Below are 114043 nucleotides of genomic sequence, written 5' to 3'. Positions count from 1 at the left end.
ACGCTGTCCGGCAGCTTTTCCTCACGCCGCGCGATCAAATCCGCGAGACCCTCGGCAACGCCCTCGTCGAGCTTCGGCTCCTGGTAATCGGCAAGCATGTTGCGCGCCTTTTCGCGGCCGCGCGTGTCGTGGTCCTTCGCGCCTTCGGCGTTCCATTGCTCGAAGGAGTTGAAGTCCATGATGTTGGGCATGAAGAAGGCGCTCTCGAAGTGCTCGAGCGTATGCTGCGTGCCGAGGAAATGTCCTTGCGGACCGACCTCGCGGATCGCCGCCATCGCTTCCTTGAAATCGTCGAAGGGCACGCCGCCGGCATATTTGTACCAGCCGACCAATTGCTCGCAGTCGGTGGCGAATTTCGAATAGCCGCAGGTGAGGCCCGCTTCCAGCCAGCCGGCGGAATGCCAGATGTAGTTGGCGCCGGAAAGGATCGCGGCATGCATCAGCATGTTCGCTTCGTAGCCGGCCTGGGCGTCGTTGAGCTTCGAGCCGACATGGAAGCCGGAGGTGCGCCAGGGCAGCTTGTATTTCCTGGCCAGCGCGCCCATCAGATACATCATCTGGGCTGCCTCCGGCGTGCCGCCCATCGGGGCGCCGGTCTTCATGTCGACCGTCACCATGAACTGGCCGTAGAGCTGCGGCGAGCCTGGGCGGATGAGCTGGGTCAGTGCCACGCCGGCAAGCGCCTCGGCGTTGACCTGCGCCACCGCGCCGACGGCGGAGGCGGAAGTCGATGCGCCGCAGAGCGCGAAGGGCGCCAGGATCAGCGGCTGGTTGTGGCTCGCATAGACCCGCATGGCGTCGATCATGGTGGCGTCCCAGACCAGCGGCGAATTGCAGTTGGTGATCGCCACAAGCACCGGGTTGTCGCGCACGAACTCCTCGCCGAAGACGATTGCAGCCATCGCCATCGTATCTTCGGCGCGCTCCTTCGACGTCACGATGCCCATGAACGGCTTGTCGGAATGTTTTAGCGCCGAATGGATGATGTGCAGGTGCCGCTTCGGCACGGCGATTTCCATTGGCTCACAGATGACCGAGCTCGAGGAATGCAGCGCCGGCGCCATATAGGCCATCTTGTGGAAATTGTTGAGGTCGGCGAGCGAGCCGTAGCGCCGCTTGTTGTCGAGGTCGCGGATGTATGGCGCGCCATACATCGGCACGAAGATCGAGTTCTTGCCGCCGACGCGCACGGTGCGCTCGGGGTTGCGCGCATTGAGCGTGAATTCCGCCGGGACCTTCGAGACGAGTTCCATCAGCAGCGCGCGGTCGATGCGGACACGCGTCTGCCTGACATCGGCCCCGGCCGCTTTCCAGAGCTCGATCGCCCCGTCGTCACGGAATTCGCACCCCACCTCCTCGAGGATCTTGAGCGATTCCTCGTGGATCAATTCCACCGCCTCGTCGGGCACGATCTCGTAGACGGGAATCTGCCGGACAAGTGTCGGGAATGACGCGATCGGCGCGCTTCTGAGCGCCTTGCGGCCAAGACGGCCACCGCCACGGCGGTGGGTCTGTTCGGTCAATTCAACGGCCGGTGCGTTCATGGATCCTCCTTCTTCCCGCCATCCACGTTAGCGACGCTAAATGTGGCTGTGACGCTGGAAAATCCTGATCTTCAGTATAAGCTGTGCTTATGCGAAGCCTGCGCCACCTCCTGCCTTCGGCCGGCAGCCTGATCGTCTTCGAGGCCGCGGGCCGGCTGTCCAGCTTCACCGCCGCCGGGCGGGAACTCGGCATGACGCAGGCCGCTGTCTCCTACGCGGTGCGCGGTCTGGAGGAGCAGCTCGGCGCGAAGCTGTTCCTGCGCCGCCACCGCCAGGTGCTTTTGACGGAGGCCGGCGAGCGCTTCCATGCCGACGTGTCGCTGGGCCTGTCGCATATCCGCAAGTCGGCGGAGGACCTTCGCCTGCAGGCGACCGGCGGGCACGTGACGCTTGCCGCCTCGACCGCCTTCGGCTCGTTCTGGATGATGCCGCGCCTGCAGCAGTTCCGCGACCAACTGCCGGGCATCGACCTGCGCATCCAGACCGCCGACCGCGACCTCGACATCATCGCCGAGGGCATTCCGCTCGGCGTGCGCGGCGGCGTGCCGCGCGACTGGCCGGACTATCACTCGCTGTCGCTGTCCGACGAAGAGATCTTCCCAGTCGCAGGCCCCAACTATCTCGCCAAATTCGGCAAGCCGAAGACGGTCGAGGAACTGGCCACGCACCGGCTGATCCATCTCGAGGAGCCCTATCGCGAGGCGCCGAACTGGGACGAATGGTTCGCGTCGGCCGGAACCAGCCTGCGCAACGCCGAGCGCGGGTTGCGCATCAACGACTATGCCCTGGTGATCCAGGCGGTGATGGAGGGGCAAGGCATCTCGCTCGGCTGGCGGCACCTGGTAGAGCGTCTGGTGGCATCAGGATTGCTTGTGCCGGTGACCGATCATGTGATGAGAACCGGTATTGGATTCCACGTCATCTGGCCAAAGAACCGCGATCTCAGCGACAACGCCCGCAAGGTCAGGGACTGGCTGGTTGCACAGGCATGAAGTTGGCCCTCCCCTCCGCCGCTCGAATCCGCCTATAATCGCCGCATGCCCATCCGCCAGCTTTCCGAAACGATGATCAACCAGATCGCCGCCGGCGAGGTTATCGAGCGTCCGGCGAGCGTGGTGAAGGAGTTGGTCGAGAACGCGCTCGATGCCGGTGCGTCGCGCATCGAAGTCGTCACGGCGGGCGGCGGGCTGAACCTTATCCGCGTCACGGATGACGGTTCGGGCATCGCTGAGCGCGAACTGGCATTGGCGATTGCGCGTCACTGCACGTCGAAGCTTTCCGACAATATCCATGACATCCGCTCGCTGGGCTTTCGCGGCGAGGCCCTGCCTTCGATCGGTTCCGTCGCGCGGCTGTCGATCCGCTCGCGCACGGCAAGCGGCGACAGCGCGGCCGAGATCGGCATCGAAGGCGGCCGCGTCTCGGCGGTGAAACCGGCGGCGGCCAACCGCGGCACCACGGTCGAGGTGCGCGACCTCTTCTTCGCCACGCCGGCCAGGCTCAAATTCATGAAGGGCGAGCGTGCCGAAAGCTCGGCCACGAGCGACGTGGTGAAGCGGATTGCGATCGCCTTCCCCGCCGTGCGCTTCACGCTTGCCGGCCCCGACCGCTCGACGCTGGAATTGCCGGCGACCAATGACACGCCGGAGGGCCGGCTGGCGCGTGTCGCGCAGGTGATGGGCAAGGACTTCCCCGACAACGCCATTGCCATCGATGCCATGCGCGACGGCGTGCATCTTGCCGGCCACGTCTCGATCCCGTCCTACACACGGGCCAACGCGCTGCAGCAATATGCCTATGTCAATGGCCGGCCGGTGCGCGACAAGCTGATCGCCGGCGCGATCCGCGGCGCCTTCGCCGACGTTTTGCCGCGCGACCGGCATGCGGTGACGGTGCTCTTCCTGTCGCTCGATCCTTCGACGGTCGACGTCAATGTGCATCCCGCCAAGGCCGACGTGCGCTTTCGCGATCCCGGGCTGGTGCGCGGGCTGATCGTCGGCGCCATCCGCGAGGCGCTGGCCGACGCCGGAATCCGTGCGGCGACCACGGGTGCCGCCGGCATGATGGCGGCGTTCCGGCCGGGTGCGGCGCCCTATTCGCATCCCGGCCCGGCCAACGGCCACCGCAGCTATGAGGCGGCCTACCGTGCTTCCGGCTCCAGCGGTTTCGACCGCGGTTCGGATTTGGCACATTCGCCGCAGCGGCCACTGGACATGGGATATGGCGAGACCCGATCGCGAGCCAATGGTTTCGCCGAAAACGAGCAGGCCGCCTTCGACACCGGACCGCTCGCCAGCGCCGATGCCCGCGCCGGCATGGCCGAGCCGGCCGAGGCGCTGCTCGGCATGGCGCTGGGCGCGGCGCGCGCGCAGGTGCATGAGAACTACATCGTCGCGCAGACCAGGGATTCGCTCGTCATCGTCGACCAGCACGCCGCGCATGAGCGGCTGGTCTATGAAGCGCTGAAGAACGCGCTGCATTCGCGCGCGGTGCCCTCGCAGATGCTTCTACTGCCCGAGATCGTCGACTTGCCGGAAGAGGATGCCGAGCGGCTGGCGATTCATTCCGAAATGCTGGCCAAATTCGGCCTCGGCCTGGAGCGCTTCGGACCAGGCGCGGTCGCCGTGCGCGAGACGCCCTCGATGCTCGGCGAAACCAATGTGCAGCAGCTTGTGCGCGACCTTGCGGACGAGATCGCCGACAACGATACAATCGAGACGCTGAAGGAGCGACTGGACAGAATAGCCGCGACGATGGCCTGCCATGGTTCCGTCCGCTCGGGCCGGCTGCTCAAGGCCGAGGAAATGAACGCGCTGCTGCGCCAGATGGAGGCGACGCCGGGCTCCGGTACCTGCAACCATGGCCGTCCGACCTATATCGAGCTCAAGCTCGCCGACATTGAAAGGTTGTTTGGGCGAAGGTGAGCCAAAGGCCCCTCACCCAGCCTCCGCTTCGCTCGGCTGACCTTTCCCCGGTGGGGAGAGGAGACTTTCAGCGCCGGCGCCAACCTCTTCTCCCTGGCGGGGAGAAGGTGGCCGCGTAGCGGCCGGATGAGGGGGCAAGAAAAGAGCCGCTCGAAGCGGCTCTTTCTTGAGTCAGGAAACGACGTCAATCCACTGACTCACCGCTTTAAATTCACCACGATGACGCCGCCCAGCGCCAGCGCGCCGCCGATTATGCCGAGCAGCGTCGGCACTTCGCCAAGCCAGAAGAAGCCGATCAGGGCGGAGGTCGGCGAGACGAGGTAGAGGAAGTTCGAGGCGCGCGCGGCAGGCAGGCGGGAGAGCGCGGTTGCCCAGGCAGCGTAGGCGATCAGGCTCGGCACGATGCCAAGATAGATGACGGCGCCAAGGCCGGCAGTGTTGGCGACTGCCGCCTGTGAAAACGCTTCCGGCAGGAAGGGCGACAGGCAGAGCGCGCCGAGCACCATGTTGGATGCCGAGATCGTCAGCGGATGATGGCGGGCGAAGAGCGGCTTCTGGACGATGGTGTTGACGGCGGAGCAGAGCGCGGAGCCCAGCACCAGCAGCGCGCCGGCATTGAAATGCAGGCCGTGCCCGTCGGCGACCGCGATGATGCCGATGCCGGTGAAGGAAATCACGGTGCCGAGCCAGGCCAGACGCGAGAATCGCTCGCCAAGCAGCGCCATCGCCATGATGGCGGTGAAGATCGGGCTGACATTGATGATGAAGCCGGCCGCACCCGCCGAGACGGTGAGCTCGCCGAAATTGAGCATGGCGGTGTAGAGCGCGACGAAGATGGCGCCGCCGAAGGCGAAGCGCCATAGCTCGTCGATCCTGGGCAGCGCCGGGCGCTTGATCGCCAGGAAGACGGCAGCCGGGACCGCAGCGATGCCAAAGCGCAGCGCGCCGAGTTCCAGCGGCTGGAAGGCGGCAAGGCCGGCGCGGATCGCCGGAAAAGCAGAGGCCCAGCCGATGACCGTCAGCGTCACCGCGATAATGGCGGCGGTGTCCATGCGCTGTGTCTCATTCAATGTGCCGGTGTAAGCGCTCATTACCGTAGCCTCGTCTTTCTGTGTCATGGATGCAGAAAACGCCATCATCCGCCAATTGACAAACGAGCAATTCGAGGGTCAGCTGTGAGCATGGATCACAGCTCGGACCAGATACTGCCGTTGGAGACCTTGCGCGCCTTCGATGCCGCGGCGCGGACCGGGAGTTTTTCCGCGGCGGCTGAAAAACTCAACCTCACCCATGGCGCGGTGAGCCGCCAGATCGCCAAGCTGGAAGGCTGGCTGGGGCTGAAAGTGTTCGAGCGCAATGCGCGCGGCGTGACGCTGACCATCGAAGGCAATCGGCTGCATCTGAGGACTGCCGAAGCCTTCGCGCTGATCTCGGTCAATTCCGACCGCTGGGTCGAGCCGCGCGGCACTGCCGTGGTCCGGCTGGCCTCGATTCCGTCGGTCAGCGGGTTGTGGCTGATGCCGCGCATGGCCGCTTTGGAGAACCATCCCACGCGGCTGCGCATCGTGCTCGATGTCGACAACCGCCAGGCCGATCTCGCCGACGAAGGCATCGATCTTTCGGTGCGCTGCGGGCGCGGCCGCATTCCGGGCCGTGTGTCGGTGCAGCTTTTCGAGGAGCATATCTTCCCGATCGCCTCGCCGGAGCTGGCGGAGGAGATCGGACGCGGCGACCCTGCCCGGCTGCTGAAATTCCCGCTGATCAACGATTCCGACGCGTCCGGCTGGCGCGCCTGGTTAGCCGCGCAGGACATGGACTACCGTCCGCGCCCGCAGGACCGACGCTTCGAGGACTACAACCTGGTGCTCGACGCGGCGGCGCATGGTCTCGGCATCGCGCTGGCCCGGCCGCCGCTGACCAAGGGCCAGATGAAGTCCGGACGCATCGTCGCTGTCGACGAGCGCGCTGTGCTCAACCCGGTGTCCTATTGGCTCGATCGTCCGGTCGGCAGGCCGCGCGCGGCGGCCGCAGACCTCGCCCGGCGCATTGCCGACCAGGCAGGATTGGCCCCGGAAAAGCTCGAGGCCTTCCTGCAGGACGACGACTGAGCGGACTTAGCGAAGCAACAGCAGCACAATCGTGGTGGTCGCGGCCGAGACGACGGCCGTGACGACCGATATCGCCCACAGCGACACCGGGACCGAATCGGATCGTGGAGCATGGCCTGACGGACGGCTGGCGGCACCCCGCGGCTGAGGCGCGTTGGCGTTGGCAGCGACCAGCACCGCGGCGGAAGCGACGGCCGGCGAAAATGTGGACAATGCCGGCGCCGCTGCCAGGCTGGGCGTGTTGTCGGTGACTGCTGCCTGCAACGGGGCAAAGCCGCGCGGAGCCTGATCGGGGTCAGTCGCTCCCCTACCCGTCGAGGATCTTGCCGGCGCATCGTCCGTGGCGGCGTCGGGCTCCATGACAGCGCGGTAAGCGTCCTCGATCTCGGAGGAGGATAGCCGTTGCGACGGTTGAGCGGCCGCGGGCGGCAGCGCGCTTTGCAGCGCCTGGGCCGCGAATTGCACCGTGGATGGCGCCGGCGGCTGCAGGAGCGCCTTGACCAGCGCGGCGGTCGCCGGATCGGCCTTGGGCGACGGCACCGCCTGCGGGGTGAGCGCCTCGTTGATCAGCGTGTTCAAGCGGGTCGGGGTGATGTCCATGCCGGGCTCCCGGGAACCAATTTGCCGCTCCAGCCATACTGGATGAGCATTGCGTCAAGCTTGACGTTGCTTGCGATTTGTGGCGATTGAAACGCGATGAACTCAAGCGTCCTTTCATGATGAACCGTTTCGAAGGCCCAGGCGGCAGGGAAGCTCGTATCCGCTATCTCGACGGCGACTTCCAGGTCACCAGTCCAGGCTCGTTCGTGCGCTGCGCGGTGACCGGCGAGAACATTCCGCTCGACGAGCTCAAATATTGGAGCGTCGCCCGGCAGGAGCCATATGTGAACGCGGCAGTCTCGCTTGCCCGCGAGATCGAGATGCACCCGGACTTGCGCAAGCGGGGATAGGCCATGCGAACTCATGGGGCGGTGGCAGCCAACGTCGATCGTGCCTAGGGTATCGCATTGAAAAGACTAAAGAAATCTTTCAAGGCCGTCGTTCGAATGCCGCTCACCATCCGTGCAAGATTGCGCGAGCGGGCGGTGTCGAGGGCGCCCCGATTCAAGCTGACGGCCTGCGCCATCTTCCGCGAGGAAGCGCCGTTCCTGGCCGAATGGATCAGGTTCCACCAGAATGTGGGATTTGAACACTTCTATCTCTACAACAACTTCTCGACCGACGACTTCAAGGCGGTGCTGGAACCGTTCATCCGGGAAGGGTTGGTTACGCTTGTCGACTGGCCGCGGCCGGTGGGGCAGTTGTCGGCTTATAGGGACTGCATCCGCAGGCGCTGGCGTGAAGCGTTGTGGATCGGATTCTTCGACATCGATGAGTTTCTTTTCGCGCCCGACGGACGTGACGTGCCCTCGGTTCTCAGGGACTATAGCGACCTGCCGGGCGTTTGCGTCTGGCAAGCGTTCTATGGCTCCTCCGGCCATGTCGAGCGACCAGAACGGCCGGTGGTCGAGGCCTATATGATGCGAGCCGGGCCGGACATCACGACGGTCAAGACAATCCTCAACCCTCGCATGGTCTACAAGCCGGGCGTCCATCAGTCGAAATTCCTGTCCGGTGAAGGGATGGACCCCCATCGACGAACCATCGTGCCCGGCATGCCCCCCAAGCTCGATATATTGAGGATCAATCACTATTGGTCGCGATCGCTTGCCGACCTCGACCAGAAAATCCGGCGCGGCGACGCCTCGACTTCCGCGTTGCGCGAAAGGGATTGGCATTTCGACTTCGAAAGCAAGCTCAACGTCGAGCGCGACGAGGCGATCCTGGAGGCGATGCGGCGCCGCTAAGGCCCAGGCGCCGCCCTCCTTGAAAGCCTTGCAAGTTCGCAGCCAAATATCAGATACGATCGATACGCGGCGGCGAACGGGCTTTGTCGGATGCAGGTGACATGTTCGCGAATCTGCGGCTATAGACGAAGCGGTGGGTTTGGGGGATTGCTGTGAAGGTTCTTGTGACCGGGGGCGCCGGCTTCATAGGCTCGCATCTATGCGACCTGTTGCTGGCAAAAGGCCGAGAAGTAATATGTCTCGACAATTTCTCGACCGGCTCGGATGAAAACATCCGTCACCTCTCGGACGATGCGCGGTTCAGGCTGCTGAGGCACGACGTCACCGCGCCCCTCGAGGTCGAGGCCGATGAGATTTTCAACCTCGCTTGCCCGGCCTCGCCCGTTCACTATCAGCGCATTCCGATCGAGACGACCAAGGCTTGCGTCTATGGCGCGATCAACATGCTCGATCTCGCATGCGCTTCGCGGGCGAGAATTCTTCAGGCGTCGACGTCCGAGGTTTACGGCGATCCGGAAATCCATCCCCAGACCGAGGCCTATTGGGGCCATGTCAACCCGATAGGCCCCCGCAGTTGTTACGATGAAGGCAAGAGATGCGCCGAAGCGCTGTTCTTCGACTATCGACGCCGGTCGAAGCTGCCGATCAAGGTGGTGCGCATATTCAATACGTATGGGCCTCGCATGCACCCGTCGGATGGGCGCGTGGTCAGCAATTTCATCGTCCAAGCGTTGCGGAACGATCCCATAACCATCTACGGCGACGGATGCCACACGCGAAGCTTCTGCTACGTTGACGACCTCGTGGATGCGATGGTCCGGATGATGGCGACGCCCGACGATTTCACGGGGCCTGTCAACATCGGAAACCCGACGGAAGTCACGATATTGGAACTGGCCGAACTTGTGTTGCGCGTTGTCGGCGGCAAATCCAAGATCGAGTTCAAGGCCCTGCCGCAGGACGATCCTCGCCAGCGCCAACCAGACATAAGCCTGGCACGATCGACGTTGGACTGGTCCCCTCGCGTTGCCCTCCAAGATGGGCTCGGCGAGACAGTCCGCTACTTCCGCCAGCTTCTGAACGGCAATTGACGGCACGCGCCGGACAAGCCGGCACCTGAACCTCAGCCCCGCATCTTGCGCAGACGCCAGGCGTCGAGCGTCTCGTCGATGATGCGTTCGGGCACATGGTCGAGCTCGAACACGGCCTCGATATCGAGCACGTCCAATTGATCGAGGAAACCGGCGGGGGTCTCGCCATGGCGCAGCCGCGCGGCGTCCTTTGCCGTGGTGACGAGGCGCAGCCCCTCCTGCCGGGCGAGCGCCAGCAGGTCGGCAAGCTCGTCCTGGGCGTAGAGATGATGATCCGGAAAAGCGCGCGAAAGCGCGACTTCACCGCCCGTCGCGCGCACCGTGTCGAAGAATTTCTCCGGATGGCCGATACCCGCGAAGGCAAGGAAGCGGCCCCCGGCAAAGCGCGACGGGTCCGCCGGCTCGACATGCGCCAGGAAGATCGGCCGGCCGGCGCGCGCCGCCTGGCGCACGACGCTGTCGGCGGCCGTCCCCTCGCCCATCTTCAGCAAGCCGCTGGTGAAGACCAGTTGATCGACGATTTTGGCGCGCAGCGGTCCGCCCGGGATGACGCGGCCGTTGCCGACGCCGAAGCGGGCGTCGACCACGACCAGCGCATAGTCGATATGGACGCGCGCCGACTGGAAGCCGTCATCCATGATCAGGAAGTCGCAGCCATGTTCCTCGATGAGCAGCTTCGCGCCGGCGGCGCGGTTCGCCGTCACCGCGACCGGCGCATGTTCGGCCAGGAGCAGCGGCTCGTCGCCGACATGCTTGGCGGCGTCGTGATGCGCATCGACGACATGCGGCTTGGCGAACGAACCGCCATGACCGCGCGACAGAAAGCCGGGCGTGAGCTGCATGCGCTTGGCCTGTTTGGCCAAGGCGATGGCGACCGGTGTCTTGCCGCTGCCGCCGACCGTAAGGTTGCCGACGCAAAGCACGGGCGCCGCGACCTTCTCGCGCGGCGCGTGGCGCATACGGCGGCCGGCGACCAGCCCGTAGACCGCCGAGGCCGGCGACAGCGCCAGCACGCGCCAGTCCGGCTTTTCCCACCAGAACGGGGGCGCTTCGCTGGTCATTGCGTGGGTTCCACGCAATTTGGTTTTGCGCATGATCCTTTCCAAAAATCGGATTCGATTTTTGGGGTCATACTCTAGCGCCCGTTCGCGCCTTTCAGGCGCGCCTTGACAACCAGCGGCTGGATGTAGGGCTCCAGCGATTTCAGCGTGCGGGCAAGCGCGCCGCGCATCTCGTCGACGGTGGCAGCACCGGCCGCCATCATTTCGTGGCGCGCCACTTCGTTGGTCAAAAGGAAATTGACGGCGCCGGCCAGCATGTCGCGGTCACGCACCAGCTTGGCGCCGCCGCTGTCGAGCAGGCGCTGATAGGCCTCGCGGAAATTCTGCACGTTGCGGCCGGCAAGCACGGCGGTTTCAAGCATCGCCGGCTCGAGCGGGTTCTGGCCGCCTTGCGAGGTCAGCGAGCGGCCGACGAAAGCGATCTCGGTCAGCCGCAGGTAAAGGCCCATCTCGCCGATCGTGTCGCCGAGCAGGATATCGGTGTCGGGCGAGATGCGGTCGCCCTTGCTGCGCCTCGCGACCGTCAGCCCCATGCCCGAAATTTGCGCGGCAAGCGCGTCGGCGCGGTCGGGGTGGCGCGGCACGATGATGGTCAAAAGCCCATGATGGCGCCTGTGCAGGCTGGCATGGACCTCTGCGGCGACGACCTCCTCGCCGTCATGGGTCGAGATCGCCGCCCAGGTCGGGCGATTGCCGATCTGGCGCTGCAGCGTGGCCAGCGTCCGCTCGTCGACCGGCGGCGGGTTGGTGTCGACCTTGAGGTTGCCGGAGACGGTGACCGGCCGGGCACCGAGCGCGCGAAACCGTTCGCCGTCGACATCCGACTGGGCGATGACGTGGGCAAGGTTCTCGAACAGCGCCTCGGCAACGCCGGCGCGCTTCTTCCACGAGGTGAAGGAGCGGTCCGAGAGCCGGCCGTTGACCAGAACCTGCGGCACATTGCGGGCGCCAAGTTCCAGGATGGTCATCGGCCAGATTTCCGATTCGGCGATGATCGCCAGTTCCGGCCGCCAGTGATCGAGGAAGCGGCTTACCGCGGGCTTGAGATCGAGCGGCACATACTGGTGGATGATGCGGTCGCCGAGGCGCTCGTCGGCGACCTTGGCCGAAGTCACGGTGCCTGTGGTCAAGACGATGTTGACGCCATAGTCGAGGATGCTCTCGACCAGCGGCACAACCGCGATCGTCTCGCCGACGCTTGCGGCATGGATCCAGATCACCGGCCCTTCCGGCCGAGGACGGCCGGCTACGCCATAACGCTCACGGCGGCGGACCCGGTCCTCCTTGCCGCGCGAGGCGCGCCAGGCGACATAGGGTCCGATCAGCGGATAGGCGACCGCCCCCGCATAGCGGTAAGCCGTGAGGGCAGCACGCGCCCAGCGCTCGCTCATTTGGCGCCATCCACGAGGCGATAGGCCTCAGCCGTCGCGGCGTTGAGCGAGGCGGTGACCTCCTGGCGCTTGCGCTCCATCTCGGCATCGTCGGCGTCGGCCGGCACGAAGACCGGCGGGCCGACGATGACCGCGGAGCGGCCGAAAGGCAGGTTGATGGTCGTCTTGTCCCAGCTGTTCTCAAGCACCTTGCGGCGGCTGGTGGCGATGGCGGAGGGCAGGATCGGCCGGCCGGAAAGCCTTGCCAGAAGAACGATGCCAAGCCCGGCGTCGCGCGGCTTGCCGTTGGGTATGTCGGCGACCATGGCGACATTCTTGCCGTTGGTGAGCGACTTCTTGAGCGCGATCAAGGCCTTGGCGCCGCCCTTGTCGAGATGCCTGGAATGGTTGCGGCCGCCGGAGCCGCGCACCGCCTCGATGCCGAATTTCCCGATCATCAGCGCCTGGAGCTCGGCGTCGGCGCTGCGCGAAACCATGGCGACCAGCGGCCGGCCCTTGGGGTAGTAAGCAGGGGTCAGAAGATGCTGGCCGTGCCACAGCGCGATGATGCCGGGTTCAAGATGCGCATAAGCGCCGCCGGCTACCTGGGTCGAGCCTTCGACCAGCGGGCTGGTAAGGCGAATCAGCCGCAGGAACCAGGCGAACAGGTTGGCGATGAAGTTCTTGACGAAACTCGACTGCGCCAACGGCTCGCGGATGCGCCGCCACAGCGTGCGCGTTCCACCGCGTCTGGCGGCGCGCCGCCTGGTCGCCCCTTTCACCGCTTCATGCTCCATCGACGTCAACCGCCGACCTTCGATTCTGGGTCGAGCAAACGGTGCAGATGAACAACGAAATAGCGCATATGGGCATTGTCGACACTGGCCTGCGCCTTGGCTTTCCAGACACCAAGCGCAGTTTGATAGTCGGGATAGATGCCGACAATGTCGAGGGCGTCGAGATCACGGAACTCGGTTCCACCCAGCTTTTTCAGCTCGCCGCCGAACACCAGGTGCAAAAGCTGCTTCTTTCCGTCTTCCACGGCCATGCCGATCCTCGAATATTGATGAGTTTTGTGAAACGTTTAGACCAAAGCAGCCGGTTTTGAAACTGTGGACCGACTCACCCTTGGTCAAGCCCGGCAATGATGCCGGCAAGCACGCCGAGCAGTTCGCCGCTGCCGGCGGCGAGCGCGCCGTGGTTGATCACCTCGCCGGCATAGCGCGGCGGCTTGCCGGCGCGGTCGAGCAACGCGCCGCCGGCCTCGGTGAGGATCAGATCGGCGGCGGCGATGTCCCAGTCATGCGCGCTCGGCTTGACGAAGGTCGCGTCGAGCTTGCCGGCGGCAATCATCGCCAGCCGATAGGCAAGCGAGGGGATGTAAGCCGTCCGGCGCAGCCTGTCCTGCCAGGCTTGCGGCATCAAGTCGACAAGCGGCTTGGGCCCGCCGATATCGACGTTCTGCCCAAGCTGGCGCACATGGATGCGCTTGTCGTTGAGATAGGCTCCCTCGCCCGGCAGCGCCCAATAGGTCTCGCGCTTGGCCGGGCATTCGAGCACGCCGGCGAGAGAGCGGCCGTCCTCGACCACGGCGACGCTGACGCACCAGGAATGCAGGCCATCGAGGAAGCCGCGCGTGCCGTCGATCGGGTCGACAACGAAGGTGCGACGGGCCGACAGCCTGGCATGATCGTCGGCGGTCTCCTCCGACAGCCAGCCATAATCCGGACGCGCCCTGAGCAAGGTCTCGCGCAAATAAGCGTCCGCCGCATGGTCGGCCTCGCTCACCGGCGAGGTACCGCCCTTCATCCACACCTGCGGGTTGTTGCCGAAATAGCTCATGGCGATGACGCCAGCCTCGCTGGCGGCATCGCGCAGCAGGGCGAGATCCTCGCGGGCCTCGCTCGACGTCAGTTGGTCAAGCGCCGGCAAGGGTCATCCCCTCGATCAGGAGCGTCGGCGCCGCTGTGCCGAAATTGCGGTCGAGGTCGCTCGCCGGCACCATGTTGAGGAACATGGTCTTCAGATTCGAGGCGATCGTCACTTCGGCCACCGGATAGGCCAGCGCACCATTCTCGATCCAGTAGCCGGAGGCGCCGCGGCTATATTCACCGGTCACCATGTCGACGCCCTGGCCGAACACTTCGGTGACGAAGAAGCCGCGCTTCAGCGATGCGATCAAATCTTCCGGCGAACGCTCGCCCGGCTCGATGGCGAGGTTGGTCGAGGACGGCGAAACGGACGAGCCGCTGCGCGAACCGCGTCCATTGGTGATGAGGCCGAGCTCGCGCGCGGCCGAGGTCGACAGGAACCAGTGGTTCAAGACGCCATTCTCGACCATCAGCAGCTTCTCGCCCTCGATGCCTTCGCCGTCGAAGGGGCGCGAGGCCTGGCCACGCCGCCGCAGGGGATCGTCGGTGACGGTGATGGCGGCCGAAGCCACTTGCTTGCCCATCATGTCGCGCAGGAAGCTGGTTTTTCGGGCGACCGCGGCGCCGTTGATGGCACCGGCGAGATGGCCGGCGATGCCGCGCGCCACACGCGGATCGAACACCACGTCGACCGGGCCGGTCGCCGCCTTGCGGGCGCCGAGGCGGCGCACAGCACGCTCGCCGGCCTTGCGGCCGATGTCTTGCGGCGCGTCGAGATCGGCAAAATGCTGGCGCGAGGAGAATTCATAGTCGCGCTCCATCGCCGTGCCCTGACCGGCAATGACGCTGGTCGAGCGCGAGAAACGCGAGGCGACATACTGGCCGACAAAGCCATGCGAGGTGGCGAGCACCAGGCCACCCAGGCCAGCGCCCGCGCTGCTGCCGGACGAATTGGTGACGCCCTTGACGGCCAATGCGGCTTCTTCCGCGGCAAGTGCCGCTTCCTTCAACTGGTCGGCCGACACCTCGGTCGGGTCGAAGAGGTCGAGATCACGCAATTTGCGCGCGAGCAGCGCTGGATCGGCGAGGCCCTGGAACGGATCTTCCGGCGAGACTTTGGCCATGGCCACCGCGCGCTCGGCAAGCGCCTTCGGGTCGGACGCTGCGGTGGCCGAGACGCTGGCCACACGCTGGCCGACGAAGACGCGCAGCGAGACATCCTCGCTCTCCGACGATTCGGTACCCTCGACCTTGCCCAGCCGTACCGACACGCCGGCGGAGCGGCCGCGCACCGCCACGGCGTCGGCGGCATCGGCGCCGGCGCGCCTGGCAGCCTCGACGAGCGCCGCGACGCGATCGGTCAATTTCGCTGCGTCGGGCTTGTCGATCATGCGGTTATTCCTGTTTGTTCAAGCGGTCTTTTAACAAGGGCAGTCCGTTAGGAAGGACAGTCCGTCAGGGTGGTCCGTGGTAGGGTCGGCCCTGCCGCACCATCATGGATGCTGTCGCACCATCTATTGTTCCGCCGACGCTTGTGCAATGGCGGATGCGGCAATCTCAAGGCAAGCGCCGTGGTTCGTGATGGATGCTTTGCCGCGGCGACGCGAAGGAGCGTTACTCGGCGACCGGCGCCCAGATCACATCGTCGATCCTGGCGGCTCCCGTCGCGAGCATCACCAGCCGGTCGAAGCCCAGCGCCGAGCCGCTTGCCTGCGGCATGATGGCCAAGGCGGCGAGGAAATCCTCGTCCAGCGGATAGCGCTCGCCATAGACGCGCTCCTTCTCGTCCATCTCGGCGACGAAGCGGCGGCGCTGCTCGGCCGGGTCGGTCAGCTCGCCGAAGGCGTTGGCAAGCTCGACACCGCAGCAGTAGAGCTCGAAGCGCTCGGCAACGCGCGGATCCTCGGCGCTCGGCCGGGCAAGTGCGGCCTCCGGAACCGGATAGCCGTAGAGGATGGTCGCCCGCCCCTGCCCCAGCGCCGGTTCGATCTTTTCCACCATGACCCGGCTGAACAGGTCGGCCCAGTTGTCGTCGGGCGCGGTGCGCAGGCCCGCGCGGAGCAGCGCTTCGTGAAGCGCATCACGGTCCGTGCTGCCGTCGACTGACACGGTCGCCAGAAGGTCGATGCCGGCATGGCGCGTGAAGGCCTCCGCCACGCTCAGCCGTTCCGGCTCGGCGAAAGGATCGGCCTCGCGGCCGCGGAAACGGAAGCTTTTGGCGCCGGCCTTTTCGGCGGCCAGCGCCAGGAATTCGGCGCAATCGGCCATCAGGCGCTCGTAGGTGTCGCCGACGCGATACCATTCGAGCATGGTGAACTCAGGGTGGTGCAGCGGCCCACGCTCGCGGTTGCGCCAGACCGCGCCGAGGCTGAAGATGCGCTCCTCGCCGGCGGCGAGCAGCTTCTTGCAGGCGAATTCCGGCGAGGTGTGGAGATAGAGCGGCCGGCGCGATGCGTCCGGCCCGATCGCCTCGGTGGCGAAGGCTGAAAGATGCGCCTCGTTGCCCGGCGAGACCTGCAGCGCCGAGGTCGTCACCTCGACGAAATCGCGTTCCGCGAACCAGCCGCGAAGGGCGGTTGCAATCGCGTTGCGCGCCATCAGCCGTGGCCGGCGATCGGCATGGATATGCGGCGTCCACCAGGGCGAAGCGCCGGTCATGGGCAGGAAAATCGCCGGGAAGGCTGGCGGTTCGGCGCAAGATGCGCTAGGGCGCAGGCGAAGGCCGCCGTCGCCGATTTGTGGCGATCAATGCTTGCGGGCCGAAAAACTCGATTAGGATTGAATACCGTGGTCAAGGTCATCGCCAGTTCCTTACGCAAAGGCAACGTCGTCGATAAGGACGGCAAGCTCTATGTCATCCTCTTTGCCGAAAACATCCACCCTGGCAAGGGCACGCCGGTGACCCAGCTCGACATGCGCCGCATCGGCGATGGGGTGAAGGTTTCGGAACGCTACCGCACGACCGAAATGGTCGAGCGCGCCTATGTCGAGGAGCGCGAGCACACCTTCCTCTACGCTGACGGCGAGGGCTTCCATTTCATGAATCCGGAAAGCTACGACCAGGTCGTGGCTCCCGAAAGCGTGGTCGGCGACATGGCTCCCTATCTGCAGGAAGGCATGGCCGTGCAGCTGGCGCAGTTCAACGACGTGCCGATCTCGCTGGTGCTGCCGCAGCGCGCCACGTTCGAGGTGGTCGATACCGAGCCTGTGACCAAGGGCCAGACGGCGTCTTCCTCCTACAAGCCGGCCATGCTCTCCAACGGCGTGCGCACGGCCGTGCCGCCGCATATCTCGGCCGGCACGCGCGTGGTGGTGATGACCGCCGACGGCTCCTACGTCGAACGCGCCAAGGACTGAGGTTTCCGCAGCGCTCCTGCTGCCACGGCTCGCCTGCGACCAGGCGGGCCGACCATCGGCGTGTTTTGCCGGTCCGCCTGGCGCCTAATGCTGGCCATATAGATCAGCTTTGCCGTTTCCCTGAATGCTGACGTCAACAGAACCAGGGGTTGCTACCTGACTTTGATGACGACCTTGCCCTTGGCTCGCCCTGTTTCGACATAAGCCAGAGCCTCGTTGGTCGATTCGAAAGGAAAGACCCGATCGACGACCGGGCGGATCGCTCCGGATTCGATAAGAGCGGTGATCTTGCTCAACTGGTCACCCTGCGCCCACATGAAAAGGAACGAGTAGTTCACGCCGCGGCGCCTGGCCTTGGTTCGAATGCCGCGACTTAGCAGGCGCAGCAGCGTCCTCAGCACCAGGTTCAACCCCTTTTTCCTGGCAAATTCGGGATCCGGCGGGCCGGAGATGGAGATGAGCTTCCCGCCTGGTTTCAGCACAGTCAGGGATTTTTCGAGCGTCTTGGCGTCCTGGCTGTTCAAGACGACATCGTAGCCCGACAAGACTTTCTCAAAGTCGTCTTTCCTGTAGTCGACGACGACATCGGCGCCGAGACCCTTGACCAGACCAGCGCTTGCCGCGCTGACCGTCGTCGCAACGGTCGCGCCGAGATGCTTTGCCAGTTGGATGGCGAATGTCCCCACGCCGCCGGAGCCGGCCTGGATGAAGACCTTCTGCCCTTTCTTCAAACCTGCCCTTTCGATGAGCGCCTGCCAGGCGGTCAGCCCGACCAACGGGATCGAAGCCGCCTCCTCCATGCTGAGGTTCTTGGGTTTCAACGCCACGTCGGCTTCATCCATGGCGATGAACTCGGCGAATGTGCCGATCCGGCCATCGCGCGCCCGCGCATAGACATCGTCGCCAGGTTTGAACTTGCGGACTTTCGATCCCACGCGGATAACCGTCCCAGCAACGTCGTGGCCCAGAATGAAGGGCCGGCGATAAGGCAGGATGAGCTTGAACTCTCCGGTTTTGATCTTGGAATCGAGCAGGTTCACCGCAGCGGCATGGACCTCGACCAGGACATCATTGTCCCGCATCTCCGGCGCTGGCATCTCGGCCAGGCGGAGCACGCCCTTTTTGTTATATTTGTCGACGACGAATGCTTTCATGGCAGTGACTTTCCAAAAAATGTTTCTTGATGTTCCGGGGCCAGTCAAGCGGCCCCCGGGGAGACAGGCGTCAGGCCTCGAGGAAGGACAAGGCTTTCGGGACGAAGTCGGCATGGTTCTGGAAGACCCCGCCATGCCCGGCATCCCTGTAGATCACCAGTTGCGCCCCCGAGATGCGCCGGGCGAGATCGAAGGTGTTGCTGCTCGGCACCATCCTGTCGTGATCGCCGTTCGCAACCAAGACAGGAATGCGGATGGCGCTCAGATCCTGCGACGCCTGCAGTCCGTAAGCCTTGATCGCCTTGAGCTGCGCGCCGAACGCGCCCAGCGATATCGGCTTGTCGCGGTCCGCATGGCGCTCCGTCAGCCGTTGCAGGAAGGCCTTGGCGGCGCGGCGCCCATTCGGCGTCGTCGTGAAGAAGAGGTAGTATTTTGGATCGCGAAACGTCAGTGCGCCCTTGATCATGTCCACGATCGTCAGCGGCGTCACCTTGTCGATGCCGTCGCCACCGGCCGGCCCGGTGCCGGCAAGGATCAGTTTGCGCACAAGCCCGGGTTCGGTCAGCACAATCTCCTGCGCCACGAAGCCGCCGAGCGAAAAGCCGAAGAGATCGACTTCATCGAACCCCAAAGCCCTGACGAAGGCGACCGCATCGCGCGCCATCCCGGCAATGGTCGACGGCGTTTTGCCACCCGAAGCGCCAATGCCTCTGTTGTCGAAGGCGATCACCCGCCGGCTCTCGGCGAGGCCGTCGATGATGCGCGGATCAAAATTGTCCAGCTGGGCAGCGAGATGGTTGAGCAGGATCACAGGCACGCCCGTCTTGGGCCCGAGCTCCCGGTAGACAAATGCCGTGCCGTCGACATCGATGGAGCGCGTTGGCGTGTCCTGGAACGATGCCGATGAGTGCGGCGACCGACTGAATGTATGTGTCATGCTTGACACCTCCGTCCCGTGCCGCCTGATCAAGTGTGTGGTGGTTGCAAGTCGCATGTGCGTGAAATCCTTCGCCGAACTTTTCAGACCGGTAACCGGAACTGTTTGCGCAAGCTCTTGTCGAATAGGCCTGCAGGGGCGAAGCGGCGCAGGAGGCTGACCTGCCGCGCGGCCTTGCCGGCAGTGTAGCGCCGTCGCGGATGGGCATCGGTCGCCGCCCTGACGACCACCTGCGCCACCACCTCCGGCCGATCGGCTTTGGGCATCACATCGCTCAGCAGGGCCTTGAACCCGGTTCGAGCCTGATCGTATTCCTTCAACAGGGAATCCGGCTCGATGCCGTTCTGGTCGAAGACGGTACGCACGAATGCCGGCTCGATGACCGAGACACGAATATTGAAGGCACGAACCTCGTGGTCGAGCGATTCCGAATAGCCCTCGAGCGCGTGCTTGACCGCCGAATAGTAGGCTGAATACGGTGCGGGCACGAGGCCCAATACCGAGCCGATGTTGACGATGCGGCCTTCGCCACGCCGCCGCATCGACGGCAACACGGCATTGGTCATGCGGATGACACCGAACAAATTGACGTCGAACAGGGCCTGGACCTGGACAACCGAGGATTCCTCGGCGCCTCCAAGCAGACCGACGCCGGCATTGTTGACCAGCAGATCGATCCGGCCGGTCTTTGACAGCACCGTTGAAATGAGCGCGGCGACCGCCGCGTCGTCGGTCACGTCGCAAACCAGCATGGTCACCCCGTCCGGGCCGTTGCCGACAGGCCGGCGGCTTGTCCCAAAGACGGTAAACCCTGCCCGCGCCAGTGCCTCGGCGCTGGCGCGGCCGATGCCGGAGGAGGCTCCGGTCACGATTGCAGTTCTTCCGGAATTCGCGTTCATTTCGTTCTCCAAATTCTTGAGGGCTAGCATTTTCACGTCAGTTGAATTATGCTCATAATATCAAATTACGCTCATAATGCAATAGCAGGAAGGAATGGCAGCCATGCGTTACGAAAAGGGCAGGAAGGACGCCTCACGCAGCCGGATCATGGAGGTTGCCGCCGAACGCTTTCGATCCGACGGCATCGCTGCGTCGGGCCTTGCGACCATCATGAGCGACGCCGGGCTGACGAACGGGGCCTTTTATCCGCACTTTCAGTCCAAGGCGGAGCTGGTCCGCGAAAGCCTGGCGGCGGCCCTGGAACTTCAGGCCCAACAAATACGGGAAGCGTTGGCCGCCGGCAGCCTGGATATGGCCGTAGAGGCGTATCTGTCGGCCGAGCACCGAGACAATCCGGGAAAGGGCTGCGCGAATGCAGCGCTGTTGCCGGAGATTACGCGTCAGCCGCCCGAAACACGTGAGGTCTATACCGACCGCTTGCTGACCTTGGTGCGCGAGTTGGCCGATGCGCTTCCGCAGAGCAATGACCCGGAACACGCAGCGCTGGCTATCTTTGCGACGCTCATCGGCACGCTTCAAATGGCGCGAGCCGTGGAAGGCACGGCGCTGTCGGATCGCATACTCGCGGCGGGCAAAGATGCGGCACGGCGCTTGATCCAGCTGCTTCAGGAAGAACTGGCGCCTTAAGGCGGGGAGCCGGGCCAGTCAAAGGTCTGCCTTGGGCCGGACGTCCAGCTTATCCGGGAAGGTCGGACCTTCAGAAAGCCTTGGCGCAAGTGCTCCGCATCCGCCGGATCCTTAAGCCTCCTCCGCGATCCATTCGAGCGAGGCGCCATGCGGGTCTGTCCAAGCTACAGGGGAGCCGTTCGCAGATAGGAGGAAGCGGCCGGGCGGCCAGCTTGTTCCGGCGCGTGTGGCGGAGGACGGGAAGACGCGAGGGAACTCGTTCGATACCCAATAAGGCGAGAGACGCATCGCCTGTTCGGCAAAAGCTTCTCTGTCACCGAGGTCGGAGACATAGTCGAGGACGGCTGTGTGAAAGATGACGAGTGTAGCGTCGTTTGGCGCTTCGTTGCAGAGTTGCACAAGGTCGCTTCCGCGCAGGTCGCCCTTCACCAGCCGAGGCTTGACCGTGGAGGCGATCTTTAAGGCCGCCCGCAGATTGGCGAGCCGCGCCGTCTGCTCCGGCCAGACCAGAGTCTCAAGCCATGCGACTTGCGACGCGTCCGAGGCATCAATCGGGCTCAGGTCCAATCCCGCCCGCCAGACGATTTGCGGCAAGGCTGTCGGCAATGGCGTTGTTTCGCTGGCGGAGCATCGGAAGACAGGCGGCTCCGATGCAATCGCGGGTGCACGGATCACCTTGCGCCCGTAGTCGTAGCTATAGAGGTCGGGCATGAGGCAGAGCCCTGCGGACGTCCCGACCTCGAGGAGGGCCAGTGGCTGCGGCAAACGCGCCAGGACGGGGAGTAATGTGGCGCACCTTCCCGGCTCGTTGGTTTGCGTCGAGCGCTCGAGCATTAGTGAGCGGATAGCGTCGGGATTGGCCAGAAGCGCCTTCCGAAACTCGTTCCATCCTGTCGGCGTGCCGAACAGGTGACGCACCGCTGCAAGCAGAAGGTTCGGTTGCCGCTTTAGGTCCGGAAGGGTCGAAAGGAAACCGAGCGCCTCCCGGTCCCCGGCGACTGCCCGAGCCAACTCCTCGTAGAGCGGCGAGCGACCGCGAGCTTCCGTATCGGCGAAGCGAATATATCGGGCTGAGATCTCGGCCAAGTCCTCCTCGTCCATATCCGACCCTCGGTCCCGACGTCTCGTCACGTCACATTACACGATCCAGGGATCTGATTGGAGCCAGGCACGGGCGTTTTTACGGACCGGCTGCCTTTCGCAAGTGAAGCTGCCGGTCCGTATATTTGAAATCAATTCTTCCGGTTGCGGGATAAGTAGATTGCGCCAGAAGGGGACGAAACCGCCTTGCTCGTGGCTGACGGGGAAAGTAGCGTTTGGTATAAGGTGAGATAGAGGGATAGGAGCGTGGCACAGCTGATATACGACGCAGCCGCCGCCGCTGGCTATGAACGGGCGTTTGCGCGTGTCTCGTCGCACTTCATCCCCTTCCTCCTAAGCGCGGGTCATGTCGCATCCGGCCAGCGTGTGCTAGACGTCGCGACTGGCACCGGATTGGCGGCTGAGGCGGCTCTCGCCATTGTTGGGGCGAACGGCCATGTCGTGGCGGCAGACATTTCGCCGCATATGGCGGCGCGGGCACGGGAGCGTCTGACCGGCGCTCCGAACGTGTCGGTATGCATCGAAGACGGTCAAGCGCTCACCTTCCCTGACGAGACCTTCGATACTGTGCTGTGTAGCTTGGGGCTGATGTTTTTCCCGGATCCTGCACGCGGTCTCGCCGAGTTCCACCGCGTGCTCCGCCCTGGTGGACGTGCTGCTGTATCCGTCAATACAGTGCCAGAGCGCTCCTACAATACCCGAATCCATCCAATCATTGCTCGCCATGCCGCTTCGCTGGCGCCAGCTGCATCCCAATTGTTTTCGTTGGGCGATGCCGCGCGACTGCAGGCCCTCTTCGTCGATGCCGGCTTTCACGACATAGATGTGACCACCACTTTTCATCACTTCGGCGTACCATCCTTCAAGGAGTACTTCGAACATGTCGAGCGAGGCTGGGGGTCAGCCGGGCAGGTGTTTGTGTCGCTCCCCGAAGAGGTCAAACGCGCCGTGCGCGAGGATGTGCGGCGCGACGTCGGCGACACTGGAGGGCCGCTCCAGATTGAGGTGGAATACAGGTTTGCAAGCGGGCAAAGATAGAACCCGTTTCCCGAACTGGTCGACACTTGGCCCGAATTCGGCCAGGGCGCACGAGCTGCCGGGCAGCGGCACGTTCAGTTTGACCTACTGTCCCGGGAGGGACGATATCAGCACGTATCCGCGGGTTTTGTTCTCGTTGTCGCTGTCGACCGTGTTCATCGCTGCGAACAGGTCGGCCGTTTTCACCCACACTGGCGGATATTTGTAACGAGCGACATCGAGGATCAAGAACCTGTCCGCTTTCTCGTCGTAAGCGGCGAGCGGGGATATATGCCCGCCCTTTTCCTGGCCCATTGCCTTGCGCAGATAGTTGACGATGACGAAGTGTCCGGCCTTGGAAAGGAAGGAGCCGGCCTGGGTCCGAAACTGCTCAGGACTGGCGTCCGACGCGTGGCGGACCTCGGCCTTGATCGGCTGCGTGGAAACAATGGCCCCGATCTGGTCGAGCGTCATTCCCTGCTCGTCCAGGACATGGCGAGGAAGAATGGCCTCCGTGCGCTCGTTCAGGACATTATCCTGCGTGAACGTTCTATAGGGTTCATATTCTGGCACCGCGGGCGCCGGAACGTTAAGCGCATTCAACACCATGACGATGCTGGCCACGCCGCAATAAGCTTGCGTCTTTTGCGTGAGAAAGTTGCTCGCGAGAGGAAAATAAGCTTCCTTCGCCGTGCTCTCGGCAAGAAAGCTCTCCCCTGAAGGAGAACTGAATCCCGTCAGATTGTCCGGGAGCTTCAGCGTCTCCGAGAACGCGCTGGGCGCAATCAATACAAACGCTAGCAAGAGCGAATAAAAACGCGCAGACATGGCGACCCTCCGCCCGGTTAAAGAAGCTTCGAGGGATGCTATCAGCATTCGGAACCCAACGCACGTTGATCTGCCGGCGCGCCCGACAGGCGGGGCCAATTAACCAGCCGCAATATCAGGCGGTCGTCTCCACCGGCAGGCCGGCGGCTTTCCATTCCGGCATGCCGTCCTCGAGGCGGCGCGCGGAATAACCGAGCGAGCGCAGCGCGGCCACCGCCTCGAAGGACATCACGCACCACGGGCCGCGGCAGTAGGCGACGACTTCGCGACCGGCGGCGGCATCGGCTGACCAGGCCCTGACTTGTCCTAGCGGGACGTTGATCGCGCCGGGCACGTGGCCAAGCGCGAACTCGTCCGCCGGACGGACGTCGATCAGCGTCACCAACCCATCGCGCATCAGTTTCCGGAGCTCGTCGCGCGTAACCGGCCGCATGTCGTCGCGCTTGTCGAAATAGCCGCGCACGATGCGGTCGACCTCGGCAAGGTGACGCTCGGCGACGGTCCGCACCGACGCAAAAGCTGAGAGCACGCTCTCATCCACGAGTGCGTAGTGCACGAACTTGCCGTCGCGCTCCGCCGAGACGACGCCGGCGCGGCGCAGCGCCTGCAAATGCTGCGAGATATTGGCAACGGGCTGGCCGAGCTTGGCGGCGAGAGCCTCGACGCTGCGCGCGCCTTGCGCGAGGTGCTCGATCATCTCCAGGCGCAACGGATGACCGAGCGCCTTGGCGACGATCGCGAACTGTTCGTAAAGCGCCTGCTTCGGATTGCGGATTGACTTTGACCTTTCAGCGACGCATCGTCATTCAATAGAATTATTGAATGACGATTTCGACCTGCTGTCAAGCTGGGCGGCTCGCATGGTTGCCCGTTCGGAGGAAGCAATGATTCTCAGGCAGTTCCTGCACACCGACCCCGTCGCCGCCTCCTATCTGTTCGGCTGCGGCGGCAAAGCGTCCGCGGCGGTCGTCGATCCCGTCGGCGACATCGCGCCTTATATCGCTGCGGCGGATGCCACGGGCATGCGCATCCTCTATGTCGTCGACACGCATATCCATGCCGACCATATCTCGGCAGGGCGAACGCTCGCGGAGGCGACCGGCGCCGACTACGTGCTGTTCGAAGGCGCCGAAGCTGGCTTCCCGTTCCGGCGCGCGAAGGACGGCGAGGTGCTGGAGCTCGGCAATGTGACGGCGACGGTGATGCATACCCCGGGCCACACGCCGGAGCATCTGAGCCTTTTGGTCACCGACCGGACGCGGTCGGCCGAGCCCTGGTTCGTGCTCACCGGACACACGCTGATGGTCGGCGATCTCGGCCGCACCGAGCTTGCTTCAAGCGCCGAGGACGGGGCGCGCTCGCTTTATGCCAGCGTGCGCCGGCTGAAGGAATTGCCCGACCATATCGAGGTGCTGCCCGGCGCCTATTCGGGCTCGGTCTGCGGGCGCTCGCTGAGCGGCAAGCCGACATCGACCATCGGCTTCGAGCGGCGCTTCAACAAGGCCTTCCGCATCGATGACGAGGACCAGTTCGTCGCCGCCATGACCGCCGATATCCCTCCCCCGCCACCGGACGCGGCCCGGACCCGGGCCGTCAACGCCGGGGCGAAATCTTGAGCGCAGCCGCGCCCGGCGTAGCGCTTGGCCTCAAGGCCAACTGGAAGCAGTTTTCGCTGCTGGTGCTGATCAACGCTTTCGTGGGCGGCATGGTCGGCATCGAGCGGACCGTGGTGCCATTGATCGGCGCGGAGGAGTTCGGTGTCGCCTCGACCACTTTGGTCACCTCCTTCATCGTCAGCTTCGGCGTGGTCAAAGCCTGCGCCAACCTCGTCTCCGGCCAGCTTGCCGACACCTGGGGCCGCAAGCGTGTGCTGATCCTCGGCTGGCTGTTCGGCCTGCCGGTGCCGTTCATCATCATCTGGGCGCCGAGTTGGGGCTGGATCGTCGCCGCCAATGCGCTGCTCGGCATCAACCAGGGGCTAGCCTGGTCGATGACGGTGATCATGAAGGTCGACCTGGTCGGGCCGAAATCGCGGGGGCTGGCCGTCGGCCTCAACGAGTTCGCCGGCTACCTCGCCGTCGGCGTCACCGCTTTCCTCACCGGCTATCTGGCCAGCCGCTACGGGCTGCGCCCGGTGCCGATCTATCTCGGTGTCGGCTATGCGGTCCTCGGTGCGGCGCTGTCGATCCTGCTTGTACGCGACACGCGCGAGCATGTGCGGCTGGAACTTTCGAACCATGCCAAGCAGGCTTCACCGCTCGGCTTCCGCGAAATCTTCATGCTGACCTCGTTCGGCGACCGCAACCTATTCGCCGCATCGCAGGCCGGCCTGGTGAACAACCTGAACGACGGCATGAGCTGGGGGCTGTTCCCGCTCTTCTTCGTCGCCAATGGGCTCGGCGTCGAGCGCATCGGCATCCTCAAGGCGGTCTATCCGGCGGTGTGGGGCATCTGCCAGGTCGCGACCGGGCCGTTAAGCGATCGGCTGGGCCGCAAGGGACTGATCGTCGCCGGCATGTGGGTGCAGGCGGCGGGGCTTCTCACTACCGCCATGACGCGCGATTTCGGCTGGTGGCTGCTGGCGAGCCTGCTGCTCGGCCTCGGCACGGCTATGGTCTATCCGAGCCTGATCGCGGCGGTGTCGGATGCCTCGCATCCGTCCTGGCGGGCACGCTCGCTCAGCGTCTACCGCTTCTGGCGCGACCTCGGCTATGCGATCGGGGCGTTGTCCGCCGGCCTGATCGCCGACTTCTTCGGCTTCTCCGCAGCGATCGCGGCCGTAGCGGCGCTGACCTTCCTGTCGGGTGCGATCGTCGCGATGGCTATGCACGAGACGCGTGCCGCCGCCCCGGTTTCAGCGTCGGGCGATGGTTAACACCGGCGCCGAACAAGGTTTCCGTTTACGATATCGTAAGCTTGTTGCTGCGGGGCATCCGCCGGTCCGCTACAATCGCGGCAGTTGAATCTTCCTCGAGATCGCACATGAGCAACCCGAACCGCATGCCGTGGGTGGACACGGCCAAAGGCCTTTCCATCATCCTGGTGGTGATGATGTATTCGGCCTACAACACCGGCGAGTACACCGGCGGCGTCGGCTTCCTGCATTATGTCATCGGTTTCGCGACACCGTTTCGCATGCCGGAATTCTTCCTGATCTCGGGCCTGTTCCTGTCGCAGGTGATCGACCGGCCGTGGCGGCGCTATGTCGACCGCCGCGTCGTCCACTATCTTTATTTCTACGTGCTGTGGGCCATCATCTCGATCGGACTGAAGATCGGCATCTTCAGCCGCGATCCCGCCGGCATGCTGCATGACCTCGCAATGGCTGTTGTCCAGCCCTACGGCGTCCTGTGGTTCATCTACATGCTGGCGGTGTTCGGGGTCGTGATACGCGTGTTGCGCGAGCTTCGCGTGCCGCACTGGATCGTCATCCCGCTCGCTGCGGCGCTACAGATGTGGGCGCCGAAGCCCGACAGCTACGCCCTTGAGCAGTTCGCGGCCTATTTCGTGTTCTTCTATCTCGGCTTCGTCCTGGCGCCGCTGATATTCCGGCTGGTGGGATGGACGCAAGCCCGGCCGGCGATCGCCGTTGCAGGTCTGCTTACGTGGGCGCTCGTCGACGGCCCGCTCGTCTATTCGCCGGGTTACGCCATGCAGCCTGTCGGTATGCAGATGGGCCTGGCGGCATGGCCGCCGCTGCATCTTGCGCTTGCCGTTGCCGGCGCGGTGGCGCTGTGCGTCGCCGGCGGCTTCCTGTCGAAATTCGCCTCGATGGAATGGCTGCGCTGGCTCGGCGAACATTCACTGGTCGTCTATGTCGCCTTCACCATCCCGATGTCGCTGTTCCGCGGTGCAGCACTTGCAAGCGGGCTTCTGACCGACACCGGCATGCTCAGCCTCGCCGTATTGCTCGTCTCGGTGATCACCCCGGTGGTGCTCTACTTCATCGTCAAGCGCGTCGGCTTCGGCGCCTTCCTGTTCGAGCGGCCGGCCTGGGCGCATGTCGACGGGCCGAACGCCGCGAAGGCCTCCAACAAGCCCATGACGCGGCCGGCGCGCGAGGCGGCCTGATCGGGCCGCCTCGTATCCGGCCATTTGTCACTTGTCGGAATCGTATCCGGGGCGGCGCACGGCCTTGATCTTGCCGCTGCTGCCGCCACCGCAGAAGAAGCAGCCGCCACCATCGGATTCCAGCCCCGACACGCCAGAGGGCATCGCCACCTCCTGCAGCACGTCGCCCGTCTCGGGATCGATGCGCAGCAGATCGCCTTCCTCGCCTTCCCAAGTGGCATGCCAGAGCTCGCCATCGACCCAGGTGACGCCGGTGACGACGCGCTTCGATTCGATGGTGCGGATCACCTTGCCGGTTTCAGGATCGATCTGATGGATCTTGTGGGCCCTGTATTCGCCGACCCAGAGCGAACCTTCGGCCCAGGCCATGCCTGAATCACCGCCGTTGCCGGGGGCGGGAATGGTGGCGACGACCTTGCCGGTCTTCGGGTCGACCTTGTGGATGCGGTCCTCTCCGATCTGGTAGAGGTGCTCGCCGTCGAAGGCTGTGCCGGCATGCGCGGCGACATCGATCGACTGCACGATCGCGCCGCTTTCGGGATCGAGCGCGTTCAGCTTGTCGTCGCTCGCGAACCAGACATTCTTACCGTCATAGGTGACACCGTTGACGCGTTCGGCGCCGGGAAACGGTCCGTATTCACGCAGGATTTCGGCGGCTGCTCGTTTCATTGTTGTCTCCATTGATCTGAACAATGCCTCAGGGTTCCGCGCATGTCTCTTTCCCGAAACCGGAGGCCACTTTCGGGAGACATGCTTAATCGCTCGGCAGCGGGCCCGGGAGTAACAAGACAGTCGGGAATCCGGTCACCGGCGGCATCATCCAGCGGCGCGCCCGGCCGCGGCCGACCGCCTGCACCTTGTCCTGCGCCGAGAGCTGCTCCAGAGCGCGCTGGACGGTGCGCGCGCTGGCGCCGAGCGCGATCGCCAGCGCCGAGCTCGACCATGCTTCGCCATCGGTCAGGAAGGCGAGAACCGCGCCGTGCTCGTCTTCGACCGGCGGCGCGAGCACGACGACCTCGGCGGCGCTCAGCGGCGCGAGCGCGAAACCGGCGGCCGTCGCATTGATCTCGGCGAACGCGGCGAGTTCGGCGCGCAACCGTCCCATTTCGACCCTGAGCCGCGCGCGGTGCGACTCGTCGACATGCTTCGCCCGGAAGGCGCGCCTCAGCAGCACCTCGCGCGATGCATCCGCCGGCCACGCCTCGGCAAGCGTGCGCGCCAGCGTAAACAGCACGGGCCGGGTCGCCAGCGAAACGACCGCGTCCGCTTCGCGCACGACATTGCGGCAGGCATCGATAACCAGCGCGCCCGAGGCCAGCAGCGCTTCGACCTCGTCAAGCAGCAGCTCCTTCTCCGTCCCTCGCGCGATCAGCCGGCCGACCGGCGTGTTGAGGACCAGCGACGCCGCTTCGACTTCGGCCCTCAATGCCGGGATGTTGGCTTCATATGCGGCAAGCGATGCCCGGCCGAATGCCGAGCGCGCCGCCTTTGTCCTGAGGCGCCGGACCGCGATGCCGGCGGCGGCCAATTCATGCGCGACGCGGGCGACCGGCGGCAGCGGCGCTGGATCGAAGTCCGAAAGCAGGCGCTCGGCCTCGTCGAGGCGGCCGATCAGGATCAGGCGGCGCGCCTCGAGGCTGCCGGCATAGGCGGCGTTCAGCCGGTCGCCATGCGCCGCTAGCGTCGCGCGCGCGGACCGCAAGGCCTTCTCCGGCCAGCCAAGGTCGCGCGAGACCAGCGCGATCTCGGCCTCGGCGACGACGCAGCGTGCACGCGCCACCGCTTCCCTCGGGCTGAAGGCGCGGGCGGCGTCCTTCAGCAGCGACTTTGCCTTGGCGAAATCGCCGAGCTGCGCCATCGCGATGCCGCGAAGCGCCAACGCCGGCGCGTCATCGCGCAGCGCAACCCGCTTTAGGGCGCCGAGCGGATCACCCGCTGCGAGCGCGCGGCCGGCGGCGTTGATCAGCGAGTCCATGCCATCGCCCTGGGGCCCGCCGCAGCAAATCGCGTCACACTTGTAACTCTCACCATCGCACTCTGCGGCCCTATGTCTGTCCGTGTCACCCCCCAACCAAACCCAAGAACGGGACAAGAGCAATGACCCAACACATGAAGACACCGCCGGTCGTTTCGCAGGAAGCGTGGGAAGGCGCTTATGAAGAGATGCTGGTGAAGGAGAAGACCCTGACCCGCGCCCGCGACGCGCTCGCGGCCGAACGCCGCCGCATGCCGTGGATGGAAGTCAAGAAGGACTATGTGTTCGAAGGCCCGAACGGCAAGGCGAGCCTGCTCGACCTCTTCGAGGGCCGCCGGCAGTTAATCATCTACCGCGCCTTCTTCGAGCCCGGCGTCTATGGCTGGCCGGAACATGCGTGCCGCGGCTGCTCGCTCGGCGCCGACCAGGTCGGCAACCTCGCGCATCTCAACGCCCGCGACACCACGCTTGCCTATGCCTCGCGCGCCCCGCAGGCCGACATCCAGCGGCTGAAGCAGCAGATGGACTGGAAGATGCCCTGGTACACCATCACCGACAGTTGGGATAAGGATTTCGGCGTCGACGAATGGCATGGCCACAACGTCTTCATCCATGACGGCAAGCGCATCTTCCGCACCTATTTCGTCAACAACCGCGGCGACGAAGCGTTTGGCACCGTGTGGAGCTATCTCGACATCACCCCGCTCGGCCGACAGGAGGTGTGGGAGGACTCGCCCGAGGGCTATCCGCAGACCCAGACCTACAAGTGGTGGAATTGGCACGACAGCTATGAGGAAGGTGCCGCACCCGACCAGAGATGGGTCGAGGTGTCGGATGCCGGCGAAGCGGCGTTCCGCAACAAGAGCGCCTGAACGCGAAGCTAACCCGGCGGCGCGAACCGCGCGCCGCCGGAGCCGATCGCTTCGCCCGAGTTCCTATGGGCCGGAAAAACCAGACCGCTTCAGAAGGTGGATATCATGAGCATCGACAATCCCGCCCCTCGGCTGAGCGGCTTCGGCCTCGCCGACTGGCTTTGCCTCGCCGCGGCACCGACCTTCGCCACGATGGCGCTGCTGACGGCTGCCTATGGCGGCCATGACATGATGTGCATGTCCGGGCCCGGAGCCTCCATGCTCGGCGGCATGGTGCCGATGTATCTCTTGATGGCGGCGTTTCACCTCGCGCCGTGGCTGCGACTGGTGGCGAGGCGGGGGTGAGATCTCCGTTGAGCGCCGCATGGCCTGACGACAACTGAGAAATCGAAGGCCCGACCCGCTGCCCTCCAGGTCTTGACGAAAACAGGCGCGCCTGTTTGAGACATTGGAGCAAGTGGAGACATTTGCTCCATGGGGATGAGCAAGCGGTGGGCAGGCTTTGAAGCGCGTTTTTCGATTGCTTGCCGCGGCGATCATGGTGTTCGGTGTGACCGGATGCACCAGCATTTCCTACTATGCGCAGTCGTTGGAGGGTCATGTTGAGATCATGGCGGCGCGCAAAAATGTCGGAAAACTGATCGGTGATCCGTTGACGCCCAAGGCGCTGCGCACCAAGTTGACCTCGGCAAGCGCCATACGCCGCTTTGCCACGGAAGAACTGGCGCTGCCCGACAACAATAGCTACCGCAGCTATGTCGACGTCGGTCGGAACGATGTGACCCTGGCGGTCTTTGCCGCGCCGCAATTCTCTCTCGCGCCGATAACATGGTGCTTTCCAGTGTTCGGCTGCGTTCCCTACAAGGGTTATTTTTCGCGCAAAGACGCGCTCAAAAATGCTGCTGAGCTGCAGCGACAGGGGCTGGATGTCTATGTGACAGGCATCACGGCATATTCCACGCTGGGCTGGTTCAGCGACCCGCTGCTCAGCACCATGCTCCGTCAGGACGACACCTATCTCGCAAGCCTTGTCTTCCATGAGCTGGCGCATCAGAAAATCTATGTGAACGGCGACTCCGCGTTCAACGAGGCTTTCGCGGTTGCCGTCGAAACCAGCGGCACGAGGAAATGGCTCCGCGCCACTGGCAATCGCGCCGGATTGCGCAGTTACGAGATCGATCGCAAGCGCAGGGCGGATTTTCTCGAACTGATATCGAAAACGCGGGACGAGTTGAGGCAGGTCTATGGAAGCCCGCGTAGCCCCGAGCAGATGGCGGCCGCCAAAGCAGCGGCCATCGACAGGCTGCGGACGCGCTACCGGCAGATGCGCGACAAGCGCTGGGCCGGCTATCGCGGATACGACGCCTGGTTCGACAGCCCGATCAACAACGCCAAGCTCGCGGCGACTGCCGTCTACGGTGAAGAGGTTCCGGCGTTTCTTCGCTTGTTCGGCTTATGCTCCGGCGATTATCCAAGATTCTATGCTTCCGTTCGGCGGATCGGGAATCTGCCCGCACCTTCCCGTGCCGAAGCGCTCAGGACCGCGGCTGCGTGTCATTGACCCGAATATGCGCAGAGTCCGCAAAGGCGCGGTGCCGTTGCTGATTGGCTCGGGAAGCCGACGTCGACGATCGATGATTTGATCGCCGTCCGGTGGCGCCGACGCTCCCGAACAACGGAACCGGTCCGTTGTCTCGTTACGTTGTGTTTAGCTCCGCCGTGTAAGGAATTCGGCATGCGGGGGCAGCACGCTGATGTTGGACAATTACGAGTTGGACGGGTTTGGCGTGATCCACCAGATCGACTTCACACCGATCAAATATGACAAGAAATACATTTCCTACTACGAGGATTTGAGCGACCGGACCATCAAGCTCGGATATCAGCGGCTTGGCTGGGTGCTGGGAATCACGGGTGAGATTCCTCGCTCGGTGCTGGAGATCGGATACGGCACGGGCACGTTCATCGAAGCAGCCAAGATTACCGGGGTCGCCGACTGCGCCGGCTGCGATATCGCTGAATTTCCCCTGCCGAAGGGCATCCGCTTTGTCGATTGGGATGAGGCGCTCGCCAGTTCATGGGATCTCGTCGCCATGTTCGACGTGCTCGAGCACATCCCGGACTTGGGTTTCCTCTCCCGCCTTCAGGCCCGTCATCTGGCCATCGCTGTCCCCTATTGCCGCTGGCGCGAGCTCGGTGCCGACGGCGACGCCTGGTTCCGGACGTGGCGTATGCGCCTGCCCAACGAGCACCTGCACCACTTCGACCGCGACTCGCTGGTGGCGCTCCTCACGGCCAGCGGCTTTCAATGCGTGACGCTGAACTGTTTCGAGGACGGGATCAGACTACGGTCCGGAGAAGCGGGTCCGAATATTCTGTCGGGCTTCTTCAGGAAGCTGTAAGCCGACTAGGACCGATCTGCCCGACATCATACCGCGACCGAGGCGGCACGCTGATGTTGGACAATTACGAGGTGGACGGGTTTGGCGTGATCCACCATTTGCCGATCTTTCAGTCCGTGGCGGACGGGACCAGGTCGAGCCGCGGGACGAACTCCTCCAAAGAGTCGTCAAGCAGCGGCGGTTCTTCCTCAGCCTCCTGCTTGGGCTCGACCATCAGAAGACCGACAACGACCAGCGCCAGGGAGACCCAGGTCAGAGCTGGTATCGACTCTCCGAGCAACAGCATGCTCCAGCCTATGCCGGCCGCTGTCCCCGCATAGGCGTTCTGGCTGGCGAAGACGGCGCCCGTGGTGGTGATCAACACAATGAAGAGCAGCATCGCCAAATTGCCGGCGGCAGCCATCAGCAAGACGATGACGCCAAGCCGACCGGTCAACAAATCAAACGGTATGAAGTCCTGGTAAAAAGTGGCAAGTGGGATCAGCATCAAAACCGAAACAACGAGCGTGATGCCGAACAGGGCGACGTTATCGATGCTGGCGGGTTTGAACTCCGAGAGGTAAATATCTTCGGTCGCGTAAGTGACGGGGATCACAAGAGCAACGGCAAGCCACAGCCAACTGGTGGCCATTTCCCCGGGCTCTCCGTAGAGGAGTATGATGAAGATGCCGACGAGGCCCAATCCAAGCCCTAAAAAGCGCTTCAAATTCGGAGCTTCGGTCCGCATCATGGCGGCGAACAAGAAGACGGCAAATCCCTCGAGCACGATGACAATGGAGACGATAAAAGCTGGAAGCTTGCTTGCCACCCAATAAACCAGGACTTGGTTGATCACGGAGCTGATAAACGCAAAACCAAGTATGAACTTCCAATCCGTTCGCGTGAGATCCTTGAGGCTCGGCATTGTCTTCTGCTTCACGCTTATCCCGATGCAGAACACAGCTCCGATGATGTCAATTAGGATTGCCAATCCGACCGGATGAGCCTCGACAAGCGATGCCATCTTAGAAAGTGGCACGACAACGCCCCATAACCCACCGCATGCGAGCAGCAGCAGAGCGCCACGAAACGTGCGGATATTCTGCCGCATCTTTCGCTCGCGCTCGTAGACCTTCTGGGCCATTGTCGCGAACACCGTGGCGAGCTTGCCGAGACCATCTGTACGGCTTGCCACATCGCGGATGCCGAGCTTCGAAGGATTGAACCGCCCGGTTTCCAGGGTGGCGGCCGCCTTGGTCAACTTGGCCACCTGCCGCAGATATTCCGTCTCAACGTCGCGGAGTCTTTTCTTCTCTATGCAGGTGGCAACGCGTGCCTTGAGGAGAGCGAGTTCAAAATTCTTGGGCAGAAAGTCCTCGGCGCCAAGTTCAATCGCCTTGACGACGCTGCTCATCTCGTCATCGAGTGCAGAAATCACGATGACCGGCACATCCCGAGTCCTGGAGGACGCCTTGAGGCTCTTGAGCACCTCGAAGCCGTCCATCACCGGCATTATGATATCGAGAAGAATGAGATCGAAGCTTTCGCCCGCAAGACGGTCGAGCGCCTCGCGGCCACTCTCAACCGCCTCGGCCTGATGTCCGAGCGCTTCGACCGACTTCTTGAGCTTGATCCGTATGCTCCGGGAGTCGTCTACAATAAGGATCTTGCCTGGGCTACTCACGACGCCCTCCCAAACCGAAGATATCTCGAAGCTCCGTGATGGCCACATCGAAGGCGTTCCGCGCGCTATCGATCTGCAGCAAATCCGGTGGTTCCCCGCTTTCGCAGCGCCGCTCCAGTCGAGCGCAGATTTCGGCGAGGTCGTTGGCCCCCATGTCCCTGGCATTGGATTTGAGAGAATGCGCGGCTCTGCGGGCAGCAGCCAGGTCCGAGGCCCCGGCAGAAACCTGCAAGTCTTGCATGATGGAAGGCCCCTCTTCGAGGAAGGACTCCACCAGTTCCACCAGATCAGCTTCCCCGCCGCCTACAAGCTCGCGAAGCTTTGCAAGCGCCCCTCTTTCGATAGCCAAAACGACCCCCAATGTGCCGCTATCTCCAGGCTCCTCAGCCCAGACCGCGAGCTTCTCCAGTTTGTTATTGAAGTGAGATAGAAAATCGAACCACGTTCCGAGATTATCAATGTCCCCATGCGCTCAAGAAGACGGAATATCGCAGCAATTCTAATTTAGCGGTAGCGCATAATTCGAAAACAATGCCGCCACGGCGCCTAGAGTTATCGCGCCAGGCCCCTAATTTGCCCCTTCACGGCCCTGGTATGCCGGGCACCGCGAAATCCTTTGCAGCGCCAGCGGGTCTGCGCCCACCAGCTAGCACCGCCTTATGCAACGAAGCGATGAGGTCCTCGACGCGCAGCGGCTTGCTGAGATAGTCGTCCATGCCGGCGTAGAGATACCTCTCCCTATCGCCGGCCATGGCGTTGGCGGTGAGGGCCACGATAAACGGCTGGCGCGCATCCTGGATACCGGACGCCCGGATCAATCTTGTTGCCTCAAGACCGTCCATGTCCGGCATTTCGATATCCATCAAAATGACGTCATGGCTGCCTTGCGTGTATTTGGATACTGCCGAACGGCCGTCAATTGCCAGGTCCGGTCGGTAACCAAGGCGCTCCAGTACTTTGAAGCCGAGCTTTCTATTGGTGTTGTTGTCATCGACAAGCAGTATGCGAAGCGGAAATTTTTCCGCCATCGTACTATCGAGCGCGGATCCCTTCGACTGGTCGGTCCGGGTGGGCCGCGTGGGGGCCCCGGCAAAGACCGACATGAAAGCATTGAGGAGTGGCGAGGGCTTGATCGGCTTAGGGAGCATGGCCGCAAATTTGATGCTCTCGATATCCGCCTTGTTTCTCTCGTCGAGAGGCACCAGGGAACTCAACAAGATCAGGGGAAGGTCACCCGTTTGACCAAGCTCACGTAATCGTTTGGCCAGCTCTATTCCGTCCATCTCCGGCATGTTCATGTCGAGCACGACGGCGTCATAATTTTCGCCGCTCGAAATCCTGCTCAATGCGTCCAGGGGCGATTCGGTTGTGTATGGAACCATGGCCCAGGATTGGGCCTGCAGAGACAGGATGCGCCGGTTGGTTGCGTTGTCGTCAACGATCAGCAACCGCTTGCCTGCGAGTTCAACTTTGGCCACAGACATTTGCGCTTGCCTGGGAGCGGGCGCAACGGCAGCGCGGATCGTGAAGAAGAATGTCGTACCCGACCCTTCGACACTTTCCACCCATACTTCCCCGCCCATCAGTTCCGCCAGGCGTTTGCTAATCGCCAACCCTAGCCCGGTTCCGCCATAGCGCCGCGTCGTCGAGGCATCGACTTGGCTGAAAGACTTGAACAAGCGATCCAATCGGTCCCCGGGAATACCGATGCCGGTATCGCGTACTGCAAACTGCAGGGTGGACAAGCCCTCTTCGCTTCCGCTGTGGGCTGTTCCCGCGCCCTCAGCTGCGGGCAGAACTTTCATCACTGATAGTACAATTTCACCCCGCTCAGTGAATTTCACAGCATTGTTGAGGAAATTGAGCAAAATCTGTCGCAGCCTGGTGCTATCTGCGACAATCCCGTCAGGAGTACCGGGCTCCACCAGGCAGGCTAGGTCGAGCCCCTTCTCCGCGGTCTTGGAGGCTACCAGGTCAATCGCGCTCTCAAGGCATTCCCGCAGTTCGAAGGGCCTTGGATCGAGCTCCAGCTTGCCAGCCTCGACTTTGGAAAAATCGAGTATGTCGTTGATGATCGTCAGCAGTGCCTCTCCGCTCTGGCTGATCGTCTCGCTAATCTCGCGTTGTTCAGAGTCGAGGTTTGTGCCGAGCAGCAAGTTGCTCATTCCGATCACGCCGTTCATTGGCGTGCGGATTTCGTGGCTCATGGTCGCCAGAAACGAACTCTTCGCCTCATTTGCCGCCTCGGCCGCTTCCTTTGCCTGCTGCAGCGCCAGGGACAGTTGCTTGAGCTCGGTGAATAGCTGCGCGTTGTGCAAGGCCGCACCGGCGTTGGCGGCGATCGTGGCGAGCAAGCGTAGCGAGTCGTCGGTGAATATGCCCTCACGCGTGGTGCTCTGCACGCTGATCACGCCCACGGTGCCTTGCACCGTCTTGATCGGAACGCCAAGGTAGGACAAGGCATCCTTGCCGACGGGCGTGGCGCCGATCTGCGCGCCCCGTTCCGCCACGTCCTGATTGATGAGCAGCGGCTGGCCGGTCTCTATGATCTTGCTTGTCAGCCCTTCGCCGAGAGTGAGCGTGGTGAAGGATTCGCCAAACTGATAGGGGAAATGGATCAGCTTGGTTTCCGAGTCGAGCAGGGCGACATAAACGATGTCGGCGTTGAAGATTTCCTGCATCTGGTTGCCGATCAGCTGGATCGTGCTTTCGAGTTCCGATTCCGCGATGAGCGCCTGACTGACCGCGCTGATGGCGCCCAATTCGGCGGCGCGGGCTTCGGTCACCTTGAGCAGACGCTGGGTTTCGTCAAAAAGGCGTGCATTGGCGACCGCAACGCCCATGTTGGAGGCGACCGTCTGCAGCAGGCGCACGTGGTTTTCGTCGAAAGCATGCTTCTGATAGCTCTGCACACTGAGAACACCCAGTGTTCTTTCACCAGAGTTGATTGGAACGCCTATGTAGGACGCAGTCCTATCCTCTTCGTTTGGAAAGTAAGCTCCCAGCTCTTTTCCATCCTCCAGAGTGCCAAAAACCAATGGCTTGCCTGTTGTGATGATCTTTGACGCCACTCCTATGCCCATTGGAAATGGATCAATGGACCTATGCTCCCTGAAGTATGCATAAGGGACATGGATCAGCCCGGACTCGCTATCGTGCAATAGAATTTCACTGACCTCGGTGCCGAAGGCTTCCCGCACCTTGTCGCCCACGAGGCGAATAACGGTGTCCAGGTTCAGCGACTTCGTCATCGCTTCGCTGACGCTGTTGAGAATGGCCAGTTCCTTTGCGCGATCCTCGGTCACTTTCAGCAGACGCTGAGTTTCGTCGAAGAGGTGGGCGTTGGCGATGGCAACGCCCATGCCGGATGAGAGCCCCTGCAACAGACGCACATGATCTTCATTGAAGACGTTCTTCTCGTAGCTCTGCACGCTGACGACGCCCAGAGTTCTGTCTCCGGCGATGATCGGCACAGCTAGGTAGGATTCGGTCCTGTCCTCCTCCGTAGGCATGAGAGCGCCCAACTCAATGTGTTGCTCGCTCGAACCCAAAACCAGCGGCTTGCCCGACAATATGACCTTGGAGGTCAGGCCCTCACCCATCGCAAATGGCTCGGGGTCCCGATAGTCCTTGTGAAACGCATAGGGTACGGTGATCAGGCCGGATGCTTCATCGCGCAACAGGATTTCGGTAACGTCCGTGCCGAATATTTCGCGGATCTTGTCACCGACGATGCGGGTCACTGTCTTGACATTCAGCGTCTTCGCCATCGCCTCGCCGACGCTGTTGAGGATTGCAAGCTCCTTTGCGCGGTCCTCTGATACTTTCAACAGTCGCTGTGTCTCATCGAAAAGGCGAGCGTTGGAGATGGCAACACCCATGCTTGACGAGAGCGCTTGCAAAAGACGCACGTGGTCTTCGCTGAACGCGTTCTTTTGGTAACTCTGCACGCTGACGACGCCTAGAGTTCTGCCTCCGGCGATGATCGGCACGCCTATGTATGATTCTGATCGCTCCGCTTCGGTGAGTGCGATCACATCGAACTCGAGGGACTGCTCGAACGTCGCGAGAATCAGCGGTTTTCCAGAGAGAATGACCTTCGAGGTAAGTCCCGCGCCCAAAGTGAAGGGCTCCACGTCCTGGTACTCACGGTAAAATGAATACGGGACGGTGATCATGTCTGACGCCTCGTCGCGCAACAGGATTTCGGTGATGTCCGCGCCGAATATTTCGCGCACCTTATCGCCGACGATGCGGGTCACTGTCTTGACATTCAGCGCCTTCGCCATGGCCTCGCCGACGCTGTTGAGAATGGCGAGTTCCTTTGCGCGTTGCTCGGCGATTTGGAACAGGCGGTTGTTTTCGGCGGAAAGTCGGTCAATTTCAGCCGCCGCAGCGGCCTTCGCGATTTCCAGTTCGGCAATTTTTCTGTCGGCGGCTCCAAGACGACTTACGAGGTCCATTTCTACTGAGCCTGACATTTCGACCTCTTCCCTCAACAGACATCCCGCCGAGAGTTTTGGGGAGGCCTTGCATACCTGCCTGACGGATATTAGCAGATACTGTTACACGCCAATCGCTCGATTGACAGTGCCCGTGCGTCGCTGGCCTCCACGCTCGCCAACTGAGCACTGCGGCCAAAACAGTTGAGCCACGCCGATAGCGTAGAGCCGCCGCCCCCCTCCCAACACCCGTTCACACAGTCCCGGCCGGAAACCTCCAGTATCCTTTCCTGGGCAATCGCTTTGAACCACCGCATTGCCTTCCGCCCTCGCCCGCACAATAGTCGGGGCGATGTTCGAGGCGATTGCGAGTCACTGGTCGACGCTTATCCTGATCCTCTCGCTGGCGATGGCGGCGGTGGGCATCGTGCATGCCATCATGACCAAGGAGGATGTGCGCGCGGCCACCGGCTGGGTGGGCGTGATGCTGCTCTCGCCTTTCCTCGGCGCGATCATCTACGCCATTGCCGGCATCAACCGCATCCGCCGGGCGACGATCAGCGCCATGCGCCCCGTCTCAAGCGAGGCGGCGAGGCACGATCGCGATGTCGCGCTCGAAGCCTTGATCAGCACGGAATTTGGCCAGCGTTTCACCGGGCTGAAGACGCTCGGCGACAGGGTGGCGCGGCGTCCGCTCACATCGGGAAACACCATCGCCGTGCTCAAGACCGGCGACGAGGCCTATGCGGCGATGTGCCGGGCGATCGACGCTGCGCAAAGAAGCGTGCTTCTGGAAACCTATATTTTCGACAGTGACGCTGTCGGGGCGCTGTTCGTCCAGTCGCTCGGCAACGCCGTCAAGCGCGGTGTCACCGTGCGGGTGCTGATCGACGCCGTCGGCGTGCGCTACTCGGTGCCCAGCATCCTGAAGCAACTCAGGGAAGCCGACGTCACCGTCGATCTCTTCAACGGCAACATCGTCATGGGGCTGAGACTTCCCTATGCCAACCTCAGGACGCACAGGAAGATCCTGATCGTCGACGGCACGGTGGCATTCATGGGAGGCATGAACATCCGCAAGGGATTCTCCGCCGAATTCGCCGGCTCCGAAAGCTCGCGGGACACGCATTTCGAGGTCACCGGGCCGGTGGTGGCCGACCTGTTCTCGGTTGCCGCCGAGGACTGGCGCTTCGCCGGCAACGAGGCCTTGAAAGACGGGCCCTGGCAGGTCGAGCGGGCAGCGCCGCCGCCCGGGCAGCCGATGCTGGTGCGCGCGGTGGCAACTGGGCCGGACGCCTCGAACGAAACCAACCTGAAGCTGCTGATGGGCGCCTTTTCAGTGGCGCGCAAATCGATCCGCATCATGTCGCCCTATTTCCTGCCGGACCGGGAATTCATCAGCGCGCTGACCACGGCCGGCCGCCGCGGCGTCGAAATCGACATCGTCGTGCCGGCGGTGAACAACCTTTTCCTCGTCGATCATGCGATGACGGCCCAGTTCGACCAGGTTTTGAAGCATTATTGCCGCGTCTGGCGCCACGAAGGCTCGTTCGACCATTCGAAGCTGATGGCGATCGACGGCGTGTGGGCCTATGTCGGCTCTTCCAATCTGGACTCCCGCTCGCTGAGGCTGAATTTCGAGATCGACATGGAAGTCCTGGATCAAAACTTCGCAGCCGAGATCGACGCACGCATCGCGGCTGCCATCTCCACTGCCCAGCCGGTGACCCTGCAGACGCTGAAAGCAAGGCCATTCATAATCCGCGTCTTCGACCGTGTGCTGTGGCTGGGTTCGCCCTATCTTTAGAGCAGGAAATCGAGCATCGGGACCATGGAGATAGACGATATAAAAGGACGCAGCCTGCCGGAGACCGTGCTGCTTACGATCCGCGGCAGAAGCGCGCGCAAGGCGAAAGCAACGCCGCGCAAGCGCGTCGACGGCGCCGAAATCGTCGTGGCCTCCTACAACGTTCACAAATGCATCGGCACCGACCGCAGATTCGATCCCGAACGGACGGCGCGCGTCATCCGCGAAATCAGCCCCGACGTGATCGCGCTGCAGGAAGCCGACAACCGCTTCGGCGACAAGGCGGGGCTGCTGGACCTTGCCCGCCTGGAACTGGAGACGGGACTGGTGCCGGTGCCGATCAGCGGAAACGGCAAGGGGCATGGCTGGCGCGGCAACGTGCTCCTGTTCAAGCGCGGCACGGTGCGCGATGTCCACCAGATCAAGCTGCCGGGACTGGAGCCGCGCGGCGCGCTGGTCGCCGAGATCGATTTCGACGAGAAACGGAGCCTGCGCGTCATTGCCGCGCATCTCGGCCTGCTGCGCCGCTCGCGCTCCGAACAGGCCCGCGTCGTGCACGACATCATGAGCAGCGCCGACGAAAGGCCGACGCTGCTGCTCGGCGACCTCAACGAATGGCGGCTCGGCAACCGCTCGGCGCTGAACACGCTGCACGCGACCTTCGGGCCGACGCCGCCGGCGGTGCCCACTTTCCCATCAGGGCTGCCGGTGCTGGCGCTCGACCGCATCATGGGCAACCGGCACGATTTGGTCTCAGCGGTGGAGGCGCATGACACGCCGTTGTCGCGCGTCGCCTCAGACCACCTGCCGCTGACGGCCTTCGTGCATCTTTAGCCGAGCACCGGACGCTCGCCTCGCCCTACCATGACGGTATATTCGTCCATGCGCCGACGAACGGGGGCGTCATCACGCATGCCCGCTGTTCGACCGCTTCACGGCACAGCCGTTCGGCCAAGGTGTCGATCCCGATCTCTTCAGCCGTCGCGATGCCCAGGCGCTCGGCCATCGGCAGCAGGCTGCGCAGGGTTTCCGAGATATAGTTGTAGAGCGGCGAGGCCGGCCCGCTGCCGGCTAGACCGGCGGAAATCATCTGCGGCGCCGGGAGCCCCGCGGCAGCGAAGGTCATCGGCAGCCTGCTGCCCATGTCGACCTCGAAACCGGCGCGTTCGATGGTGTCGGAGATCCAGCCGACGCATCGGCTGAACAACGGTCCCTCGGGAAAGCTGCGCGTGAGGGGCGTGGCCAGTTCCTGGAAGGCGACGATGCCGCCGGGCCTGACATGGCCGGCAAGCCGCCTGAGTGTCGCGGAAGGATCGGGCAAATACATCAGAACAAGCCGGCCGATCACGGCATCGAAGGTTTCATCGCATGCGAAAGCGTCGAGATCTTCCGCGGCGAACCGGGTCCAGTAGCATTGCCCGGCCTCGGTGGCGCGGCGCTCCGCTATGTCTATGGCCTCCGGCGAACGGTCGACGCCAAGCACCATACCGCGGGGACCGACCATCTTGCCGGCCAGCAGCGACACGTCGCCCACGCCGCAGCCGATATCGAGCACGCGCATGCCCGGCTGAATTCCGGCACGGCGCAGCACGTCCTGCGTGAAGTCGCGGATCAGCGCGCCCTGCAGCGCCAGCCGCTGCAGCTCGCGCGTGGAATAGCCTAGCGCGTAAGGGCGCGGATCGGTCGCGGGCGCCTCGACGCCCATGCCGAAATTGGCAAGCCTTTTGTCCATGAATCTCTCCTCTTTCGCTGAGAATCCTGTTCGCTGTCTTTCGCCGATTGGGTCGTTCGTCGACCGGCAGACCCCGTCACTTGATCCCCACAATGATCGAATGAGGCCCGGCGAGATGCTCGCAGCGCACCTCGGCAAAACCAGCCTCCCGTACCCAGCCGATGCCCTCGGCGCGGGTGTAGTCGAAGCCGCCATTGGTGTTGACCAGCATGTTGAGGCTCATCAGCAGCCCTGCGGCATTCACCCGCCGCTCGTCGTCGATGATCTGGTCGTACACGATGAGCGCGCCGCCCTTGGGCAGCGCCGCCCAAGCCTTGGCAAGCAGCTTGCGCTTCACATCCAGGTTCCAGTCGTGGAGGATGTGCCCCATCACCAGCACTTCGGCGGAAGGCAGCGGCCCAGCGAGGAAATCGCCGGAATAGAAGCTCAGCCTGTCCGCCAGCGCATGGTGCTTGACATAGGCTTCGAACACCGGCCGCATCGGCGGCAGGTCGAAGCCGCCGCCGGTGAGATGCGAATGGAGGCGTACGACCTCGACCGGAAGCCTGCCTTCGGCCGTGCCGATATCGATGAAAGTGTCATAGTTCGCCCAGGGAAATTGACGGGCGAGCGCTTCCGCCGCCTGAAGGCTGCCGCCGGTCATCGCCTTGGCGAACAACTCCACTTTCTCCGGGTCCGAGAACAGCATCTCGAAGAGGTCCTCGCCGTCCTCGGTGCCGTTCTGCGGCTTGCCGGTCCTCAGCGCCTCGGTGAGCGAGCCCCAGTTGGCGTAGAGCCGCTGCCCTGCCCCGGCGAGCATGCCGCCGACATAGGTCGCTTTGTTGCGGTCGAGGTAGCGGTCGGTCGCCATGGTGTTGCGGTAGACGCCGCCGTCGCGCTCCAGCATGCGCAGCGCCACCAGCGCGTCGAAGAAGTCGCGCGCGCCGCGCTCATGCAATCCGAGACGGCTTCGCAGCGTCTCGCAATCGAGGGGCCCGGCGGCCAGCTCGGTGAAAAGGCCGAGCTCGACGGCGCTCAGTAACGTCTTCGACGCCCAGAAGCCGAGACCCAGTTGCATGATGCCTTCAGGCGAGAGTTCCGTGACGTCCTTCGCTCCCGCCGCCGCTTTCGTCGCCTCGGTGATGCGCGTGTCCATGACTGTCCTCCTGGCTCCGGAGCCTGATCCGTTGAACCGGGACGCGGCTCCATCCGATTGATCGGCCGCGATCTTTCCGGATCGAAAGATCCCGGATCGCGGCCCAGGTTACGGCAGGGACTGTCGGGGAAGCCCGCTACGGGTTGATTTCACGAGGCGAGAGTCTGGTTACAATCGTAACGCAGACGGCAGCCGATCGCCCGGTCACCGTCGGCATTCAGTGCAGATGACGGGCGAGGCACTGCGCGACGGCGGCCGACAGCAGCGGCTTCTTGATGACTTCGCTTATGCCGGCGGCCGTCAGTTGACGCGATCTCAGCGGCCGGCCGTAGCCGGTCATCAGCACGACCGGCAGATCCGGCCGAATGCGATGCAGCTGGCCGGAGAGCTCGATGCCCGTCATCTCAGGCATCACCTCGTCGGTCAGCACGAGGTCGAAGCGCTCCGGCTCGGCGCGGAACGCCTTGAGCGCGGCAGGCGTGCGGTCGAAGCCGACCGGCTCGTAACCGAGCGCGGCCAGCATCTCTTCGGCAAGCTGCATGAGCGGCGTGTCATCGTCGACGACAAGGATCGTCTCGCCATTGCCATACTCGACCGGTGTCTCGGTGGGTTCCGCCTCGCTATCAGGCGCATCGGCAGCCGCGCCATCGATCCGCGGAAAGTAGATTTCGAACGTCGTGCCTTCGCCGATCTTGCTCCTCACATCCACCGCGCCCCCGTGCGCTGCGATGATGCCGTGCGCCGTAGACAGGCCGAGCCCGGTTCCCTGCCCCGCCGGCTTGGTGGTGAAGAACGGCTCGAAGATGCGCTCCAGCGTCGCCTGATCCATGCCGCTGCCGTCGTCGCTGACGCAAAGGCGGATATAGCGGGAGGGGGCTAGGCTGGCATGCGACAGCATCCTGGGCTCCGCAAGGTCCGTCGTGCCGAGACCGATCCGCAACACGCCGCGATTGTTCATCGCCTGCGCAGCGTTCGTACCGAGATTCATGACCACCTGCTGAAGCTCGGTCGGATCGCCTATCATTGCGGCGTCGCCGGCGGAAAGATGCGTCCTTACCGAAAGCGTGGCGGGGAACGAGGCGCGCAGCAGGTCGACCGCCTCCGCAACCACGGGTTCCACCCGCAGCGCGCGGTGCTGCCGCTCGCTGCGGCGGCCGAAGGCAAGGATCTGCTCGGTGACATCCTGTGCCCGGCCGCCCGCCTTCATGATCTGCTGGACATAGCGCCGCGCGCGCGAATCCTTGAGCAGCACCGCTAGCGCCATCTCGCCATAGCCGAGAATGGCGCCGAGGATGTTGTTGAACTCGTGCGCTATGCCGCCCGCGAGCGTCCCGATCGCCTCCAGCCGCTGCGACTGGTTGAGCCGGGCCTGCAGCGCCTCACGTTCGCGCTCGCTCCGCTCGCGGGCGATGGCGTTGGCGAAGATCTCGGCGGCGGTGCGCAGGAGAGCGATGTCGTCGTCCGCCCAATGTCTTTCATGCGTGACGGCGTCGAGCGCCAGGAAACCCAGTCGCTCCCCGGTATGCCAGAGCGGGATGCACAGCCAGGAGCGAAGCCGGTCGGCTTCGAGCCGTGCCTTCTCCGGGCCCTCCGGGAGCTCGCCGACATGGGGGATCGAGATGCAGCCTTGACGCTCGTGCTCCGTGAGCGTCCAGCGCGAAGCGAGCTCGATCGTGTCGTTGGCAGAACGCGCCGGCATGTCTATGCCCGGGCGACGATAGACGTAGCCGCTAGACGGGCCGGTGTCGCCCGCGCGGCTGACGACGATCTGCGCGCCGTCGAGCCCGGCCTGTGCCACGAGGCGCGCGAGGCCCTCGCTGATTTCGGTGCGGATGCGGTCGCGCGGCAAGTTGATGAACTGGGACGAGATCGAGGCGATCAGGCGCTCGAACTCCAGCCGCTCGCGCAGGATCTGCGCGTTGCGGCGCAGGCGCGCCAGCAGATAGGCCACATAGCCCACAAGGATCAGCGCGGCGGCATAAAGCAGCGCCTGGAACAGCGAGGCTCTGGCTGCCACTCGTCCGTGCGCCTGGAGATAGACGTCCTGCAGCGCGCGAGCCCGCTCGCTGGTCGGGGCGGCCTGCAGACGCGCAACGAGATCGTCGACCGCCGGCAACCGCGCGACGATGAGCCGGGCGTGCGACACAAGCGAGCCGATATCGCTTGCGGACGAGGTGTCGACGGAGGGTCTTTCCAGCCGGTCGAGCGCGGCGGCCACCGCCTTCGCCGCCTCAGGCTGGGGATCGCCGATGAAACGCGACATCGCCGTCGTGAGAACTCCGATCTCGACCGCCCGTAGACCGCCGCCCTCGGTCGCAAGCCGGCTGCTCATATAATTGAAATAGTTCAGGGAATTCTGCAGCAGCGCATTGTCCGACTTGAACGCCTCGACAAGTGCTTCCTCTTCGCGCACCGCAGCCGTGACCCCCGTGACACGCTGGTCGATGTCGGCCTGGGCCTCACCGCCCGCGACGTCGCGGGCGATGGGCAGGCTGCTGGTCGCCTCGTCCAGTCTGCCGACCGAACGGACGAGCGGGTCGTAGTCGCGCAGCAGGCCTGTCCGCGCCCTCAGCACGTCGCGCTGGAGGGCGGCGTTATAAAGAATGACGGTCCTGAGGGCGTCGAGGGTGCGTTCGTGGCGCACGGCATCGGGCGCCGCGCCCTGCACCAGAAGATAGGTGAGCACGATGAGCAGGCAGGCGACGACCGGCGCCAGGATCGGAAGCGACTTCATTGCTGCGGATGATCGGCGGCGCTGGTCAACGGCTTGCCGAGGTAGCGGCCCGTCAGCGTGCCAAGGAATTGGACAATCAGGTTGACATCGCGCCAGTCGAGCTCCCGGCCGAGCTGGTTGCGCGCCATGATCCGCACCGCTTCGCCAAGCGAGGCAGTGCGACCGTCGTGGAAATACGGTGCCGTCACGGCGACATTGCGCAGGCTCGGAACGCGGAACACATGGCGATCGGCCTCGACGCCGGTGATGGCGAAGAGGCCGAGGTCCGCCGTGGTGACTGTCTTCTGCCCGGCAAACGGATCCTGGAAGATGCCGAACTTCTGGAACAGGTTGCCGCCGACATTGACGCCCTGGTGACAAGCGATGCAGCCGTAAGCCTTGAACAGCCGATAGCCATGCTCCTCGTCGCGGGTGATGGCGTCGCGCTCGCCCTTGAGGTAGCGGTCGAACGGGGCATCGGGCGTGATGAGCGAGCGTTGAAAGGCGGCGAGCGCGTCGAGCACGCCCGTGCGGCCTGGCGCGGCGCTGTAGGCGCCGGCGAAGCTTCGCGAATAGTCCGGATCCGCGCGCAGCTTGGCGAGCAATTCGTCCCAGCTCGTGTTCATCAGCCTTTTGTCAAGCAGGGCCGCCTCGTTCTGCTCTTCGAAGCTGCGGAAATTGCCGCGCCAGTTGAGGCGGAAATCGAGCGCCGCATTGAAGACGGTCGGCGCGTTGAAGTCGAGGCGCTCGCCACTCGCCGCCACCGAACGCGGTTGGCCGTCGTCGCCGCTGAGATCGAGCCTGTGGCAGGAGCTGCAGGCGACCGTATCGCCATGCGACAGCCGCGGATCGTTGAAGAGCCGCTCGCCGAGCGCTATCCTGGCCTGGTCGGCGGGTCCGGCATCCGCTACCGGCGCGATCGGCTCACCCATTTCGGGAGCTGGCCGACCGGCCTCGATCAAGGCAAAAGGCGCCGCCGCTGCCAGGCAAAGCGGAACAAAAAACCCTGCCCGGAATTTACCAGTCTGCTCATGCGCCATCGAGCGAGCCTTCGGTATTCGATCAGGAAGATCACCGGCGCTTACCAACAGATCGCCGCAAATCGACGTTTAATAAAGCAACGTCGAGGCCATGGGTTCCATGCTTGCGGACAGTGCGAGATGTCTAGCGAACAAAATGCACGCCACGAAGAACAGGCAAAAGGCAGAATAGAAGCGGGAGCGGCGGGGAAGCATATCCTTGTCGTCGACGATGATCCCGACATGCGCGCCATGCTCGCCAACTACCTCGAGGGCGAGAACTTCAGGGTCAGCGCCGTCGCCGACGGCCGGGCCATGTCGCGCGTCCTTCACGAAAGGACCGTCGACCTGATGATCCTCGACATGAAGCTTGCCGACGAGGACGGGTTCGACATCATGCGCAGACTTGGCAGCCCGCCGGAAGCGCCCATCGTCATCATCACCGGCCACAGGCGCGACGAGGTGGATCGCGTCGTCGGCCTGGAGCTTGGAGCGGACGACTACATAACCAAGCCCTTCAGCCTCAGAGAGTTGCTCGCGCGCGTTCGCGCCGTGCTCAGGCGATCGGGCGCGGCGCAACGGCGTCCGCAGGGCAGAAAGCACTTGCGCTACAGATTTTCCGGCTGGGAACTCGACATGCGCAGCAGACACCTCAAGTCGCCAGCGGGCGAAGCGACGCCGCTGACCGCGGGCGAGTTCAACCTCCTGGCGGCCTTCCTCAGATCGCCGCAGCAGATACTCAGCCGCGAGCAGCTTCTTGCCGCGAGCAGGATGCACGACGAGGAGGTGTTCGACCGCAGCATCGACGTGCAGATCCTGCGGCTACGCCGCAAGCTCGAGGTAAATCCCAGCGAGCCGGAGCTCATCGTCACCGAACGCGGCGCCGGCTATGTGTTCGCGGCGGCCGTGGAGGTGGTCTGAGGCGACAGCTGGCGAAGCGGCTATGCGACGTGCTTTCAGTTCTTGCTTTTATGCATGGCGTTCTCCCAAAACCGCCGCCACATGCATCAGGAATTCGGAAGGCCGGCTCTCGACAGGTTCTCGAGGAAGCGGAAGTGATGATCGTCCCGGACATAGCGCGGCACAAAGCCGGGGCAGACATTTTCCAGGTTGAGATGTGGAAGTTGCGATAGGCAATGATGAATGGCGCGTGAGGCTTCTTCATTGTTGCCGGTCGCCGAAGCAGCGGCCGCCCAATAAAGGGCGCCGCGGACGAAACCCGGCTTTGTCCTGACAACCTTGCGGGCGACTTCGAGCGCCCGTCGGTCGTCGCCGCCAGCGAAGAACGCAACAGCCAAACCATGGTGGCGCCAGAAGTCGATGACGTCGTGCGCGCCGAGGCGTATGGCTTCACTGGCCGAGCGCAGCGCTTCGCTCACCTGGCCGCGCAGGCCGTAGAGCTCGCCAAGATCACCGTGGCCACTCGGATAACTCGGGTTGAGGCTGACTGCGTGACGGCATTGCACAATAGCTTCGTCGATCCGACCGTCACATTCGTAGGCGAATGACAGGATGCAGCGGGCAATTTCATCGTCCGGTACAGCCCTTACCGAATCTTCGGCAAGCCGGATCGCATTGCCGATATGCTCCCGCTTGCCAGGCAGCGCGCCAAATGCAAGCCCCATGGTCGTCGCGATGGACAGTGTACGCTTTGCCCGAGCATTTTCCGGCGCAATCAACAGCGCTTTCTCCGCGAGTTCCTTCGACTCCAACAGCGAATCTCTGGTCATCTCGAAGTACTTCATCAGAGCTTCGTTCACCAACCTGCGCACTTCGGAGCTGCCCGGCGGGCTCTTGTCACGAACTTTCCAGTTGGTCAGCTGAAGCTCGAGACTCACCGCCAGTACGACCGCCCGCGCGATCCTATCCTGGAATTCGAGTGCGTTTTCCGAGTGACCATCGAATTTCTGGGCCCAGACGTTGTGACCGTCGGCGGCATCGACAAGCTGGACGTTCACCCTCAGCTCGTCTCCGGACCTCTGGATGCTGCCGTTGAGCGTATAACGGGCCCGCAAGCCCGGAGCTCTGGTTTCCTCGCCATTTTTCTCGACGGGCGCGAGCCCGGGGAGCACAACATAGTCGGCCACCTCCGAAAGGGCTGTTGTGATGTCATGCACGAGACCCTTGGCGAAAAAGTCGTCGCCTCGCTCTCCCGTCAGATTGACGAAGTCGGCGACACCGATGGACGGCCGGCCGAGGGCGGCAGGAACACTATTCGCCGACTGCTGGCTCGATGAAACATCGGCAACGGAGATGGAGTGCCAAAGCGCTTTCGTCTCCGGGCTGACATCGACACCGAACTCCTTCTTCAAGGTGCTTCTGCAAGCCTCGAAGGTTCGCAGTGCCTTGTCTCGCTGGCCGCACGCAACGAGCAGTTCCATCTTCAGCCGATAGGCCTCCTCCCGCGTCGGCTCCATGGCCAGAATCCGATCGGCCACGGCCAGCCCGCTTTCAGCATCCACGAGACGGGCGAGCTTCTCCATCGACTCAAGCGCGCGGCTCAGCAGCCTTTCGCGCTCCAATGCCGCCCAATCGTCGAAAGCATTGCTTCCCAGGTAGAAGCCATCGAGAAACGGTCCGGTGTAAAGTGCCAGAGCCGTTTCGAGTTCCTGTGCGGAACGGCCCAAGCGACCCGTTTCAAAGTCCTCGACATCCACCCGGACCGCGTCCGGCCTGAGGCTTATCAGATCCTTGCGGGAGTGGATGATATCCAGGCCCGCTCGCGACAGATCCCGGCGCAGGACGCTGAGTGTCTGGCGCAGACTGTTGCGCGAGTGCTCGCTGTCGCTGTCGCTCCACAGGAGATCGGCCAGCCGCTCCCTTGGCGCCGCCATGCCCGGACAGCGGGCCAGGTAGGCGAGGATCGCGGTACCTCGCTTTCCGGTCAGCCAAGCCGGACCGCCAGCTTCCTTTTCAATCTGGAAACCGCCGAAGAGCGAGACTTTACTGGCAGCGACGCTTTCCCCACTTCGCATTTGCTTAAACAACTTTACCGAATGACGAGATTCTAACCCAAAACTAACGCTGCGGGAACTCCGCAGCCCCGCCCCAAGCGCTGCCGTGACGATAGCTCAATTAGTATTCGCTGAAATAGCGGCCGCTGAACCTACCATGGTTTCCGGCCCGGGGGGCGGCGAATGTCAAAACTCACAGCTAACTTGCTGCTTCTGTTTGCCGCCGCGCTATGGGGCTTCGGGAACGTGGCGCAAAAGACGGTGCTTACGCACCTCGATGCGCTGAGCGCCGTTGGCCTGCGCTGCCTGATCGGTGGGCTGCTTGTGCTGCCCTTTGTCTTGACAGAACGGCGGCAGCCTGCCGGCGCCGCCCATTTTTCCAGCCTGGTCCGAGTGGTCGTTCTGTTTGCCGCCTCCATCATGCTGCAGCAGCTTTGTTATCTCGGCGCCACGGTCACGAATGCAAGCTTCCTGATAAGCACGGCAACGGTGATGACACCGCTGGCCGCGTGGCTGCTTGTCGGCGAACGTCCAACCGCGGGCCTCATGCTCGCCGCAGGACTGACCATGGTCGGCTGTCTGCTTTTGTCGGGCGGGATCGCCGGTTTCAGCGCCGGCGATTTCACCGCCATCCTGTCGGCTGGATGCTATGCGCTCTGGGCGGTCGAGCTTGGCCGGCACATGCAGGTCCATGCGCGTCCGTTCACGGCCGCGGCCATACAGTTCCTCGGCGCGGCAGCGTTCGCCCTTCCGCTCGGGGCGGTGCATGGCAACCTGTCATTCAATGCTGCGGTCGCGGCCGGTCCTGAACTGGTGGTCCTCGGCGTGTTCTCCACCGCGGTCGCCTTCGGCATACAGATTGCCGCGCTACGCTTCACCTCGGCCAGCCATGCGGCCGTGATCGTGAGCGCAGAGAGCGTCTTCGGCGCGACGGGTGCAGCGATCTTCCTGGGCGAGCAAAGCTCCGCGGTGGGTGGATTGGGTGCCGCTATCATTCTCGGTGCGATCCTGTCGGTCGCAATGTCGAACCGAACGCCGGCGGAACGCCTGCTATCGCGAACCGACCCCAGCGTTTCCGACGCCCCGGTCCGTGGCCTTGCAGGCGCACCAGCAGGCTGGGGCGCTCCGGCCACAGCCAATCCAGGTCACAAGGAGGCGTTCCATGATCCTTGCCGGTGATGCGTCGCCGCGCCCGTCCCGCTAGCCGTGATTGGACCACCCCGAAACGTACTGTCGTCGAGATGGAGGGCAACATGGCTGGACGCTTCAATAGGAAATCGGGGAGCCGGCCTCACGCTGGGCCCGCAAAGCGCGCTCTTTCATTGCCGAGGCTGGTGGCGTTGGCGGTCGCGGCGCTTTGGGGGCTGACCGCGCATGCGGCCGACGTCGATAGTGCGGTGCTGAATATCGATGTCGCGGTCGTCTTCGCCGTCGACTTCTCCTCCTCGATCGATCCCAAGATCGCCGACCTGCAGCGCGAGGGCCATGCCGCCGCACTCACCTCGCCCGAGATCATAAGGGCCATCTCCCAGAACTACCTTGGTTGCATCGGCGTGGCTTATTTCGAATGGTCGAGCCCCGGCCGGTCGCGCACCGTGCTGCCATGGACACGCATCTGCGGACTGGAAGATGCCAAGGCGGCTGCGGCGGTGATCAGGGAGAAGGGTGATACCGGCTATTTTCGTCGAGGCCGGGGCGGAACATCGGTGTCTACGGCAATCGACGTCGGAAGCCTTCTGCTTGACGAGTTTCCCGGAAATGCCATGAAGAAGGTGATCGACATCTCTTCAAATGGCGAGAACAATGATGGGCTGCCCGTGCAGCCAAGCCGAGAAAGCGCCATCGCCAAGGGCTACACGATCAACGCGATCGCCATTCCGGCTGACGACGAGGATCCTCGCCAACCGCTGGCATCCTATTTTGAGCAGTCGGTCATCGGCGGCTCACAGGCGTTCGTGATGTCACCGAAGCAACCCCATGATTACGTCACGGCCCTTCGCCGGAAGCTGGTGACGGAAGTGAGTATGAACATCGACACGCATGTTCCGGCGGTGGAGGCATCGGCCCTGTCCACGCCGACTGCCGATCCTCAATAGGCTTGCACGGCCGTCCTCGATGGACGGCTGGCTCGCCATACGCGGAAGCGAGGGCTGCGCGCCCTACCCCTCCCGCAGCCAGACCAGCATCTCGCCGGGATCGCGATTGTCCCAGGCGAAGTACGGGACGGCCTTGAGCTTGGTCTCTTCCGTCGCGGGCGGTTCGGGACGATAGAGATCGGCGCCCCAGTTCTGCGCCTCGGCCCGGCTGCCGATGGCCGAAAGGGTCACGACGCCGCCGAGCAGGTTCGGTTCTTTATGCGCCTCCAACTTTGCCGTACGCGGCAAGGCGATGCGATGCAGTCCACCGCCATTGTCGGTTTCCTCGACGCAGTAGATCAGCGGGCCGCGCGCAAGCGCCACGCGGCCGATGTCCTGGCGCACTTGCGGGTTGGCGAAAAGGCGTGCCATCGACATTTCGAGGTCGAGCTCGACGCGATCGCCCTGGCGCCATTCGCGGCGGATCGCGGCGTAGCCGTCGCTCGTCGCCGCTTCGAGATCGACCATCTTGCCGTTCACCCGAAGTGCCGCCTTGCGGCACCAAGCGGGTATGCGCAGGTGGAGCGTGAATTCCACCGGCGCCTCCGGCCCGACCTCGATCGAGACCGCACCGTCCCAGGGATAGTTGCTGGTCTGAACGAGGCCAACCGGCCGGCCGGCGATCTCGAAGCGGGCGGTCGAGTCGCCATAAAGATGCACGGCCAGCGCATCGTCGGCGAGGCCGTAGAGATAGCTGCCGATGGACGCCACCATGCGACCGATATTGGGCGGGCAGCACGGGCAGCGGTGCCATTTCCAGCGATGATGGCCGCCCCGGCTCTCCAGCGGGTTCTCGTAGAAGAAAAGCGAGCCGTCCAGCGACAGGCCCGAGATCGAGCCGTTGTAGAGCGCGCGCTCCATCATGTCGGCGTAGCGGGCGTTCGGGCCCATGCCGAGCATGCGGCTCGCCCAGAAGACCAGGCCGACGGAGGCGCAGGTCTCGGCATAGGCGGTCTCGTTGGGCAGGTCGTAGTCGTTGGTGAAACCTTCATTGTCGGCCGACGGCCCGAGCCCGCCGGTGACATAGAGGCTTTTCGTCGTGAGATCGTCCCACAGCCGCTCGAGCGCGACCTTCAGCGTGTCGTCGCCATATTCGGTCGCGATGTCGGCCATGCCGGAATAAAGATACATCGCCCTTACCGCATGGCCGACGACCTTGTCCTGCTCCCGCACCGGCTTGTGCGACTGGTTGTATTCGTAGGTCTTGAAGTGGAAATCCTTGGGGTCGGCGCCGCGAGCGCGGGCCTCCTCGTCGAAATAATGGGGCTCAAGGCCACGCTGGTCGATGAAGTACTTTGCCAGCTTCATATATTTTTCGTTGCCGGTGACGCGGGCGAGCCTTACCAGCGCCAGCTCGATCTCCTCATGGCCGCAATAGCCCTTCCGCTTATCGGGCTCCGGGCCGAAAGTATCGGCGATATGGTCGGCATAACGGCTCATGATGTCGAGCAGCTTGCGCTTGCCGGTCGCCTGGTAATAGGCAACGGCGCCTTCGATCAGATGGCCGGCGCAATAAAGCTCGTGGCAGTCGCGCAGGTTGGTCCAGCGCAGGCCGGGCTGGATGCGCTGGTACCAGCTCGACAGATAGCCGTCGTCCTGCTGCAGCATGCCGTACATGTCGATGACGGCGTCGATCTTCTTTTCCAGCTCCGGGTTGCGGCAGCGGTAGAGCGAGTAGGCCGCGGTCTCGATCGTCTTGCCCCAGTCTGAATCCCAGAACATCTGCGTCGTCACCGTCGAACCGGTGAACTCGGCGCCCTGAGCCTGCGACTCGTCCGGCGACGGCGAATGGAAGGGGATGACGACACCGGGCGACGGCCGGTCCGGATCGATCTGCTCCAGCATGCGCGCCTCCACGCAGCGGTTATAAAGGATGCCGGCGGTCTTGGCGGCCACCGCATCGACACGGTCGCCCCAGAAGCCGCGGACATCGACCTGCGGCACCGGGAGCGGCCGGAAGGCGAGCTTCGGCTTGATGGAAGTGCCGGTCTGCGTGGCGGGCTGCGATGCGGTCATAAGGTCACTCCATTCGAATTACTTGACGGCTCCGGCCATGAGGCCGCGGATGTAGAAGCGCTGCAGCGCCAGGAACAGGATCAGGCACGGCACCATCATCACGGTGACGCCGGCCTGCACGGCGCCCCAGTCGATGGCGCCGAAGCGGCCGGACTGCAGCGCCGTCATCATCACCGGCAAGGTGAATTTGGACTGGTCGGTCATCAGCACGAGCGCCGCCAGGAACTCGTTCCAGGCGCCGAGGAAGGCGAACAGCGCGATGGTGACGACGCCTGGCCAGACCAGCGGCAGCATCACTCTCACCAGCATGGTGACATTGTTGGCGCCGTCCATGCGCGCGGCCTCCTCGATCTCGCGCGGCACGGCGTCGAAGGCATTGCGCATCATGAAGATCGAGAACGGCAGCTGCAGCGTGACATAGACGCAGACCAAGCCGGTCAGCGTGTTGTGCAGGCCGAGCCTGGTCAGCACCAGGAAGATCGGCGTCAGGATCGACTGGAACGGGATCATGATCGTCGACAGGATGAGGAGGAAGAAGAAGTCCTTGAAGGGGAAGCGGAAGCGCGAGAAGCCGTAGCCGGCCAGCACGCTGACCAGCACCGAGAGCAGCACCGTCATCACCGAGACGTAGATGCTGTTCTGCGCCGAGGCCCAGAGGCCGTCGCCGAAGGTGTTCAGCGTCTCGTAATTCTCGATCGAGAAGCCGGTGGTCGGCCATGGCGGCAGCGGCGGCTGGCGCGCTTCCTGCGCCGGCTTGAAGGTCGAAAGCACGGTCCACACGATCGGCGCCAGGAACAGCACCGAGGCGATCACGCCGGTGGAGTGCCTGGCCAGGCTGAAGGTCGCCTTGCGGTTCTGCGACATCGCCTCGGCCATCAGTCGAGCCCCTCGGGCTTGCGCAGCAGCCAAAGCTGGATGAGGCTGAGCGCCACCAGGATGACCAGCAGCACCATCGAGAGCGCGGCGCCGTAGCCCAGCTTGAACGACACGAAGGACTGGTTGAAGATCCAGTAGACCGCCGTCAGCGTCTGGTTGCGCGGGCCGCCGCGCAGGATGATGTAGAACTGGTCAAAGGCGAGGATCGAGCCCGCGACCGACAGGATCAGCGCCAGCGCTAGCGTGCGGCGCATCAGCGGCAAGGTGATCGCCCTGAACCTGGCCAACGGGCCGGCGCCATCGATGACGGCCGCCTCCTGCAGATCCTGCGGGATCGATTGCAGGCCGGTCATCAGGATGATCATGGTGAAGCCGGCGACCTTCCACACCACCATGGCGATGATCGACCAGAAGGCCGGTTGGAAGGTGGCCAGGAGATTGATCCTCTTCCCGGTCAGGCCGAGGTCGAAGGCGGCCGGGCTGAACAGGCCGGAATCGACATTGAGCAGCCAGGACCAGAGCAGGCTCGCCGAGGCAAAGCCCACCACCGCCGGCATGAAGAATGCGGTGCGGTAGAGATTGGTGAGCGGACGTGGCCTTTCGATGAAGATCGCCAGCGGGAAGGCGACGGCGAAGATCGCGATGGTGACGATCACCGTGTAGTAGGCGGTGAATTTGAGCGCGTTCCAGAAGCGCGTGTCGCGCAGGATGGCAAAATAGTTGTCGAGACCGACGAAGGAATGCTCGCCCATCAGCGGCCAGTTGTTGAGCGACATCCACGCCGTCATGCCGAGCGGGATGACGAAGAAGACCGTGACCAGAGCCACGGCCGGCAGGACATAGAGCAGGCCCACCCATTGCCGGCGGCTGACGCCGACCAGCTTTCGGGCGCGGGTGGGAGCGGTGGTTGCGGTAATGGCGGTCATGGAAGGGCCTCCCCTTCTCCCCTTGTGGGAGATGGTGGCGCCGAAGGCGACGGATGAGGGGTGTTCCAGCGGAGTGAGACGCCGGCGTTCCCTGGAACACCCCTCATCCGTCTCGGCGCTGCGCGCCGACGCACTTTCTCCCACAAGGGGAGAAGGGGGAACGAACCTCGCGACGCCTTCCTGTTGGCGATGCTAAGGGGAGTGAGCTGTCTCAACGCAATAGTCCTGCCATTCAGCGATGCAACATCCGGCCGCCCGGCCAGGGAGACGGGGCGGGCGGCCGGTCAGAGCCTTGGCGGCGGGCGTTGCGCGATCCTCGCCGCCGGCTGGCCCTGGGTTACTTGTTCGGCGCCTGGTCGATGATCGACTGCATGGTCTCTTGTGCGTTCGAAATTGCGCCGTCGACGTCGTCGCCGAAGAATACCTCGTTGACCATCTGCGTCCACGGGCCATTGGCCGAGTTGATCAGGTCGTTGAACACCACCGAATAGGGAGTCTTGCCCTTGGCCATCGCCTCGGCCGCCACCTGGTAGCGCGGGTCGAGATCCTTAAGCGCGTCCTTGGCGATGTCGTTGCGCACCGGCAGGCTGCCGTATTTGGCCAGGATCGTCTGGCCTTCCAGCGAATAGGCGAAGTCGAGGAACTCCTTCACCACGGCGATCTTCTTGGTGCCCTTGGTGACGACGAAATTGTCGCCGCCGGCAAAGGACGACCAGCCGCCATCCTTGCCCGGTAGGAAGGTGATGCCGTAGTCGATGTCCGGGTACTGCGTGTTTAAAGCGCCGATGGCGAAGGCACCGGAGGGCGAGAGGCCGATCTTGCCGCCGGCAAAGGCGGCGAAGAAGTTGGCGCCGGTATCGGTCTGCGCGCCCTCGGGCACCAGCCCCTTCTTGACCATCGAACGGTAGAGGTCGATCGCGCCGCGCAGCTGCGGGCTGTCGAGCGTCGCCTTCGAGCCGTCCTCGGACAGGATGTCGCCGCCCGAGGCCCAGATCAGCGGCGTGAAGGTGAAGATGTTGCAGCCGCCGCAATTGCCGGAGAAGTAGAAGCCCTTGATGTCGCCGCCGAGCGCATTGACCTTTTCGGCGTCGGCCTCGATCTCAGCCCAGTTGGTTGGCCCTTTCTCCGGATCAAGGCCAGCCTGCTTGAACAGCTTCTTGTTCCAGATCAGCACCGAGGCGTCGGCCGAGAACGGCAGGCCGTAGATGCGGTCCTTGTAGGTGCCGGTCTTCACATGCGCCGGCGACAGGCTGGCGAAATAGGGCAAGGATTTCGCCCAGTCGGTGATGTCCTCGAGCTGGCCGGCGGCGGCGAAGGACGGCGTGTAGATCAAGTCGAGCGACAGCGCGTCGGGCGCCGTGCCGCCGGCGGCGGCGGCGCCATATTTCGGGATGATCTCGGCATTGGGAATGATGTCGAGCTTGATCTGGTCCTTATTCGCCTTGTTGAAGGCGTCGACGATGCGCGGCATGAAGTTCGAGCCGTCGGCGCGCACCCAGATGTTGGCGGTCTCGGCGGACGCCGCCTGCAGGCCGCCGCCGATGACGGCCGCGGCAAGCACCAGCTTGGCAAGCATGGTTTTCATTTGATTCCTCCTCATGGTTCTTCTCCTCCCTGTTTCGGCCGCGCCGCCCGGCGGATCCGGACGCACGCAAACCTTGTTGCTTCATCCCGGCGGACTTCCGCATGACTGACGCACCACCAGCCGGCACGGCAGTTTCCTGATGCCCGGCACGGCCGGCTGGCCGCCCACGAGCGAAAGCAGGGCAAGCCCGGCCTCGCGGCCCAGCGCTGCCAGGTTCATGTCGACCGAGGTCAGCGGCGGACGCGTCGCCTCGGCCACGATCTCCCAATTGTCGAAGCCGATGACACCGACATCGTCGGGCACAGCGATGCCGCGCTCGCGCAGCGCGTCGATGACGCCGCGGGCGATCTGGTCGTTGCCGCAGAAGACGGCGTCCGGCCTCTCCTCCCTGCCCCCGAACAGCCTTGCGACCGCCTCGTGACCCCAGGCTTCCGACCAGGCGCCGAGCAGCGGCTCGCTGACCGGCAGATTGTTTTCCTGAAGCGCGGCACGATAGGCATCGGCGCGCGTGTTCACGACCTCGAAGCTTGCCGGGCCGCTGACATGGGCGATGCGGCGGCGCCCGAGCCGGCGGAAATGCTCGACCGCCAGCCGGGCGCCGCCGGCATCGTCGGAGACGAGGCCGATCGCGCCTGGGTCGGGCTGGGTGAACGCATAGACGACCGGAATGCGCAGGTTGGAGAGATCGACCGGCAGATGGCGGTCGACGCGTTTTCCTGTGGCGATGATGCCATCGACGCGCTTGTCGAGCATGGCCTCGACATGCAGCTGGCCGAGCCGATGATCGTCCTCGACATTGCACAGGAACACCGACACGCCATTGTCGACCAGCGCATCGGAGACGCCGGCCATCAGCGGCAGCGAGAAGCGGCCATAGGTATCGTTGGTGAGCAGCCCGACGGTGAAGGAGCGCTTGCGCAACAGGCTCTGCGCCAGGTGGTTCGGCCGAAAGCCGAGCAGCCGCGCCGTCTCGCGGATACGCTCGCGCGTCTCGGCGGTCATGCGCCCCTGCCCGTTCAGCGCCTTCGACGCCGTCGCCACGCTGACGCCGGCAGCGGCGGCCACCTCGCGCAGGGTGACGGGCGGCTTGGCAAACACAGGCGCTGACTCGGCGTCTGAAACCATCTTCGGTGCAGGACCTCCCATTGAGAAAACCTTTTCTCACGGAGGCCTGCTGCATTCGGTCCGGGGTGGACGTCGAAAGCTGCGGGTGGGAAAAGGTTTTCTCAAGTAGACTAGACTGAAAGGCCGGCGTCGCGCAAGGCCGTTGTCGTGACTGGTCCAGCGTCCGGCAAGTGGTCAAACCAACCGTGCTAACCCTCCACAGCCGAACTGACCTTTTCTGGGTGCATTTGCCGTAACTGCCCGGATCTTATGGGAAAACTGCCCAAGAGTTGGGCAGTTCGGCCATTAGTGTGGCAATTTTGCAACCACAGATTTCACAACCCTTGCTAGAACGCCGCCGGGTTTAATTGGGGTTATGGGCTATGCTTCTTCTTCGTATTTCCGCGAAATCCGTTTTGTTGGGCGCCGTTTCGGCCGTCGCCTTGATGTCGGCCGCGCATGCCGCTGACGTCGCCCAGGAGCAGGCGGCTCCCGGCTTCAACTGGACCGGCGTCTATGTCGGCTTCGGCGTCGGCGCCGGCGCCAATGTTCACAAGCTCAGCGGCGACATCCTTCCGGGCGCCTCGCTAAACGGCATCGGCGGTGAAGGCGTCTATGGTCAGACGACCGCCGGCTACGACTATATGGTCTCGCAGCGTTTCCTGCTCGGCGGCCTGATCGACACGCATGTCGGCACGATCAAGACGTCGCTCGATGTCGGCGCTTTAGGCGGCGTCAACGCCGACATCAAGGAGACCTATGGCTTCGACGTCGGTCTTCGCGCCGGCTACCTGCTGACGCCCAGCACGCTGGGCTATGTCCTGGGCGGCTATGCGTGGCAGAAGTACGAGCTCGATACCAATGCCGGTTTCGGATTCGATTGGGACCAGGGCGGCTATTTCGTCGGCGCCGGCGTCGAAACCGCGATCGACAAAAATTGGACGCTCAAGGGCGAGTATCGTTATACCCGCTTCAGCACCAACGACAGCCTGCTCTCGGACGCCGGATTGAATGCTCCGGACGGCACGCTCAACCTCGACACCTCGCGCCATACGTTCGAGGTCGCCGCCAGCTATCGCTTCAATGCCAATAATGGCGGCGCTGCGAGCTTCGAGACGCCTTCCTACAACTGGACCGGCTTCTACGCTGGCGGCGGCCTCGGCGCCGGCGCGTCCGTGCATTCGATCGACTCCGACTTGCTTGGCGTCAACTTCAACGGGCTGGGCGGCGAAGGCGTGTTTGGTGAAGCCAGCATCGGCTACGATCAGGAAATGGGCAGCTGGGTGGCCGGTGTCCTGGTCGATGCGCGCCATTCCGGCATGACCTCGAAACTCGAGTTGCCCGGTGGACAGATCAACCTCGACACCGACTACGGGTTCGACGTGCTCGGCCGCATCGGCATGAAGGTGAACGACTCCACGCTGGCCTACGCGCTCGGCGGCTACAGCTGGCAGCATTTCGATCTCAACGGATCCGACCCGGTCGGCGACATCATCGACTGGGGCTCGAGCGGCTTCTCGGTCGGCGGCGGCCTGGAAACCGCCGTGTCGGACAAGATGACGGTCGGCATCGAATATCGCTATTCGCAATTCGAGAAGCACGACTTTTCCGCGGATCTGGGCATTCCAGTCGGCGGCGTGATTACCTCGACGCCGTCCTTCCATACGGTGCGGATCGACGCCAAGTACAAGTTCAACTAAGCCCCCTCCAGGTAGAATTTTCAAAAAGCCCGCCGGCGGCGGGCTTTTTCTTCCGCCGGGGCGATCTGTCGCCCGTCGGTAACTCAGCTTATGCTTCGGCAACGGGCGGTGTGCCACTCGCCGCGAGAAAACCCATGCGATGCTCGGTTGGCACGCTGGATGGGCAGCGCTGCGTCCGACAAGGCTGCGTCCGACAAGGGAGGAGCATCATGCGAAAGCTCATCATCACCGAATTCATTACCGTCGACGGCATCGCCGAGCATGAGCTACTGCCCAGCGTCGTCTGGAACGATGCGATGACCAAGTTCAAGGAGGATGAGCTTGCCGACAGCGGCGCCATGCTTCTTGGACGTGTTACCTACGAGATCTTTGCCGGACATTGGCCGTCGGAAACCGGCGACTTCGCCGAGCGCTTCAATGCGCTGCCGAAATATGTCGCCTCGACCAGCCTCAAGGCGGTCGATTGGAAACCGGCGGAGCTCCTTGATGGCCCCCTGCCCGAGGCTGTCGTCCGGCTGAAGCAACGGGCCGGCGGCAACATCTACGTGCATGGCAGCGTGAGCGTCGCCCGGCAGCTTCTTGGCGCCGGACTTGTCGACCGCGTGAGGTTGCTCGTCTATCCAGGAGCCGCCGGGCGGGGCAAGCAACTGTTTCCGTCCGACGCGCCGGTCGCGCTCGAGCTGGTCTCTGCCGTGCCGCTCGGCAATGGCGTGGTTGCGATGGAGTATAGGCCGGTTGCGAAGGCTTAACCGCCCGCTTCCTGGGCCGGTACAGCCGACCAAGCGGGATGCGGCTCGCGCCCGCCATCTGTTGCTCTAGGAAGGCTGTTGCGTGGCTGTTCGACCTGATGCACCTTTCCGGCCTGCGTCAGTCGCGCCATGACCGCGGTCATCTGATTGTAGAGCTCGACGAAACCCGCCGACGGCATCGCCAGTTGCCCGACGACGACGCGATTGACGTTCGCGCGCTCCTCGGCATTGATGCGATCCGAGTAGAGCGTGAAGCGCAGCACGTCCTGGCGAAAGCTTATGGCGAGCGCGCCGTCGCAGAAAACCTCCGGCGCGTCCAGCCGGTCGACGATCTTTTCAGCGCCCTGGTTCATATCGGCCCTCTTTGCCCTTCGTTGAATTTGATCGCGCGCGGCGGGTGTCGATTGGCCCTAACGATCGGGGGCGAGCTGGGCTCGCCCCCGATCAGCGTTTCGGCGATTGCGCACAGCTCGTTAGACGAGGAAGACGCTAGCGTCCGGATGCGTCTGGTTGTTCATCGCGTCGAAGGCGTTGGCTATATCCTCGATCCCCGGTTGACCGGACAGGCCGAAGATGGAGGTTGGGGCGTTGGTGTCGTTAAGGACGTCCCGCACCGCGGCAGTCACCTCGCCTGTTTGGAGCGTGTGGTCGTCGTTCGTGTCAATCAGATTGAGAATAGAGATGATGGTTGGGTTCGCACTGGTCGCCGCGGAGAAACTGAAATTGAGTTCCGTTTTACCGCCGGGGCCGTCAGGCACCTCATTGACGGCAGCGGAGAGAAACGCCGCCGCCGAGGAGCGTTCGAGGTGATGCACGCCACCGCCCTTGGCCCCCAACGCATCCAAGATCGAGGGATTTTGGGATATCTTCGACAGATCCTGGAAACCGAAGATGGTCTCAAAGGAGGTGTTAGCGGTCCAACCCGAATGGAACTCGCCCAACTCCTGGTTCAAGATATCCACGTGGTTCTTCCAGAAGCCCGGCGTCAAGCCCTGGCCCGGCGGCGGCACGAAGTTGGTGAAGTCGTTGCCGGTGTCGGTGCCGCCGCTGCCGGGATTGTCGACCGTCTGCACGAGGATGCCGGTCTGCTCGGAGCCGTCAGGCACCACTTCGTAGATACTCTTGCCGAGATCGGTCAGCGTCAGACCGCCGATGGACCAGGCGCCGCCGGCCCCGGTCGTCGTCGAAAGGTCGCCGGCGTCAAACACGTGGTTGCCGTTCTCGTCGATGTAGATCGTCACAGGATCGTGCGACCATGGAATGTCGTCATCTGTCTTGCCGTTGCCGGTCAGGTCCTCGTACTTGGTGCCGGAGACCGAGAAGAACTCGAAGTTGGCGAAGTCGAGCCCGGTCTGGTCATGGCCCGAGGTGCCGACGATGGTGTAGCCGGCATTGCCAAGCGTCTGCACATAGCCGCTCGGCAGCACCTCCAGGACCTGGTCCCCGGCAACCGTGTTGTCGAGGTCGGTGAACGACCAGGTGCCGTCCGCCGCCGTCGTCGTCGACAGGTCGCCGGCATTCAACGTGCCAGACCCGTCCTTGTCGATGAAGATCGTCACCCCGCCGAGGCCGAGATCGCCCGTCGTCAGGCCGTCGCCATTGGCGTCGGTGTACTTGGTGCCCGAGATGTCGAACTTCTCGAAGTTGGCGAAGTCGAGCCCGGTCTGGTCATGGCCCGAGGTGCCGACGATGGTGTAGCCGGCATTGCCCAGCGTCTGCACATAGCCGCTCGGCAGCACCTCCAGGACCTGGTCCCCGGCAACCGTGTTGTCGAGGTCGGTGAACGACCAGGTGCCGTCCGCCGCCGTCGTCGTCGACAGGTCGCCGGCATTCAACGTGCCAGACCCGTCCTTGTCGATGAAGATCGTCACCCCGCCGAGGCCGAGATCGCCCGTCGTCAGGCCGTCGCCATTGGCGTCGGTGTACTTGGTGCCCGAGATGTCGAACTTCTCGAAGTTGGCGAAGTCGAGCCCGGTCTGGTCATGGCCCGAGGTGCCGACAATCGTGTAGCCGGCATTGCCCAGCGTCTGCACATAGCCGCTCGGCAGCACCTCCAGGACCTGGTCCCCGGCAACCGTGTTGTCGAGGTCGGTGAACGACCAGGTGCCGTCCGCCGCCGTCGTCGTCGACAGGTCGCCGGCATTCAATGTGCCAGACCCGTCCTTGTCGATGAAGATCGTCACCCCGCCGAGGCCGAGATCGCCCGTCGTCAGGCCGTCGCCATTGGCGTCGGTGTACTTGGTGCCCGAGATCGAGAAGGCGGCCGGACGGCTCAGCGCACTCCATTCCTCAAAGGTGCCGGAGTCAGACCAGCCACCACCCTGGAATCCCATGGCGGTATAGAAATACAGGAAGTTGCCGTTCGCAGGATTGAAATCGGCAGTCGGCACCAGAACAATCACGTCGCCGCCGCCGCCGCTACCGCTGTCATACTCGGCGTCCATCAGGACCGAGTAGGTCCCCCCTGCATTCATATTATAAGCTAAAGTGGTGTTCCCAGAAGTGAAATGGAAGTTGGGGTCCGTCCCCACGGTGCTGGGGCCGGCCGCGAAGCTGCCCGCACCAAGACTTCCATTGGCCGACTGGTAGATCTTCAGCTGATCAAGCGAGAGGAATGGATTCGCCCCCGTTTGATGCATATCAAGACGGAATGCGTAATATGCTCCGTTCGGGTCTTCCACGCCATCGGCGGTGACTTTGATCAGAGAGTTCAGAGCAATGACCATATTGTGCTGGCTGGACGTCTTTTCATCCAACACGCCATCGGCGCTGTTGTAGCCCTGCTCCGCGCCGGCATTGCCGGCACTCTGAATCTGTGAAAACACCGACCAATTGCCGGTGCCGGAAGAACCACTTACCAGATTTTGGAAAATCACTGTGTCGCGGCTTGAAAACCGAGCACCAGCCGCGTCTGCAATCGTATTGTCGGCGGTTACGTCGATGTGGGTGTCGATAATAGCAAAGGTCGTCGGCGGCGTCTTCGGCGGCGCATCGGTGAACGCTGTTGTGGCCATGTTGCCTAAATTGTCAGTCGCCGTGAGCACGAATGCCTGGTTTGCCGCGTCGGGATTGACGTACCACGAGGTCTGGATCGAGCCGTCAACGACGCCGTCGAGATCGCCCGCGCCGCCGTCGGTGACGGTCCAGGGCGTGCCGGTTCCAGTGAGATCGTAGCTAAGCACATCGTCCGCGGTGCCGAGGATCCCGTCCGCGCCGGCGGTGAGATGGGCAACCTGGAACGTGAACGTGCCGCCGTCGGCGACATTGGTGGCCGTGATCCCAACCGTCTCGCCGGGCGCGTAGTCGGCATCCGCCTGGTCGAGCGAGATGGCAACCGGCGGCACGGGATCGGTGCTTCCGGTCACGGTGGGATCAGTTGTCGGGTCAGTCGTCAGATTGTCCGTAATATCGCTGGAGGCCATGACATTTCCCCTTAAATTCGAACGCAGTTAATTTACGTGTCTGCCGCTTTCATTTTCCCGCCGAGGCGGGCTCACTCTCTAAAGGCGCGGTTGATCTGGTCCTGCAACGGCTTCACCAGATAGGACATCACCGAGCGGTCCTCGGTCTTGATGAAGGATTCCACCGGCATGCCGGGCACCAGCTTGATCTCGCCGAGGCGTGCGACCTCGGCAGCGGTCGTCTTGATGCGAACGGTGTAATAACTGACGCCGGTGCGCTGATCGGTGGTGATGTCGGGCGAGGTCCTCTCGACGACGCCGTCGATCTGCGGCGTCGTGCGTTGATTGAATGCCGAAAAGCGCAGCGATGCCGACTGGCCGACCCACAACTGGTCGATGTCGCTGGGCGCGATCCTGGCTTCCACCGTAAGGCTGTCATTGTCCGGCACGACCTGCATAATCGTCTGGCCCGGCGTGATCACGCCGCCGATCGTGTAGGCGAGCGATTGCTGTACGACGCCGTCCTGCGGCGCGCGGATGTCGACCCGCTTCAACTGGTCCTCGGCGGCGACCTTGCGCTCCAGAAGCTCGCCCATCTTGCCGTCGATGTCGCGCAGGTCACTGTTCACCTCAGTGCTCAGGTCGAGGTCGATCTGGATGATCTGCAGCTTGATTTCCGCGATCCTTCCCTGCGCCTGCGCCTGCGCGGCAACGAGCTGGCCGCGTTGGCCGTCGAGGCGCGTGGCCTCGCGTTCCGTCTGTGTCAGGCGATCGATGGATATGAGCTTCTTGGCCCAGAGCGCGCGTACCGATGCAAGCTCCTTTTGCTCCAGTCCAATCTCCTTGCTGTTGGCCTGCGCCTGCGCGGTATCGCCGTCGATCTCCTTCTCGAGCTGTGCGATGCGCTCCTCGAGCTGGCTCTTCTGGCCCGCGCGGGACGTGCGCCGGGTCTCAAAGTGTTGCTTTTCGCCGGCCACCGCCTCAGCGACGTCAGGATCGGCGATGCGATCCAGAAGCGCGTCCGGAAAGATGATGACGTCGCTCCCGCGGCGCTCCGAATTAAGACGAGCCTTGCGCGCCGTGAGCTGGTCCAGCGCCTTGCTTACCACCGCAAGATTGGCGGCCGGGACGGTACGATCGAGACGCAGTAAAAGGTCGCCGGCTTTGACGCGATCGCCGTCGCGTGCATCGATCTCGGCAACGACGCCACCCGTCGAATGCTGCACGTTCTTGACGTGGGAATCGACGACGAGCGTGCCGGGGGCGATGACCGCGCCGGCAATCTGGGTAACCGAGGCCCAGCCGCCGACGCCTCCGCCAAGCAGGAGCACGGCTCCGAGCCCAAGCCGCGTGTAGAAGCGGATCGACGCATGGGAGGCGCCCAACACGGCCATGTCAGTTCCCTCCGCCGGTTCGGGTGGCGACCATGGGTGCTGTTTCCGGGGTCGTCCTTGGCGGCGGGTTGCTTGACGGGACCGGCCGCAGCATCGGGAACATCTTGGCGAAAATCTCGTCCTTCGGTCCAAATTCGTGCATGCGACCCTGGTTCATCGCCATGATGAAGTCGACCGCGGTCAGCACATTCGGACGATGGGCAACGATGACGACAACGCCGCCGCGCTCGCGAACGCCGAGCATCGCGCGGATCAACGCTTGCTCGCCGTCCATGTCGAGATTGGAATTCGGCTCGTCGAGCACCACGAGGAACGGATCGCGGTAGAGCGCGCGGGCCAAAGCGATGCGCTGGCGCTGCCCGGCCGAAAGAGCCTCGCCATGGTCGCCGATCTCGGTCTCGTAGCCCTGGCGGAAGCTGACGATCAGGTCATGCGCGCCAGCGGCCTTGGCCGCGGCGATGATCGCGTCGGCGTCGGCGTCCGGTTCGAAGCGGGAGATGTTTTCGGCGACGGTGCCGGCAAACAGCTCCACATCCTGCGGCAGGTAGCCGATATGGCGGCCGCGCTCTTGCGATGACCACTGGTCGAGATCGGCGCCGTCCAGCTTGACGCGGCCGAACAAGGGCTGCCAGGCGCCGACGAGAGCCCGCACCAGGGTGGACTTTCCCGAGCCGCTCGGGCCGATGATGCCAAGCCCGTGGCCGGCCTCCATGGCGAAGCTGGCGTCCTGGACCAGTAGCCGCTGCGTTCCCGGGGCCGCGATGGCTGCATTCTGCATCATCACGCTGGCGCTCGGCGCCGGCAGCAGCATGAGTTCGGTCTCGGCCGGCATGGCCGCAAGCACTCGCGTCAGCCGTTGCCAGCCCTGGCGCGCACTCACGAACCCTTTCCAGTTGGCGATCGCGAGATCGACCGGCGCCAGCGCGCGGCCGCTGAGGATGGAAGCGGCGATGATGACGCCCGCCGTCGCCTCCTGTTCGATCACAAGCCAGGCGCCGATGCCGAGCATCGACGATTGCAGCAGCATTCTCAGCACTTTCGAAACCGCGCCGAAGCTGCCGGCAACGTCGCTGACCTTGCGCTGGTCGGCAATGAATTCGACGTTGGCATCTTGCCAGCGCGACGCCAGCCCGCCGGCCATGCCCATGGCGGCGACCACTTCAGCATTGCGAGTGCCGGCAGTGATAAGCCCGCCGCGCCGGTTCCCGCTCAAGGTGGCGGCCGATACAGGTTGTCGCGTCAGCCGCTCGGCAAGCATGGTCAGCACGACGAGCACGATCGCCCCGAACAGCGCCGTCACGCCAAGCAACCAGTGGAACATGAAGATGATGACCAGATAGATCGGCATCCATGGCAGGTCGAAAAGCGCCGTCGGACCCATGCCGGACAGAAAGCCGCGCACGCTGTCGAGATCACGCATCGGCTGCAGGCCGTCGCTCTCGCGCTTTGCCTTTAGCGGCCATCTCAGCATTGACGTATAGACGCGGTGACCAAGCGCCTCGTCGAGGGCGCCGCCGATCCGCACCAGAACCCGCGCGCGCACGAAATCGAGAAAGCCCTGCCCGCAATAGAGGATGACGAGCAATATCGTTATGCCGACGAGCGTCGGCAGGCTGCGGCTTGGCAGCACGCGATCATAGACCTCGAGCATGTAGAGCGAGCCTGCGAGCATCAGCACGTTGAGCATGCCGCTGAACAACCCGACCGCAAGGAAGGCGGACCGGCAGTTGGCAAGGGCCGCGGAGAGTTCTGAGCGAACAGAGCCGGCCGGCCTTGCCGACGGCTTGCCACGCGTCGTGGTCTGACGGGGTGTGTCGCGCACTGCATTTTGCGCCGCGTCCCGCGCCACGTGCCCGCGCAGCATGACCAGGCCACCGAAGCCCGCCATCGCGGCCACGACAAGCATCGAGCCTACCGACGCAAGCCAGCCGGAGCCGAAGACAAAAAACATGGCGACGCATGCGACAAGGGTCAGGCCGAAAAGCCTCACCTTCGCCTGCGTAGAACCAAAGGCTGCCCCCAACAACCGGAGCGACGCGTTCCTGAACCCCACAGCCACGACACGCCTTTCACATCCCCGAACATGTCTGCTGCCGCCATAGGCGTATCCAGCGCGCAAGGCGGCTGACTACCCCATGCCGAAAAAGCGTTCGGTGCCCAACTTCGCGGGAGAAGAAAGAACGGAATGCCATGCGTCCAGGCGCAACCATACATCCCGCCCGTGAACGGCCGGCTCAAAGGCGGTTCACAGACAGGCGGTGACGCAATGATCGATGACAACGACGGCCGAAGAAGCCGCCCTGCTTAGTTCCCACCCGCTGTAGCGCCCTAACTCGTTGTTGCCGGTCGGGAGATATTTGCGCTACCTTATATTAGCACATTATTAACTCTACCGGAGCGTGCGTCAACGGGCAATTCAATGAAGAATTAGTGACAAGCCGCGAAACTTAAGCGCGACCGCGGCAAGTCAGCATAAAGAGTACTTCACGCTATTCTTAGGTCCGGCCTCGCGAGCGACCAATGCGCTAAGTCATCAGACTTCCGTTGTCGGACCTCGGTCGCCTTTCGCATGCGCCTGAAGGGCAGGTAGCCGGAAAATGGCTCTCACACCACTCTTTTCCCCCGCCTGCCGGCATGCGCTTCCACCGCCTTCTCGACGGCGCGCTTCAGTTCGTCCTTGATCTCCACCGTCTCGGCCATCAGCGCCTCGATCTTGAGGAAATCGAGCACGCGGTACTTCGAGACCTTCGGGCGGATCAGGATGTCGGGCCCGGATTGCTGCAGCTTGTTGGCGATGATCGACTGCATCATCAACTGCGAGGCGCCATACATCAGGTCGACGGTGGTCGGATGCCTGCGCTCGGCCTCGCTCGGCGCCCCCACCACATCGATTGCGATGATGATGTCGGCGTCCTTCTCGATGAGGTCGAAAGGCACCGGGTTGTAGATGCCGCCGTCAATCAGCACGCGGCCCTCGCGCGTCACCGGGCGGAACACCGCCGGAATGGCCGCCGATGCGGCAAGCGCTGAATGCAGGTCGCCTTCGGCAAACACCGCAAGGCAGTGGCCGAAATAGTCGGTCGCGGTCACCTTGAGCGGGATCTTCAGCGCCTCGAACGTCTGTGGGATCGCTTCCGGCAGGAAGGCCTTCAGGATGCGCTCGATGTTGAACTGGCTGACGCGGATGCCGCCCTGCATGGCCTCCGCGATCGTGCCAGGCCGCGAGCGCCACATGCGCGCCGCCACTTCGGCCCGGCTGCCGAGGATCGATCGGGCATAGTCGTGGACCTCGACACCCGTCATGCCCGACGCCATGCCGGCGCCCATGATGGCGCCGATCGAGGAGCCGGCGATCGCCACCGGCTTGATGCCAAGCTCGTCGAGCGCCTCGATGACGTGGATATGCGCGAGACCGCGCGCGCCGCCGCCGCCGAAGGCAACCGCGAAGGTCGGGCTCATCCCTTGTGGGCCCCCGCGACCAGCACCAGCGGCGGGCCGATGACCATCACCGCGGGATCCACGGACAGAAGCTTCTTCGCCGCCGCCTTGACGTCGGCGAGCGTCACCGCGTTGATGAGCGCGCCGCGCCGCGTCATATAGTCGATGCCGAGATCGTCGACCTGCAGCTCGACCAGCGTCGCGGCAATGGAGCTGGAGGAATCCAGATTGCTGATGGCGTAGGCGCCGATCATGTATTTCTTGATCGCCGCGAGTTCTTCCTTGGTGGGGCCGTTCTCAGCCATATCCTTCACCACCTGGCGCACGATCGAAAGCGTTTCGGCAGCGCGGTCGGAACGCGTCGCCGTCGTTACGAGCAGCGCGTGGGAATGCTCGTTGTCGATGAGGTCGGAACTGACGCCATAGGCAAGGCCGCGTTTCTCACGCACCTCCGAGAAGAGCCGGGAGGTGAAGGTCGAGCCGCCGAGGATCTGGTTCATCAAGACCGTGGCAAAGAAATCGGGATCGCTGCGTTTCACGCCCGGCCAGGCCAGTTGCAGCGAGGTCTGCGGCAAATTGTAATTCACTTCGAGCTGCTGCCCGAGCTTGGGCGTGATATCGGCCACCGGAGCCAGTGTCTGGTTCTGCGGCAGGTCCCCGAACACCTCGTCCAGCTTGCGGCTCAGCGTCGCGGCATCGATGTCGCCGACCACCGCCACATGCAGGCCGTTGCGGGCGAAATCGGCCTTGTGGAAGGCCTTGATGTCATCCGAGGTAATGGTGGCCAGGCTGCCCTTCGTCCCCTGATCGGAACGCGAATAAGGATGCTCGCCATAAATGGCGCGCAGCCAGCGCTGCTGCGCCACCGTGTTCGGATCGCGCTCATTGGCGAGGATGCCGGAAAGCACCTGGGCGCGGATACGGTCGATCGGCGCCTGGTCGAAGCGCGGGCTGTTCACCGCCAGCTTCAGCAGGCCGAAAGCCTCGTCCTTCTGGTCGGACAGCATGCGCATCGAGCCATAGGTGCCGTCGCGCGAAGCCTCGAAGCTCATCTCGGCGCCGGCGTCGTCAAGCTTCTGCTGGAAGGCGTCGCTGTCGAAGTCGCCGGCGCCTTCGTCGAACAGGCCGGTCATCAGATTGACAAGCCCCTCCTTGCCGGACGGATCCTGCGCGCTGCCGCCGTCGAAGACGAAGCGGATGGCAATCAGCGGAATCGAATGGTCCTCCACCAGCCAGGCGGTGATGCCCTTCTTCGACTTCACTTCCTGGATGTTCATCTCCGCGCGGGCCGCAAGCGCCGGCAGGAGCAGGAAAAACAGGGCAAAGCAGAAAATTGCTAAGGCGTGGGAGAGCTTCCCTTCTCCCCTTGTGGGAGAAGGTGGATCGGCGCGTAGCGCCGAGACAGATGAGGGGTGGGTGGCGGATCGCCGTCCTTGCCAAGCTGGAGCACCCCTCATCCGACCTCGCCTCGCGAGGCCACCGCCCGGGGGCGAGCCATGGGTCTCGCCCCGTCCTTCGGACCCCACAAGGGGAGAAGGAAAGTCGCTGGCATGTTCCATGGTCATCAATCAATTCCCCGCCTGTTGCTGCGGCAAGAGATAGCCGGTGGTCGAACGATCGAGCACCAGGTAGCGGGCAGCAACCGCCTTGACCTCATCGGCGGTGACCTTGCGGATGCGGTCCGGCCATTCCTGGACGTCCTTGACATTGCCGCCCGTGGTAAGCGTGGAGCCATACATGTTGGCCATGTCGTCCTGCTTGTCGCGGGCAAAGATCATGGAGCGCACATAGCGGGTCTTGGCCCGCTCCAGCTCATCGTCGCTGACGCCGTCCTTGACGATGCGGGCAATCTCGGCATCGACAGACGCCTCGACATCGGCGAGCTTGGCGTCGCCACGCGGGGTGCCATAGACGGTGAAGTTGGTGTCATCGAGCATGGTGCCCTGGAAGTAAGCAGCCGCGTCGGAGGCGATCCCCTGCTTCACGACGAGCTCCTGGTAAAGCCGGCTGCGGTTGCCGCCGCCGAGGATCTCCGCCAGCAGGTCGAGCGCCTCCGCCTCGCCGGGCTTGGCCGTATGATAGGACGGCACGACCCATTGGGTCGAGAAACTCGGCACCGAAACGCGCGCGTCGGTGAGCGTGACCGTCCGCCTGGTGTTCTGCTCCGGCTCGACCGGGCGGATGCGCGGCCGCAGGTCGGGGCCGCGCGCGATCTTGCCGTAGGTGCGCTCGGCCATCGCCTTGACGGCATCCGGCTCGACGTCGCCCGCCACCACCAGCACCGCGTTGTTGGGCCGGTAGTAGTTGTCGTAGAAGGCTTTCGCGTCCGGACGGTTCAACTGCTCCATTTCCTGCATCCAGCCGATCACCGGGATACGGTAGGGCTGGTTCTGCCAGAGCGTCGCATCAACCTCCTCATCCAGCACCGCCTGCGGATTGCTGTCGATGCGCGAGCGGCGCTCCTCCAGGATCACGTCGCGCTCGGTCTTGATGACATCGTCGGTCAGGATGAGATTGCGCATGCGATCGGCCTCGAAACCCATCATCTGCTCGAGCGCCGAAGGCGGCACCGTCTCGTGGAAGGCGGTGTAGTCGTAGGAGGTGAAGGCGTTGTTCGAGCCGCCGATCTCGGACACGGCGCGATCGAACTCGCCGGCGGCATGGTTTGCCGTGGCCTTGAACATCAGATGCTCGAAGAAATGCGCGATGCCGGATTTGCCGGGCGGCTCGTCGGCGCTGCCGATCTTGTACCAGACCATATGGGTGACGATCGGGGCGCGGTGGTCCGGGATGACGACCACTTCCATGCCGTTGTCGAGCAGGAAATCCTTGATTTCGCCGTCGTCGGCCGCGCGGGCCGGAGCAGTCGTGGCGAGCGCCAGGGTGCCGACAAGAAGCGCCGCGCGCAGCCCGATCCCCATTGATGTCATCAAGTTCTCCGGTCCCGGTTGCGCGACGATAGGCAAGGTTGGCAGGCGAGGCAAAGTGAATTGTTCGGCATTTTCGAGGCGCTGCTGGAGCGTTTCACCGTTTCATGGAAACGGCGAACCGCTCTATCTCTTTGTTTTGACGCAATTGCGGTCAGAAGGTTACGGCGAAGACGCCGAACCTGACCGCTCGCACTTTCTTGGAATTGCTCTAGGCAATCTAGTCGGCCTCGATGAAACGGATGACCGTTTCGCCGTAATTGCGTTCATCCATCACGGAAAAACCGGCGCCCGCCTCGAATGGCGCCGAGGCCGCCTCCTCGATGACGCAGAGCGCGCCTGGCAGAAGCCAACCGCCGGCTTTCGCCGAGCGCAGCGCGCGCTCGCCGAGCCCTTTGCCATAGGGCGGATCGGCAAAGACCAGACCAAAGGGCGAGATCGTGCCGGCTTCGCCGAGTTGAGTGGCGTCGCGGCGGAAGATTTTGGTGCGACCGGTGAGCCCGAAGGCTTCGACATTCTCGCGGATCAGGCCGCGCCCCTCGGTCGATTCCTCTATGAAGACGCAGTAGGACGCGCCGCGCGACAGCGCCTCCAGCCCGAGCGCGCCCGTGCCGGCGAAGAGATCGAGCACGCGGCCGCCCTCGAGCTTCTCGGCGTAGCGGTGCGCCAAAACGTTGAACACCGCCTCGCGGGCGCGGTCTGTGGTCGGGCGGATGGCATTGCTTTTGGGCGTCGCCAGCGGACGCCCGCGAAACTCACCGCCGACGATCCGCATCGCCGCCCCTTTTCGGACCGCGCGGCCTGTTGCCGCCATCGCCGTCGGGGCGCTCGCCGCGGGGCTTGCCGAACGGCTTTGCACCCGGCTTGCCCTTGCCGCCCGGCTTGTAGGACGCCTTGCGCGCCTTGGCCTCGGCGGCCTTGGCGGCGTCGGCTTCTGCCCTGCCCTTGCCGATCGGCCGGGCGCCGGGCGCCATCCAGACATTGGCCTTGCGCTGGCCCGGCGGCTCGATTGGCCTCTGCTCGCGTTCGGATTTCTTGCCGCCAAACCGGGGCTTGTCGCCAAACCCACCACGCGGCTTGTCGCCGAAGCCGGCGCGCTCGGATCTTGGGCCGCGCTCGCCGAACGACCGCTCCGGCGCAAATGCCCTTTCCGGCTTTGTCGAAAGCTTGCTCAGCGCCTCGTCGCGGCTGCCTTCGCGGCGCTTGCGCGCCTTGATCAGTCCACCCTCGCCGATCGGCCGGCGGTCGCCGTCGCGCGTGAATTTCGGCTGGTCGGCCTCTTCGCGGCGCGGACTGCTGCCGCGCACCGGCTTGTTGGAAAACGGCTTTTGGATCTCGGCATCGAAGTTGGCGCCGGATTCCTCGATCAGCCGTTCGCCGAGCTGTTCGCGCAACACGCGGCCCTTGATCTCCAGCACATGTCCCTCGGGAAGGTCCTCGAGCTGGAACGGCCCATAAGAGATGCGGATCAGCCGCGTCACGTCGAGGCCGAGCGCGCCGAGGATGTTCTTGACCTCGCGGTTCTTGCCTTCGCGCAGCCCGATGGTCAGCCAGGCATTGCTGCCCTGCTCACGGTCGAGCGAGGCTTCGATCGAACCGTAGAAGACGCCGTCGACTGCGATGCCTTCGCGCAGGCCGGCAAGCGCGCTTTCCTCGACCTTGCCGTGGACGCGCACGCGGTAGCGCCGCAGCCAGCCGGTGGCTGGCAGTTCGAGCACGCGCGACAGTCCGCCATCGTTGGTCAGCAGAAGCAGGCCCTCGGTGTTGATGTCGAGCCGGCCGATCGTCATCAGCCGTGGCAGATCGGAGGGCAGCACGTCGAAGACGGTCTTGCGGCCTTCCGGATCACGGTTGGTGGTGACGAGACCCGCCGGCTTGTGGAACAGGAACAGACGCGTGCGCTCGATCGGCGGGATCTCGGTGCCGTCGAGATGGATGATGTCGGAGGCGCTGACGTTGAAGGCCGGCGAGTCCAACACCTTGCCGTTGACCTTGACGCGGCCGGCCGCGATCAGTTCCTCGGCGTCGCGGCGCGAGGCGATGCCGGCGCGTGCGAGCCGCTTGGCGATGCGCTCGCCGGCCTCCGGTTCCGTTTCACCGGGCCGCGGGCGCGGCCTGAAGCCGCCCGGTTTTCCTTGCGGCCGGTCGCTGCTGAAATCGCGCTTCGGACGATCACCGAAATCACGTTCCGGCGTCGGCGTGAAATCCTGGCGATCTTCACGCTTCGGCCGATCAGCGAAGTCGCGCTTGGGACGATCGGCGAAGTCGCGCTTGGGGCGGTCGAAACGTCGTTCGCCCCGCTCGCCTTCGGCGGCCACCGGCCGGTCGCCACGCGGCGTATAAGGCTTGCGGCCCTCACGCTTGTCGAAAGGCTTGCCGTCGCGCGGCGGACCTTTGCGGAACGGCCGCTCGCCGCGCTCGGCGCCCGCTCCCGCTTCGCGCGGCCCCTCTTCACGCGGCTTGAAGCTGCGCTTGAAATCGCGGACCGGGCGTTCGCCTTCGGCGGCCATCGGCCGGTCGCCGCGCGGTGTGTAAGGCTTACGGCCTTCGCGCTTCTCGAAGGGTTTGCTGTCGGGGCGCGGACCTTTGCGGAACGGCCGCTCGCCGCGCTCGGCGCCCGCGCCCGCTTCGCGCGGCCCCGTTTCACGCGGCTTGTAGCCGGGCTTGAAATCGCGGCGCTCGCCTTCGGCAGCCACCGGCCGCTCACGCTTGACGAATGGCTTCTTGGCGCCGTGGGCCGGCTTGCGATCACGCTGGCCCGCCGGTTTCGGGCCGCCCTTGCGCGGTCCGCGTGAAGATTTCTTGTTGTCGTCCATTACTTTGCTCGTCTTCACCTGCTACAGCGCCGCGCGCCCTTTCGGACGCCCAACGCAGGCAGTGTCATCTTGATTTTGCGCATCCAGCGGCGCGGCAAAAACCGATTCCGGTTTTCAGGGTCTCGCGCTAGATAACAGGATCACTCTCGGGTGGCGAGGAGTAATCGGAATGGAAACCGCTTGAAACGACCCGATTTCATGGCCCTGGCGCTTGAAGAGGCCGAGGCGGCCGCCAGCCGCGGCGAAGTGCCGGTCGGCGCGGTGATCGCCAATGGCAACAAGGTGATCGCGAAAGCCGGCAACCGCACCCGCGAGTTTGCCGATCCGACGGCGCATGCCGAGATGCTGGCGATCCGCGAGGCCTGCCGAACGCTCGCCAGCGAGCGTCTCACCGGCTACGACCTCTATGTGACGCTTGAGCCCTGCGCCATGTGTGCCGGCGCGATCTCCTTCGCCAGGCTGCGGCGGCTCTATTTCGGCGCCGCCGACGAGAAAGGCGGCGCGGTGGTCAGCGGCACGCGCTTCTTCGCTTCGCCCACCTGCCACCACGCGCCGGACATCTACCCGGGGATCGGCGAGAGCGACGCCGCCCTGATCCTCAAGGATTTTTTTCGCGAGAGACGGGAAACGTAGGTTTGCGCGGCCAGTTCCGGCCTTACAGGCCGAGCCAGTCGAACCAGCCGCCCTTCTTGCCTTCCGCCTGCGCCTTGAGGCGGCGCTCCTTCTTGTACTCATCCTCGCCGAGCTCGTTCTGGGGCGCGGTGGCGGAGGCCTGGCGATAGGCGAGCGGCGGCTCGCTCAGATATTTGCGAACGGTCGGATCGCCCTGCTTCTGTTCGGCAAGGCTGCGTTGAATCTGAGCTTTACGGGTGGCGCTGGAATCGTCCGGCGACCATCGTGGCGGATGGCTGGAGCCCGACTCGGCCAAAGCCTTCTTCACCGCCGCGGGATCGGTCTGGATATCCTCGACCGCCTCCGGCTGGTAGTTCGGATCGTTTTGGTGCGCGGTGGCGTCGGCGCGGATGCGGGCGCGGCGCGCCTCCGGCGATTCGGGCCAGTCGGCGCTGGCCGTCTCGATGCTCTGCTGCGGCGCCGGCAGGCTTTCCTTCTGTCCCGGAGCGGGCTTCACCAGTTCGGGACGCGGCTTGTAGTCGATCGGATCCTTGCGCTTGGGCGTGATCGCGGCGGCGCCGGAAACATCGTCGAAGAGCTGCGCGGCTGCCGTCTTGTCGGTTCCGTAGGTCGGCGAGCTCATGCAGCCCGACAGGGCGACGGCCGATACCACAAGCGGCGCCACCAGCGCGGCGCGCGCAAACGTTCTATCGGTCATGCCAAAAAGTCCCACTCTAACTGCCTTTCGGTCGCCACCGGCCACGGGCACGGTCCCCTTCTTCCCCGCCTTTGCGATGGAAATCCGGCGACAATTTGTCTGCCGGGGTGTCGCGTGTTTACCTCAACCACTTATTAAGGGCAACGCACGGGCGGATATGGGCCGCCCGGCGTGGCAGTTTTGCACTTATTTGACGGCATGTCGTTATCCCAAAACCGCTGCGCACTTTTGGGCGACATGCACCTAGAGACGCCCAAGCGCCTTCAGCTCGTGCAGCACCGCGGCATCGCGGGCCGAGACGTCCGGGAACTCCGGATCCTGCCCGACATCGGCGGTGTAGCGCCAGGATCGCGCGCATTTGACCAGACCGCGATCCTCGGCCTTCTCAACCACCACCGCCACGCCCTTGACGTCGTCGAGGGTGAAGGCGCCTTCAGGCGCCTTGCCATGCTTGATGACGAGGTCGCTGGTGATCGCCATCTCGGCCATATCGACATCGGCGATAGCCGCTTCCAGGGCCGGGTCGTCGAGCGTCACCACCGGCACGGCTTCCAGTGACGAGCCGATCAGCTTCTCGGCGCGCGCAATCTCCAGCGCGCCGGTGACGACGCGACGCACCTGCCTCACCTTGCGCCATTTCTCGGCCAGCGCCTCGTTGCGCCAGTTCGGCGGGATTGCCGGGAACTGGTCGAGATGCACCGAGACAGCTTCCGGATGGCGGTCGAGCCAGGCTTCTTCGGTGGTGAAGGGCAGCATCGGCGCCAGCCACTTCACCAGGCATTCGAAGAGGTGGCGCACCACCTGCACGGCCGCCCTGCGGCGCAGGCTCGACGGCCCGTCGCAGTAAAGCGCGTCCTTGCGGATGTCGAAATAGAAGGCCGAGAGCTCGACCACCATGAAATCCAGCAGTGCGCGGGTGATGCGCTTGAACTCGAACGCGTCATAACCCTGGCGCACCAGCTCGTCGAGCTCGGACAGCCGGTGCAGCATCAGCCGCTCCAGCTCCGGCATCGTCTCGACCGGCACATCCTTGCCGTCGTCATGGGCGAGCGTGCCCAGCATCCAGCGGATGGTGTTCCTGAGCTTGCGATAGGCGTCGATATTGGTCTGCAGCACGTTCTTGCCGAGCCGCTGGTCTTCCCAATAATCGGTCGTCGCCACCCAGAGCCGCAGGATATCGGCGCCGGACTGCTTGATGACGTCCTGTGGCACGACGGTGTTGCCGAGCGATTTCGACATCTTGCGGCCTTCCTCGTCCATGGTGAAGCCATGGGTGATGACCGCCTCGTAAGGCGCCCTGCCCCTGGTGCCGCAGCTTTCGAGCAGCGAGGAATGGAACCAGCCGCGATGCTGGTCCGAGCCCTCGAGATAGACGTCGGCCGGCCATTTAAGGTCCGGGCGGTCTTCAAGCGTGAAGACATGCGTCGAGCCAGAATCGAACCAGACGTCCAGGATGTCCATCACCTGGTGCCATCTCGAAGCATCGTGGTTGCCTAGGAAACGCTCCTTGGCGCCCTCGGCGAACCAGGCATCGGCGCCTTCCTTCTCGAAAGCGTCCATGATGCGCTGGTTGACGGCCTCGTCCTTCAGCACGTTGCCGTTCTCGTCGGCGAAGACGGCGATCGGCACGCCCCAGGCGCGCTGACGCGACAGCACCCAGTCGGGCCGCTCCTCGATCATGGCGCGGATGCGGTTCTGGCCGGCCGCCGGCACGAAGCGGGTGTCGTCGATCGCCTTCAACGCGCGGCTGCGCAGCGTCGTGCCGTCGCCGAGATCCTTGTCCATGTAGATGAACCACTGCGGCGTGTTGCGGAAGATGATCGGCTTCTTCGAGCGCCAGGAATGCGGATAGCTATGCTTCAGCCGGCCACGCGCGAAGAGCGCGTTGCGCTTGATAAGCTCGTCGATGACCGCCTGATTGGCGTTGCCCTTCTTGCCGTTGTCGTCGATGACACGCGCCGCGCCACCCTCACGCCCAGGGCCGAAGCCCGGCGCGTCCTTGGTGAAGAAGCCGGCATCGTCGACCGTGAAGGGGATCGTGGTGTCGACACCGCGCGCCCTGAGCTCGCTCGCGGCTTCCATCCAGGCGTCGAAGTCCTCGCGGCCGTGGCCGGGCGCGGTGTGGACGAAGCCGGTGCCGGCATCGTCGGTGACATGCTCGCCGGCGACCGTCGGCACCGGGAACTCGTAGCCGCCGCCGAGCCCCTTGAAAGGATGCGAAAGCGTAAGGCTTGCAAGCTGTTCGGCCGAGACGCTGTGAAGCCGGTTCAAGGTGACCTTGGCCTTGGCCGCGCATTCCTCGGCCAGCGCGTCGGCAAAGATCAGCTTCTCGCCGGGCTGCGGGCCGAAGGCGTTCTCGGCCGCCGTCACCTCATAGAGGCCGTAGCCGATGCGCGGCGAGTAGCTCACGGCACGGTTGCCGGGGATGGTCCAGGGCGTGGTCGTCCAGATGACGACATGCGCCTCGACCAGGTCGAGCGCCGTCCCGTCCAGCGCCGGCACGGCGCCGGCGACCGGCTGGGCGAGGCTCGCAACCGGAAACTTCACCCAGATCGTGTCGCTCTCATAGTCCTGATATTCGACCTCGGCCTCGGCGAGCGCAGTGCGCTCGACCACGCTCCACATCACCGGCTTCGAGCCGCGATAGAGCTGGCCGGACATGGCGAATTTCAACAGCTCGCCGGCGATGCGCGACTCGGCGTGATAAGCCATGGTCGTGTAGGGATTGTCGAAATCGCCGATGACGCCGAGGCGCTGAAACTCTGAGCCCTGAACCTTGATCCAGTGGGCCGCGAAGTCGCGGCATTCCCTGCGGAACTCGTTGACCGGCACCTCGTCCTTGTTCTTGCCCTTGGCGCGATACTGCTCCTCGATCTTCCATTCGATCGGCAGGCCGTGACAGTCCCAGCCCGGAACGTAATTGGCGTCGTAGCCGCGCATCTGGAAAGAGCGGTTGATGACGTCCTTGAGGATCTTGTTCAGCGCATGGCCGATATGGATGTTGCCATTGGCATAGGGCGGGCCGTCATGCAGGACGAATTTCTCGCGGCCGGCGGCCTCCTCGCGCAGCTTCCTGTAGAGGTCCATGTCCTGCCAGCGCTTGACCAGGCCAGGCTCCTTCTCGGGCAGGCCGGCGCGCATCGGGAAATCCGTCTGCGGCAAATAAAGCGTTTTGGAATAGTCGATCGTTTCAACAGTGTCGGTCATTGATCTGCCATCTGCGTTGCCCGGAGGCTCAAAAGCCCGGGCGTTAAGGTCTTCAGTTTGACGCATATCGTTTTCCCGAAACCGGTGCCACTTCCGGGCGATATGCATTGATGTTCTGGAAAAGCGCGAGGGACGCGCGCGAAAACTCCCGGCGGCTCCAGCGGCGCTCAGGCCGCCCGGAACACCGGGCCCGTAATTCGTATCGCGATCGCGAAAAGGCGCGAAAAGCTCGTCATGGCGTGGCTTTTAGCGGATGGCGCGGCAGGAATAAAGCACGGATTTCAAGGCGTGAAGCCGCCTTCGCGGCCTACATGGTGAAATTGAAGCGGTAGGTGGTCGAGACACCGAAGGTCCACTGGTCACGGTTGCCTCGCTCCTTGACCAGACTGGAATCGGCGGCCGGTCCCATCAGGCGCGAATATTCGGTGAAGACGCTCGCCGTCATCGGCTCGGTCACTTTCCAGGTGATCGCGCCGCCGAGGCCCGTCGATTTCACACCGCCGCCCGGATGGTATTCGCTCAACCCCGAAGCCGCCGCTTCCTTGGCGTTGACGCCGTAATAGGCGTCGAAATAGTCGGACGATGCGAAGGAGACGCGCGGGCCGCCGGAAATGCGGATCGTCGGCGTGATGTCATAGAAGGCATCCGCCGCGATGTCCGCCACAAAGCCGTTATGGGCACGAATGCCGTGCCGCAGTTCCGCCCGCGCCCTAACCCAATCCAGCGGATAGAATTCGAAGAAGCCGCCCGCCTCACCGCCCCAGCGCACGGGGTCGAGGCCCTCGAGCTCGTCCTTGCTCTCGCGCGAGAATATGAACTTGCCGGTCAGGCCGGCGCGAACGGAACCGTCATCGATCAGCGCCAGCGAAATGTTGTCGTTGCGCGAGGCGAAGCGCGCTTCGGGGCCGACCTTGCCGAGCGAGATGATCGGCTGGGCGCTCAGCATATATTTCTTGCCGCCCTCGAAATTCGGCGCGACGAGGCCGGTGGCGCCGAGCGTCAGGTACCAGTTGCCGGATATCCAGCTGCCTTCGCCCGCCTGAGCGACCGGCGCGGTGAACAGACCTACGGCGACGGCCAACGGAATCGTCACGACAATACGCATCGTCACCCCTTACGCGAAACGCGCCGGCAACACCATCCGCCGGCGTCCAAGCCATGCCGTGCGTTCGGTAAAATTTGACTTAAAAGCGCGTCGCACTGAAACGGATTCAGGCGACGCGCTTAAAGTCTTGTCTTGATGCATGTCGTTGTCCCAGAACCCGCTGCAAACTTCCGGGCGACATGCATTAAAGCCGGCAACATCGGAGCCGACCGGCGAACTAACTGACGCGCCGATTGCGGCGGGACGTCTCGACCAGGTCGCAGGCTGTTTCCAGTCCGCCCGTAAGCTGAGTTGACGAGCCGTAGGCAAGGGCCGCCTCGTGCCACTGGGTCCGGATCGCCGGGTTGCCGGCTTTCAGGATTGCCTGCCGCCAGATTTCGGGATCGTCGCGATTGGCCACAACCAGTCCCGCCCCGCTGGCTTCGACATATTTTGCATATCCGCAAGCGGCCGACGCAATGACCGGCAGGCCATTTGCGAGCGCCTCGAGGATCACCGTGCCCGTATTTTCCAGGCGAGCCGGGTGCAGCATGAAATCGCTCGCAACCACAATCGCCGGGATGTCCTCCTGGATGCCCAGCAGGATGACCCGTTCAGACATACCGCATTTGGCAATCAGGCCGCGAAGCCGGGTTTCCTCCTCGCTGTTTTTTCGCAGGCCAGCCACCAGCCAATGGATGTTCGGGAACGGCTGAAGCGCCTTTGCCGCACGGTCGAGGCCCTTCACCTTCATTCGGTTGGCGATGGTCAAGGCAATGACGGCATCGCGGGGAAGCCCGAAACGATCGCGGATTTCATTGCGGTCGCCGGTCAGCAGTTCCGGTCTGCGGCGTTTCGGATCGAGTGTCGGCCCGACGACATGGATGCGCGATTCCTCCGTTCGCCAGAAGTCGCGGTAAAGCGCTGCCTGGTGCTCGCTGAGCGCAATGATCTGCGCGGCGTTGCCGGGGGCAAAGATCATCGATTCCAGCTTTTGCTGGCGAATGAAACGGGGCGAAAACGGTCGCCACCATCCGAGCTTCGAGGCAAAATAGGGCGGGTCGCCGGCATAGTAGATATCCAGGCCCGCCATCTTGTTGAACCCGACCACGCAGTCGAAGTCCCGCCTGGCCGTCAGCAGGGTCCTTCCCAGCGCATACTCGGTGCCCGGATTGGAGATAACCCGCGCCGGCTGGACTTTTATCGTCGCCGAACTGTCGACATGGCCGACCTGGCGTGTCGTCAGGATCGTCACGCTGTGACCGCGCTTGACAAGGCGGTCGCTGATATTGAGACAATCCCTTTGCAGCCCCCCGTTCATAAAGAGGGCAGAGATCGCGCAGCAGATTTTCATCGCATTTTCCGGAGCGCCCTCTTACCCCCAGTCGGCGAAGAGATACTCCGGGTGCGCCCAGACTTCTCCACTCAAACAAACAAAGCAGGGCGCTTAAATGTTGGTCGTGTTGAAAATACGAATATGCTGTATATAGCTGGTAATCAAGAGACTTGAATGCTGTCGCGTTCGAGCTTTTTCAAAAAAGCCAGATGGAGCGCGCTGATGAGAATTCCTCGGGTCGATCGCGGTTGCCAAGCCGGATACGATTGAAAGCCGCCGACCCGTGCCAAAGGCCCTGCGCGAATACGACTGGCGGCAATGGCTGAGGCTGCAGCCGCCGATACATGCCATCAAGACCGCTCGCTATCGGAAAATCGACCGGACGTTCCTGGACCAGCCGGTCAGGGATGGCGATATCCCGGACATCCGCCATGCCGCCCGGGGTCGCCATGTCCTGCTTACTGTTGCCTTCGGCGATGCCCAGTGCCTCGATGTGCAGTTGCGGTTGACGAGAGGACTTGTTCGTCACGACCTCCACATCGTGGCCGACAACAGCGTCAGCGAAGCTTCCGCACGCGAGAACGGACAGGTATGCGCGGCCCGCGGCGCTGCCTATGTCAGGTTGCCCGTCAATCCATGGACCGTGAAGAATCCGAGCCGGTCCCACGGCGCGGCGCTCAACTGGATGTGGCACAATGTCCTGAAACCAGCGGCGCCGACCGCCTTCGGATTTCTGGACCAGGATCTTTTTCCGACGCAGCCGTGCGATCCCTTCGAACCTCTTGAAGACGCGCCGTTTTACGGCGACCTCCGCTGGGCGGGTACGCGCTGGTATTTGTGGGCAGGCTATTGTTTCTTTCGATTCGACGCCGTCGGCCGCCAACCTCTCGATTTCGGGCTCGATTGGTTCGCCGGTCTCGATACCGGCGGAGCCAACTGGGAGGTGCTCTACCGGGATGTGGACCCGAACGCCGTGCCGCAACGGCCGATCACCGCATTCGCGGCACTGCCCGGGATCGAACTCAGGCAGGCCTATTGCGAATGGCGGGGAAGCTGGCTTCATGAGGTCGGCCTCGACGGCGACCCCTCGTTGAAGGCGAAAAAGCGCGAGGCGGTTCTACGCTTGCTCGAGCCCGCCCTTCAGGACTCGCTTAAGTCAGCGCGACAATGAAAATGCGGTCGACAGGACGACGGAAGTTTGGGATGGAACTTTGGATCCGGGCCGCAAACTCCCCTACCCATATTGGATGATTTAACGGTCATTTGTCACGCCCGGTCATCGCGAAGGAAGTTCTATTGCCGACAGTAAGTGTGATCATTCCGGTGAGAGACGGCGCGCAGTATGTCGGCGAAGCGCTGCAAAGCATCCTGGACCAGGATCTGGCGGATATCGAAGCCATCGTCATCGACGATGGCTCCTCGGACGCCAGCGCGGCGATCGCGACGTCGCTTGGCGAGCGCGATGGCCGCGTCAAAGTTGTCGCCAATCGCGGCAAGGGGATCGTCGATGCGCTCAATATGGGGATTTCGCTCGCGCAGGCCCCTCTTGTGGCGCGCATGGATTGCGACGATGTCTCGCTGCCCGACAGGTTGCGCCTGCAGGCGGCGTGTTTCGAGGCGGATCCCGATTTGCATCTGCTCGGTACGGCGGGACTGCGGATCGACCGCGATGGAAAACCGTTGAAGCCGATCGACGTTCCCATCGGCAACGACCAGTTGCGGGACGCGCTTGCCAGATACAATCCCATGCTTCATCCGACAGTGATGTTCCGGACCGAGGCCGTCCGGCGCGTGGGAGGCTACCGTCGCGCATTCACCTATGCCGAGGACTACGACCTGTGGCTGCGGCTCTCCGAGACCGGAAAACTGGCCAATATGGATGCACGGCTGGTGAAATTGCGCTCGCATCCCGGGCAGGTATCGCGCGTCAAGGAGGAGCAGCAAAAGGCGGCCGCGGCACTGGCCAGACAGGCGGCGCAGTCGCGTCACTCCCGCGCCGAGCCATTCGATGCAGACGGCCAGCCCGCGCAGGCCGTCGGAGCCTTTCTCGCATGGCGCGCCGCCACGGGGACCGGCGTCTCCAGCCTGGAAAGACGCGACATCGAGTTGCTGCTGCGGACCGCGGGCATACCCTTGGCCGTCACCTGCAAGCTGCTGTTCCTCGCGGCTGTCGGCGCTCCTTCTTTCAGGACGCTCGCGCTCGGGCCTCGACTGGCCTGGCGCAGGATGAGCGCGCGCCCTGCGAAAATGCGGCCGAACTGATGCGGCCCGGCTGATGCGGCTTGTCGTCGATCTCACGAGCATGGCGCGCTGGCTTGGCCCGCCGGTCGGCCTGGTCCGCGTGCAGCGGCATTATGGCGCGACGGCGGCCGCGTTCAAGGCCGGTAAGGTCGTGTTCACGGTGTTCGACCCGACCGAGCGGGTGCTCAGGCAGGTTTCACCGGAAACGGCGGCGGAAATCATCGCCGGAGACATCTCATGCGACATGAGTTTTTATCCGGATCCTGCCCGCATCAAGATGCGGTTATACGATCGCTGGCCAAACCGGGCGCGGCAGTCGCTGATGGCGATCGTAAAAGCGCGCCGGGTCCTGATAACGGAAATCGGCGCATTCGGCCGGCGCAATCCCGGCAGCGGCTTTCTTCGTGTCCTCGAGCGGATCGAAAACCGGCTGATGAAGGGACCCGAGCGGCGGCTGGTCGCTCGCGACGACGGTTCACGCGTCCGGATCGTGCCGCTGCGGACGGTGGCCGGCAACCAATGCAGACTGGCGTCCGGCGATCATCTGCTTTTGATGAACTATGACTGGGCGCACACCGATATCGAGGTCATTTCGCGCGAGTGCCGCTCGGCCGGCGCAAAGCTGATCGTGCTGCTGAACGACATCATCCCGATCCAGTTTCCCGAATGGTACAAGCCGCACGACGTCAAGAGATTCACGCACTATGTGAATCTGGCGCTCGGACTGGCGGACCGCTTCATCCTGACGTCGAGGCGTGTCACCGCCGACATCGAGCAGTATGCCGCCAAGCTCGGCATCCGCCTGCCGGAGCTGAAACATGTCCCGCTCGGCTGCGACAGCGCCCGTAAATCGACGGCGGAGAGCCGGCTGCCGGACGGACTTGAGATGGGTCATTATATCCTGTTCGTTTCCACCATCGAACCACGCAAGAACCATTCGCTGCTGATGGATGCCTGGCGACGCCTCGTTCTGGACGAAACGGTTGCGCATAGCGGCGTGAAGCTGGTTTTTGTCGGGCGCAGCGGCTGGATGGTCGATGACGTCCTGGCGAAGCTTCACAGCCATCCCGACTACGGCAAGAGCCTTTTCCATCTCGACAACGTCGATGACGGGACGCTATCCCTCCTCTACCGGAACAGTGCGTTCTGCGTGTACCCGTCGCTCTATGAGGGCTACGGGCTGCCGCCTGTCGAGGCGCTGGCCTACGGCAAGGCCTTGATCGCCTCGACCGGCGGCGCCATCCCCGAAGTGGTCGGTCCGTTCGGGCTCTGCCTTGATCCACTCGACGTCGAAGGATGGGAAAACGCCATGCGGCGGTGGATCACCTCGCCCGAGGCCCGCGCTTCGTATGAGGCGAAGGCCGGAGAATTCGTGGCGCGAAGCTGGGAGCAGGCTGGCCGGGAGACGCTGGAGGCGGCGCTTGCGCCGTTCACGGACGAAGTCCAGGCCTAGCGTCATCCAAGCCCGGGCTTCGCGGCCGCCCTGCTCGCTGGACGCAAGAAGCCATCGGGATTACCCTCCTTTCAACCGCAAGTGGCGCGGCGATATCCGAGGGAGAAACAGCATGACCTTGCAAGGTGGCGCCCTGAAAGACGCAATCGGCCAGACGCGGGACAAATGGGGATGGTTCGTGGCGCTCGGCGTGCTGCTGCTGATCTTCGGCGGCATCGCCTTCGGCAATCTGTTCATCGCCACCGTGGCCTCGGTCTATGTGGTCGGCTGGCTGATGCTGATGGCCGGCGCCATCGAGATCATCCATGCCTTCGGCGTCAAGACATGGGGACGGTTCTTCTATTGGCTGCTGAGCGGCCTTCTTTATGCGGTCGCCGGCTTCTTCGCCTTCGACAACCCGCTGCTCGCCTCGGCGGTGCTGACGCTGCTGCTCGCGATCGCTCTCGTCGCCTCGGGGCTGCTGAGAGCCTGGGTCGCCTTCAATCACCGACCGGAGCAAGGCTGGGGATGGCTGCTCGCGGCCGCCGTCATCACCATCCTGCTTGGCCTGATGATCGCCATGGGCTGGCCGGTCAACAGCCTTTGGGTGCTGGGCATCTTCCTGGCCATCGACCTGGTCTTCCAAGGCTGGAGTTTCATTGCCATCGGCCTGGCTTTGAAGCGATAGGACTTCCGCTCAATCCACGTTGAGAAGCGTTACGGCGACCAATGCCAGCGCTATGCCCAGATATTGCGCCTTGGACACTTCTTCCTTGAAGACGAGCGCGCCGACGAGGACCGCGCCGGCCACCACGATCGTGTTGACCAGCGCACCGGTGACGGCGAGGTTCAGCCGCGTGTTGATGAAAGCAAATGCGAAGTAGCCTACCGGCGACAGCAGCATGACGATGGCCAGGCTGCGGCCGCTGCCGGTCTTGCCCCAATGCGCGCTCAGTCCATCACAGAGAATGAACAGCGCGGCGCAGAGCAAAACAACGGCCCACACCATTAGATTTATCTTCATTAGCACTCTCTGCACAATCCGGCGTCCGCGTTCGGTGAAGTGCTTCACCCATGCAGGTAACCTTTTGGATTGAGCGGCGAATTGAAGACGATCTAGGCAATTCCAGGAAAGATGTGAGCGGTCAGGCTTGGCGGCTTCGCCGTAGCGTTTCGTCCGGAATTGCGTCAAAACAAAGAGATAGAGCGGTTCGCCGTTTCCGTGAAACGGTGAAACGCCCTAGAACGCGATTTCGGCGTCCAGTTGCGAGAGCGGGCGCACGCCCGCCAGCAGGGCCCTCGCCTCGGCCTCGTCCTTTTTCATCTGCGCGACCAGCGGGTCGAGGCCGTCGAACTTGAGTTCCGGGCGCAGGAAGCCGAAGAACGACACCTCGCAGGTCTCGCCATAGAGATCGCCGGAAAAATCGAAGACGTAAGTCTCGAGCAGCGGCGCACCATTGTCGTCGACGGTCGGGCGGCGGCCGAAGCTGGCGACGCCGTCATGAAGCGTGCCATCGGCACGACGGAAGCGGACGGCGTAGATTCCTTCCCGCAAGGCTGCTTCCGGCGAAAGCCGCATATTGGCGGTCGGGAAGCCGAGCGTGCGGCCAAGCTGCTGGCCGCCGATCACTTCGGCCTCGACGGTGAAGCGGTAGCCGAGCAGGCCTGCGGCCTCCTCCACCTTGCCCTCCGCGAGCAGCTCGCGGATGCGGCTCGACGAGACCACTTCAGCGCCTTCATCGCGGAAGGCGTCGACCAGCGTCACACCGAAGCCATGCCGTTCTCCCGCCGCCATCAGAAAAGCCGGGCCGCCCTGGCGGTCCTTGCCGAAATGAAAGTCGAAACCGGTGACGGCGTGATGGATGCCGAGGATCTTCTCCAGCACATCGGTCACGAAAGCCTCGGCGGAGAGCGAGGCAAAATCGCGCGTGAACGGCTGCTCGACCAAAGCGGCAAAGCCAAGTCCGGCCAGGAGCCGCGCCTTCATCGGCGGCGGCGTCAGCACGAAAAGCGGCACCTCCGGCCGGAACACCTTGCGCGGATGCGGCTCGAATGTCAGCACCAAAGCGGGCACGCCATTGCGGCGGGCTTCAGCCAGCGCGCGCTCCAGCACGGACTGGTGGCCGCGATGGACGCCGTCGAAATTGCCGATCGCCACGACGCCGCCGCGCAGATGCGCAGGCAGCGGGGCGATCGTGGAAAGACGTTCGAAGGCTTGCGTCATGTCGAGGCGCCCGTCATGGCCAGACTATCAACCTATTGCAGACGCGGAATGACGGCGACCGGCCGGTAGCCATGCTTGTCGAGAAAGCCCGCCAGTCTTTCAGGATCGGGCCGCAGCGGATCGCCATAGTCGCGGGCATGGATGCCGCCGGAGACATAGAGCACGTCAAAGCCGTTGTCGGCCGCGCCCTTGACGTCGGTCATCATGCCGTCGCCAATGGCCAGAACCTCGCTGCGCTCGACGGCGCGACCGAGCAGGCCTGCGACCTCCTTCATGGCGACATCGTAGATCGGCGCGAAAGGCTTGCCGGCAATCAGCGTGCGGCCGCCCAGTTGTGCGTAGTCTCGCGCCAACGCGCCGGCGCACCAGATGGTGCGCTCGCCGCGCTCGACAAGGATATCCGGATTGGCGCAGATGAACGGCAGGTTACGGGCGCGCAGCCGTTGCAGAAGCTCGGCATAGTCGGCGGGCTTCTCCACCTCGTCGTCATAGAGCCCCGTGCAGACGATGCCCGAAGCCTCGAATTCCTCGACGAGATCGACGTCGAGCCCGTCATAGAGTGTGAAATCGCGCTCGGGGCCGATATGGAAGATCTGCCTCGGGCCCTCGGCGATCAGGTCGCGCGTCACGTCGCCGGAGGTGACGACGCGGTCACAGGCATCGGCAGGAACGCCGATGATTTTCATCTGGGCAACGACGTCGGCGCTGCGACGCGGCGAATTGGTGATCAGCACGACAGGCACATTGGACGCGCGCGCCCTCGCAAGCGCGCCGGCGGCGGCCGGAAAATGCCATTCGCCATTGTGCACGACGCCCCATACGTCGCACAGGATGGCGGCGTAGCGCCCCGCCAGATCGTCGAGCGAAGCGATGATGTCGGGCGGTTCCGCCATGCCGTATCCCTGATCCTGATCTCTGGCGAGGCCGCAACAGCCGTCCCTCGGTTCCGAGTCCGCCACAGCCGGTTCCGCATAACGGAAGCGTTTCATCCTGTCACGAGCTTTCCCGATCGCCGCACGTCGACCCCGCGATATCGCTCCGGAAGCACAGGGTTAACGCGCCGTCAAAAAGGCGGCGCGTTCTTGATAGTTTCGAGCAAGCTGAAATTTAACGATTTATGACCATGGTAGTACGGTCAACTGCGACCATGGTTGTATCTCAACATGGGTCCTTGGCGGGGGTATACGCAATGATTCGCGATTTTTTCCACGACAGGCGGGGAAACTACGCCTTGATGACGGTCATCACGATGATACCGCTGATGGGCGGCGTCGCGTTGGCGGTCGACTATACCGAACTGACGCGGGAACGGCAGGAGACGCTGAACGCGCTCGATGCGGCCGGCATCGCCACGGCGCAGCAGATCGTCTCCGGTGCAAGTGACGCGGATGCCAAGGCCTATGCCAAGACATTCTTCGAGGCCAATCTCAGGCACGTCCTTCCGGCGAACACGCTGCTGAACGTCACCTTGCCCAGCAGCAACACCGGCGGCGGCACGCTGAAGCTTTGCGCCAACCTTCACTTTCATCCCTATTTCCTGCCGGCCGCCGCGATGCTCCTCGGCAAGACGGCCAGCGATACTAACTTCACGGCGTGCTCGGAAGTCCGCCTCAAGAACACGCTGGAAGTGGCGTTGGTGCTGGATAATTCGGGCTCGATGGACGAAACCGGGTTCGGGACCAGCAAGAAACGGCTGACAGTTTTAAAAGACTTCGCCAAAGGACTCATCGACCTGGTCGCAGCGCAGGCGAAGACGATTTCCCAGCTTAACAAGCCGGTGCAGTTCGCGCTGGTCCCGTTCGCAGCCTCTGTCAATGTCGGGCCCGACTATTATTATGATCCGGCGAAACGAGCTGATTGGCTGGATTTGCAAGGCCTCTCGCCGATCCACCACGAAAATTTTAACTGGAAATCGTTTCCTCAAACCACCACGAGCACGTGCTCAGACGCTTCGGGCAAATGTGTCCAATCACTGAACGGTACGTGGATCGCTCGCGGGAACAATTGGGGAAGTCTGAAAGATCAGCAGCTCACCCGGTTCACCTTGTTCGATCAGACCAAGTATAGGATCAACAGCACCACCACTGCGCCTCTGGCCAAATGGGGTGGCTGCATCGAGTCCCGACCTTACCCTTACAATATCGACGACACGCCGCCGAACGCTGGTAACCCTGCAACCCTGTTCGTGCCTATGTTCGCGCCCGACGAAGCGGGAGAGGCATGGACAACGTCAGCCATCGCCAGCGATCAGTTGAATTTGTTCAACGCTCCCAACAGTTGGTGGAACGACGACACCAGCCAAACCGGCGCGGCCAAGGCTCGTCAGATGAACATGACGAAATACTTCAAGCTTCGCCCTGCCAATAAGTCCACGCCCTCCGGAAAAGGTCCGAATTACAGCTGCACGACAACGCCAATAACTGAGCTGACCGACGTTGCCGTCGACGCCCAGCGGGACGCGCTGAAGACGGCGATTGACAACATGGTCGCGAACGGCGCAACCAATGTACCGGAGGCTATGGCTTGGGGTTGGAGAGTTCTTTCGAGCAGCCCACCGTTCACCAAGGGGCGTGCCGAAGCTGAGCGAGGTAACGACAAGGTTCTTATCGTCCTGACCGACGGTGCCAACACTTACTACACACCCGGCTCTCTCAGACTAAGCGACGACGCAAGCAACCAGTCGACCTACTCTGCTTACGGCTACGCCAGCACTGACTACAACGGCCAACCCGGGGTGAAACGAATATTCAAGGGCACAACCGGTTCCGTCTCTTATGACAACAGCAGCTATACAGCCGCGATGAACCAGCACTTCGTTCGAGACAGCAAGAGCATTTCCACGGTTTGCCAGAATGCTGTCGACCATAATGTCATAGTCATGACTATTGCTCTCGATTTGAATGAGAGCGACGCAACTGAGAAAAAGCAGATCCAGGCGTTAAAAGACTGCTCCTCGGAATCACGTTTCACCTCCGGCAAGAAACTGTTCTGGAATACCCGAAGCAATGAAATGGAGGCGGTAAAAAAAGAAATCGCCGACGAGCTATCGAACCTGCGCATCGTCAGCTGATCTAGAAAGAAAAGCCGCTTGCCTAAGATGCGCAAATTCTGGCATCAATTCTGCCGTGACCGCCACGGCAACTATGCCCTGATGACGGCGATCGTCATGGTGCCATTGATGGGCGTAGTGGCCATGGGTGTCGATTTCGGGGAGCTCAATCGCGAAAAGCAGATGGTGCTGAGCGCGCTCGACGCCGCCAACTTCGCCGCAGCGGGGCGGCTTTCGCAAGGAGCGACGGACGACCAGATCAGGGCCTACGCGGTTGGCTTCTTCAATTCCAACCTCAATGGTGTCGACCCCGGCAACCTTTCGCTCGATGTCACGCTGCCAAGCAGCCAGACCGGCGGCGGCCTGATGAAGCTTTGCGCGACGCTCACCTACCACCCCTATTTCTATCCGGCCGCGGCGTTGCTCAATGGCGCATACGACGGCGACGCACACAAGCCGATCCAGCTTGAGATGTGCTCTCAGGTGCGGCTGAAGAACACGCTGGAAGTGGCGATGGTGCTCGACAATTCGGGCTCCATGACGACGCCCGGCACCGGCTCGGGACAGAAGCGCATCGACCTGCTCAAACAGGCCGCCAAGCAGCTTGTCGACACGCTGGCGCAGCAGGCGTCGCAGATCAAGCAGATCGACAAGCCGGTCCAGTTCAGCCTCGTGCCCTTCGCGGCTTCGGTCAATGTCGGGCCGGACAACGACAACGCCTCCTGGATCGACACCTATGGTCTGTCGCCGATCGCCAACGAGAATTTCGACTGGTCGACACTCAGCGCCTCCGACAAATACGCCCAGAAAATCAACGGCATCTGGTATAAGAAGGGCACCGGCTGGGGCGTAGAGGAAGACCAGATACTGACCCGCTTCGGGCTCTATCGGGACATGAAGGTCGTCACCAGCCATGAACGCATCGCCGGCAGCAAGCGCGTCGTCTGCGACAAGTACCGTTCCAATCATACCTGCTCGGATAGCCATAACGAATACGACTACAACGACACCTACGGGCCATTCGCCAGTTGGCAAGGCTGCGTCGAGGTTCGGCCTTATCCTTACAATGTCGACGACACGCCGGCCTCGGGCGGCCCCAACAACACCGGCATCGGCGTCGGCGATCCGGCGACCATGTTCGTGCCGATGTTCGCGTCGGACGAACCTGGCAACCATTGGTACATCACGCAAGATCCCGACGAGCTTCCGCCGAAAACCTACGGCGCCGCCAACAGCTGGTGGAACGACGATCCGACGAGCCCCGACGGCCCGACGCGGCAATCCAACATGGCCAAGTACTTCCAGCCGCGGCCGATCAACGCACCGGTGCTGTCGAAGGGCGCCGGCCCGAACTACAGTTGCACGACGACGCCGATCACGCCGCTCACCGACGTCACCAACGCGGATGGGCTTGCAGCCATCAAGGCGGCGATCGACCTGATGCAGCCCAACGGCAACACCAACGTGCCCGAAGGCATGGCCTGGGGCTGGCGCACCGTGTCCAACGCCGCGCCGTTCACCGAGGGGCGGCCGGAGAACGAGCGCGGCAACGACAAGGTGGTCATCGTGCTGACCGACGGCGAGAACACCTATTCGACGGTCAATCCCGACCCGGCCGTCAACAAGTCGACCTATGCCGCCTATGGCTATACCGGTGTCGGCTATAACGGCACCTCGGTCACCCGCCTGTTCGGCGGCACGTCGAGCGCGATCGGCCAGTTCAACTATTCGTCGAGCAACTACACCGCCGCGATGAACGAGCAGATGGCGAAGCTGTGCGACAACGCCAAGGCGGGCAAGATCATGGTGATGACGGTGGCGCTCGACATGTCGTCGACCGATACCGGCGACCAGAAGGCGATGGCCGCGCTAAAGGCCTGCTCTTCCGATTCTCGCTTCCGCAAGGATCCGACCGATCCCAGCAAACCGGCCAAGCTGTTCTGGAACGCGACCGGGGCGACGCTTTCGAACAATTTCAAGGAAATTGCGAACGAGTTGTCGAATTTGAGGGTAGTGGGGTAGCGACGGCGCGGAAGCTGCCAATCTCCCTCCTTGCGGGGGAGATGTCCGGTAGGACAGAGGGGGGTGTGAAGGAACACAACCCAGCGCATATACGTGCTTTTGTCTGGCGCAACGTCCGGCGCCGCCAAGCCCTTGCGTCTCCTAGCGAACCAGCGCACATCTCCGCCGCCATCCGGAGACCCCGATGCCCGACGCCGCCAACCATCTCACTTTTGCGCTGATCTGCCTCGGCATGGTGCTCACGCCCGGGCCGAACATGATCTACCTGATCTCGCGCTCGCTGTCGCAAGGGCCGAAGGCCGGGCTGATCTCGCTCGGCGGCGTGGCGCTGGGTTTCCTGTTCTATGTGGTGTCGGCAGCTTTCGGCATTACCGCGCTCATCTTCGCCGTGCCTTTTGCCTACGATGCGCTGCGCTTCGCCGGCGCGCTCTATCTGCTGTGGCTGGCCTGGCAGGCGCTCAAGCCCGGCGGACGCTCGCCGTTCCAGGTGCGCGAGCTGCCACGGGACAGGCCGCGCAAGCTTTTCGCCATGGGGCTGATGACCAACCTGCTCAATCCGAAGGTGGCGGTGCTCTACCTTTCGCTGCTGCCGCAGTTCATCAATCCGGCTAAGGGCCATGTGCTGTCGCAGCTTCTGGTGCTCGGCGTGACGCAGATTTCGATCAGCCTCACCGTCAACGCGATCATCGCGGTGACCGCCGGATCGATCGCGAATTTCCTCGCCGGACGACCGTTCTGGCTGGTCGTCCAGCGCTGGATGATGGGTACGGTGCTGACGGCGCTGGCGCTGAAGATGGCGACCGAGGCGCAGCGCTGAGCGTTATGCATATCGCCCAGAAGTGTGCAGCGGTTCTGGGACAAGGACATGCATCAAAACGAACACTTTAAAGCGCGTCGCCTGAATCCGTTTCAGCGCGACGCGCTTTAGCCGCCGAGCGCTTGCTTCAAGAATGCTCGAACCTCGCTTGCGGATTGTTTGGCCGCGGCCGCATCGTACTCCACCCGGTGACCATAGTCCTCGGTGCCGGCCTTCAATCCCGGGGAAGCAAATGCGTGACGCGCACCCTTGAAGATGTCGAGCTGCACGGAGCTTCCTTTGCCGCCGCGCCGCGCCATCTCCTGGCATTTCCTGGCGGGAGTCCAATCGTCAAGCTCACCGATCAGGATCAAGGTCGGGACCGTCATGTCGCCATTCGCAGCCGAACAATTCGGATAGTAGGCAATCGCTGCCTTGAACTTGCGCGCCATAAGCCGCTCGGCGCCACCAGTTTGCACGGCCTCCAGCGTTGTGGTTCCGCCAGCAGATGACCCCGCCAACGCTATGCGCCGCGGGTCGACAAAACTGAATCTCGAGAGGAACTCCAAGGCGCCGTAGGCGTCATAAACGCGATCAACAGAGTGGAGGCCATCACAGGTTTCCTTTATGCCGCGCGTGCTGAAGCTATCGACAAAGAGGACGACATACCCCCAGGAAGACAGCCGCTCGGACCAGGCTTTCCTTACATCCGGCAACAGCCCCGTGCATCCGTGGAGAACGACGACAGCCGGGAACGGCCCCTCGCCCGGCGGCCGCGCGAGATAGCCGTTCAACGGTGTGCCGGGAACAGCTTTGGGCGCTTGCCCGCTTTGTTGCGCAATGCGCAGCTGAAACGGCGTTGGCGTCACGGCCGCGCTTTCAAGATGCACCAACTGGTCGGCGGCGGCGCGCGCCACAGCAAAACAACCGACAGCCGAAAAGCAAGCCACGAGTGCCGCTCCTTTGAGCGACCTCGAAAATTTGCTCATAGACCTGCTCCAGTACCGCTTTGGACAGTTTCCTACATCGGACGGCGTGCGGGCCTTATCTGCTCCGGCTCGATCACCTTGCGGTAGAGGTGCCACGTCGCGTGGCCGAGGATCGGCATGACGACGGCGAGCCCGGCAAATAGCGGGATCGAGCCGACCACGAGCAACACGGCGACTGTCAGGCCCCAGAGCGCCATCGTCAGCGGGTTGGCCATCACTGCGCGGGCCGAGGTTTCGATCGCGGAGACGGCACCGACGTCACGGTCGAGCAGCAGTGGGAAGGCGACGACCGTCGTGGCTAGAACGACAACGGCGAAAACGAAGCCGACGGCGTTGCCGACGAGGATCAGCGTCCAGCCCTTGCCGGTCGTCAGCACGTCGCGCACAAAGGCGCCGACCGACGCGGGCGCCTCGGCGCCGAACAGGCTGGTGTAGAGCGACTGCGCGGTGAACAGCCAAAGCAGGAACAGCGCGAAGAGCAGGATGCCGATGACCGCGATCGACGGCAGCGCCGGCGAATGGCGGACATCGAGCGCATGGTGCCAGCGGCTGCTCATGCCGAGCTCGCGCCGGCGGCTGATCTCATAGAGGCCGATCGCCGCGAACGGACCGATCAAGGCAAAACCGGACATCAGCGGATAGACGAGCTGGACGGCGTTCGATCCGGAGCTCCACCGCGTCAGGATCAGGCCGACGATCGGATAGATCAGGCACAGGAATACATAATGCGAGGGCTTGGCCCAGAAATCCTCGGCGCCGAGCCTCAGCGCATCCCAAAGATCCGAGGTGGAGATGCGTCGCACCGTGGGCTGCACATGCATCCCATGCGCGTCCGTCATGACATGAAAACCGGCCATAACCGTCCTCCGTTTTTTCGCGCATGACCCCGAAAGCCGCGAACCGGCTTTCGGAAAGGGGATCATGCGCCAAACCAAAGTTTTACAGCGTCGTTTGCATCCAATCGGACGCACGCTGCAATGGGCGGTCACTGCCTGGTTGGCCGCCCATGGCTGCCACTGGTACCTGTGGCAATATAACGCATTTGCCAAGGGTTGTCGCCTTGTCGCCGCATGGATCGCATGGCGTCCCATCATCTCCTTGCCCGGCAAAAGCCATGTTCTGCGGTATCAGAGGCCGCATGACCATCCTGACCGTCGATTCTCCCTTGCCCGATCTCAACCGTCGCACGCTGCTCAAGGCCGCCGGCCTTGCAGCGCTTGCCGGCATCGCCGCCTGCAGCACCGTCACGGTGCCGACGGGCGAAGGCGCGGGCGCCTCTTCATCCGCTACGGCGACGCTGGCCGGCATACGCACCACGGCGGGGCTGCCGGCACTGGCGCCCGACGCGCAGCTCGAACAGGCAGCGCTGCAGCAGGCCGGCTACATGGCATCGCGCGAGCGCATGAGCCACACCACCGGCTGGGGCAAGGATTTCGCCTCGCGCATGAAGGACAACGGCGTGCGGGGTGCGGCGGCCGAAAACATCGCCGAGGGCCGCTTCGACCAACAGAAACTGTTCGACATCTGGATGCATTCGGCCGGCCACCGCCGCAACATGCTCGACCCGGACTTCAGCCGCTTCGGGCTGGCCTATGTTCGCGACGGCCGCGACCCCGCCTTGCGCTACTGGTCGCTGGTGCTGGGCAGGTAGGCTGCCGGTCCTCCCGCCCTACCCTTGCCGTCCTACTACTTCGTCGTCGCCTTGAACTTGCCCATCAGGTAAGGGCCGGAGCGCACCGGCTCGTATTTCGGCGCCTCTCCCTCGGCCAGGCATGCGCTCAGAACCGTGATTTCGGCATCCCAGTTCGGCTGGTGGAAGAAGGCCATGGATTGCCGGCGATCCCTGCCGCCCTCTTCCGCCGGCGGGTTGACGACGCGATGCACGGTGGACACCCAACGGTCGTTGGTCCAGCGTGCCATCAGGTCGCCGATGTTGATGACGAAGGCGCCGGGGACCGGCGGCACCTCCGCCCATTCGCCGCTCGGCGTGACGATCTGAAGTCCGCGTGACCCTGGCTGCGGCAGCAGGATGGTCAGGCTGCCATAGTCTGTATGGGCGCCGGCGCGAATCTGGCCGGGCTTCGGCGCGACATGCTGCTCGGGATAGTTCAGTGCCCTGAGCGCGCTGATCGGCGCATCGAGGAAAGCGTCGAAATAGGTCTCCGGCAAGCCAAGCGCTGTGGCGAAGACCCGCATGATGCGCAGCGCCAGATCTTCGAGAGCAGCGTAGTAGGCCTTCCAGGCTTCAACGAAGCCCGTGGGCTCGGCCGGCCAGATCGTCTCGGCGTAGCAGAAGGCCAACGCCTCCGGGTCCTTAATGCCCGGCGGCACGCGGAGAGGTCCGCCATTGAAGCTCTCTTTCAGGTCCGGCGGCGTGTCGATGTTGCGAGATTTTGCCAACGCCTCGAGCTCGGGGCCGAGATATCCATAGGGATAGCCCTTGTAGGGCGCCTTCGAACGCTGCTTTTCCTCGGGCGACAGGTCGAAGAAGGCCTTCGCCTTCGACCAGGCGGCATCGATCACAGCCTGCGGAACGCCGTGGTTCTTGACCGCCAGGAAGCCGGTGCCGCGACAGATGTGGTCGACCTCGCGGCCAAGCGCCTTCTTCCGCGCGGCGCTCGCGGCCTCGAATTGTCCGAGATCGAATACGGGAAATGACGGGTTCTGCATCGCGTTCATCCAACCGCTCAATGCTGGGACGATGCAGTCTGTCTCGATTGTGATCTAGGACCAACCGGCGTGGCGGTCCTAGTCCATATGCGCTGCCGGCGCACCACTCGCCGGCGCGGCCTTGGGTTTGCGCAGCAGGATCACGAATGGGATCGCGACCAGCGTCATCACCATCAGGATTTTGAAGTCGTTGATGTAGGAGATCATCATCGCCTGGGCATTTACCGCACGGTCGACCTGCGAAAGTGCCGCGGGATCGCCGCCAGCGGCCGCCGGAGACGCGGCCCACAGGTTGGGATTGTACGGGTTGATGAAGGCCGAAAGCTCGGTGTGGTTGATCTGCGTGTTGCGAACCATCAACGCCGCAACCACCGACACGCCGATGGACGAGCCCAGATTGCGCACCAGGCTGAACAGCGAGGTAGCGTCGGTGCGGTAGCGCGCATCGAGCGTGGCGAAGGCGACCGTCGACAGCGGCACGAACACCATGCCCATGCCGAGGCCCTGGATGACGCCCGAGGAGATGATCAGCCAGTTGTCCATCTGCGGCGTGAAGCTTGCCATGGTGTAGAGCGACTGCGCTGTGAGCAGGAAGCCGAAGGCGACGAGGATCCTAGCATCGATCCTGTGCATGATGCGGCCGACGAACAGCATCGAGATCATCGTGCCGATGCCGCGCGGCCCCAGCACGACGCCGATGGTGACGGTCGGGTAGCCGAAGATGTTGGCCAGCATCGGTGGCAACAGCGACATCGAGGCCAGGATCAGCACGCCCATGACGAAGATGAAGCCCAGCCCGGTCACGAAATTGCGGTCGAGGAAGATCTTTGGATCGATGAAGGGATGCTCGGCGGTCATCGTGTGGATGATGAACACCCAGAAGCCGGTGAGCGACAGAGCGAGCTCGATCCAGATCTCGACTGAGTTGAACCAGTCGACCTCGCCGCCGCGATCGAGCAGAAGCTGCAGCGCGCCGACGCCCAGCGAGAGCATGGCGAAGCCGAAGAAGTCGAAGCCGCGCACGCGCTTGGCGATGACCGGCAGATAGGCGGCCATGCCGAGGAAGGCTAGGATGCCGACCGGCAGGTTGATGAAGAAAACCCAGCGCCAGTTGAAGTTCTCGGTCAGCCAGCCGCCCAGCGTCGGGCCCAGGATCGGCCCAAGCATGATGCCGGCGCCCCAGATCGCCATCGCCTGGCCATGGCGCTCCTTCGGATTGATGTCGAGCAGGAAGGTCTGCGACAACGGCACGATGGCGGCGCCGAAGACGCCCTGCAGCAGGCGGAAGAGCACGATCGTCTCGAGGCTCCAGGCGAGGCCGCAGAGCATCGAGAAAATGGTGAAACCGACAACGGATGCGAGAAAGAGCTCCTTGCGGCCAAGCCGGTCGGCGAGCCAGCCGGTGACCGGCGTCATGATCGCCGCCGCCACGATATAGGAGGTCAGCACCCAGTTGATGTTGTCAGGCGAGGCGCCAAGATCGCCGGTCATGGTCGGCAGCGCGACATTGGCGATGGTGGTGTCGAGCGCCTGCATGATCGTGGCCAACATCAGCGCGACCGTGATCAGCCCGCGATGCGGCACTTCCTTGAAAGGTTCGGGTGTGCTCATGATGCTGAACTTCCAGCGGATAGCAAAAAAGTGTACGCTAGCGTACAAAGTCGAAGAGTATGAAGCGGTCTTCGGACGACATCATGCTCTATCTCTTTGATCTAGAGACGGATTCAGATTTCAGGTCGGACCGGCCTGACATCATCCGGCTCTAGGTTTCCGGGCGGCGGGCCTTCCGTTGAGAGACCTTCATCGCGGTGGGACGCGACTATCGATGTGGGGGTTACATCGACCGAAAGTCTCTACGGATGCCTGCCGCCCGGAGACGCGAGGACCGACGGGGCCGTGTCGAAGGCTTCAGTTTCGATCGAGCCGCACGCGGCTCGTCCTAGACGCTGATCCTTCCAACTTTCTCCCGTCGACCAATCCCCTACTCCTACTCGTTACTGCGCCTGCTCTCCTGCCGTGGCGTGGCCGAAGATCGACGGCAGACCGCGCGCCACGCCGGTGTCGACGGTGACGGTGGCGCTCATGCCGGTGCGCAGCGCCATCTTGGCGTCGGGATCGGTCAGCTCCAGGCGCACCGGAATGCGCTGCGTGACCTTGACCCAGTTGCCGGTGGCGTTCTGCGCCGGCAGCAGCGAAAACTCCGCGCCCGTGCCGGCGCCGATCGCCTTGACGGTCGCCTCGAAGGTGCGGCCCGGATAGGTGTCGACGACGATCTCGGCCTTCTGGCCCGGCGTCATGTGGGTCAACTGCGTTTCCTTGAAATTGGCGTCGATCCAGGTGTCCCCGGTCTCGACCAGCGCGAACAGCGGCGTGCCGACGGCGACATACTGGCCAAGCTTGAAGGAAGCGGCCTGGTAGACGATGCCATCGGCCGGCGCCTTCACAGTGGTCTGCGCCAGATCGTAGGCGGCCTTGTCGCGCGCGGCCAAAGCCGCCATCACGGTCGGATGCTTGTCGGTCTCGATGTCCGGATTGCCGCCGAGCGCTGCCTTGGCGCTGACGATGCCCTGCTGAGCGACCGCGAGCTGCTGCTTGGCCTTGTCGAGGTCGTTGCGGGCCTCATCGAGGGACGACTTGGCGTTGATACCTTTCTGCGCGAGGTCGGCGGCGCGGCCATATTGCGACTGCGCATAGTCGACCTCGCTGGCGGCCGACTTTTCCTGTGCCATTGCCTGGCTGTAGGCGGCGCGCAGCTGCTCGACATTGAGGCGCGCGCCGGCGACCGCCGCATCGGCCTGGGCGAGCGCAATCCTGTAAGGCTCGGGATCGATGACGAAGAGAAGGTCGCCCTGCTTGACCAGCTGGTTGTCGGCGATGCCGACCTGGACGATGCGGCCGGCCGTGTCGGAAGCGACCGAAATCCTGGCCTGCTGCAGGTTGGCGTTCTCGGTTTCCTGGTAGCGGCCGCCCGTCACCCAGACATACGAGCCGCCGGCAAGCAGAGCCAGCGGCAGGGCGACCATCAACAGGAAACGGCCGAGGCGGCGCTTCTTCTTCGGCGCTGCCGGAGCCGGCTGCGGCTCGGGAGCAACCGCGACCGGAGCGGCCGCGGGCTTTGCCGGGGCTTCGGCGATCGGCTCCGCCGACGCCTTGGCGGCTGGCTGCGCCGGCGCCTCGATCTCCAGCGTGGTGATGTTGTCGTCTTCTATCTTGGCTGCCGCGTTCATGCTGCTGCGCCTTCCGTACTCTTCATCTTTTCCAGGGACGATGTCTCGGCGTCCGTCAAATTCCGCACGATGGTGTCCAACACGCGGATCAGGACGCGGCGCTCTTCCGTGGACACGCCGGCCAGCGATTCCTCATAGACCTCGCCGGCCAGGCTTTTGACGTCGGCATAGGCCGCGTTTGCCTTCTCGGTCGGGAAGATCATGCGCACGCGCCGGTCGGTCGCGTCCTGGCGGCGCTCGATCCAGCCGCCCTCCTCCATGCGATCGACCAGGCGCGAAACGCTGATCGGCTCGATTTCGAGGAGCTCGGCAAGCCGCGCCTGCGCGACGCCGGCTTCCTTGGCGACTCGGACGAGCAGCCGCCATTGCGCCGAGGAAAGACCCAATCCGCTGGCGCGCGCCTCGAAGCGCTTGCGCATCAGGCGCTGCACGTCGTGGATCAAAAATCCCAATCTGTCGATGCCATCTGAAACCATGAGCGATACATATAATAAGCGTGCTTACTATTCAAGTGGATGTTTTGCGCCAGAAGCCGGCAAAATCGACATGGCAGGCATGCGATGCGTTCATGGTTAGCGGCCCGTGAAGATGCAGCCATGTCGAACGGGATTTGTACCCGGCGAGCAATTTCGATCAAACTGGCTGTTGGCGCGGGGGTTAGTGTCGCCCCGCCAAATGCGAGGAACCATGAACCCGACCGAAAAAGCGCTGTGGTTTGTCGAAAGCCACCTGCCGGACGACATCAGCCTCGACGATGTCGCGGCAAGCAGCGGCGTGTCGCGCTTCCATGTGACGCGCGCCTTCGGTGCGGCCACCGGGCGGTCGGTGATGGGCTATATGCGCGCGCGCCGCTTGAGCGAAGCGGCGCGCAAGCTGGCGGGCGGCGCGCGCGACATTCTCTCGGTCGCGCTCGATGCCGGCTACGGCTCGCATGAGGCGTTCACGCGGGCTTTTCGCGATGCGTTCGGCACCACGCCGGAGCTGGTGCGCGCGCAAGGCTCGACCCAGACCCTCGACCTCGTGGAGCCTATCCTGATGGACAGTTCACTTCTCACCACGCTCGAGCCGCCGCGCTTCGAGACCAGCCGACCCTTCCTCATCACCGGGCTTGGCGAGCGCTACAGCTGCGAAACCAGCGCCGGCATCCCGATGCAGTGGCAGCGCTTCGCCCCCTATATCGGCAACATTCCGGGCGAGGTGCCCGGCGTCTTCTACGGCGCCTGCCTCAACGGCGACGACGCCGGCAATTTCGACTATGTCGTCGGCGTCGAGGTGACGGATTTCTCCGACCTGCCCAGGGACTTTTGCCGCGTGCGGGTGCCGGCGCAGAAATATGCGGTGTTCGCGCACCGCGAGCATATCTCGACCATTCGCCGCACCATCAACACGATCTGGAACAGCTGGCTGCCGGCCTCCGGCCACGAGATCGCCGACGCGCCGGAATTCGAGCGCTACGGGCCCGAATTCGACGCGCACACCGGCAATGGCGGGCTGGAGATCTGGCTGCCGATCAGGGGATGAAACGTGCGCGCTACAGTTCCAAATTCCACGTCTGACCAACCAGATCCTTGCCGAAGGAATGATGGCGTTCCTCATCGACCAGCTTGAAGCCCGCGGCCTGGTAGATGCGGCGGGCCGAGCCCAATATGTCGTTGGTCCACAGCGTCAGCGTCCTGTAGCCCTTGGCACGCGCGAAGGCGATGCACTCGTCGACCAGCCGCCGGCCGATACCGAGGCCGCGCGCCGACGGCTCGACATAAAGCAGCCTGAGCTTCGCCACTTTGGGCGACTTGCGCATGACGAAGACCGAGCCGACCACCTCGCCCTCGCGTTCGGCGATCCAGCTGCGCTCCCATTGCGGGACGAAATTCTTGACGAACTCGCCGAGGATTTCGGCCACCAGCGCCTCGTAGGTCTCGTCCCAACCATATTCCTGCGCATAGAGCATGCCCTGGCGACGTGTGACCCAGCCGATGTCGCCGACCTGCAGCGGCCGCAGGATGTAGGGCACCTTGGGCTCGGGCCTGTCGCCGAGCAGGTCCTGGACGGTGCGCATCGCCTTGACCAGCCGCTCCTGGTCGACGGGCGTCAGACGATCGAGCAGCGCGCGCACCTGATCGTGCGAATCCTGGTTCAGGGGCGCGAAGGCTTCCCTGCCCGCCGGCGTCAGCGCGATCGAGGCGCGGCGCGCATCCGCCTCGGTGGCTTCGCGCTCGACCAGGCCGCGCTCCTCGAATTTCTTCAAAAGACGGCTGACATAGCCGGGATCGAGGCCGAGGTCGCGCACCAGGTCGCTGGCGACGAGACCGTCGCGATGCGCAAGCTCATAAAGCACCCGCGCCTCGGTCAGCGAGAACGGGCTTTTCAAAAGCCCCTCGTCGAGCAGGCCGATCTGGCGGGTGTAGAAGCGATTGAAGGCACGCACCGTATCGATGCGCTCCTTTCCGGGGTGATCGTGGATGGTCATGGGACTGTTCTCCTGTCTGGCGCAGGATCAATCAGTTAGTTGACGGAGTCAATAAACTGCTCAGATGGATGACCTCACGATCTCGCGAGGATCGTGGAGCGCCCACATAGTTGATTTCCCATTTTGGTAATTTAGCTTGTTCCCGATATGGGAAAAGCCTATATGTCGCCATGCAAATCGTCAGCAAGAAAACGCTCGTCATATTCTGGACCAAACATCCGCGGGCCAAAGCGCCGCTGACCGCCTGGTTCAACGCATCGAGCAAGGTCGAGTGGAAAACATCGGCTGACATCAAGGCGCAGTTCGGCACGAGTGTGGATTTCGTTGCCGACAACCGCGTCGTGTTCGACATCGCCGGCAACAAATACCGGCTGGTTGTGCATGTCAGCTACACATTCAAGCGGCTGCTGATCAAATTCGTCGGCACTCACGCCGAGTACGACAAGATAGACGTGGAGAAGGTGTGATGGAAAACATTCGACCTCTTAAGACCGAAGCTGATTACGATTGGGCGATTGCCGAGATCACTCGCTATTTTGACAACGAGCCCGCCATTGGCAGCCCTGAGGCCGATCGGTTCGATGTCCTGGCTGTTCTTATCGAGGCTTACGAAGCCAAGCACTACCCTATCGAAGAGCCCGATCCCGTGGACGCAATCGTCGCCCACATGGAAATGGCCAACCTAAATCGGGCAGCCCTCGTGCAACTTCTGGGTTCAGCTTCGCGCGCCTCCGAAATCTTGAGCCGCAAGCGCGCGCTCACCCTGGACATGGCATTCAAGCTCAATCGCGAATGGCATATTCCGGCGGAGATCCTGATCCACCCGTACCATTTGGCCAAGGACGAGAGAAAGGTGGCCGGATAGCGCCTCGTTCGACACGTGGAGATGCACGCTCTCACCCCATCGGCAGCGCCGGCCAGAACTCGACGATCCGTCCACCGGCAAACACCGCAATTGCCCCGAAATGCTGCAGCACGGCCTCGCTCTGCGTCGGACGCAAGAAAGCATAGTCGCCCGGCCTCACATCCGCTCCAGCCGGCAGACCCATGAACTGCTGGTTGGACGACAGCCCGATCAAACTATTCGGCTTCATGCCTTCGGGAAACACCGGCTCGGCCATCCACTTGCCGCCGTAGAGATAGCAGCCCTTGCGCGGGAAGAGGCCGAGCGCCTGCAGAGCCTTCGATAGCCCAGCCGGACCCGGCAACACCGGCTCGACCGCCTTGAGGATCGGCGTCGCGATGAAGGCCGCCGCCTGGAAGCCGTCGAGGCCGGGCGTGTCGAAGTCGCTCGGCAGTACGAAGGCCGAGCCGATTGACACTTCGTTGGCTGCCCCCCGGCCATGCAGCAGTGCCGTCTTCGAGCCGCCGATGTTGAGGATGCGGCGCTGGCTCGGGTCGAGGACCGCGACGAACTCGGCGGCCTTGGCCGAGGCCTGGTTCAGCGCCTTGGCCGCGCCGCCGAACAGGCCCGGTATCGCCGGCGCATGCGCCTCATAGGCCATGATGCCTTCGCAATGCAGGCGTTTGGGTATCGTCAGCGCCTTGATCTCGGCGGGATCACGAAAGCCGCCGCGATGCAGGCCGACATCGACCTCGAAGGCAAAGCGCAACTCGGTGCCGAGCGCGGCAGCGAGCGCGCCATACTCGGCCAGCCGCTCCGGTGTGTCGATCAGCCAGCAGACGCGCGACCACCAGCCGGCGCCGCCCCTGGTCAGCGCTGCCTTGGCGGCGCCCACGGGCATCGGTTTGCCGTAGAGAAGATCACCCTCGGGGAAGGCGTCGAGGACGGCTTGCGTCACCGGCGGGTGGAAGGTCATGAAGCGGTTGGTGCCAAGCGCTCTGGCAATGTGCGAAAGCAGCGGCACGCAAGGCAGCGACTTATCGACCAGCCGCACGGCAAGGCCTGGCGCCAGCCTGTCCTTGACCAGCGCGATGTTGCCGTCCAGCCGGTCACGGTCGAGCACAAGGCAGGGCCGGAAGATGTCGGCGGCCCTCAGCGCGTCGGACAGAGCGGCGAAATAGGCGCTCATTATTGGATGCCAGAAGGACTGGGCTCGATGCCGAACAGGCCGGCCATGTAGGGCGACACGAAACGGCTTTCGGGATCGATGTCGCGGCGCACCGCCATCGCCTCATCCCAGCGCGGATAGAGCTTTTTGAAGTCCGCCGCCTTCAGGCTGTGCATCTTGCCCCAATGCGGCCTGCCGCCGTACTTGCGGAAGATCGGCTCCGCGGCGCGCATGAAAGGCAGCGGATCATTCGCCGCATCGTGGTGGATGGCGATCGAGCAGGTCAGCCTTTTGTGGAAGGGCGAAAGCCAGAATTCATCGGGCGCCACCGAACGCACCTCCATCGGGAAATAGACTTCCGGAAAGTGCTTTTCCGTCAGCGCTATGATCTCGGCCAGCGCCTTCGGACCTTCCTCGTAGGGCAGGTGGTACTCCATCTCGTTGAATTTGGTGCGACGATCGCTGGCGTAGACGTTGAGCCAGTCCTGCACATAGTCCTCGGACGGCACCTTCTTCACCGCGCCCCGGATCAGCGCGCGGCGCAGCGACGGCAGCCAGCGGAGAACGGTGCGCAGCTTGCGCAGTGTAGCCAGCCCCTCCTCGTCGTCCTCGGTCGGCCGCGGTGTGGGTGCCGCGTGGCTGAAATCGCTGGCGATGAACTGGGCATAGCCGGAAAACGGGATGTAGTAGAACTCGGCCGAGCGATGCGCAGCCATCTCCGTCTCGAAATCGCGCAGCATGTCGGCTATCGGCAGCACCCATTTGCGGCGCCGCAGCCGATGGGTGGGGATGTTGTTCATCGTCACTTCGGTCAGCACGCCGAAAGCGCCGAGCGCGACGCCGGTGGCGTGGATCATGTCCAGGCCGTTCGCCCGGCTGAACTCGCGCAGTTTTCCTTTCCCATCGACGATCTGCAGCGCTTCGATCTGCGTGTGATAGGCGCCGAGCGTCGGGCCGGAGCCGTGCGTTGCCGTGCCCAACGCACCGCCGATCGCCTGGCGATCGATGTCGCCCATATTCGGCAGGCCTTGGCCGATGTCCTGCAGGATATGCATCAGGGCGCCCAGCCGCGTGCCTGCCTTCACCCGCGCCCGGCTGTTCGCGGCATCGTGCGAGACCAGCCCCTCGATCTTTTCCAGCGAGACGATGGTGCCGTCGGATTGCACCAGCGGCGTGAAGGAATGGCCGGCGCCGGCGACGCGCAGCGGACCGGGCGCCGAGCGCACCAGTTCGGCCAGCTCGCCGGCGTCGGCCGGTGTCGCGATGATTTTCGGGGAGGCCGTGACGAGGCCCGACCAGTTGCTCCAGGCGTTTGCCATCTTGATCCTCGCGCTCAGGCCCGGCCGCGCCGCCGCGCGACCAGCACGAAGACGCCGAGCAGCGCCACGCTCGCCAAGGCGGTCGCGGCGGCGAATTCCGGCACCGGGCGGAAATTCGCGCCGTCAATCAAAAGCGAAGCGGCGATCGGGCCGATGGCGAGGCCGAAAAGCTGGGCCGCAGGCACCAGCAACACAGCGTTGCGCGTCTCGTCCGCGGTGATCGCCAGGCGGATCTGGTAAGGCACGATGAAGAGCAGGATGAAGCCCATCACCAGCGCCACCGCCCAGAACACCGAAAGGCCAGGGCCGGATGCGAGCAGCATCGAGCTGATCGCCGCGACGATCCCGATGACGGTGATGGCGAAACGATAGTCGATGCGCGCCTCGAACACCGTCGCGGTCATGGCGCCGATCACCTGCGCGGCCAGGCTTGCCGAAACCATCAGCCCGACGGTGCGGCCGTCGATGCCGAACTGCGCGCCGATGGGTTCGAGAAAAGCCCAGACGGCGCCGAAGAACATGAAATAGCAGAAGATCGACAGCAGCGCGGTGATCGCCGGCATGGTCGCCACATTGGCAAACTGCTCTTCCTTGGGCAGGTCGGCATAGTCGTCCGGCACGGTCCAGGCGACGACCAGCGAAAGCAGGCAGACGATGCCGAGCGCGACGAAGCCGCCGGCCGAGCCGTCGGCAGGCACGGCATAGAGCGCCAGTATCAGCGCCAGCGCGCATTGCGCCAAGGTCTGCAGCGTGACGAAATAGCCGCCGATGCGCTCGGCCCGGCGCGAGCGGGCGATCAATTCGGTGGCGACGGCGACCAGCCCGCCTTCCGCCAGGCCGGCCAGTGTCCGCGCGCTGATCAGCGCATTGGGGGTACCGGCATAAGCGGTCCAGAAATTGGCGAGCGCGAGCAGGACGAGCAGCACCGCGCTCTTCCAACGCATGTTCCTGGCAGGCAGCAGCATCGCCACGATCGCCGAGCCAATGGCGATCGCGATCATCTCGGCGGTGGCGACCAAAGCGAGCTCGTCGCCGGTGACATGGCCCTCCGTATAGAGCGCACCGAGCAGCACCGGCTGCAATCCGAGGATGAGCAGACCGACCGAGCCGATCCACAGCGCCGAGGCCAGCTGCAGGCCGGTCGGGTTGCCGACAAGCCAGTCGCCATTTTCCACTTGCGCGGCGTCGGTGACCATCACGAGGCGCTCTCCCTTGCAGCCCGATCGAAAAGCTGACAAGTTGTCAGCATTTCACGAAACTGATACTTGATCATGTTTCTTGTCAACCGCGAATTCGTAAGCTCACGAGATTTGGCGCATGACGCAGACAAGGCGAACGGCGACGGAACCGCGGCGCAAGCCGAAGCAGGAACGCAGCCGCGAGCGCATCGACGCGATCCTCGCCACGACAATGCGGCTGATCGGCGAAAAGGGCATCGACGCGGTGACGATGAAGGAAGTCGGCGCGCTGGCCGGCGGACCGATTGCCACCGTCTATCATTACTTCCCGAGCAAATCGGCGATCCTGGCGATGCTCTACGAGCGGTTTTCCGAGGAAAGCCAAGCGCGCTTCGGCGCGATCATCGCCCAAATACGCGGACTGGACGACGTGACCGCCGCGGCCGACCGGCTGCTCGACGACTACTATGCCCGCGTCGCTGCGGACCCGGCGATCCAGGACCTGCAGAACGCCATCCAGGCCGACAAGGCGCTGCAGCATCTCGACATCGCCGAGACGAGGCAGCAGGCCAAGATGTTCTGCGACCAGGTCGCGCCGATGCTTCAAGCGGAGCAGCGCGAGGCGTTCGGGCGCGTGGTGTTCCTGATCTTCCAGCTTGCCGGCGGCGTCGTGCGGCTCGCGCTGACCCAGGACAAGGAAGAGGGACGGCGAACGATCGAGGACTATCGGTCGATCATCCACACGCAGTTGCGGTTGTTTCTCTGATCACGATCAGGGATCCAGCTTCGGCCCCAGAATCTCCACCAGCCAGTCGACGAAGACCCTCACCCGTGGCGACAGTTGTCGGCTGGGCGGATAGAGCACCGAGATCGGCGTCGGTGTCGGCGGATTGCCGGGCAACACTTCGACCAGCCGGCCCGCTTCAATGTCGGTGGCGAAGCGGCGGCGCGGCGCCTGGTATAGGCCGAAGCCTTGACGCACCAGCGTGGCGGCGGTGTCGGAATTGGAAACCGTGACCCTCGACGAAAGCACGATCTCACGGATCTTGCCGTCGACGGTGAATTCCAGCGGCATCACCTGTCCGGTGCGGGACGAGACGAAGCCGATCATCATGTGCCCGGCAAGCTCGTCAAGCGAGCGCGGCAGGCCATGGCGTTCGACATAGGCGGCGCTGGCGAGCGTCGCCTCGCGCGCCATGCCGATGCGGCGCGCGATCATGTCGCTGTCGGGCAGCGTGCCGGCGCGGACCACGCAATCGACGCCTTCGCGCACGAGGTCGACCAAGCGGTCGCCCTCGCCGATATGCACGCTGAGGCCGGGATGGCGCTCAAGCAGAGCCGGCAATTCCGGGATCACCAAGGTGCGGGCCAAATGGCCGTTGATGTCGATGCTGAGCCGGCCGTGCACTTCATGCGCGCCAAAGGTGCCCTCGGCCTCCTCGATGTCGGCGAGGATGCCGATGCAGCGCTGGTAATAGGTTTCGCCGTCCAGCGTCGTCGTGACGTGCCTTGTGGTGCGGCGCAGCAGTTGCACGCCAAGCCGCTCTTCAAGCTGTTTGATCGCGGCGGTGGCGCTGGACCGCGGCAGGCCGAGATCGGCGGCAGCCGCGGTGAAGCTGCGCCGTTCCACGACGCGGGTGAAGAGCCGCATGCTGTCAAACCGGTCCATGCCGATTGTTCGCACATACTGAATAGTGTTGGCAATCCGTGCCCGATTATATCGGCCGATCAGTCGAGTATATGCATCTCCATCCAAACAGAAGGAGATTTCGCCATGACCACCCGCCCCATCGCCCTCATCACCGGCGGCAGCCGCGGCCTCGGCCGCAACACCGCGCTCCACCTCGCCCAAAAGGGCGTCGACGTCATTGTCACCTATCGCTCACGCGCCGACGAGGCGAAGACGGCAATCGCCGAGATCAAGGCCGCCGGCGGCCGCGCCGCCGCGCTCGAACTCGATACCGGCGCCATTGCCACCTTCCCGGCCTTCGTCGCTGCCTTGAAGAAGACGCTGCAGGAAACCTGGCAGCGCGACCGCTTCGACTATCTGGTCAACAATGCGGGCACCGGCCTGCGCAAGATGATCGGCGAGACGACGGAAGAGGAATTCGACACGCTGATGAACACCCACCTCAAGGGTGTGTTCTTCCTCACCCAGGCGCTGCTGCCGCTGATCAACGATGGCGGCCGCATCATCAACATCTCCAGCGGGCTCGCGCGTTTCGCCGCGCCCGGATCGTCGGCCTATGCGATGATGAAGGGCGGCATCGAAGTGTTCACGCGTTACCTCGCCAAGGAGCTCGGCGCGCGCGGCATCACCGCCAACACCGTGGCGCCCGGGGCAATTGCCACCGACTTCAACGGCGGCCATGTGCGCGATAATGCCGAGATCAACCGCATGGTGGCCGGCGTCACCGCGCTGGGCCGCGCCGGGGTGGCCGACGACATCGGCCCGATGATCGCCTCGCTGCTGTCGGATGACAATCGCTGGGTCAACGCGCAGCGCATCGAGGTCTCGGGCGGGATGAATATCTGAGTGGCAATCAGGTAACCTGGCGGATCAGTCCTTCGAAGCCGTCGGCAAGATTGGCATTGCCGGCGGTGATGAAGCTCGAAAGGTTCCTGGCCCGTCCAGGGGTCTTGTTGGCGTCGAGCAGCACCGCCCTGCCCTCATGCACGACGAAATCGAACTTGCCATAGTCGAAGCCGAGCTTGCGCCTCAGCGCGCGAAGCTCGTCCGGCACCGGAACGGCCTCGCGGCGGATCGTGTCGTCGCCCTTGACGAGGCTCTGCGGCGAGACATGGCGGGTGCAGCGCTCGCGCTCGCCGCAGAACAGCCAGAAGCGGGCACCGAAGCCGTCCGGCTCCGGCTCGGGAATGAATTTCTCGACGACCAGATCCCGGCGCTCGAAGACCTTGACCGGAACGTCGGCGAGCGAGGCATGGATTTCATATTTGTCGAAAGGTTCGACGCCTGGAAACGGCTCCGGCTTGCCAGCGCGGCGCGCGCGATGGTTCAGTTGCTGTTCCGGCGTTCCCCAATGGTTGAGGCTGCTCTTGACGATGACTTGCCCCTGCCATTCATCGCCCCGGCCAATTGCCGCGCCGCTGATACAGCGTTTCGAAATGTCTGCGGCGCCGAGGTTGAGGCAGAACGGAAAGCGGCGCGCATAGTCGACATAGTCGGGCGGTGTCACGGTCGCGTCGAGATGCAGCACCGCGATGTCGGCGTCGGGCTTCGCTGAAGTGCCGCGCAGGATCCGGACCGAATGGCCGCGGCGCTTCAGCTCTTCCAGCAGGTCGAAGAGCATATACGGGCTATCACGGCGCAGCAGCAGGCCGCGCCGGCTCTGGAAGCGGTCATGTTCATGCGTGATGACGGCGATGCGTGCCATGCGCCCCACTTGGCTTGTCAAGCGTGCTCGACTATTCGATCGAATACAACGCGCTAACCGACCCAGGTTTTGAATGACAGAGCACTGGAATGCAATTCGCAAACACTGGCAGTTGCTCGGCTCGCCGCTGCGGCCGCCGGCGGAGGTGGTCGAGACCTATGAACGTGAGCTCGAGCTTTCGCAATCGCATGTCGTTCTGCTCGGCGTGACGCCGGAGCTCGCCGGACTTGGCGCCACCATGACGGCGATCGATGAGTCCCTCGACATGATTGCCGGCATCTGGCCGGGCGACACCGATACGCGCAAAGCGGTTATCGGCGACTGGTTCGACCTGCCGTTTCCAGGCGCGAGCATCGACGCATTGATCGGCGATGGATGTCTCTCGGTCATCGGCGGCGCCGATGCAAGACGAGCGCTTTTTTCGGCGATCGCGCGCGTGCTCAGTGCCGACGGCCGCGCCGGCATCAGGCTTTACGCCTCGCCCGAGACACCGGACGACCCGCAGGATGTCCGCGCCCTGGCGTTGGCCGGCGGCGTCTCGACCTTCCACGAGCTCAAATGGCGCGTGGCCATGACCGCAGCCGGCGGCGCGCCGGACTACATCATTCCGGTGACGGGAATCCTCGAACAATTCGAAGCGCTGTTCCCCGGCCGCACTGAGCTTTCCGAGCGCACCGGCTGGGGACTGCCGGTCATCGGCACCATCGATGTCTACCGGAACTCGCCGGCCATCTACAGCTTTGCGCCGGCGGCTTCCATTGTCGAAGAGGCCGAAGTGTATTTCAGCGACGTCGGCATTGCCTCGACCGGCGCCTACGGGCTCGCCGAACGCTGCCCGCTGCTGGTGCTGCGGTCGCCGAGGCACTGAAATTTCCAGAAAGCGAGTTCCTCGCGGACATTTCCTGGACTTGCGCGCGGAAGTTGCAAAACGCCCCGCAGTAATGCATTTTCGGCCTAATATCGAGCGGCCGAAAATATGGGTGGGGAAATGAAGATACTTGCAGCAATACTGCCAACCTTGGCGTTCGCATTACTCTGTCTGCCCGCCCCAACCAAGGCCGATGAGCCTCCCGCCACTGTGCCCCTGATCAAAGTCGAGTACCCGTGGAAGCCGGGAAATATTCGCATGGTTTATGTGAATATCGTTTCGCTCGGCAATCACAAGGTGAACCAGCCTCTACTGCTGGACACCGGATCGAGCGGAATGACGATCGAATGCCAATCGGTGCTGCCGGCAGGCCTTTGTTCCGACGATGGGATCAAGATCACACAGGATCAGGACATCGACGGGATAAGGGTCAGCACCCAACAGACTATCATGAACTATGGAACCTACGACGAGTATGGCAACATCGCCTATGCTCGTGTAACTTTTGGGTCGCCGACAGCCGCTGTTTCCACCGACACCACGGTCCCGTTCGTCATCCGCTATAAACAAGTGAAGCACAGTACCGGCGAGATCGTCGGCGGTCCACTTTGGCCCAAGGGCATTTTTGGCATCTCTCCTGTTGGTGGCAGCGGACCAGACCGGATGATCAAATCACCGCTTCTGCTTGTGAGCGTCGGACCCGGCCTTGACAGGGGATACTACCTCTCTCCGCTCGGCGCCAAGTGGAAGCGCTGCACGACTGGAGACGGTACCTGCCCGGAAGTGGAGGCCCTACACATCGGCGTGCCAAAAGACATTAAAAAGGATTTCAGGATTCAAAGATGGAAAGAAGCCGATTGGCGCTACAATTTTCCGACCATCGATGCCTGTATCTCATGGGGATCCGAACCTAAATGCCGGCCGACGCTTTACGACACCGGCAACTCGACGATAATGGTCTCAACAGATGCCTCGGAACCCTATTCGTCGCTCACTACTGGTACGAAGATCCTTGTAAATGCCGATGGCCAGGAGGATTGGAGTTTCAAGACCACATACAATCCTGAGGTAGAGTTCATTCCCGGTCTTCCTCACAACATCGTTGGCATCCGATATTTCGAGAAGAACAGCTTGCTGCTTGATTTTGAAACCAAGCAAATCGGCCTGCGCCTTGGCGACTGACGTCGCGCGACCTTTGGGCATCGACGGGCTTTCCACAACCCTCAGCGGTTTGAGAAAATTTCGCTCCGTTTGGCCCTTGCACGCGCCTTGACTCTGGCAAGCCGCCAGCCTATTTCAGCGCCACGTTAGCACTCGCCTTTGGTGAGTGCTAACTCGTATCCGGCATCGCCGGATGGAGGAACAGTTCTCACCGTTCTCATTCGAGGAAGAAAACATGGCAAAGTCCAAGTTCCGCCCGCTTCATGACCGTGTGGTCGTTCGCCGGGTCGAATCCGAATCCAAGACAGCCGGCGGGATCATCATCCCGGATACGGCGAAGGAAAAGCCGCAGGAAGGCGAGATCATCGCCGTCGGCTCCGGCGCCCG

General features: G+C 63.5%; 99 protein-coding genes (1 of these 99 cut by a window edge). 40 read left to right on the top strand and 59 right to left on the bottom strand.

Annotation, left to right across the window (positions count from 1 at the left end; genetic code table 11):
* Nucleotides 1-1544 carry the 5' portion of a trimethylamine methyltransferase family protein gene (locus AC0L2L_RS18220; RefSeq protein WP_027168059.1) on the bottom strand. Its footprint begins 7 nt before the window's first position, so only the first 1544 of its 1551 coding nucleotides appear in the window; its start codon is at nt 1542-1544; the stop codon falls past the left edge of the window.
* An 89-nt stretch (nt 1545-1633) separates the two neighbouring features.
* On the opposite strand from AC0L2L_RS18220, the gene AC0L2L_RS18215 reads away from it, so the two are divergent.
* Together AC0L2L_RS18215 and mutL are read left to right on the top strand one after the other, a co-directional pair.
* Nucleotides 1634-2536, top strand: coding sequence for a LysR substrate-binding domain-containing protein (locus AC0L2L_RS18215; RefSeq protein WP_473579949.1), 903 nt, complete (start codon nt 1634-1636; stop codon nt 2534-2536).
* Between the two features lie 45 nt (nt 2537-2581).
* Nucleotides 2582-4468, top strand: coding sequence for a DNA mismatch repair endonuclease MutL (gene mutL, locus AC0L2L_RS18210; RefSeq protein ID WP_473579948.1), 1887 nt, complete (start codon nt 2582-2584; stop codon nt 4466-4468).
* Between the two features lie 197 nt (nt 4469-4665).
* Here mutL and AC0L2L_RS18205 read toward each other — a convergent pair whose 3' ends face one another.
* Entirely contained in the window at nt 4666-5559 is an 894-nt protein-coding gene (locus tag AC0L2L_RS18205; protein WP_473579947.1) for a DMT family transporter, read from the bottom strand.
* Between the two features lie 90 nt (nt 5560-5649).
* Here AC0L2L_RS18205 and AC0L2L_RS18200 point away from each other — a divergent pair, with 90 nt between their 5' ends.
* On the top strand, nt 5650-6576 hold the full coding sequence (locus tag AC0L2L_RS18200; protein WP_473579946.1) for a LysR substrate-binding domain-containing protein: 927 nt from the start codon (nt 5650-5652) through the stop codon (nt 6574-6576).
* Nucleotides 6577-6582: 6 nt separating this feature from the next.
* Here AC0L2L_RS18200 and AC0L2L_RS18195 read toward each other — a convergent pair whose 3' ends face one another.
* On the bottom strand, nt 6583-7176 hold the full coding sequence (locus tag AC0L2L_RS18195; RefSeq protein ID WP_473579945.1) for a hypothetical protein: 594 nt from the start codon (nt 7174-7176) through the stop codon (nt 6583-6585).
* Nucleotides 7177-7292: 116 nt separating this feature from the next.
* Between AC0L2L_RS18195 and AC0L2L_RS18190 the strand changes: the two genes are divergently transcribed.
* The 3 genes from AC0L2L_RS18190 to AC0L2L_RS18180 all read left to right on the top strand — a co-directional run bounded on the left by AC0L2L_RS18190 (nt 7293) and on the right by AC0L2L_RS18180 (nt 9514).
* The gene (locus tag AC0L2L_RS18190; RefSeq protein ID WP_027168064.1) at nt 7293-7526 is read left to right on the top strand and encodes a DUF2093 domain-containing protein; all 234 of its coding nucleotides are present in this window, start codon (nt 7293-7295) and stop codon (nt 7524-7526) included.
* 96 nt (nt 7527-7622) lie between these two features.
* On the top strand, nt 7623-8423 hold the full coding sequence (locus AC0L2L_RS18185) for a glycosyltransferase family 92 protein (RefSeq protein ID WP_473579944.1): 801 nt from the start codon (nt 7623-7625) through the stop codon (nt 8421-8423).
* A gap of 146 nt (nt 8424-8569) precedes the next feature.
* Nucleotides 8570-9514, top strand: a complete 945-nt coding sequence (locus tag AC0L2L_RS18180) for a UDP-glucuronic acid decarboxylase family protein (protein ID WP_473580047.1) — start codon at nt 8570-8572, stop codon at nt 9512-9514.
* 32 nt (nt 9515-9546) lie between these two features.
* Here AC0L2L_RS18180 and lpxK read toward each other — a convergent pair whose 3' ends face one another.
* The 7 genes from lpxK to epmA all read right to left on the bottom strand — a co-directional run bounded on the left by lpxK (nt 9547) and on the right by epmA (nt 16474).
* Nucleotides 9547-10575 carry a tetraacyldisaccharide 4'-kinase gene (lpxK, locus tag AC0L2L_RS18175; protein WP_473579943.1) on the bottom strand — a complete coding sequence of 343 codons (1029 nt, stop codon included), beginning with the start codon at nt 10573-10575 and terminating at the stop codon, nt 9547-9549.
* A gap of 74 nt (nt 10576-10649) precedes the next feature.
* Nucleotides 10650-11966 (bottom strand): lipid IV(A) 3-deoxy-D-manno-octulosonic acid transferase, encoded by a 1317-nt coding sequence (gene waaA, locus AC0L2L_RS18170; RefSeq protein WP_027168068.1) that lies wholly within the window; start codon nt 11964-11966, stop codon nt 10650-10652.
* Nucleotides 11963-12742: a lysophospholipid acyltransferase family protein gene (locus tag AC0L2L_RS18165; protein ID WP_473579942.1), complete on the bottom strand. Its 780-nt coding sequence runs from the start codon at nt 12740-12742 to the stop codon at nt 11963-11965. The genes waaA and AC0L2L_RS18165 overlap by 4 nt, the downstream gene beginning before the upstream one ends.
* A gap of 5 nt (nt 12743-12747) precedes the next feature.
* Nucleotides 12748-12993 (bottom strand): DUF4170 domain-containing protein, encoded by a 246-nt coding sequence (locus tag AC0L2L_RS18160; RefSeq protein ID WP_027168070.1) that lies wholly within the window; start codon nt 12991-12993, stop codon nt 12748-12750.
* A gap of 74 nt (nt 12994-13067) precedes the next feature.
* A complete protein-coding gene (locus tag AC0L2L_RS18155; protein WP_473579941.1) occupies nt 13068-13877 on the bottom strand; it encodes a 3'(2'),5'-bisphosphate nucleotidase CysQ in 810 nt (269 codons plus the stop codon).
* A complete protein-coding gene (locus tag AC0L2L_RS18150) occupies nt 13864-15207 on the bottom strand; it encodes a TldD/PmbA family protein (RefSeq protein ID WP_473579940.1) in 1344 nt (447 codons plus the stop codon). The genes AC0L2L_RS18155 and AC0L2L_RS18150 overlap by 14 nt, the downstream gene beginning before the upstream one ends.
* 223 nt (nt 15208-15430) lie before the next feature.
* Nucleotides 15431-16474, bottom strand: coding sequence for an EF-P lysine aminoacylase EpmA (gene epmA, locus AC0L2L_RS18145; protein ID WP_473579939.1), 1044 nt, complete (start codon nt 16472-16474; stop codon nt 15431-15433).
* Between the two features lie 129 nt (nt 16475-16603).
* Between epmA and efp the strand changes: the two genes are divergently transcribed.
* Nucleotides 16604-17173, top strand: coding sequence for an elongation factor P (efp, locus tag AC0L2L_RS18140; protein ID WP_027168074.1), 570 nt, complete (start codon nt 16604-16606; stop codon nt 17171-17173).
* 152 nt (nt 17174-17325) lie between these two features.
* Here the strand turns inward: efp and AC0L2L_RS18135 are convergent, their stop codons facing one another.
* The 3 genes from AC0L2L_RS18135 to AC0L2L_RS18125 all read right to left on the bottom strand — a co-directional run bounded on the left by AC0L2L_RS18135 (nt 17326) and on the right by AC0L2L_RS18125 (nt 20163).
* Nucleotides 17326-18327, bottom strand: coding sequence for an NADP-dependent oxidoreductase (locus AC0L2L_RS18135; protein ID WP_473579938.1), 1002 nt, complete (start codon nt 18325-18327; stop codon nt 17326-17328).
* A 70-nt stretch (nt 18328-18397) separates the two neighbouring features.
* Nucleotides 18398-19264 (bottom strand): alpha/beta fold hydrolase, encoded by an 867-nt coding sequence (locus AC0L2L_RS18130; RefSeq protein ID WP_473579937.1) that lies wholly within the window; start codon nt 19262-19264, stop codon nt 18398-18400.
* Between the two features lie 83 nt (nt 19265-19347).
* Nucleotides 19348-20163 (bottom strand): oxidoreductase, encoded by an 816-nt coding sequence (locus AC0L2L_RS18125; RefSeq protein ID WP_473579936.1) that lies wholly within the window; start codon nt 20161-20163, stop codon nt 19348-19350.
* A 103-nt stretch (nt 20164-20266) separates the two neighbouring features.
* Between AC0L2L_RS18125 and AC0L2L_RS18120 the strand changes: the two genes are divergently transcribed.
* Nucleotides 20267-20851 carry a TetR/AcrR family transcriptional regulator gene (locus AC0L2L_RS18120; RefSeq protein WP_473579934.1) on the top strand — a complete coding sequence of 195 codons (585 nt, stop codon included), beginning with the start codon at nt 20267-20269 and terminating at the stop codon, nt 20849-20851.
* A gap of 111 nt (nt 20852-20962) precedes the next feature.
* Here AC0L2L_RS18120 and AC0L2L_RS18115 read toward each other — a convergent pair whose 3' ends face one another.
* A complete protein-coding gene (locus tag AC0L2L_RS18115; protein WP_473579932.1) occupies nt 20963-21952 on the bottom strand; it encodes a DUF2332 domain-containing protein in 990 nt (329 codons plus the stop codon).
* Nucleotides 21953-22198: 246 nt separating this feature from the next.
* On the opposite strand from AC0L2L_RS18115, the gene AC0L2L_RS18110 reads away from it, so the two are divergent.
* Nucleotides 22199-22990: a class I SAM-dependent methyltransferase gene (locus tag AC0L2L_RS18110; protein ID WP_473579931.1), complete on the top strand. Its 792-nt coding sequence runs from the start codon at nt 22199-22201 to the stop codon at nt 22988-22990.
* 84 nt (nt 22991-23074) lie between these two features.
* On the opposite strand, the gene AC0L2L_RS18105 is transcribed toward AC0L2L_RS18110, so the two are convergent.
* Together AC0L2L_RS18105 and AC0L2L_RS18100 are read right to left on the bottom strand one after the other, a co-directional pair.
* Complete coding sequence (locus tag AC0L2L_RS18105) at nt 23075-23797, bottom strand: phytochelatin synthase family protein (RefSeq protein ID WP_473579930.1); 723 nt, start codon at nt 23795-23797, stop codon at nt 23075-23077.
* Between the two features lie 115 nt (nt 23798-23912).
* Nucleotides 23913-24572, bottom strand: coding sequence for an ArsR/SmtB family transcription factor (locus tag AC0L2L_RS18100; RefSeq protein WP_473580045.1), 660 nt, complete (start codon nt 24570-24572; stop codon nt 23913-23915).
* Nucleotides 24573-24681: 109 nt separating this feature from the next.
* Here AC0L2L_RS18100 and AC0L2L_RS18095 point away from each other — a divergent pair, with 109 nt between their 5' ends.
* The 3 genes from AC0L2L_RS18095 (at nt 24682) to AC0L2L_RS18085 (ending at nt 27868) form a co-directional block, all read left to right on the top strand.
* A complete protein-coding gene (locus tag AC0L2L_RS18095) occupies nt 24682-25413 on the top strand; it encodes an MBL fold metallo-hydrolase (RefSeq protein WP_473579929.1) in 732 nt (243 codons plus the stop codon).
* Nucleotides 25410-26672, top strand: coding sequence for an MFS transporter (locus AC0L2L_RS18090; protein WP_473579928.1), 1263 nt, complete (start codon nt 25410-25412; stop codon nt 26670-26672). Before AC0L2L_RS18095 ends, AC0L2L_RS18090 begins: the two co-directional genes overlap by 4 nt.
* A gap of 107 nt (nt 26673-26779) precedes the next feature.
* Entirely contained in the window at nt 26780-27868 is a 1089-nt protein-coding gene (locus AC0L2L_RS18085; RefSeq protein WP_473579927.1) for an acyltransferase family protein, read from the top strand.
* Between the two features lie 27 nt (nt 27869-27895).
* Here the strand turns inward: AC0L2L_RS18085 and AC0L2L_RS18080 are convergent, their stop codons facing one another.
* Both AC0L2L_RS18080 and AC0L2L_RS18075 read right to left on the bottom strand, forming a co-directional pair.
* Entirely contained in the window at nt 27896-28537 is a 642-nt protein-coding gene (locus AC0L2L_RS18080) for a Vgb family protein (RefSeq protein WP_473579926.1), read from the bottom strand.
* Between the two features lie 85 nt (nt 28538-28622).
* Entirely contained in the window at nt 28623-29843 is a 1221-nt protein-coding gene (locus AC0L2L_RS18075) for a helix-turn-helix domain-containing protein (protein WP_473579925.1), read from the bottom strand.
* Between the two features lie 122 nt (nt 29844-29965).
* Between AC0L2L_RS18075 and AC0L2L_RS18070 the strand changes: the two genes are divergently transcribed.
* The 4 genes from AC0L2L_RS18070 (at nt 29966) to AC0L2L_RS18055 (ending at nt 33117) form a co-directional block, all read left to right on the top strand.
* Nucleotides 29966-30715 carry a DUF899 domain-containing protein gene (locus tag AC0L2L_RS18070; RefSeq protein WP_473579924.1) on the top strand — a complete coding sequence of 250 codons (750 nt, stop codon included), beginning with the start codon at nt 29966-29968 and terminating at the stop codon, nt 30713-30715.
* 105 nt (nt 30716-30820) lie between these two features.
* The gene (locus AC0L2L_RS18065; RefSeq protein ID WP_473579923.1) at nt 30821-31060 is read left to right on the top strand and encodes a hypothetical protein; all 240 of its coding nucleotides are present in this window, start codon (nt 30821-30823) and stop codon (nt 31058-31060) included.
* Between the two features lie 193 nt (nt 31061-31253).
* Nucleotides 31254-32276, top strand: coding sequence for an aminopeptidase (locus tag AC0L2L_RS18060; protein ID WP_473580043.1), 1023 nt, complete (start codon nt 31254-31256; stop codon nt 32274-32276).
* A 193-nt stretch (nt 32277-32469) separates the two neighbouring features.
* Nucleotides 32470-33117, top strand: coding sequence for a class I SAM-dependent methyltransferase (locus AC0L2L_RS18055; protein WP_473579922.1), 648 nt, complete (start codon nt 32470-32472; stop codon nt 33115-33117).
* Nucleotides 33118-33226: 109 nt separating this feature from the next.
* On the opposite strand, the gene AC0L2L_RS18050 is transcribed toward AC0L2L_RS18055, so the two are convergent.
* From AC0L2L_RS18050 to AC0L2L_RS18040, 3 genes are all read right to left on the bottom strand, one after another.
* Complete coding sequence (locus AC0L2L_RS18050) at nt 33227-34780, bottom strand: response regulator (protein WP_473579921.1); 1554 nt, start codon at nt 34778-34780, stop codon at nt 33227-33229.
* Nucleotides 34773-35129 (bottom strand): Hpt domain-containing protein, encoded by a 357-nt coding sequence (locus AC0L2L_RS18045; RefSeq protein WP_473579920.1) that lies wholly within the window; start codon nt 35127-35129, stop codon nt 34773-34775. Before AC0L2L_RS18045 ends, AC0L2L_RS18050 begins: the two co-directional genes overlap by 8 nt.
* Before the next feature lie 232 nt (nt 35130-35361).
* Nucleotides 35362-39279: a GAF domain-containing protein gene (locus AC0L2L_RS18040; RefSeq protein WP_473579919.1), complete on the bottom strand. Its 3918-nt coding sequence runs from the start codon at nt 39277-39279 to the stop codon at nt 35362-35364.
* A gap of 295 nt (nt 39280-39574) precedes the next feature.
* Here AC0L2L_RS18040 and AC0L2L_RS18035 point away from each other — a divergent pair, with 295 nt between their 5' ends.
* Both AC0L2L_RS18035 and AC0L2L_RS18030 read left to right on the top strand, forming a co-directional pair.
* On the top strand, nt 39575-41029 hold the full coding sequence (locus tag AC0L2L_RS18035) for a phospholipase D-like domain-containing protein (RefSeq protein WP_473580040.1): 1455 nt from the start codon (nt 39575-39577) through the stop codon (nt 41027-41029).
* Nucleotides 41030-41053: 24 nt separating this feature from the next.
* Nucleotides 41054-41863: an endonuclease/exonuclease/phosphatase family protein gene (locus tag AC0L2L_RS18030; RefSeq protein ID WP_473579918.1), complete on the top strand. Its 810-nt coding sequence runs from the start codon at nt 41054-41056 to the stop codon at nt 41861-41863.
* Between the two features lie 25 nt (nt 41864-41888).
* On the opposite strand, the gene AC0L2L_RS18025 is transcribed toward AC0L2L_RS18030, so the two are convergent.
* The 4 genes from AC0L2L_RS18025 to AC0L2L_RS18010 all read right to left on the bottom strand — a co-directional run bounded on the left by AC0L2L_RS18025 (nt 41889) and on the right by AC0L2L_RS18010 (nt 47541).
* On the bottom strand, nt 41889-42761 hold the full coding sequence (locus AC0L2L_RS18025; protein ID WP_473579917.1) for a class I SAM-dependent methyltransferase: 873 nt from the start codon (nt 42759-42761) through the stop codon (nt 41889-41891).
* 76 nt (nt 42762-42837) lie between these two features.
* The gene (locus tag AC0L2L_RS18020; RefSeq protein ID WP_473579916.1) at nt 42838-43896 is read right to left on the bottom strand and encodes a methyltransferase; all 1059 of its coding nucleotides are present in this window, start codon (nt 43894-43896) and stop codon (nt 42838-42840) included.
* Between the two features lie 217 nt (nt 43897-44113).
* The gene (locus tag AC0L2L_RS18015) at nt 44114-46630 is read right to left on the bottom strand and encodes a two-component system VirA-like sensor kinase (RefSeq protein WP_473579915.1); all 2517 of its coding nucleotides are present in this window, start codon (nt 46628-46630) and stop codon (nt 44114-44116) included.
* Complete coding sequence (locus tag AC0L2L_RS18010) at nt 46627-47541, bottom strand: cytochrome-c peroxidase (protein WP_473579914.1); 915 nt, start codon at nt 47539-47541, stop codon at nt 46627-46629. The genes AC0L2L_RS18015 and AC0L2L_RS18010 overlap by 4 nt, the downstream gene beginning before the upstream one ends.
* 228 nt (nt 47542-47769) lie before the next feature.
* On the opposite strand from AC0L2L_RS18010, the gene AC0L2L_RS18005 reads away from it, so the two are divergent.
* Nucleotides 47770-48549, top strand: coding sequence for a response regulator (locus AC0L2L_RS18005; RefSeq protein ID WP_473579913.1), 780 nt, complete (start codon nt 47770-47772; stop codon nt 48547-48549).
* Nucleotides 48550-48635: 86 nt separating this feature from the next.
* Here AC0L2L_RS18005 and AC0L2L_RS18000 read toward each other — a convergent pair whose 3' ends face one another.
* Nucleotides 48636-50603: a BTAD domain-containing putative transcriptional regulator gene (locus AC0L2L_RS18000; RefSeq protein WP_473579912.1), complete on the bottom strand. Its 1968-nt coding sequence runs from the start codon at nt 50601-50603 to the stop codon at nt 48636-48638.
* Between the two features lie 183 nt (nt 50604-50786).
* Here AC0L2L_RS18000 and AC0L2L_RS17995 point away from each other — a divergent pair, with 183 nt between their 5' ends.
* On the top strand, nt 50787-51761 hold the full coding sequence (locus AC0L2L_RS17995; protein WP_473579911.1) for a DMT family transporter: 975 nt from the start codon (nt 50787-50789) through the stop codon (nt 51759-51761).
* 62 nt (nt 51762-51823) lie between these two features.
* Nucleotides 51824-52678 (top strand): DUF1194 domain-containing protein, encoded by an 855-nt coding sequence (locus tag AC0L2L_RS17990; protein WP_473580038.1) that lies wholly within the window; start codon nt 51824-51826, stop codon nt 52676-52678.
* Between the two features lie 63 nt (nt 52679-52741).
* Here AC0L2L_RS17990 and AC0L2L_RS17985 read toward each other — a convergent pair whose 3' ends face one another.
* From AC0L2L_RS17985 to AC0L2L_RS17965, 5 genes are all read right to left on the bottom strand, one after another.
* Nucleotides 52742-54733 carry a glycoside hydrolase family 127 protein gene (locus AC0L2L_RS17985; protein ID WP_473579910.1) on the bottom strand — a complete coding sequence of 664 codons (1992 nt, stop codon included), beginning with the start codon at nt 54731-54733 and terminating at the stop codon, nt 52742-52744.
* 18 nt (nt 54734-54751) lie between these two features.
* Nucleotides 54752-55609 carry a carbohydrate ABC transporter permease gene (locus tag AC0L2L_RS17980; RefSeq protein ID WP_473579909.1) on the bottom strand — a complete coding sequence of 286 codons (858 nt, stop codon included), beginning with the start codon at nt 55607-55609 and terminating at the stop codon, nt 54752-54754.
* Nucleotides 55609-56535, bottom strand: coding sequence for a carbohydrate ABC transporter permease (locus AC0L2L_RS17975; protein ID WP_473579908.1), 927 nt, complete (start codon nt 56533-56535; stop codon nt 55609-55611). Before AC0L2L_RS17975 ends, AC0L2L_RS17980 begins: the two co-directional genes overlap by 1 nt.
* A gap of 337 nt (nt 56536-56872) precedes the next feature.
* Nucleotides 56873-58120, bottom strand: coding sequence for an ABC transporter substrate-binding protein (locus AC0L2L_RS17970; RefSeq protein ID WP_027168097.1), 1248 nt, complete (start codon nt 58118-58120; stop codon nt 56873-56875).
* A gap of 81 nt (nt 58121-58201) precedes the next feature.
* Nucleotides 58202-59245: a LacI family DNA-binding transcriptional regulator gene (locus AC0L2L_RS17965; RefSeq protein ID WP_473579907.1), complete on the bottom strand. Its 1044-nt coding sequence runs from the start codon at nt 59243-59245 to the stop codon at nt 58202-58204.
* A gap of 425 nt (nt 59246-59670) precedes the next feature.
* Between AC0L2L_RS17965 and AC0L2L_RS17960 the strand changes: the two genes are divergently transcribed.
* Both AC0L2L_RS17960 and AC0L2L_RS17955 read left to right on the top strand, forming a co-directional pair.
* Nucleotides 59671-60924, top strand: a complete 1254-nt coding sequence (locus tag AC0L2L_RS17960) for an outer membrane protein (protein ID WP_473580036.1) — start codon at nt 59671-59673, stop codon at nt 60922-60924.
* 209 nt (nt 60925-61133) lie between these two features.
* A complete protein-coding gene (locus AC0L2L_RS17955; protein ID WP_473579906.1) occupies nt 61134-61673 on the top strand; it encodes a dihydrofolate reductase family protein in 540 nt (179 codons plus the stop codon).
* Here AC0L2L_RS17955 and AC0L2L_RS17950 read toward each other — a convergent pair.
* The 9 genes from AC0L2L_RS17950 to AC0L2L_RS17910 all read right to left on the bottom strand — a co-directional run bounded on the left by AC0L2L_RS17950 (nt 61670) and on the right by AC0L2L_RS17910 (nt 75649).
* A complete protein-coding gene (locus tag AC0L2L_RS17950) occupies nt 61670-62026 on the bottom strand; it encodes a hypothetical protein (protein ID WP_473579905.1) in 357 nt (118 codons plus the stop codon). The two genes, AC0L2L_RS17955 and AC0L2L_RS17950, sit on opposite strands and share 4 nt — an antisense overlap.
* Before the next feature lie 120 nt (nt 62027-62146).
* The gene (locus tag AC0L2L_RS17945; RefSeq protein ID WP_473579904.1) at nt 62147-65095 is read right to left on the bottom strand and encodes a hypothetical protein; all 2949 of its coding nucleotides are present in this window, start codon (nt 65093-65095) and stop codon (nt 62147-62149) included.
* 71 nt (nt 65096-65166) lie between these two features.
* Complete coding sequence (locus AC0L2L_RS17940) at nt 65167-66468, bottom strand: HlyD family type I secretion periplasmic adaptor subunit (protein WP_473579903.1); 1302 nt, start codon at nt 66466-66468, stop codon at nt 65167-65169.
* 1 nt (nt 66469) lies between these two features.
* Entirely contained in the window at nt 66470-68419 is a 1950-nt protein-coding gene (locus tag AC0L2L_RS17935; RefSeq protein ID WP_473579902.1) for a type I secretion system permease/ATPase, read from the bottom strand.
* A 653-nt stretch (nt 68420-69072) separates the two neighbouring features.
* Nucleotides 69073-69927 carry a patatin-like phospholipase family protein gene (locus AC0L2L_RS17930; protein ID WP_473579901.1) on the bottom strand — a complete coding sequence of 285 codons (855 nt, stop codon included), beginning with the start codon at nt 69925-69927 and terminating at the stop codon, nt 69073-69075.
* On the bottom strand, nt 69924-71183 hold the full coding sequence (locus AC0L2L_RS17925; RefSeq protein ID WP_473579900.1) for a M16 family metallopeptidase: 1260 nt from the start codon (nt 71181-71183) through the stop codon (nt 69924-69926). Before AC0L2L_RS17925 ends, AC0L2L_RS17930 begins: the two co-directional genes overlap by 4 nt.
* A gap of 291 nt (nt 71184-71474) precedes the next feature.
* Nucleotides 71475-72836: a M16 family metallopeptidase gene (locus tag AC0L2L_RS17920; protein WP_473579899.1), complete on the bottom strand. Its 1362-nt coding sequence runs from the start codon at nt 72834-72836 to the stop codon at nt 71475-71477.
* A 217-nt stretch (nt 72837-73053) separates the two neighbouring features.
* A complete protein-coding gene (rsmD, locus tag AC0L2L_RS17915) occupies nt 73054-73608 on the bottom strand; it encodes a 16S rRNA (guanine(966)-N(2))-methyltransferase RsmD (RefSeq protein ID WP_473579898.1) in 555 nt (184 codons plus the stop codon).
* Nucleotides 73589-75649 (bottom strand): pseudouridine synthase, encoded by a 2061-nt coding sequence (locus tag AC0L2L_RS17910; protein ID WP_473579897.1) that lies wholly within the window; start codon nt 75647-75649, stop codon nt 73589-73591. The genes rsmD and AC0L2L_RS17910 overlap by 20 nt, the downstream gene beginning before the upstream one ends.
* A gap of 180 nt (nt 75650-75829) precedes the next feature.
* Here AC0L2L_RS17910 and AC0L2L_RS17905 point away from each other — a divergent pair, with 180 nt between their 5' ends.
* Nucleotides 75830-76282 carry a nucleoside deaminase gene (locus AC0L2L_RS17905; RefSeq protein ID WP_473579896.1) on the top strand — a complete coding sequence of 151 codons (453 nt, stop codon included), beginning with the start codon at nt 75830-75832 and terminating at the stop codon, nt 76280-76282.
* A 22-nt stretch (nt 76283-76304) separates the two neighbouring features.
* On the opposite strand, the gene AC0L2L_RS17900 is transcribed toward AC0L2L_RS17905, so the two are convergent.
* The 4 genes from AC0L2L_RS17900 to AC0L2L_RS17885 form a co-directional block, all read right to left on the bottom strand.
* Entirely contained in the window at nt 76305-76979 is a 675-nt protein-coding gene (locus AC0L2L_RS17900; RefSeq protein WP_473579895.1) for a hypothetical protein, read from the bottom strand.
* Nucleotides 76980-77222: 243 nt separating this feature from the next.
* Nucleotides 77223-80186 (bottom strand): isoleucine--tRNA ligase, encoded by a 2964-nt coding sequence (ileS, locus tag AC0L2L_RS17895; protein WP_473579894.1) that lies wholly within the window; start codon nt 80184-80186, stop codon nt 77223-77225.
* A gap of 307 nt (nt 80187-80493) precedes the next feature.
* Nucleotides 80494-81291: a MipA/OmpV family protein gene (locus AC0L2L_RS17890; RefSeq protein WP_473579893.1), complete on the bottom strand. Its 798-nt coding sequence runs from the start codon at nt 81289-81291 to the stop codon at nt 80494-80496.
* Between the two features lie 217 nt (nt 81292-81508).
* Nucleotides 81509-82591: a glycosyltransferase family 4 protein gene (locus AC0L2L_RS17885; RefSeq protein WP_473580034.1), complete on the bottom strand. Its 1083-nt coding sequence runs from the start codon at nt 82589-82591 to the stop codon at nt 81509-81511.
* Nucleotides 82592-82889: 298 nt separating this feature from the next.
* On the opposite strand from AC0L2L_RS17885, the gene AC0L2L_RS17880 reads away from it, so the two are divergent.
* The 4 genes from AC0L2L_RS17880 to AC0L2L_RS17865 all read left to right on the top strand — a co-directional run bounded on the left by AC0L2L_RS17880 (nt 82890) and on the right by AC0L2L_RS17865 (nt 86967).
* A complete protein-coding gene (locus tag AC0L2L_RS17880) occupies nt 82890-83777 on the top strand; it encodes a hypothetical protein (protein WP_473579892.1) in 888 nt (295 codons plus the stop codon).
* Nucleotides 83778-83902: 125 nt separating this feature from the next.
* Nucleotides 83903-84868, top strand: a complete 966-nt coding sequence (locus AC0L2L_RS17875) for a glycosyltransferase (protein ID WP_473579891.1) — start codon at nt 83903-83905, stop codon at nt 84866-84868.
* 13 nt (nt 84869-84881) lie between these two features.
* Nucleotides 84882-86300 (top strand): glycosyltransferase family 4 protein, encoded by a 1419-nt coding sequence (locus AC0L2L_RS17870; RefSeq protein WP_473579890.1) that lies wholly within the window; start codon nt 84882-84884, stop codon nt 86298-86300.
* 112 nt (nt 86301-86412) lie between these two features.
* Nucleotides 86413-86967, top strand: a complete 555-nt coding sequence (locus AC0L2L_RS17865; RefSeq protein ID WP_473579889.1) for an HdeD family acid-resistance protein — start codon at nt 86413-86415, stop codon at nt 86965-86967.
* A 9-nt stretch (nt 86968-86976) separates the two neighbouring features.
* Here AC0L2L_RS17865 and AC0L2L_RS17860 read toward each other — a convergent pair whose 3' ends face one another.
* The 3 genes from AC0L2L_RS17860 to AC0L2L_RS17850 all read right to left on the bottom strand — a co-directional run bounded on the left by AC0L2L_RS17860 (nt 86977) and on the right by AC0L2L_RS17850 (nt 89396).
* Nucleotides 86977-87303 carry a hypothetical protein gene (locus tag AC0L2L_RS17860; protein ID WP_473579888.1) on the bottom strand — a complete coding sequence of 109 codons (327 nt, stop codon included), beginning with the start codon at nt 87301-87303 and terminating at the stop codon, nt 86977-86979.
* A 216-nt stretch (nt 87304-87519) separates the two neighbouring features.
* Entirely contained in the window at nt 87520-88503 is a 984-nt protein-coding gene (locus AC0L2L_RS17855) for a bifunctional riboflavin kinase/FAD synthetase (RefSeq protein ID WP_473579887.1), read from the bottom strand.
* A gap of 32 nt (nt 88504-88535) precedes the next feature.
* Nucleotides 88536-89396 (bottom strand): TIGR01459 family HAD-type hydrolase, encoded by an 861-nt coding sequence (locus tag AC0L2L_RS17850; protein WP_473579886.1) that lies wholly within the window; start codon nt 89394-89396, stop codon nt 88536-88538.
* A 338-nt stretch (nt 89397-89734) separates the two neighbouring features.
* Between AC0L2L_RS17850 and AC0L2L_RS17845 the strand changes: the two genes are divergently transcribed.
* From AC0L2L_RS17845 to AC0L2L_RS17835, 3 genes are all read left to right on the top strand, one after another.
* Entirely contained in the window at nt 89735-91573 is a 1839-nt protein-coding gene (locus tag AC0L2L_RS17845) for a pilus assembly protein TadG-related protein (protein WP_473579885.1), read from the top strand.
* 27 nt (nt 91574-91600) lie between these two features.
* Complete coding sequence (locus AC0L2L_RS17840) at nt 91601-93574, top strand: TadE/TadG family type IV pilus assembly protein (protein ID WP_473580033.1); 1974 nt, start codon at nt 91601-91603, stop codon at nt 93572-93574.
* Nucleotides 93575-93758: 184 nt separating this feature from the next.
* Nucleotides 93759-94391, top strand: a complete 633-nt coding sequence (locus AC0L2L_RS17835; RefSeq protein ID WP_473579884.1) for a LysE family translocator — start codon at nt 93759-93761, stop codon at nt 94389-94391.
* A gap of 107 nt (nt 94392-94498) precedes the next feature.
* Here the strand turns inward: AC0L2L_RS17835 and AC0L2L_RS17830 are convergent, their stop codons facing one another.
* Entirely contained in the window at nt 94499-95359 is an 861-nt protein-coding gene (locus AC0L2L_RS17830; RefSeq protein ID WP_473579883.1) for a dienelactone hydrolase family protein, read from the bottom strand.
* Nucleotides 95360-95391: 32 nt separating this feature from the next.
* Nucleotides 95392-96216 carry a DUF2189 domain-containing protein gene (locus tag AC0L2L_RS17825; protein WP_473579882.1) on the bottom strand — a complete coding sequence of 275 codons (825 nt, stop codon included), beginning with the start codon at nt 96214-96216 and terminating at the stop codon, nt 95392-95394.
* Nucleotides 96217-96497: 281 nt separating this feature from the next.
* On the opposite strand from AC0L2L_RS17825, the gene AC0L2L_RS17820 reads away from it, so the two are divergent.
* Nucleotides 96498-97010, top strand: a complete 513-nt coding sequence (locus AC0L2L_RS17820; RefSeq protein WP_473579881.1) for a CAP domain-containing protein — start codon at nt 96498-96500, stop codon at nt 97008-97010.
* Between the two features lie 35 nt (nt 97011-97045).
* Here the strand turns inward: AC0L2L_RS17820 and AC0L2L_RS17815 are convergent, their stop codons facing one another.
* The 4 genes from AC0L2L_RS17815 to AC0L2L_RS17800 form a co-directional block, all read right to left on the bottom strand.
* Nucleotides 97046-98038 carry an isopenicillin N synthase family dioxygenase gene (locus tag AC0L2L_RS17815; RefSeq protein ID WP_473579880.1) on the bottom strand — a complete coding sequence of 331 codons (993 nt, stop codon included), beginning with the start codon at nt 98036-98038 and terminating at the stop codon, nt 97046-97048.
* Nucleotides 98039-98107: 69 nt separating this feature from the next.
* Entirely contained in the window at nt 98108-99640 is a 1533-nt protein-coding gene (locus AC0L2L_RS17810) for a DHA2 family efflux MFS transporter permease subunit (RefSeq protein WP_473579878.1), read from the bottom strand.
* A gap of 383 nt (nt 99641-100023) precedes the next feature.
* Nucleotides 100024-101256 (bottom strand): HlyD family secretion protein, encoded by a 1233-nt coding sequence (locus AC0L2L_RS17805; RefSeq protein ID WP_473579877.1) that lies wholly within the window; start codon nt 101254-101256, stop codon nt 100024-100026.
* Nucleotides 101253-101732: a MarR family winged helix-turn-helix transcriptional regulator gene (locus tag AC0L2L_RS17800; RefSeq protein WP_473579876.1), complete on the bottom strand. Its 480-nt coding sequence runs from the start codon at nt 101730-101732 to the stop codon at nt 101253-101255. The genes AC0L2L_RS17805 and AC0L2L_RS17800 overlap by 4 nt, the downstream gene beginning before the upstream one ends.
* Nucleotides 101733-101943: 211 nt before the next feature.
* Between AC0L2L_RS17800 and AC0L2L_RS17795 the strand changes: the two genes are divergently transcribed.
* On the top strand, nt 101944-102777 hold the full coding sequence (locus tag AC0L2L_RS17795; RefSeq protein WP_473579875.1) for an AraC family transcriptional regulator: 834 nt from the start codon (nt 101944-101946) through the stop codon (nt 102775-102777).
* Nucleotides 102778-102787: 10 nt separating this feature from the next.
* Here AC0L2L_RS17795 and AC0L2L_RS17790 read toward each other — a convergent pair whose 3' ends face one another.
* Complete coding sequence (locus tag AC0L2L_RS17790; RefSeq protein ID WP_473579874.1) at nt 102788-103723, bottom strand: bifunctional helix-turn-helix transcriptional regulator/GNAT family N-acetyltransferase; 936 nt, start codon at nt 103721-103723, stop codon at nt 102788-102790.
* A gap of 170 nt (nt 103724-103893) precedes the next feature.
* On the opposite strand from AC0L2L_RS17790, the gene AC0L2L_RS17785 reads away from it, so the two are divergent.
* Complete coding sequence (locus AC0L2L_RS17785; RefSeq protein WP_473579873.1) at nt 103894-104190, top strand: type II toxin-antitoxin system HigB family toxin; 297 nt, start codon at nt 103894-103896, stop codon at nt 104188-104190.
* Nucleotides 104190-104588, top strand: a complete 399-nt coding sequence (locus tag AC0L2L_RS17780; RefSeq protein ID WP_473579872.1) for a helix-turn-helix domain-containing protein — start codon at nt 104190-104192, stop codon at nt 104586-104588. Before AC0L2L_RS17785 ends, AC0L2L_RS17780 begins: the two co-directional genes overlap by 1 nt.
* A gap of 31 nt (nt 104589-104619) precedes the next feature.
* Here AC0L2L_RS17780 and AC0L2L_RS17775 read toward each other — a convergent pair whose 3' ends face one another.
* The 3 genes from AC0L2L_RS17775 to AC0L2L_RS17765 are packed head-to-tail and all read right to left on the bottom strand — an operon-like array spanning nt 104620 to nt 108250.
* Nucleotides 104620-105756: an alanine racemase gene (locus AC0L2L_RS17775; protein WP_473579871.1), complete on the bottom strand. Its 1137-nt coding sequence runs from the start codon at nt 105754-105756 to the stop codon at nt 104620-104622.
* Nucleotides 105756-107054 (bottom strand): D-arabinono-1,4-lactone oxidase, encoded by a 1299-nt coding sequence (locus AC0L2L_RS17770; protein WP_473579870.1) that lies wholly within the window; start codon nt 107052-107054, stop codon nt 105756-105758. Before AC0L2L_RS17770 ends, AC0L2L_RS17775 begins: the two co-directional genes overlap by 1 nt.
* A gap of 14 nt (nt 107055-107068) precedes the next feature.
* Nucleotides 107069-108250 (bottom strand): MFS transporter, encoded by a 1182-nt coding sequence (locus AC0L2L_RS17765; protein ID WP_473580031.1) that lies wholly within the window; start codon nt 108248-108250, stop codon nt 107069-107071.
* Nucleotides 108251-108371: 121 nt separating this feature from the next.
* Here AC0L2L_RS17765 and AC0L2L_RS17760 point away from each other — a divergent pair, with 121 nt between their 5' ends.
* Complete coding sequence (locus AC0L2L_RS17760; RefSeq protein ID WP_473579869.1) at nt 108372-108998, top strand: TetR/AcrR family transcriptional regulator; 627 nt, start codon at nt 108372-108374, stop codon at nt 108996-108998.
* Nucleotides 108999-109004: 6 nt separating this feature from the next.
* On the opposite strand, the gene AC0L2L_RS17755 is transcribed toward AC0L2L_RS17760, so the two are convergent.
* Nucleotides 109005-109901, bottom strand: coding sequence for a LysR family transcriptional regulator (locus AC0L2L_RS17755; protein ID WP_473579868.1), 897 nt, complete (start codon nt 109899-109901; stop codon nt 109005-109007).
* A 105-nt stretch (nt 109902-110006) separates the two neighbouring features.
* On the opposite strand from AC0L2L_RS17755, the gene AC0L2L_RS17750 reads away from it, so the two are divergent.
* Nucleotides 110007-110768, top strand: coding sequence for an SDR family NAD(P)-dependent oxidoreductase (locus AC0L2L_RS17750; RefSeq protein ID WP_473579867.1), 762 nt, complete (start codon nt 110007-110009; stop codon nt 110766-110768).
* Nucleotides 110769-110775: 7 nt separating this feature from the next.
* On the opposite strand, the gene AC0L2L_RS17745 is transcribed toward AC0L2L_RS17750, so the two are convergent.
* The gene (locus AC0L2L_RS17745) at nt 110776-111627 is read right to left on the bottom strand and encodes an ATP-grasp domain-containing protein (protein ID WP_473579866.1); all 852 of its coding nucleotides are present in this window, start codon (nt 111625-111627) and stop codon (nt 110776-110778) included.
* 73 nt (nt 111628-111700) lie between these two features.
* Between AC0L2L_RS17745 and AC0L2L_RS17740 the strand changes: the two genes are divergently transcribed.
* The 3 genes from AC0L2L_RS17740 to AC0L2L_RS17730 all read left to right on the top strand — a co-directional run.
* A complete protein-coding gene (locus AC0L2L_RS17740; RefSeq protein ID WP_473579865.1) occupies nt 111701-112495 on the top strand; it encodes a class I SAM-dependent methyltransferase in 795 nt (264 codons plus the stop codon).
* 120 nt (nt 112496-112615) lie between these two features.
* Nucleotides 112616-113677 (top strand): pepsin/retropepsin-like aspartic protease family protein, encoded by a 1062-nt coding sequence (locus AC0L2L_RS17735; protein ID WP_473579864.1) that lies wholly within the window; start codon nt 112616-112618, stop codon nt 113675-113677.
* 214 nt (nt 113678-113891) lie between these two features.
* Nucleotides 113892-114043 (top strand): co-chaperone GroES (locus AC0L2L_RS17730; protein ID WP_164750074.1); only part of this gene is annotated, 152 nt, incomplete at its 3' end.

The organism is Mesorhizobium sp. WSM4832, from assembly GCF_055811115.1.
Note: the sequence above shows the minus strand (reverse complement) of the source record. Positions and strands in the feature narration are given on the sequence as shown.

Coding starts and splice junctions, on each gene's coding strand:
- AC0L2L_RS17790 (WP_473579874.1), bottom strand. CDS start 103,723: ATGACCATCCACGATCACCCCGGAAAGGAGCGCATCGATACGGTGCGT.
- AC0L2L_RS18115 (WP_473579932.1), bottom strand. CDS start 21,952: ATGGACGAGGAGGACTTGGCCGAGATCTCAGCCCGATATATTCGCTTC.
- AC0L2L_RS17780 (WP_473579872.1), top strand. CDS start 104,190: ATGGAAAACATTCGACCTCTTAAGACCGAAGCTGATTACGATTGGGCG.
- AC0L2L_RS17800 (WP_473579876.1), bottom strand. CDS start 101,732: ATGGTTTCAGATGGCATCGACAGATTGGGATTTTTGATCCACGACGTG.
- AC0L2L_RS17900 (WP_473579895.1), bottom strand. CDS start 76,979: ATGACCGATAGAACGTTTGCGCGCGCCGCGCTGGTGGCGCCGCTTGTG.
- AC0L2L_RS18130 (WP_473579937.1), bottom strand. CDS start 19,264: ATGACACATACATTCAGTCGGTCGCCGCACTCATCGGCATCGTTCCAG.
- AC0L2L_RS18055 (WP_473579922.1), top strand. CDS start 32,470: ATGTTGGACAATTACGAGTTGGACGGGTTTGGCGTGATCCACCAGATC.
- AC0L2L_RS18065 (WP_473579923.1), top strand. CDS start 30,821: ATGAGCATCGACAATCCCGCCCCTCGGCTGAGCGGCTTCGGCCTCGCC.
- AC0L2L_RS17870 (WP_473579890.1), top strand. CDS start 84,882: ATGCGGCTTGTCGTCGATCTCACGAGCATGGCGCGCTGGCTTGGCCCG.
- AC0L2L_RS17990 (WP_473580038.1), top strand. CDS start 51,824: ATGGAGGGCAACATGGCTGGACGCTTCAATAGGAAATCGGGGAGCCGG.
- AC0L2L_RS18185 (WP_473579944.1), top strand. CDS start 7,623: ATGCCGCTCACCATCCGTGCAAGATTGCGCGAGCGGGCGGTGTCGAGG.
- AC0L2L_RS17910 (WP_473579897.1), bottom strand. CDS start 75,649: ATGGACGACAACAAGAAATCTTCACGCGGACCGCGCAAGGGCGGCCCG.
- AC0L2L_RS17750 (WP_473579867.1), top strand. CDS start 110,007: ATGACCACCCGCCCCATCGCCCTCATCACCGGCGGCAGCCGCGGCCTC.
- AC0L2L_RS17970 (WP_027168097.1), bottom strand. CDS start 58,120: ATGAAAACCATGCTTGCCAAGCTGGTGCTTGCCGCGGCCGTCATCGGC.
- AC0L2L_RS18015 (WP_473579915.1), bottom strand. CDS start 46,630: ATGAAGTCGCTTCCGATCCTGGCGCCGGTCGTCGCCTGCCTGCTCATC.
- AC0L2L_RS18195 (WP_473579945.1), bottom strand. CDS start 7,176: ATGGACATCACCCCGACCCGCTTGAACACGCTGATCAACGAGGCGCTC.
- AC0L2L_RS18105 (WP_473579930.1), bottom strand. CDS start 23,797: ATGTCTGCGCGTTTTTATTCGCTCTTGCTAGCGTTTGTATTGATTGCG.
- AC0L2L_RS18000 (WP_473579912.1), bottom strand. CDS start 50,603: ATGCGAAGTGGGGAAAGCGTCGCTGCCAGTAAAGTCTCGCTCTTCGGC.
- AC0L2L_RS17950 (WP_473579905.1), bottom strand. CDS start 62,026: ATGAACCAGGGCGCTGAAAAGATCGTCGACCGGCTGGACGCGCCGGAG.
- AC0L2L_RS18085 (WP_473579927.1), top strand. CDS start 26,780: ATGAGCAACCCGAACCGCATGCCGTGGGTGGACACGGCCAAAGGCCTT.
- AC0L2L_RS17735 (WP_473579864.1), top strand. CDS start 112,616: ATGAAGATACTTGCAGCAATACTGCCAACCTTGGCGTTCGCATTACTC.
- waaA (WP_027168068.1), bottom strand. CDS start 11,966: ATGAGCGAGCGCTGGGCGCGTGCTGCCCTCACGGCTTACCGCTATGCG.
- AC0L2L_RS17740 (WP_473579865.1), top strand. CDS start 111,701: ATGACAGAGCACTGGAATGCAATTCGCAAACACTGGCAGTTGCTCGGC.
- lpxK (WP_473579943.1), bottom strand. CDS start 10,575: ATGACCAGCGAAGCGCCCCCGTTCTGGTGGGAAAAGCCGGACTGGCGC.
- AC0L2L_RS18075 (WP_473579925.1), bottom strand. CDS start 29,843: ATGGACTCGCTGATCAACGCCGCCGGCCGCGCGCTCGCAGCGGGTGAT.
- AC0L2L_RS17920 (WP_473579899.1), bottom strand. CDS start 72,836: ATGACATCAATGGGGATCGGGCTGCGCGCGGCGCTTCTTGTCGGCACC.
- AC0L2L_RS17965 (WP_473579907.1), bottom strand. CDS start 59,245: ATGGTTTCAGACGCCGAGTCAGCGCCTGTGTTTGCCAAGCCGCCCGTC.
- AC0L2L_RS17815 (WP_473579880.1), bottom strand. CDS start 98,038: ATGAACGCGATGCAGAACCCGTCATTTCCCGTATTCGATCTCGGACAA.
- AC0L2L_RS18010 (WP_473579914.1), bottom strand. CDS start 47,541: ATGGGTGAGCCGATCGCGCCGGTAGCGGATGCCGGACCCGCCGACCAG.
- AC0L2L_RS17940 (WP_473579903.1), bottom strand. CDS start 66,468: ATGGCCGTGTTGGGCGCCTCCCATGCGTCGATCCGCTTCTACACGCGG.
- AC0L2L_RS17890 (WP_473579893.1), bottom strand. CDS start 81,291: ATGCGTATTGTCGTGACGATTCCGTTGGCCGTCGCCGTAGGTCTGTTC.
- AC0L2L_RS17985 (WP_473579910.1), bottom strand. CDS start 54,733: ATGACCGCATCGCAGCCCGCCACGCAGACCGGCACTTCCATCAAGCCG.
- AC0L2L_RS17935 (WP_473579902.1), bottom strand. CDS start 68,419: ATGTTTTTTGTCTTCGGCTCCGGCTGGCTTGCGTCGGTAGGCTCGATG.
- AC0L2L_RS17785 (WP_473579873.1), top strand. CDS start 103,894: ATGCAAATCGTCAGCAAGAAAACGCTCGTCATATTCTGGACCAAACAT.
- AC0L2L_RS17795 (WP_473579875.1), top strand. CDS start 101,944: ATGAACCCGACCGAAAAAGCGCTGTGGTTTGTCGAAAGCCACCTGCCG.
- AC0L2L_RS17770 (WP_473579870.1), bottom strand. CDS start 107,054: ATGGCAAACGCCTGGAGCAACTGGTCGGGCCTCGTCACGGCCTCCCCG.
- AC0L2L_RS18080 (WP_473579926.1), bottom strand. CDS start 28,537: ATGAAACGAGCAGCCGCCGAAATCCTGCGTGAATACGGACCGTTTCCC.
- AC0L2L_RS17820 (WP_473579881.1), top strand. CDS start 96,498: ATGACCATCCTGACCGTCGATTCTCCCTTGCCCGATCTCAACCGTCGC.
- AC0L2L_RS17885 (WP_473580034.1), bottom strand. CDS start 82,591: ATGAACGGGGGGCTGCAAAGGGATTGTCTCAATATCAGCGACCGCCTT.
- AC0L2L_RS18060 (WP_473580043.1), top strand. CDS start 31,254: ATGGTGTTCGGTGTGACCGGATGCACCAGCATTTCCTACTATGCGCAG.
- AC0L2L_RS18035 (WP_473580040.1), top strand. CDS start 39,575: ATGTTCGAGGCGATTGCGAGTCACTGGTCGACGCTTATCCTGATCCTC.
- AC0L2L_RS17835 (WP_473579884.1), top strand. CDS start 93,759: ATGCCCGACGCCGCCAACCATCTCACTTTTGCGCTGATCTGCCTCGGC.
- AC0L2L_RS18025 (WP_473579917.1), bottom strand. CDS start 42,761: ATGGACAAAAGGCTTGCCAATTTCGGCATGGGCGTCGAGGCGCCCGCG.
- AC0L2L_RS17825 (WP_473579882.1), bottom strand. CDS start 96,216: ATGGCCGGTTTTCATGTCATGACGGACGCGCATGGGATGCATGTGCAG.
- AC0L2L_RS17805 (WP_473579877.1), bottom strand. CDS start 101,256: ATGAACGCGGCAGCCAAGATAGAAGACGACAACATCACCACGCTGGAG.
- AC0L2L_RS17860 (WP_473579888.1), bottom strand. CDS start 87,303: ATGAAGATAAATCTAATGGTGTGGGCCGTTGTTTTGCTCTGCGCCGCG.
- AC0L2L_RS17755 (WP_473579868.1), bottom strand. CDS start 109,901: ATGGACCGGTTTGACAGCATGCGGCTCTTCACCCGCGTCGTGGAACGG.
- AC0L2L_RS17745 (WP_473579866.1), bottom strand. CDS start 111,627: ATGGCACGCATCGCCGTCATCACGCATGAACATGACCGCTTCCAGAGC.
- AC0L2L_RS18095 (WP_473579929.1), top strand. CDS start 24,682: ATGATTCTCAGGCAGTTCCTGCACACCGACCCCGTCGCCGCCTCCTAT.
- AC0L2L_RS18070 (WP_473579924.1), top strand. CDS start 29,966: ATGACCCAACACATGAAGACACCGCCGGTCGTTTCGCAGGAAGCGTGG.
- AC0L2L_RS17960 (WP_473580036.1), top strand. CDS start 59,671: ATGTCGGCCGCGCATGCCGCTGACGTCGCCCAGGAGCAGGCGGCTCCC.
- AC0L2L_RS17810 (WP_473579878.1), bottom strand. CDS start 99,640: ATGAGCACACCCGAACCTTTCAAGGAAGTGCCGCATCGCGGGCTGATC.
- AC0L2L_RS18190 (WP_027168064.1), top strand. CDS start 7,293: ATGATGAACCGTTTCGAAGGCCCAGGCGGCAGGGAAGCTCGTATCCGC.
- rsmD (WP_473579898.1), bottom strand. CDS start 73,608: ATGCGGATCGTCGGCGGTGAGTTTCGCGGGCGTCCGCTGGCGACGCCC.
- AC0L2L_RS17945 (WP_473579904.1), bottom strand. CDS start 65,095: ATGGCCTCCAGCGATATTACGGACAATCTGACGACTGACCCGACAACT.
- AC0L2L_RS17930 (WP_473579901.1), bottom strand. CDS start 69,927: ATGAGCCCGACCTTCGCGGTTGCCTTCGGCGGCGGCGGCGCGCGCGGT.
- AC0L2L_RS18030 (WP_473579918.1), top strand. CDS start 41,054: ATGGAGATAGACGATATAAAAGGACGCAGCCTGCCGGAGACCGTGCTG.
- AC0L2L_RS17980 (WP_473579909.1), bottom strand. CDS start 55,609: ATGGCCGAGGCGATGTCGCAGAACCGCAAGGCGACCTTCAGCCTGGCC.
- AC0L2L_RS17830 (WP_473579883.1), bottom strand. CDS start 95,359: ATGAGCAAATTTTCGAGGTCGCTCAAAGGAGCGGCACTCGTGGCTTGC.
- AC0L2L_RS18160 (WP_027168070.1), bottom strand. CDS start 12,993: ATGGCCGTGGAAGACGGAAAGAAGCAGCTTTTGCACCTGGTGTTCGGC.
- AC0L2L_RS17855 (WP_473579887.1), bottom strand. CDS start 88,503: ATGACGCAAGCCTTCGAACGTCTTTCCACGATCGCCCCGCTGCCTGCG.
- AC0L2L_RS17775 (WP_473579871.1), bottom strand. CDS start 105,756: ATGAGCGCCTATTTCGCCGCTCTGTCCGACGCGCTGAGGGCCGCCGAC.
- AC0L2L_RS18215 (WP_473579949.1), top strand. CDS start 1,634: ATGCGAAGCCTGCGCCACCTCCTGCCTTCGGCCGGCAGCCTGATCGTC.
- AC0L2L_RS18020 (WP_473579916.1), bottom strand. CDS start 43,896: ATGGACACGCGCATCACCGAGGCGACGAAAGCGGCGGCGGGAGCGAAG.
- AC0L2L_RS18135 (WP_473579938.1), bottom strand. CDS start 18,327: ATGAAAGCATTCGTCGTCGACAAATATAACAAAAAGGGCGTGCTCCGC.
- AC0L2L_RS17925 (WP_473579900.1), bottom strand. CDS start 71,183: ATGAACATCCAGGAAGTGAAGTCGAAGAAGGGCATCACCGCCTGGCTG.
- AC0L2L_RS18005 (WP_473579913.1), top strand. CDS start 47,770: ATGTCTAGCGAACAAAATGCACGCCACGAAGAACAGGCAAAAGGCAGA.
- AC0L2L_RS17840 (WP_473580033.1), top strand. CDS start 91,601: ATGCGCAAATTCTGGCATCAATTCTGCCGTGACCGCCACGGCAACTAT.
- AC0L2L_RS18205 (WP_473579947.1), bottom strand. CDS start 5,559: ATGAGCGCTTACACCGGCACATTGAATGAGACACAGCGCATGGACACC.
- AC0L2L_RS17865 (WP_473579889.1), top strand. CDS start 86,413: ATGACCTTGCAAGGTGGCGCCCTGAAAGACGCAATCGGCCAGACGCGG.
- mutL (WP_473579948.1), top strand. CDS start 2,582: ATGCCCATCCGCCAGCTTTCCGAAACGATGATCAACCAGATCGCCGCC.
- AC0L2L_RS18120 (WP_473579934.1), top strand. CDS start 20,267: ATGCGTTACGAAAAGGGCAGGAAGGACGCCTCACGCAGCCGGATCATG.
- ileS (WP_473579894.1), bottom strand. CDS start 80,186: ATGACCGACACTGTTGAAACGATCGACTATTCCAAAACGCTTTATTTG.
- epmA (WP_473579939.1), bottom strand. CDS start 16,474: ATGACCGGCGCTTCGCCCTGGTGGACGCCGCATATCCATGCCGATCGC.
- AC0L2L_RS17975 (WP_473579908.1), bottom strand. CDS start 56,535: ATGACCGCCATTACCGCAACCACCGCTCCCACCCGCGCCCGAAAGCTG.
- AC0L2L_RS18165 (WP_473579942.1), bottom strand. CDS start 12,742: ATGGAGCATGAAGCGGTGAAAGGGGCGACCAGGCGGCGCGCCGCCAGA.
- AC0L2L_RS18200 (WP_473579946.1), top strand. CDS start 5,650: ATGGATCACAGCTCGGACCAGATACTGCCGTTGGAGACCTTGCGCGCC.
- AC0L2L_RS17955 (WP_473579906.1), top strand. CDS start 61,134: ATGCGAAAGCTCATCATCACCGAATTCATTACCGTCGACGGCATCGCC.
- AC0L2L_RS18150 (WP_473579940.1), bottom strand. CDS start 15,207: ATGATCGACAAGCCCGACGCAGCGAAATTGACCGATCGCGTCGCGGCG.
- AC0L2L_RS18125 (WP_473579936.1), bottom strand. CDS start 20,163: ATGAACGCGAATTCCGGAAGAACTGCAATCGTGACCGGAGCCTCCTCC.
- AC0L2L_RS17760 (WP_473579869.1), top strand. CDS start 108,372: ATGACGCAGACAAGGCGAACGGCGACGGAACCGCGGCGCAAGCCGAAG.
- AC0L2L_RS17765 (WP_473580031.1), bottom strand. CDS start 108,250: ATGGTCACCGACGCCGCGCAAGTGGAAAATGGCGACTGGCTTGTCGGC.
- AC0L2L_RS17850 (WP_473579886.1), bottom strand. CDS start 89,396: ATGGCGGAACCGCCCGACATCATCGCTTCGCTCGACGATCTGGCGGGG.